The organism is Burkholderia sp. BCC1208 (genome assembly GCF_902833095.1).
Lineage (GTDB): Bacteria > Pseudomonadota > Gammaproteobacteria > Burkholderiales > Burkholderiaceae > Burkholderia.
Map to the genome: position 1 here is coordinate 113,483 of NZ_CADFDY010000008.1, position 114,190 is coordinate 227,672.

General features: G+C 68.1%; 100 protein-coding genes, 1 tRNA gene and 1 pseudogene (2 of these 102 cut by a window edge). 51 read left to right on the top strand and 51 right to left on the bottom strand.

Translation table 11 applies throughout. The annotated features are described in order from the left end of the window. Positions 1 to 1,492, top strand: partial view of a methyl-accepting chemotaxis protein gene (locus tag HWX09_RS19905; RefSeq protein WP_027785497.1) — the 3' portion only. It extends 146 nt beyond the left edge of the window; 1,492 of the gene's 1,638 nt are visible here — the last part of the coding sequence; its start codon lies off the left edge, out of view; it ends in the stop codon at positions 1,490 to 1,492. 213 nt (positions 1,493 to 1,705) lie between these two features. Beyond that, on the top strand, positions 1,706 to 2,521 hold the full coding sequence (locus tag HWX09_RS19910) for a MetQ/NlpA family ABC transporter substrate-binding protein (RefSeq protein WP_006477742.1): 816 nt from the start codon (positions 1,706 to 1,708) through the stop codon (positions 2,519 to 2,521). 79 nt (positions 2,522 to 2,600) lie between these two features. Here the strand turns inward: HWX09_RS19910 and HWX09_RS19915 are convergent, their stop codons facing one another. Next, on the bottom strand, positions 2,601 to 2,909 hold the full coding sequence (locus HWX09_RS19915) for a VF_A0006 family four-cysteine protein (RefSeq protein WP_027785496.1): 309 nt from the start codon (positions 2,907 to 2,909) through the stop codon (positions 2,601 to 2,603). Positions 2,910 to 3,241: 332 nt separating this feature from the next. On the opposite strand from HWX09_RS19915, the gene HWX09_RS19920 reads away from it, so the two are divergent. From HWX09_RS19920 to nagE, 11 genes are all read left to right on the top strand, one after another. Further along, positions 3,242 to 4,207: an ABC transporter substrate-binding protein gene (locus HWX09_RS19920; RefSeq protein WP_027785495.1), complete on the top strand. Its 966-nt coding sequence runs from the start codon at positions 3,242 to 3,244 to the stop codon at positions 4,205 to 4,207. A 139-nt stretch (positions 4,208 to 4,346) separates the two neighbouring features. Next, positions 4,347 to 5,243 (top strand): ABC transporter permease, encoded by an 897-nt coding sequence (locus HWX09_RS19925; RefSeq protein ID WP_027785494.1) that lies wholly within the window; start codon positions 4,347 to 4,349, stop codon positions 5,241 to 5,243. A gap of 1 nt (position 5,244) precedes the next feature. Then, positions 5,245 to 6,039, top strand: a complete 795-nt coding sequence (locus tag HWX09_RS19930) for an ABC transporter ATP-binding protein (RefSeq protein WP_027785493.1) — start codon at positions 5,245 to 5,247, stop codon at positions 6,037 to 6,039. 321 nt (positions 6,040 to 6,360) lie between these two features. Continuing rightward, positions 6,361 to 7,068, top strand: a complete 708-nt coding sequence (imuA, locus tag HWX09_RS19935; RefSeq protein ID WP_027785492.1) for a translesion DNA synthesis-associated protein ImuA — start codon at positions 6,361 to 6,363, stop codon at positions 7,066 to 7,068. Beyond that, positions 7,001 to 8,506 carry a DNA polymerase Y family protein gene (locus tag HWX09_RS19940; RefSeq protein ID WP_027785491.1) on the top strand — a complete coding sequence of 502 codons (1,506 nt, stop codon included), beginning with the start codon at positions 7,001 to 7,003 and terminating at the stop codon, positions 8,504 to 8,506. Before imuA ends, HWX09_RS19940 begins: the two co-directional genes overlap by 68 nt. Before the next feature lie 6 nt (positions 8,507 to 8,512). Further along, positions 8,513 to 11,728 (top strand): error-prone DNA polymerase, encoded by a 3,216-nt coding sequence (locus tag HWX09_RS19945; RefSeq protein ID WP_027785490.1) that lies wholly within the window; start codon positions 8,513 to 8,515, stop codon positions 11,726 to 11,728. Between the two features lie 307 nt (positions 11,729 to 12,035). Further along, positions 12,036 to 12,770 (top strand): GntR family transcriptional regulator, encoded by a 735-nt coding sequence (locus HWX09_RS19950; RefSeq protein ID WP_027785489.1) that lies wholly within the window; start codon positions 12,036 to 12,038, stop codon positions 12,768 to 12,770. A gap of 115 nt (positions 12,771 to 12,885) precedes the next feature. Further along, positions 12,886 to 13,989 (top strand): N-acetylglucosamine-6-phosphate deacetylase, encoded by a 1,104-nt coding sequence (gene nagA, locus HWX09_RS19955; RefSeq protein WP_027785488.1) that lies wholly within the window; start codon positions 12,886 to 12,888, stop codon positions 13,987 to 13,989. After that, positions 13,982 to 14,998 carry an SIS domain-containing protein gene (locus tag HWX09_RS19960; protein WP_027785487.1) on the top strand — a complete coding sequence of 339 codons (1,017 nt, stop codon included), beginning with the start codon at positions 13,982 to 13,984 and terminating at the stop codon, positions 14,996 to 14,998. The genes nagA and HWX09_RS19960 overlap by 8 nt, the downstream gene beginning before the upstream one ends. Positions 14,999 to 15,013: 15 nt before the next feature. After that, positions 15,014 to 17,596: a phosphoenolpyruvate--protein phosphotransferase gene (gene ptsP / locus HWX09_RS19965; protein ID WP_027785486.1), complete on the top strand. Its 2,583-nt coding sequence runs from the start codon at positions 15,014 to 15,016 to the stop codon at positions 17,594 to 17,596. Positions 17,597 to 17,683: 87 nt separating this feature from the next. Then, the gene (nagE, locus tag HWX09_RS19970) at positions 17,684 to 19,447 is read left to right on the top strand and encodes an N-acetylglucosamine-specific PTS transporter subunit IIBC (RefSeq protein WP_027785485.1); all 1,764 of its coding nucleotides are present in this window, start codon (positions 17,684 to 17,686) and stop codon (positions 19,445 to 19,447) included. Between the two features lie 158 nt (positions 19,448 to 19,605). Here nagE and HWX09_RS19975 read toward each other — a convergent pair whose 3' ends face one another. The 6 genes from HWX09_RS19975 to rpoH all read right to left on the bottom strand — a co-directional run bounded on the left by HWX09_RS19975 (position 19,606) and on the right by rpoH (position 27,176). Beyond that, positions 19,606 to 22,092, bottom strand: a complete 2,487-nt coding sequence (locus tag HWX09_RS19975) for a family 20 glycosylhydrolase (RefSeq protein ID WP_027785484.1) — start codon at positions 22,090 to 22,092, stop codon at positions 19,606 to 19,608. 578 nt (positions 22,093 to 22,670) lie between these two features. Continuing rightward, positions 22,671 to 22,793, bottom strand: a complete 123-nt coding sequence (cydX, locus tag HWX09_RS19980) for a cytochrome bd-I oxidase subunit CydX (protein WP_006483737.1) — start codon at positions 22,791 to 22,793, stop codon at positions 22,671 to 22,673. Between the two features lie 61 nt (positions 22,794 to 22,854). Further along, on the bottom strand, positions 22,855 to 23,991 hold the full coding sequence (gene cydB, locus HWX09_RS19985) for a cytochrome d ubiquinol oxidase subunit II (protein WP_027785483.1): 1,137 nt from the start codon (positions 23,989 to 23,991) through the stop codon (positions 22,855 to 22,857). Between the two features lie 31 nt (positions 23,992 to 24,022). Next, positions 24,023 to 25,603, bottom strand: coding sequence for a cytochrome ubiquinol oxidase subunit I (locus HWX09_RS19990; RefSeq protein ID WP_027785482.1), 1,581 nt, complete (start codon positions 25,601 to 25,603; stop codon positions 24,023 to 24,025). Further along, the gene (gene cydP, locus HWX09_RS19995) at positions 25,593 to 25,880 is read right to left on the bottom strand and encodes a cytochrome oxidase putative small subunit CydP (RefSeq protein ID WP_027785481.1); all 288 of its coding nucleotides are present in this window, start codon (positions 25,878 to 25,880) and stop codon (positions 25,593 to 25,595) included. Before cydP ends, HWX09_RS19990 begins: the two co-directional genes overlap by 11 nt. A gap of 360 nt (positions 25,881 to 26,240) precedes the next feature. Then, positions 26,241 to 27,176, bottom strand: a complete 936-nt coding sequence (gene rpoH / locus HWX09_RS20000; RefSeq protein ID WP_027785480.1) for an RNA polymerase sigma factor RpoH — start codon at positions 27,174 to 27,176, stop codon at positions 26,241 to 26,243. Between the two features lie 359 nt (positions 27,177 to 27,535). On the opposite strand from rpoH, the gene pagL reads away from it, so the two are divergent. Continuing rightward, positions 27,536 to 28,105, top strand: coding sequence for a lipid A 3-O-deacylase PagL (gene pagL, locus HWX09_RS20005; RefSeq protein ID WP_027785479.1), 570 nt, complete (start codon positions 27,536 to 27,538; stop codon positions 28,103 to 28,105). Positions 28,106 to 28,150: 45 nt separating this feature from the next. Next, positions 28,151 to 28,534, top strand: coding sequence for a nuclear transport factor 2 family protein (locus HWX09_RS20010; RefSeq protein WP_027785478.1), 384 nt, complete (start codon positions 28,151 to 28,153; stop codon positions 28,532 to 28,534). 142 nt (positions 28,535 to 28,676) lie between these two features. Here HWX09_RS20010 and leuA read toward each other — a convergent pair whose 3' ends face one another. Next, a complete protein-coding gene (leuA, locus tag HWX09_RS20015; RefSeq protein WP_027785477.1) occupies positions 28,677 to 30,323 on the bottom strand; it encodes a 2-isopropylmalate synthase in 1,647 nt (548 codons plus the stop codon). Positions 30,324 to 30,699: 376 nt separating this feature from the next. Next, positions 30,700 to 31,674: a DNA-binding protein YbiB gene (gene ybiB / locus HWX09_RS20020; RefSeq protein ID WP_027785476.1), complete on the bottom strand. Its 975-nt coding sequence runs from the start codon at positions 31,672 to 31,674 to the stop codon at positions 30,700 to 30,702. 180 nt (positions 31,675 to 31,854) lie between these two features. Between ybiB and maiA the strand changes: the two genes are divergently transcribed. Continuing rightward, positions 31,855 to 32,499 carry a maleylacetoacetate isomerase gene (gene maiA, locus HWX09_RS20025; protein ID WP_027785475.1) on the top strand — a complete coding sequence of 215 codons (645 nt, stop codon included), beginning with the start codon at positions 31,855 to 31,857 and terminating at the stop codon, positions 32,497 to 32,499. A gap of 93 nt (positions 32,500 to 32,592) precedes the next feature. On the opposite strand, the gene ftsY is transcribed toward maiA, so the two are convergent. Further along, entirely contained in the window at positions 32,593 to 33,753 is a 1,161-nt protein-coding gene (gene ftsY / locus HWX09_RS20030) for a signal recognition particle-docking protein FtsY (protein WP_027785474.1), read from the bottom strand. 216 nt (positions 33,754 to 33,969) lie between these two features. On the opposite strand from ftsY, the gene rsmD reads away from it, so the two are divergent. The 3 genes from rsmD (at position 33,970) to HWX09_RS20045 (ending at position 35,519) form a co-directional block, all read left to right on the top strand. Next, positions 33,970 to 34,584, top strand: a complete 615-nt coding sequence (gene rsmD, locus HWX09_RS20035) for a 16S rRNA (guanine(966)-N(2))-methyltransferase RsmD (protein WP_027785473.1) — start codon at positions 33,970 to 33,972, stop codon at positions 34,582 to 34,584. A gap of 111 nt (positions 34,585 to 34,695) precedes the next feature. After that, entirely contained in the window at positions 34,696 to 35,193 is a 498-nt protein-coding gene (coaD, locus tag HWX09_RS20040) for a pantetheine-phosphate adenylyltransferase (protein WP_027785472.1), read from the top strand. A gap of 59 nt (positions 35,194 to 35,252) precedes the next feature. Further along, the gene (locus HWX09_RS20045; protein WP_027785471.1) at positions 35,253 to 35,519 is read left to right on the top strand and encodes a YfhL family 4Fe-4S dicluster ferredoxin; all 267 of its coding nucleotides are present in this window, start codon (positions 35,253 to 35,255) and stop codon (positions 35,517 to 35,519) included. Between the two features lie 81 nt (positions 35,520 to 35,600). Here the strand turns inward: HWX09_RS20045 and hisC are convergent, their stop codons facing one another. The 8 genes from hisC to HWX09_RS20085 all read right to left on the bottom strand — a co-directional run bounded on the left by hisC (position 35,601) and on the right by HWX09_RS20085 (position 42,758). Further along, entirely contained in the window at positions 35,601 to 36,668 is a 1,068-nt protein-coding gene (gene hisC / locus HWX09_RS20050; RefSeq protein ID WP_027785470.1) for a histidinol-phosphate transaminase, read from the bottom strand. A gap of 115 nt (positions 36,669 to 36,783) precedes the next feature. After that, a complete protein-coding gene (gene pth / locus HWX09_RS20055; RefSeq protein WP_027785469.1) occupies positions 36,784 to 37,383 on the bottom strand; it encodes an aminoacyl-tRNA hydrolase in 600 nt (199 codons plus the stop codon). Between the two features lie 120 nt (positions 37,384 to 37,503). Then, positions 37,504 to 38,109, bottom strand: a complete 606-nt coding sequence (locus HWX09_RS20060) for a 50S ribosomal protein L25/general stress protein Ctc (RefSeq protein ID WP_027785468.1) — start codon at positions 38,107 to 38,109, stop codon at positions 37,504 to 37,506. 158 nt (positions 38,110 to 38,267) lie between these two features. Further along, entirely contained in the window at positions 38,268 to 39,230 is a 963-nt protein-coding gene (locus tag HWX09_RS20065; protein ID WP_027785467.1) for a ribose-phosphate pyrophosphokinase, read from the bottom strand. Between the two features lie 44 nt (positions 39,231 to 39,274). Continuing rightward, positions 39,275 to 39,351: transfer RNA gene (locus tag HWX09_RS20070), tRNA-Gln, on the bottom strand. Between the two features lie 55 nt (positions 39,352 to 39,406). Continuing rightward, complete coding sequence (ispE, locus tag HWX09_RS20075) at positions 39,407 to 40,288, bottom strand: 4-(cytidine 5'-diphospho)-2-C-methyl-D-erythritol kinase (protein ID WP_027785466.1); 882 nt, start codon at positions 40,286 to 40,288, stop codon at positions 39,407 to 39,409. Positions 40,289 to 40,314: 26 nt separating this feature from the next. Beyond that, complete coding sequence (lolB, locus tag HWX09_RS20080; RefSeq protein ID WP_027785465.1) at positions 40,315 to 40,935, bottom strand: lipoprotein insertase outer membrane protein LolB; 621 nt, start codon at positions 40,933 to 40,935, stop codon at positions 40,315 to 40,317. Further along, positions 40,935 to 42,758: a tetratricopeptide repeat protein gene (locus HWX09_RS20085; protein ID WP_027785464.1), complete on the bottom strand. Its 1,824-nt coding sequence runs from the start codon at positions 42,756 to 42,758 to the stop codon at positions 40,935 to 40,937. Before HWX09_RS20085 ends, lolB begins: the two co-directional genes overlap by 1 nt. A gap of 246 nt (positions 42,759 to 43,004) precedes the next feature. Here HWX09_RS20085 and mutM point away from each other — a divergent pair, with 246 nt between their 5' ends. Together mutM and mutY are read left to right on the top strand one after the other, a co-directional pair. Then, positions 43,005 to 43,832 carry a bifunctional DNA-formamidopyrimidine glycosylase/DNA-(apurinic or apyrimidinic site) lyase gene (mutM, locus tag HWX09_RS20090; RefSeq protein WP_027785463.1) on the top strand — a complete coding sequence of 276 codons (828 nt, stop codon included), beginning with the start codon at positions 43,005 to 43,007 and terminating at the stop codon, positions 43,830 to 43,832. A 24-nt stretch (positions 43,833 to 43,856) separates the two neighbouring features. After that, positions 43,857 to 44,963: an A/G-specific adenine glycosylase gene (mutY, locus tag HWX09_RS20095; protein WP_027785462.1), complete on the top strand. Its 1,107-nt coding sequence runs from the start codon at positions 43,857 to 43,859 to the stop codon at positions 44,961 to 44,963. A 103-nt stretch (positions 44,964 to 45,066) separates the two neighbouring features. Here mutY and HWX09_RS20100 read toward each other — a convergent pair whose 3' ends face one another. The 11 genes from HWX09_RS20100 to kdsD all read right to left on the bottom strand — a co-directional run bounded on the left by HWX09_RS20100 (position 45,067) and on the right by kdsD (position 54,310). Beyond that, a complete protein-coding gene (locus tag HWX09_RS20100) occupies positions 45,067 to 45,702 on the bottom strand; it encodes an LON peptidase substrate-binding domain-containing protein (protein WP_027785461.1) in 636 nt (211 codons plus the stop codon). A gap of 27 nt (positions 45,703 to 45,729) precedes the next feature. Beyond that, positions 45,730 to 46,638: an RNase adapter RapZ gene (gene rapZ / locus HWX09_RS20105; protein WP_027785460.1), complete on the bottom strand. Its 909-nt coding sequence runs from the start codon at positions 46,636 to 46,638 to the stop codon at positions 45,730 to 45,732. Positions 46,639 to 46,712: 74 nt separating this feature from the next. Further along, the gene (gene hprK, locus HWX09_RS20110; protein WP_006483133.1) at positions 46,713 to 47,681 is read right to left on the bottom strand and encodes an HPr(Ser) kinase/phosphatase; all 969 of its coding nucleotides are present in this window, start codon (positions 47,679 to 47,681) and stop codon (positions 46,713 to 46,715) included. 129 nt (positions 47,682 to 47,810) lie between these two features. Continuing rightward, positions 47,811 to 48,323, bottom strand: a complete 513-nt coding sequence (locus HWX09_RS20115; RefSeq protein WP_027785459.1) for a PTS sugar transporter subunit IIA — start codon at positions 48,321 to 48,323, stop codon at positions 47,811 to 47,813. A gap of 195 nt (positions 48,324 to 48,518) precedes the next feature. Next, positions 48,519 to 48,878, bottom strand: a complete 360-nt coding sequence (raiA, locus tag HWX09_RS20120; RefSeq protein ID WP_006477786.1) for a ribosome-associated translation inhibitor RaiA — start codon at positions 48,876 to 48,878, stop codon at positions 48,519 to 48,521. 158 nt (positions 48,879 to 49,036) lie between these two features. Beyond that, on the bottom strand, positions 49,037 to 50,542 hold the full coding sequence (locus HWX09_RS20125; protein ID WP_027785458.1) for an RNA polymerase factor sigma-54: 1,506 nt from the start codon (positions 50,540 to 50,542) through the stop codon (positions 49,037 to 49,039). 171 nt (positions 50,543 to 50,713) lie between these two features. Then, positions 50,714 to 51,490, bottom strand: coding sequence for an LPS export ABC transporter ATP-binding protein (gene lptB, locus HWX09_RS20130; RefSeq protein WP_027785457.1), 777 nt, complete (start codon positions 51,488 to 51,490; stop codon positions 50,714 to 50,716). Then, positions 51,487 to 52,152: a lipopolysaccharide transport periplasmic protein LptA gene (gene lptA, locus HWX09_RS20135; RefSeq protein ID WP_012329239.1), complete on the bottom strand. Its 666-nt coding sequence runs from the start codon at positions 52,150 to 52,152 to the stop codon at positions 51,487 to 51,489. The genes lptB and lptA overlap by 4 nt, the downstream gene beginning before the upstream one ends. 20 nt (positions 52,153 to 52,172) lie before the next feature. Further along, complete coding sequence (gene lptC, locus HWX09_RS20140) at positions 52,173 to 52,787, bottom strand: LPS export ABC transporter periplasmic protein LptC (protein WP_027785456.1); 615 nt, start codon at positions 52,785 to 52,787, stop codon at positions 52,173 to 52,175. Positions 52,788 to 52,790: 3 nt separating this feature from the next. Further along, positions 52,791 to 53,327 (bottom strand): HAD family hydrolase, encoded by a 537-nt coding sequence (locus HWX09_RS20145; protein WP_027785455.1) that lies wholly within the window; start codon positions 53,325 to 53,327, stop codon positions 52,791 to 52,793. Beyond that, positions 53,327 to 54,310: an arabinose 5-phosphate isomerase KdsD gene (gene kdsD, locus HWX09_RS20150; protein WP_027785454.1), complete on the bottom strand. Its 984-nt coding sequence runs from the start codon at positions 54,308 to 54,310 to the stop codon at positions 53,327 to 53,329. The genes HWX09_RS20145 and kdsD overlap by 1 nt, the downstream gene beginning before the upstream one ends. A 125-nt stretch (positions 54,311 to 54,435) precedes the next feature. Here kdsD and HWX09_RS20155 point away from each other — a divergent pair, with 125 nt between their 5' ends. From HWX09_RS20155 to purU, 5 genes are all read left to right on the top strand, one after another. Then, on the top strand, positions 54,436 to 56,442 hold the full coding sequence (locus tag HWX09_RS20155) for a monovalent cation:proton antiporter family protein (protein ID WP_027785453.1): 2,007 nt from the start codon (positions 54,436 to 54,438) through the stop codon (positions 56,440 to 56,442). A gap of 77 nt (positions 56,443 to 56,519) precedes the next feature. Beyond that, positions 56,520 to 57,086: an adenine phosphoribosyltransferase gene (locus HWX09_RS20160; protein ID WP_027785452.1), complete on the top strand. Its 567-nt coding sequence runs from the start codon at positions 56,520 to 56,522 to the stop codon at positions 57,084 to 57,086. Between the two features lie 65 nt (positions 57,087 to 57,151). Further along, the gene (locus HWX09_RS20165; protein ID WP_027785451.1) at positions 57,152 to 57,766 is read left to right on the top strand and encodes a LysE family translocator; all 615 of its coding nucleotides are present in this window, start codon (positions 57,152 to 57,154) and stop codon (positions 57,764 to 57,766) included. Between the two features lie 5 nt (positions 57,767 to 57,771). Further along, positions 57,772 to 58,638 (top strand): NUDIX hydrolase family protein, encoded by an 867-nt coding sequence (locus HWX09_RS20170; protein ID WP_027785450.1) that lies wholly within the window; start codon positions 57,772 to 57,774, stop codon positions 58,636 to 58,638. A 61-nt stretch (positions 58,639 to 58,699) separates the two neighbouring features. Next, positions 58,700 to 59,584, top strand: a complete 885-nt coding sequence (gene purU / locus HWX09_RS20175; protein ID WP_027785449.1) for a formyltetrahydrofolate deformylase — start codon at positions 58,700 to 58,702, stop codon at positions 59,582 to 59,584. Between the two features lie 93 nt (positions 59,585 to 59,677). Here purU and HWX09_RS20180 read toward each other — a convergent pair whose 3' ends face one another. Further along, a complete protein-coding gene (locus HWX09_RS20180; protein WP_027785448.1) occupies positions 59,678 to 60,760 on the bottom strand; it encodes a membrane protein in 1,083 nt (360 codons plus the stop codon). 242 nt (positions 60,761 to 61,002) lie between these two features. Continuing rightward, on the bottom strand, positions 61,003 to 63,888 hold the full coding sequence (uvrA, locus tag HWX09_RS20185) for an excinuclease ABC subunit UvrA (protein ID WP_027785447.1): 2,886 nt from the start codon (positions 63,886 to 63,888) through the stop codon (positions 61,003 to 61,005). A gap of 263 nt (positions 63,889 to 64,151) precedes the next feature. Between uvrA and HWX09_RS20190 the strand changes: the two genes are divergently transcribed. From HWX09_RS20190 to HWX09_RS20230, 9 genes and pseudogenes are all read left to right on the top strand, one after another. Beyond that, positions 64,152 to 65,339, top strand: a complete 1,188-nt coding sequence (locus tag HWX09_RS20190) for an MFS transporter (protein WP_027785446.1) — start codon at positions 64,152 to 64,154, stop codon at positions 65,337 to 65,339. 103 nt (positions 65,340 to 65,442) lie between these two features. Further along, complete coding sequence (locus tag HWX09_RS20195) at positions 65,443 to 65,997, top strand: single-stranded DNA-binding protein (protein ID WP_027785445.1); 555 nt, start codon at positions 65,443 to 65,445, stop codon at positions 65,995 to 65,997. 122 nt (positions 65,998 to 66,119) lie between these two features. After that, positions 66,120 to 66,649 (top strand): annotated as a pseudogene (mug, locus tag HWX09_RS20200) (G/U mismatch-specific DNA glycosylase). Continuing rightward, the gene (locus HWX09_RS20205) at positions 66,636 to 67,259 is read left to right on the top strand and encodes a DNA-3-methyladenine glycosylase (protein WP_027785444.1); all 624 of its coding nucleotides are present in this window, start codon (positions 66,636 to 66,638) and stop codon (positions 67,257 to 67,259) included. Before mug ends, HWX09_RS20205 begins: the two are co-directional and overlap by 14 nt. Positions 67,260 to 67,361: 102 nt before the next feature. Next, positions 67,362 to 68,126: a ParA family protein gene (locus tag HWX09_RS20210; protein WP_027785443.1), complete on the top strand. Its 765-nt coding sequence runs from the start codon at positions 67,362 to 67,364 to the stop codon at positions 68,124 to 68,126. Between the two features lie 503 nt (positions 68,127 to 68,629). After that, positions 68,630 to 69,217, top strand: a complete 588-nt coding sequence (gene phaP, locus HWX09_RS20215) for a TIGR01841 family phasin (RefSeq protein WP_027785442.1) — start codon at positions 68,630 to 68,632, stop codon at positions 69,215 to 69,217. 290 nt (positions 69,218 to 69,507) lie between these two features. Next, the gene (locus HWX09_RS20220; RefSeq protein WP_027785441.1) at positions 69,508 to 70,689 is read left to right on the top strand and encodes an acetyl-CoA C-acetyltransferase; all 1,182 of its coding nucleotides are present in this window, start codon (positions 69,508 to 69,510) and stop codon (positions 70,687 to 70,689) included. Between the two features lie 220 nt (positions 70,690 to 70,909). Further along, positions 70,910 to 71,653 (top strand): acetoacetyl-CoA reductase, encoded by a 744-nt coding sequence (gene phbB, locus HWX09_RS20225; RefSeq protein ID WP_027785440.1) that lies wholly within the window; start codon positions 70,910 to 70,912, stop codon positions 71,651 to 71,653. A gap of 108 nt (positions 71,654 to 71,761) precedes the next feature. Beyond that, positions 71,762 to 71,968: a hypothetical protein gene (locus HWX09_RS20230; protein ID WP_027785439.1), complete on the top strand. Its 207-nt coding sequence runs from the start codon at positions 71,762 to 71,764 to the stop codon at positions 71,966 to 71,968. A 90-nt stretch (positions 71,969 to 72,058) separates the two neighbouring features. On the opposite strand, the gene HWX09_RS20235 is transcribed toward HWX09_RS20230, so the two are convergent. The 10 genes from HWX09_RS20235 to HWX09_RS20280 form a co-directional block, all read right to left on the bottom strand. Continuing rightward, positions 72,059 to 72,388 carry a hypothetical protein gene (locus HWX09_RS20235; RefSeq protein WP_027785438.1) on the bottom strand — a complete coding sequence of 110 codons (330 nt, stop codon included), beginning with the start codon at positions 72,386 to 72,388 and terminating at the stop codon, positions 72,059 to 72,061. After that, positions 72,385 to 72,888 (bottom strand): hotdog family protein, encoded by a 504-nt coding sequence (locus tag HWX09_RS20240; RefSeq protein WP_027785437.1) that lies wholly within the window; start codon positions 72,886 to 72,888, stop codon positions 72,385 to 72,387. Before HWX09_RS20240 ends, HWX09_RS20235 begins: the two co-directional genes overlap by 4 nt. After that, positions 72,885 to 73,703, bottom strand: coding sequence for a beta-ketoacyl synthase chain length factor (locus HWX09_RS20245; protein WP_027785436.1), 819 nt, complete (start codon positions 73,701 to 73,703; stop codon positions 72,885 to 72,887). Before HWX09_RS20245 ends, HWX09_RS20240 begins: the two co-directional genes overlap by 4 nt. A gap of 8 nt (positions 73,704 to 73,711) precedes the next feature. Beyond that, the gene (locus HWX09_RS20250) at positions 73,712 to 74,923 is read right to left on the bottom strand and encodes a beta-ketoacyl-[acyl-carrier-protein] synthase family protein (protein ID WP_027785435.1); all 1,212 of its coding nucleotides are present in this window, start codon (positions 74,921 to 74,923) and stop codon (positions 73,712 to 73,714) included. 73 nt (positions 74,924 to 74,996) lie between these two features. After that, positions 74,997 to 75,872, bottom strand: a complete 876-nt coding sequence (locus tag HWX09_RS20255) for a polysaccharide deacetylase family protein (protein WP_051421407.1) — start codon at positions 75,870 to 75,872, stop codon at positions 74,997 to 74,999. Further along, entirely contained in the window at positions 75,869 to 78,337 is a 2,469-nt protein-coding gene (locus tag HWX09_RS20260) for an MMPL family transporter (RefSeq protein ID WP_027785434.1), read from the bottom strand. The genes HWX09_RS20255 and HWX09_RS20260 overlap by 4 nt, the downstream gene beginning before the upstream one ends. After that, the gene (locus HWX09_RS20265; RefSeq protein WP_027785433.1) at positions 78,337 to 78,972 is read right to left on the bottom strand and encodes an outer membrane lipoprotein carrier protein LolA; all 636 of its coding nucleotides are present in this window, start codon (positions 78,970 to 78,972) and stop codon (positions 78,337 to 78,339) included. Before HWX09_RS20265 ends, HWX09_RS20260 begins: the two co-directional genes overlap by 1 nt. Next, positions 78,969 to 79,946 carry an acyl-CoA synthetase gene (locus tag HWX09_RS20270; RefSeq protein WP_027785432.1) on the bottom strand — a complete coding sequence of 326 codons (978 nt, stop codon included), beginning with the start codon at positions 79,944 to 79,946 and terminating at the stop codon, positions 78,969 to 78,971. The genes HWX09_RS20265 and HWX09_RS20270 overlap by 4 nt, the downstream gene beginning before the upstream one ends. Further along, complete coding sequence (locus tag HWX09_RS20275; RefSeq protein ID WP_027785431.1) at positions 79,943 to 81,685, bottom strand: acyl-CoA synthetase family protein; 1,743 nt, start codon at positions 81,683 to 81,685, stop codon at positions 79,943 to 79,945. The genes HWX09_RS20270 and HWX09_RS20275 overlap by 4 nt, the downstream gene beginning before the upstream one ends. Positions 81,686 to 81,744: 59 nt before the next feature. Further along, complete coding sequence (locus HWX09_RS20280) at positions 81,745 to 82,398, bottom strand: membrane protein (protein ID WP_027785430.1); 654 nt, start codon at positions 82,396 to 82,398, stop codon at positions 81,745 to 81,747. 570 nt (positions 82,399 to 82,968) lie between these two features. On the opposite strand from HWX09_RS20280, the gene HWX09_RS20285 reads away from it, so the two are divergent. The 5 genes from HWX09_RS20285 (at position 82,969) to HWX09_RS20305 (ending at position 87,266) form a co-directional block, all read left to right on the top strand. Beyond that, positions 82,969 to 83,229 carry a phosphopantetheine-binding protein gene (locus HWX09_RS20285; RefSeq protein ID WP_027785429.1) on the top strand — a complete coding sequence of 87 codons (261 nt, stop codon included), beginning with the start codon at positions 82,969 to 82,971 and terminating at the stop codon, positions 83,227 to 83,229. A 112-nt stretch (positions 83,230 to 83,341) separates the two neighbouring features. Continuing rightward, on the top strand, positions 83,342 to 84,058 hold the full coding sequence (gene fabG, locus HWX09_RS20290; protein ID WP_027785428.1) for a 3-oxoacyl-ACP reductase FabG: 717 nt from the start codon (positions 83,342 to 83,344) through the stop codon (positions 84,056 to 84,058). 37 nt (positions 84,059 to 84,095) lie between these two features. After that, on the top strand, positions 84,096 to 85,391 hold the full coding sequence (locus HWX09_RS20295) for an endoribonuclease L-PSP (RefSeq protein WP_027785427.1): 1,296 nt from the start codon (positions 84,096 to 84,098) through the stop codon (positions 85,389 to 85,391). Between the two features lie 125 nt (positions 85,392 to 85,516). Continuing rightward, on the top strand, positions 85,517 to 86,299 hold the full coding sequence (locus HWX09_RS20300; protein WP_027785426.1) for a glycosyltransferase family 2 protein: 783 nt from the start codon (positions 85,517 to 85,519) through the stop codon (positions 86,297 to 86,299). A 205-nt stretch (positions 86,300 to 86,504) separates the two neighbouring features. Beyond that, positions 86,505 to 87,266: a M48 family metalloprotease gene (locus HWX09_RS20305; RefSeq protein ID WP_027785425.1), complete on the top strand. Its 762-nt coding sequence runs from the start codon at positions 86,505 to 86,507 to the stop codon at positions 87,264 to 87,266. A gap of 120 nt (positions 87,267 to 87,386) precedes the next feature. Here HWX09_RS20305 and HWX09_RS20310 read toward each other — a convergent pair whose 3' ends face one another. From HWX09_RS20310 to HWX09_RS20325, 4 genes are read right to left on the bottom strand one after another with little or no spacing between them, the layout of a single operon-like run. Further along, on the bottom strand, positions 87,387 to 89,087 hold the full coding sequence (locus HWX09_RS20310; protein WP_027785424.1) for a lactate permease LctP family transporter: 1,701 nt from the start codon (positions 89,085 to 89,087) through the stop codon (positions 87,387 to 87,389). A 50-nt stretch (positions 89,088 to 89,137) separates the two neighbouring features. Further along, positions 89,138 to 90,583, bottom strand: a complete 1,446-nt coding sequence (locus HWX09_RS20315; protein ID WP_027785423.1) for a LutB/LldF family L-lactate oxidation iron-sulfur protein — start codon at positions 90,581 to 90,583, stop codon at positions 89,138 to 89,140. Next, positions 90,580 to 91,305, bottom strand: a complete 726-nt coding sequence (locus tag HWX09_RS20320; protein ID WP_027785422.1) for a lactate utilization protein C — start codon at positions 91,303 to 91,305, stop codon at positions 90,580 to 90,582. Before HWX09_RS20320 ends, HWX09_RS20315 begins: the two co-directional genes overlap by 4 nt. Further along, the gene (locus HWX09_RS20325) at positions 91,302 to 92,099 is read right to left on the bottom strand and encodes a (Fe-S)-binding protein (protein WP_027785421.1); all 798 of its coding nucleotides are present in this window, start codon (positions 92,097 to 92,099) and stop codon (positions 91,302 to 91,304) included. Before HWX09_RS20325 ends, HWX09_RS20320 begins: the two co-directional genes overlap by 4 nt. A 127-nt stretch (positions 92,100 to 92,226) precedes the next feature. On the opposite strand from HWX09_RS20325, the gene HWX09_RS20330 reads away from it, so the two are divergent. The 3 genes from HWX09_RS20330 (at position 92,227) to HWX09_RS20340 (ending at position 95,854) form a co-directional block, all read left to right on the top strand. Further along, complete coding sequence (locus HWX09_RS20330; protein WP_027785420.1) at positions 92,227 to 92,943, top strand: FadR/GntR family transcriptional regulator; 717 nt, start codon at positions 92,227 to 92,229, stop codon at positions 92,941 to 92,943. A gap of 271 nt (positions 92,944 to 93,214) precedes the next feature. Continuing rightward, positions 93,215 to 94,837 carry a phospholipase D family protein gene (locus HWX09_RS20335; RefSeq protein WP_027785419.1) on the top strand — a complete coding sequence of 541 codons (1,623 nt, stop codon included), beginning with the start codon at positions 93,215 to 93,217 and terminating at the stop codon, positions 94,835 to 94,837. A 243-nt stretch (positions 94,838 to 95,080) separates the two neighbouring features. After that, a complete protein-coding gene (locus HWX09_RS20340; protein WP_027785418.1) occupies positions 95,081 to 95,854 on the top strand; it encodes a class II aldolase/adducin family protein in 774 nt (257 codons plus the stop codon). Positions 95,855 to 95,884: 30 nt separating this feature from the next. Here HWX09_RS20340 and HWX09_RS20345 read toward each other — a convergent pair whose 3' ends face one another. After that, positions 95,885 to 96,850, bottom strand: a complete 966-nt coding sequence (locus HWX09_RS20345; RefSeq protein WP_051421415.1) for a hypothetical protein — start codon at positions 96,848 to 96,850, stop codon at positions 95,885 to 95,887. Positions 96,851 to 97,347: 497 nt separating this feature from the next. Here HWX09_RS20345 and HWX09_RS20350 point away from each other — a divergent pair, with 497 nt between their 5' ends. Then, positions 97,348 to 97,782 (top strand): CHRD domain-containing protein, encoded by a 435-nt coding sequence (locus HWX09_RS20350; RefSeq protein WP_027785416.1) that lies wholly within the window; start codon positions 97,348 to 97,350, stop codon positions 97,780 to 97,782. A gap of 89 nt (positions 97,783 to 97,871) precedes the next feature. Next, positions 97,872 to 98,834: an alpha/beta hydrolase gene (locus HWX09_RS20355; protein WP_027785415.1), complete on the top strand. Its 963-nt coding sequence runs from the start codon at positions 97,872 to 97,874 to the stop codon at positions 98,832 to 98,834. Here HWX09_RS20355 and HWX09_RS20360 read toward each other — a convergent pair. Further along, positions 98,804 to 99,646, bottom strand: coding sequence for an EcsC family protein (locus tag HWX09_RS20360; RefSeq protein WP_027785414.1), 843 nt, complete (start codon positions 99,644 to 99,646; stop codon positions 98,804 to 98,806). The genes HWX09_RS20355 and HWX09_RS20360 overlap by 31 nt on opposite strands. Before the next feature lie 106 nt (positions 99,647 to 99,752). On the opposite strand from HWX09_RS20360, the gene HWX09_RS20365 reads away from it, so the two are divergent. Together HWX09_RS20365 and HWX09_RS20370 are read left to right on the top strand one after the other, a co-directional pair. Beyond that, complete coding sequence (locus HWX09_RS20365) at positions 99,753 to 101,348, top strand: MDR family MFS transporter (protein WP_027785413.1); 1,596 nt, start codon at positions 99,753 to 99,755, stop codon at positions 101,346 to 101,348. Positions 101,349 to 101,406: 58 nt separating this feature from the next. After that, complete coding sequence (locus tag HWX09_RS20370) at positions 101,407 to 101,853, top strand: MarR family winged helix-turn-helix transcriptional regulator (protein ID WP_027785412.1); 447 nt, start codon at positions 101,407 to 101,409, stop codon at positions 101,851 to 101,853. A gap of 125 nt (positions 101,854 to 101,978) precedes the next feature. Here HWX09_RS20370 and HWX09_RS20375 read toward each other — a convergent pair whose 3' ends face one another. Continuing rightward, positions 101,979 to 102,560, bottom strand: a complete 582-nt coding sequence (locus HWX09_RS20375; RefSeq protein ID WP_006487930.1) for a DJ-1/PfpI family protein — start codon at positions 102,558 to 102,560, stop codon at positions 101,979 to 101,981. Positions 102,561 to 102,717: 157 nt separating this feature from the next. Beyond that, positions 102,718 to 103,998 carry an amino acid deaminase gene (locus HWX09_RS20380; RefSeq protein WP_027785411.1) on the bottom strand — a complete coding sequence of 427 codons (1,281 nt, stop codon included), beginning with the start codon at positions 103,996 to 103,998 and terminating at the stop codon, positions 102,718 to 102,720. A gap of 119 nt (positions 103,999 to 104,117) precedes the next feature. Here HWX09_RS20380 and HWX09_RS20385 point away from each other — a divergent pair, with 119 nt between their 5' ends. From HWX09_RS20385 to HWX09_RS20395, 3 genes are all read left to right on the top strand, one after another. Beyond that, positions 104,118 to 105,056 (top strand): MurR/RpiR family transcriptional regulator, encoded by a 939-nt coding sequence (locus HWX09_RS20385; protein ID WP_027785410.1) that lies wholly within the window; start codon positions 104,118 to 104,120, stop codon positions 105,054 to 105,056. Between the two features lie 2 nt (positions 105,057 to 105,058). After that, positions 105,059 to 106,540, top strand: coding sequence for a D-aminoacylase (locus HWX09_RS20390; RefSeq protein ID WP_027785409.1), 1,482 nt, complete (start codon positions 105,059 to 105,061; stop codon positions 106,538 to 106,540). A 125-nt stretch (positions 106,541 to 106,665) separates the two neighbouring features. Continuing rightward, positions 106,666 to 107,052, top strand: a complete 387-nt coding sequence (locus HWX09_RS20395) for a Rid family hydrolase (RefSeq protein WP_006751946.1) — start codon at positions 106,666 to 106,668, stop codon at positions 107,050 to 107,052. Between the two features lie 336 nt (positions 107,053 to 107,388). Here the strand turns inward: HWX09_RS20395 and queF are convergent, their stop codons facing one another. Continuing rightward, complete coding sequence (gene queF, locus HWX09_RS20400; protein ID WP_027785408.1) at positions 107,389 to 108,219, bottom strand: NADPH-dependent 7-cyano-7-deazaguanine reductase QueF; 831 nt, start codon at positions 108,217 to 108,219, stop codon at positions 107,389 to 107,391. A gap of 12 nt (positions 108,220 to 108,231) precedes the next feature. Then, positions 108,232 to 109,755, bottom strand: a complete 1,524-nt coding sequence (gene ilvA / locus HWX09_RS20405) for a threonine ammonia-lyase, biosynthetic (RefSeq protein WP_027785407.1) — start codon at positions 109,753 to 109,755, stop codon at positions 108,232 to 108,234. Positions 109,756 to 110,339: 584 nt separating this feature from the next. On the opposite strand from ilvA, the gene HWX09_RS20410 reads away from it, so the two are divergent. After that, on the top strand, positions 110,340 to 114,190 hold the 5' portion of the coding sequence (locus HWX09_RS20410) for a DUF3683 domain-containing protein (RefSeq protein WP_027785406.1). It continues 175 nt past the right edge of the window; 3,851 of the gene's 4,026 nt are visible here — the first part of the coding sequence; its start codon is at positions 110,340 to 110,342; the stop codon falls past the right edge of the window.

Below are 114,190 nucleotides of genomic sequence, written 5' to 3' on the forward strand. Positions count from 1 at the left end.
CTCGGCGGCGGGCATCGTGAAGGCCTATTACACGCTCGCGCAGAACGGCGCGCTGCCCGAGGCCGACGCGAAGCGCGACGCGCTCGCACGCCTCGCCGCGATGCGCTACGGCGATTCGGGCTATGTGTTCGTGATGGATTCGAAGCCGGTCGTGCTGATGCATCCGACGCTGCCGAAGCTCGTCGACACGCAGGTCGGCGACTATCTCGATCCGGACGGCAAGCCGCTGTTCGTGACGATTCTGAACGCGGCGAAGGCGACCGGCAGCGGGTTCGCCGAATATCGCGGGCGGCTGCCGCACAGCGAGACGGCCGTGCCGAAGATCAGCTACGTCACGCGGTTCGCGCCATGGGACTGGAACATCTCGAGCGGCGTGTTCCTGAAGGACATCGACACCGTCTACTACCGGACGCTGCTCGGCCATCTGGCCGTGGTGTTCGTGATCGGCCTCGTGATCAGCGCGGCGATGCTGGTGATCATCCGCAACGTGCGCGGCAGCCTCGGCGGCGAGCCGGACGAAGCGGCCGCGCTCGCGACGCGCATCGCTCAGGGCGACCTGACGCAGCCGGTGCCGGTGCGCGCGGGCGACCGCACGAGCATGATGGCCGCGATGCACGACATGCAGGCGCGGCTGCAGGCGACGATCGGCGGGATTCGCCAGTCGGCCGAAGCGATCGCGTCGGCGAGCCGCCAGATCTCGGCCGGCAACGACGACCTGTCGCAGCGCACCGAGGAGCAGGCCGCGTCGCTCGAGGAAACGGCCGCGAGCATGGAGCAACTGACCGCGACGGTGAAGCAGAACGCCGACAACGCGCGGCAGGCGAGCGGGCTCGCGAACAATGCATCGGACATCGCGCGCACGGGCAGCGACGTCGTGAACCGCGTGATCGGCACGATGGGCGAGATCGACGACAGCTCGCGCAAGATCGCCGACATCATCGGCGTGATCGAGGGCATCGCGTTCCAGACCAACATCCTCGCGCTGAACGCGGCGGTCGAGGCCGCGCGCGCGGGCGAGCAGGGCCGCGGCTTCGCGGTGGTCGCGGGCGAGGTGCGCTCGCTCGCGCAGCGCAGCGCGACGGCCGCGAAGGAAATCCGCGAGCTGATCGTCGATTCGGTCGAGCGCGTGCGCAACGGGTCGACGCTGGTCGGCCAGGCCGGCACGACGATGGGCGAGATCCTGCAGGCGGTCGCGCGCGTGACCGACATCATGGGCGAGATCGCTGCCGCGTCCGAGGAGCAGGCGAGCGGCATCACGCAGGTCGGGCGCGCGGTCACGCAGATGGACCAGGTGACCCAGCAGAACGCGGCGCTGGTCGAGGAAGCCGCCGCGGCGGCCGCATCGCTGCAGGAACAGGCCGCGCGGCTGCGTGATGCGGTCGGCGCATTCCGGGTCGGCAATACCGGCGGCCCGTCGCCGCGCGGGACCGGCGCGCGGGCGGCCGAACCGGCCTTCGGCGCACAGGCGACCAACGAGACGGTGGCGGCGTGACGCATGTCGGCCGATGGGGTAAAGCACCGAGAAGGAAATGCAACTAAAGGCCGGGTCGTGCATCGGCCGCCAAAGCACTGCGCCGGTGCATACCCATATGAGCGGGATGTATTTCACTTCGCGTCGATCCTGTGACACCATTTGGCCCTTCCTGCGAGTCGGGACATACCCGTATCGCGCCCCATTTCAAGTAAGCAAGAAAGCGAGAAACAGATGAAGCGTCGCAGTCTCCTGAAGGTATTTTCCGTACTGGCTACCGGTGCCGCGCTGACGCTGTCGGCAGGCGCGCACGCCGAAGACAAGGTGATCAAGGTCGGCACGGTCGCCGGCCCGGATTCGGAAGTGTGGCAAGTCGTGCAGAAAGTCGCGAAAGAGAAGGAAGGCCTGAACGTGAAGGTCATCGAGTTCAACGACTACGTGCAGCCGAACGCGGCGCTCGATTCGGGCGACCTCGACGCGAACAGCTTCCAGCACCAGCCCTACCTCGACAGCCAGGTGAAGCAGCGCGGCTACAAGATCGTCAGCGCCGGCTTGACGTACATTTCGCCGATCGGCGTGTATTCGAAGAAGTTCAAGTCGCTGAAGGATCTGCCGCAAGGCGCGAAGCTCGCGGTGCCGAACGATCCGTCGAACGAGAACCGCGCGCTGCTGCTGTTGCAGACGCAAGGCGTGATCAAGCTGAAGGCCGGCGCGGGCACGGGCGGCAACAACGCGACGGTGCTCGACATCGCCGAGAATCCGAAGAAGCTGAAGATCTCCGAGCTCGACGCCGCGCAACTGCCGCGCGTGCTGTCGGACGTCGACGCAGCCGTGATCAACACGAACTACGCGCTCGCCGCGAACCTGCAGCCGACCAAGGACGCGATCGCGCTCGAAGCGCTGACGAGCCCGTACGCGAACCTGATCGCCGTGCGCGCGAAGGACAAGGATCAGCCGTGGGTGAAGAAGCTGGTCAAGGCGTACCAGTCGCCGGAAGTGAAGGAGTTCATCAAGAAGCAGTTCAAGGGATCGATGGTCGCGTCGTTCTGAACGCCGCTCACCGGTCGGACCGCTGAACGAAAGGGCCTGCATCGCGCAGGCCCTTTTTTCGTTGGCGTGGCAGCCGCGCCTACATCTCGCCGCGCCGCGAGCAGATCGACATGATCTGCTGGATCGCGTAGTTGTCGCGCACGCCGGGCAGCGATTGCACGACGCACTCGTGAAAGCGCCGTTCGCGCGGCAGCAGCATCGCGTTGTTGCGGTACAGCGCGTCGCACGAACGCTGGATCAGCTGCGCGGCGGCACCGTTGCGGCTCTCGCGCAGCGCATTGAGCATGCAGTCGTCGTATTGCGCGCTGCTGTCGGTCAGCGCGAATGCCGCACCCGGCAGCGCCAGCGCGACGGCCGCGAATGCGATCGCACGAATCGTTCGTTTCATGTCCTCTCCGATAGAGTGGATCGGGTCGGCGGACAGCATAACGTAAAGCTGTGAACGCGGCTGACGCGTTGCGTCGGGACCGGCGCGGAGCGCCGCCAGCCGGGCTTTCCAGGCATTTCATGGCGGTGCGGCGGTGCCGCGCATCGGCCGCTCGCGCGAAAGCTCGGAGTCAGGCGGTGGTCTGCTGAAATGGTATCCTCATGCGTTCGCCGCTGTACGCCTTCCCGGGGCGCATGGGCCGGCCGCCGCCGTGTTGCACGTGCGGCGACGCCCGCATGACGGCGGCGGGAATCCATCATCCAGAACCGACACAATACGGGGGAGACTCACCCATGAATCGTTTCAAGACTTTCGCGATCCGCTCGATCACGGCCGGCGCGGCCGCACTCGCGCTGGCCGGCGCCGCGCACGCGCAGACGGTCAAGGTACTGTCGATCGTCGATCATCCGGCGCTCGACGCGATCCGCGACGGCGTGCGCGCCGAACTGAAGGCGCAAGGCTACGGCGACGACAAGCTCAAATGGGAATACCAGAGCGCACAGGGCAACACGGGCACGGCCGCGCAGATCGCGCGCAAGTTCGTCGGCGACCGTCCCGACGTGATCGTCGCGATCGCGACGCCGGCCGCGCAGTCGGTCGTCGCGGCGACGAAGAGCGTGCCGGTCGTCTACTCGGGCGTGACCGACCCGGTCGCCGCGCAGCTCGTGAAAGGCTGGGGCCCGTCGGGTACCAACGTGACGGGCGTGTCCGACAAGCTGCCGCTCGATCGCCAGGTCGCGCTGATCAAGCGCGTCGTGCCGAATGCGAAGACGGTCGGCATGGTCTACAACCCGGGCGAGGCGAACTCGGTCGTCGTCGTGAAGGCGCTCAAGGAACTGCTCGCGAAGCAGGGGATGACGCTCAAGGAAGCGGCCGCGCCGCGCACCGTCGACATCGGCCCGGCCGCGAAGAGCCTGATCGGCAAGGTCGACGTGATCTACACGAATACGGACAACAACGTCGTGTCGGCGTACGAAGCGTTGGTGAAGGTCGCGAACGAAGCGAAGATTCCGCTCGTCGCCGGCGATACCGACAGCGTGAAGCGCGGCGGCATCGCGGCGCTCGGCATCAATTACGGCGATCTGGGCCGCCAGACCGGCAAGGTCGTCGCGCGGATCCTGAAGGGCGAGAAGCCGGGCGCAATCGCATCGGAGACGAGCAACAACCTCGAACTGTTCGTGAACACCGGCGCGGCCGCGAAGCAGAGCGTCACGCTGGCGCCGGATCTCGTGAAGGAAGCGAAGACGGTCATCAAGTAAGCCGCGGCCCGACCGCCGCGCTTGCAGGCCCGATCCGGGTCTCGACGATATCGCCGGACGGGCGGCTCCCACCCGGGGCCGTCCGTTCGTTTCGCCCGGCCGTACACGTCCGGCCGGGAAGCAACAGGATTTCCCCATCATGTCTCTGTTCTCGTTTCTGGGCGCGCTGGAGATCGGCCTGATCTTCAGCCTCGTCGCCCTCGGGGTGCTGATCTCGTTTCGCATCCTCAACTTCCCCGACCTCACCGTCGACGGCAGCTTTCCGCTCGGCGGCGCCGTCGCCGCGACGCTGATCTCGGCCGGCTACGACCCGGTTTCCGCGACGCTGCTCGCGATCGTCGCGGGCGCGCTGGCCGGCTTCGTCACAGGCTGGCTGAACGTGCGCCTGAAGATCATGGATCTGCTCGCCAGTATCCTGATGATGATCGCGCTCTACTCGGTGAACCTGCGGATCATGGGCCGGCCGAACGTGCCGCTGATCACCGAGCCGACGCTGTTCACCATGCTGCAGCCCGACTGGATGCCCGATTACGTGCTGCGCCCGGCGCTGCTCGCGATCGTCGTCGTGATCGCGAAGCTCGGCCTCGACTGGTTCTTCTCGTCGCAGCTCGGCCTCGCGATGCGCGCGACCGGCGCGAATCCGCGGATGGCGCGTGCGCAAGGCATCGCGACCGGCCGCGCGACGCTCGCCGGGATGGCGCTGTCGAACGCGCTCGTCGCGCTCGCGGGCGCCCTGTTCGCGCAGACGCAGGGCGGCGCCGACATCTCGATGGGGATCGGCACGATCGTGATCGGGCTGGCCGCGGTGATCATCGGCGAGACGCTGCTGCCCGCGCGCCGGCTGGTGCTGACGACGCTCGCCGTCGTGCTCGGCGCGATCGTCTACCGCTTCTTCATCGCGCTCGCGCTGAACAGCGAATTCATCGGCCTGAAGGCGCAGGACCTGAACCTCGTGACGGCCGCGCTCGTCACGATCGCGCTGGTGCTGCCGGCGACGCGCAAGAAGCTGTTCGCGCGCAAGAACGGAGGGGCATGACATGCTGTCCGCACAAGACCTGAAACTCACGTTCAATCCCGGCACGCCGATCGAGACACGCGCGCTGCGCGGGCTGTCGCTCGAGATTCCCGACGGCCAGTTCGTCGCGGTGATCGGCTCGAACGGCGCCGGCAAGTCGACTTTCCTCAATGCGGTCAGCGGCGATCAGCGCGTCGATTCGGGGCGTATCGCGATCGACGGCACGGATGTGACGCGCAAGGCCGCGTGGGACCGTGCGCACCTCGTCGCGCGCGTGTTCCAGGATCCGATGGCCGGCACCTGCGAGGCGCTGACGATCGAGGAGAACATGGCGCTCGCGATGGCGCGCGGCGTGCGGCGCGGTTTCCGGGCCGCGCTCGATCGCCCGTCGCGCGAGCTGTTCCGCGACAAGCTGCGGCTCCTGAACCTCGGGCTGGAAAACCGGCTGACCGACCGGATCGGGCTGCTGTCGGGCGGGCAGCGGCAGGCCGTGAGCCTGCTGATGGCATCGCTGCGGCCGTCGCGCATCCTGCTGCTCGACGAGCACACGGCCGCGCTCGACCCGAAGACGGCCGCGTTCGTACTGGAGCTGACCGCGCGCATCGTCGCCGACAGCAAGCTGACGACGATGATGGTCACGCACAGCATGCGGCAGGCGCTCGACTACGGCGACCGCACGGTGATGCTGCACCAGGGGCAGGTCGTGCTCGACGTGGCGGGCGACGCGCGCAAGGGACTCGACGTGCCGGACTTGCTGCAGATGTTCGAGAAGGTGCGGCACGAGCAGCTCGACGACGACGCGTTGTTGCTGGGGTGATTTGGGCTGCTTTCGGCTGGGTCTCTCGGGTGTTCCCGGCTGCTTTCGCTGGATTCTGGCTGATCCGGGCTGATCGACCGGACGGCTGCTCGGGCCGCCCCGGCCGGCGCGCAGGTTTCGCGTCGGTCGAGCGGTCCGTTTTCGTATGCGGAATGGGGCCGTTCCGTCATGTCGGCACGACCTTCGATTCCGCGGCGGCGGACGCGTGCGTTCCGGCCCTCCCGGGCCTTCCCGACGATCTGCATGTCCCTTTTTGTTGAGACCTGACAGCGCCCGGCGCGATCCTCTATACTGTATATCCATACAGCATCGAGTCGCATGATGTCCGCGTCATCCCTGTCCCCCGAAACCCTTCATCCGTCGCTGTGGCGCGGCTCGCAGCTTGCGCGCGGCGGTCCGCGCACGATCGACACGGGTTTCGCATCGCTGTCCGCCGAACTGCCGGGCGGCGGCTGGCCGGTCGGCGGCCTCGTCGAACTGCTGGCCGCGCAGCCGGGCTGCGGCGAGATGCGGCTGCTCGCGCCCGCGCTCGCCCACAGCGTCAGCGCACGGCGGCCGCTCGCGCTCGTCGCCCCGCCGCAGTCGCCGCATGCCACCGCGCTCGCCAGTCTCGGCGTGCCGGCCGACGCGCTGCTGTGGTTGCGCGCGGGAAGCCGCACCGATGCGCTGTGGGCCGCCGAGCAGGCGCTCAAGACCGGCTGCTGCGGCGCGCTGCTGCTCTGGCAGGACGCGCGGCCCGATGCGCTGCGGCGCCTGCATCTCGCGGCCGCGCGCACCGGCGATACGCTGTTCGTGATGCTGCGGTCGCTGTCGGCCGCGCGGCAGCCGTCGCCGGCCGTGCTGCGCGTCGCGCTGTATCCGGTGCCGGGCGGCGTGTCGCTCGACATCGTCAAGCGTCGCGGGCCCGCGCGCGGAGAGCCGCTCGTGCTCGATTTGCCGTCACCCATCGTGGAGAGCCGCTATGCGCGTCTTGCTCGGCATCCATCTGCCGCGCCTGCCGCTCGACGTGTGCGCCCCGCCGCCGTCTGACGGCAGCGCGGGCGACGCAGGTGAAGCTGACGACGCAGGCTGCGCGGTGCTCGAACAGGGTGTCGTGCTGATCGCCGATGCGGCCGCGCGCCGGCAGGGCGTGCGCGCGGGCATGAAGCGCGGCGGCGTGCTCACGCTCGCGCCCGACACGCAACTCGTCGAACGCGATCCCGCACGCGAAGCCGATGCGCTGCGCGCGGTCGCGCTCGCGCTGCTGCGCTTTTCGCCGTGCGTCGCGCTCGACAGCGAAGCCACGCTCATCGTCGACGTCGGCCCGAGCCTGCGGCTGTTCGGCGGCCTGCCGTCGCTGTGCCGCCAGGTGCGCGCAACGCTTGCGGCGCTCGGCTATGCCGCGCGCCTGTCCGCCGCACCGACCGGGTGCGGCGCATGGCTGCTGGCACGCGTATCGGCTCGTGCGCGGATCCGGCGCCGCGTCGCGCGCCAGGCCTCGTTCGTCCGCACGCTCGACGGGCTGCCGTGCGTGCTGTTGCCCGATGCGCGTCCGTATGCGGGCTGGTTCGACGGCCTTGGCTGTCGCACGCTCGCCGATCTGCGCCGCCTGCCGCGCGCGGGGCTGCAGCGGCGCTGCGGTCCCGCGCTGCTGGCCGCGCTAGATCGCGCGTACGGCGACGCGGTCGAGCCGCTCGCATGGATGGCGGTGCCGCCCGTGTTCGATGTGCGGCTCGAATTGCCGGAGCGTGTCGAATACGCGGAGGCCGTGCTGTTCGCCGCGCGGCGGCTCGTCGTGCAGCTATGCGGCTGGCTGGCCGCGCGGCAACTATCGCTGGCCGCGATGACGTTCGATCTCGAGCACGAGCGCGGCCGACAGGCCGTGCCGCCGACGCCACTGGAGCTCGCGTTCGCCGCACCCGTGCGCGACGAGGTGCATTTCATGCGGCTGCTCGGCGAGCGGCTCGCACGCGTCGAGTTGCCGGCCGCGGTGATCGCGGTGCGTCTGAAGGCCACGCGCGTCGAATCGGTCGCGCCGCCGGCCGACGATCTCTTTCCCGAGCCGGGCGGTACGCGGGAAACCCGCGAGCGGTTGTTCGAGCTGCTGGTCGCGCGGCTCGGTGCGGAGAATGTATTGCACGCGGCGCCTGTCGCCGATTACCGGCCCGAGGTTGCGAACCGCTGGCTGCCGCTCGATACGCAAGCGGGCAAGTCGGCAGGTGGCCCGCCGGCCGTGCCGCCGCGTCCCGCGTGGCTGCTTGCCGAACCGCTGCCGTTGCTGATGCGCGGCGAGCGGCCGGTATTTCATACGCCGCTGCGGATGATGTCGTCGCCGGAGCGGATCGAGGCAGGGTGGTTCGACGGTCAGCTCGCTGCGCGCGATTACCACGTCGCGCAGGACGAAGCCGGTGCGTGCTATTGGGTGTTCAGGGAGCGAGCGGGAAGCGAGTCCGAACCACACTGGTTCCTGCACGGCCTGTTCGGGTGAACGAAGATGGTTGCGGATTTCAGCGGGCTGCCCGATTACGCGGAGTTGTTCTGCCGCTCGAATTTCTCGTTCCTGCATGGCGCGTCGCATGCGGAGGAACTGATCGAGCGTGCGGCGGAACTCGGCTATCGCGGGATCGCGATCACCGACGAATGCTCGCTCGCGGGTGCGCCGCGCATGCATGTCGCGGCGAAGGCGAAAGAATTGCCGCTCGTCATCGGATCGTACTTCGACGTCACGCCGGATGACGTCGCGCCCGGCCACGATCCGGGCCCCGGTGCGTTCGGGCTCGTGCTGCTCGCGCAGAACCGCGAGGGGTACGGCAATCTTTCCGAGCTGATTTCGTGGCGGCGGATGGCGGCACCTAAGGGGACGTACACGCTGACGCCGCGAATGCTGTCGGCGCCGCCGGCAGAATTCGCACACTTGCGCGGCATGCCCGATTGCTTCGCGATTCTCGTGCCGGCGTATCCCGTTCGCGCGAATGTGCTCGATGCGCAGGTCGCGTGGTTCCGCGCGACGTTCGGCGAGCGGGCGCGGCTCGGGCTCGTGCAATTGCAGCGCGCGCTGGATGGTGTGCAGCGTGACGAGATTCGCGAGGCCGGCGAGCGACGCGGCGTGCGCGTCGTCGCGCTGGGCGACGTGACGATGCACCGGCGCTCGTGCAAGCCGCTGCAGGACGTGATGACGGCGATCCGCGTTGGGATGCCGGTCTCTGAATGCGGCCATGCGCTCGCACCGAACGCGGAACAGCATCTGCGTTCGCGCGGGCGGATCGCGAAGTTGTTTTCGGCGGTGGAGATCGCGGAGACGTGTGCGATGCTCGATGCATGCAATTTCGAACTCGCCGATCTGAAGTATGAATATCCCCTCGAACTCGTGCCGCGCGGACACACGCCGACCAGTTACCTGAAGCAGGAGACGTGGGCAGGTGTAGCCCGACGCTATTGGAATGGTGTACCGGCGAAAGTGGCGAAGCAGATTCGATATGAGCTTGCCCTGATCGAGAAACTGAAATACGAGCCGTTCTTCCTGACCGTCTACGACATCGTCAAATATGCGCGCAGCCAGAACATCTTGTGCCAAGGGCGAGGCTCGGCTGCGAACTCGGTGGTCTGTTATTGCCTCGGCATCACCGAAGTCAATCCCGACCAGAGCACGATGCTGTTCGAGCGCTTCATCAGCGTGGAGCGCGGCGAGCCGCCGGATATCGACGTCGACTTCGAGCATCAGCGTCGGGAAGAAGTGATTCAGCACATCTACAAAAAATACGGACACGATCGCGCCGCGCTCGCGGCTGCCGTCTCGACGTATCGTCCGCGTGGCGTGCTGCGCGAAACCGGCAAGGCGCTCGGTGTCGACCCGATGCTGATCGATCGCGTCGCGAAAGGGCACCGCTGGTTCGACGGCAGCCGCGATCTGCTGAAGCAATTCGCGTCGGTCGATCTCGATCCCGGCACGCCGATCATTCAGGCATGGGCCGAACTCGCCGCGCGTCTGCTCAACTTTCCGCGCCATCTGTCGCAGCACTCCGGCGGCTTCGTGATCAGCCGCGGCAAGCTCACGCGGCTCGTGCCGGTCGAGAACGCGGCGATGGACGGGCGGCGCGTGATCCAGTGGGACAAGGACGACCTCGAAGCGCTCGGGCTGATGAAGGTCGACGTGCTCGCGCTCGGCATGCTGTCGGCGCTGCATCGCGCGTTCGACCTGCGCACCGCGTGGCGCGGCCCAGCGAAGGACGGCAAGCCGTTCACGCTGAAGCACATCCCGCAGGATGACGAAGCGACCTACGACATGATCTGCCGCGCCGATACGGTCGGCGTGTTCCAGATCGAATCGCGCGCGCAGATGTCGATGCTGCCGCGCTTGCGGCCGCGCGACTATTACGATCTGGTGGTTCAGGTATCGATCGTGCGGCCCGGCCCGATCCAGGGCGGCGCGGTGCATCCGTATCTGAAACGGCGCAGGATCATGGCAGGCGAAGAAAAGGGCGAGGTCACGTACCCGAGCGACGCGCTCAAGGAAGTGCTCGAACGCACGCTCGGCGTGCCGATCTTCCAGGAGCAGGTGATGCAGATTGCGATCGTCGCCGCCGGATTCACGCCCGGCGAGGCCGACGACCTGCGCCGGGCGATGGCCGCGTGGAAACGCAAGGGCAACCTCGAGAAGTATTACAACAAGATCGTCGACGGGATGCTCGAGCGGAACTACACGCGCGAATTCGCCGAACAGATCTTCGAGCAGATCAAGGGCTTCGGCGAATACGGCTTCCCCGAGAGCCACGCGGCCAGTTTCGCGAAACTGGCCTATGCGAGCAGCTGGCTCAAATGCCACGAACCGGCGATTTTTCTCGCCGCGCTGCTGAACAGCCAACCGATGGGTTTCTATCCGCCGTCGCAACTTGTGCAGGATGCAAAGCGCCACGGCGTGCAGGTCCTGCCGATCGACGTGACGCAAAGCGGTTGGGAAGCATCGCTCGAAGCGCTGCCCGGCCAGCCACCTCCACACGGTCAGCCGGCTGTGCGGCTCGGTCTGTCGCTCGTAAGTGGCTTCGGCGAAGCCGCCGCGCGCCGGATCGAAGCCGCGCGCGTAGCTGGCCCATTCATGAATGTCGACGAACTTGCCCGCCGCGCGCAACTCGAACGCCGCGACCTCGAAGCGCTCGCCGCCGCGAATGCACTCGCGACGCTCGCCGGTCATCGCCGCGATGCGCTATGGCAGGCCGTCGCCGCCGCGCCGGAGCGCGACCTGCTCGCCGCCGCGCCGATCGACGAACCGGACAAGCCCGCGCTCGGCGCGCCGTCCGAAGCCGACGAGATCCTCGCCGATTACGACACCACCGGCCTTACGCTGAACCGCCATCCGGTCGCGCTGCTGCGGACCGCGCTGCGCGCGCGGCGGCTGTCGTCCGCGGCAGAGCTGCACGACCGCGCCGACGGCCGGCTCGCGCGCGCCTGCGGGCTTGTGACCGCTCGACAGATGCCGGGCACTGCGAAAGGCGTGATGTTCATGACGCTCGAGGACGAAACCGGCTGCGTGAACGTGATCGTCCGGCCCGAACTGCTCGCGCGGCAGCGTCGTGAAACACTCGATTCGCGGCTGCTCGCGGCGTCAGGTGTGTGGCAGGTCGTGAGCGACGTGAGGCACCTCGTCGCGCAGCATTTCGAGGATCTGACGCCGCTGCTTGGTGGCCTGCGTACGTCGAGCCGGGAATTTCACTGACTCCACCGACGCATGCCGCCCGGCGATGCATACCAGTTGGCTCAACTGGTTCTATTTCGGTCTCATATCCACACCCGAAACCCGGCTGAATCGCGCACTGGAACCGTCCCCTTGCATACCACCTCGGGTAAATCCCTATCCCGCACTGCGTTGTAAACAAAGGCTTTGCCGGCACTAAAACGCTTGCCGCACAAGGCTTTCGGCGATTTCCACGACGCTAATACCAGTTCGTTGACTGGTATTATGGTGGTTATATAATGCGTTCACTTTCGACGGTCCGTGATCGTCGTCCGACACGCGGAGGCACATGGAAACCGGCTGGTCCGAACTGGCGCCCGACCCCCTCGACGACACGCCGCTCTATCTGCAGCTCGCCCGCAAGCTGGCGAGCGCGATCCACGCAGGCGCGTGGCGGGCCGGCGAGGCGCTGCCGTCGGAGCGGCTGCTGTCGGTGTCGATCGGCGTGTCGCGGATCACCGCGCGTCGTGCGCTCGCGCTGCTGGTGGAGCAGGGGCTGATCAAGCGGGTGCGCGGCGCGGGCAGCTTCATCACGCCGCGGGTCGCCGATCCGCTGTCGCATCTCGTCGGCTTCACCGCGAAGATGCGGCAGCGCGGCTTCGTGCCCGATTCGGTGTGGCTGTCGCGCACGCTGCGCGCCGCGAGCCGCGACGAGATCACGCATCTCGGCCTCGCACCGGGCGCGACGGTGGCGCGGCTCGAACGGCTGCGCCGCGCGGACGGCATCGTGATGGCCGTCGAGCATTCGACGCTGCCCGCCGCGGTGGTGCCCGATCCGCAGGTGCTCGGCGCGTCGCTGTACGAATACCTCGAGGCGCGCGGCACGACCGTCGTGCGCGCGCTGCAGCACTTTCGCGCGGCGAACGCGACGCACGCGATCGCGAAATGGATGGCGGTGAAGCCGGGCTCGGCCCTGCTGGTGATCACGCGGATCGGCTACGGCGTCGACCAGCGCGCGATCGAAATGAGCGAAACGTATTGCCGCGACGACTATTACGACTTCGTCGCCGAACTGAAACGCTGACGCGCGAGACTGCCCGCCACCACGCGCGATGGAACGCAATCGCGCGCGATGAATCGCAACGAATTGGCAAATCACGACGCGGATGCCCGCGTCACCAGATCATCAAGAGAACGTCATGCTGACTGGCAACATCCTTACCCCCGACGGCTGGATTCACGGCTCGCTCGATAGCGAGAACGGCCGCATCACCACGCTCGACGGCACGCCCGCCGATCCCGCGACGAACGACGCACCGTACATCCTGCCCGGCTTCATCGACCTGCACGTGCACGGCGGCGGCGGCGCCGACGTGATGGAAGGCGGCGACGCGATCGAAACGATCGTCCGCACCCACGCGCAATTCGGCACGACGAGCCTGCTCGCGACGACGATGACCGCGCCGCGCGACGAACTGATGGAGGTCGTCGCGAACCTCGGCACCGTCGCGCGCACCCGCACGCCGGGCGGCGCGCGCGTGCTCGGCGTGCATCTCGAAGGGCCGTACATCAACCCCGGCAAGCTCGGCGCGCAGCCCGACGCGGCCGTGTCGGCCGTGCTCGATGAGGTGCTGAAGTACCTGTCGATCGCGCCGATCCGCGTCGTCACGCTCGCGCCGGAAATCGCGGGCCACATCGAGATCATCGGCGAGATGGCCGCGCGCGGCGTGCGCGTGCAGCTCGGCCACTCGCTCGCGACCTACGACGACGCGGTCGCCGCGCTCAAGCACGGCGCATGCGGCTTCACGCACCTGTTCAACGCGATGTCGCCGCTGCATCACCGCAACCCGGGCCTCGTCGGCGCCGCGCTCGCGCATGCCGAATACGCGGAAATCATTCCCGACCTGCTGCACGTCCACCCCGGCGCGATTCGCGCGGCGCTGCGCGCGATCCCGCGCCTGTACGTCGTGACCGACAGCACGTCCGCCACCGGCATGCCCGACGGCGAATACCGGCTCGGCAGCCAGCACGTGACGAAATGCCTCGGCGGCGTGCGGCTCGCCGACGGCACGCTCGCCGGCAGCACGCTGACGATGGACCAGGCGCTGCGCAACCTCGTGTCGCTCGGCCTGCCGCTCGCCGACGTGTCGAACCGGATGTCGCGCTACGCGGCCGACTACCTCGGCGTCGCCGATCGCGGTCGCCTCGAGCGCGGCGCATGGGCCGACCTCGCGGTATTCGATCGCGACCTGAACCTCACCGCGACCTACGTCGAAGGAGAATCGATTGTCGAATATGCTTAAGGAAGCGCGCGAGTCCGCCCAGGTCGTCGCCGCGCAGATCGCCGACACCACGCGCGTCGAAGCGCTCGCCGGCCAGTTGCTCGACCACCCGCCGGCCGTCGCCTTGACGGTCGCGCGCGGCAGCTCGGATCACGCCGCCAGCTATTTCGCGAGCCTGACGATGAGCCGCCTCGGCGTGCCGGTCGCGTCGCTGCCGATGTCGGTCGCGACGCTGCAGCAGGCGCCGCTGAAGGTGCAGGATCAGCTCGCGATCGCGTTTTCCCAGTCGGGCAAGAGCCCCGATCTCGTCAATACGATGGCCGCACTGCGCGAAGCCGGCGCACGAACCGTCGCCGCCGTGAACGTCCTGCCGTCGCCGCTCGCCGACGCATGCGAGCATCAGTTGCCGCTGCTCGCCGGCCCCGAACTGTCGGTCGCCGCGACGAAGAGCTATATCGCGATGCTGTCGCTGTCGGCGCAGATCGTCGCGTACTGGCAGCGCGACGCCGCGCTGATCACCGCGCTGCGCGGCCTGCCCGACGTGCTCGCGCAGGCCGGCCGGCTCGACTGGTCGCAGGCCGTCGCGGCGCTCGCGGGCGTCGAACGGATGATCGTCATCGGCCGCGGCCTGGGCCTCGCGATCGCGCAGGAAGCCGCGCTGAAGCTGAAGGAAACGTCCGGCATCCAGGCCGAGGCGTTCTCGAGCGCCGAAGTGCGCCACGGCCCGATGGAGCTGATCGACCGCGACTATCCGCTGCTCGTGTTCGCGCCGCCCGGGCCCGAGCAGGCCGGCCTGCTGCAGCTCGCCGCGGACATGCGCGCCCGCGGCGCCGCCGTGCTGCTCGCGGCGCCCGCCGGCACGCCCGGCGTATCGGGCACCGTGCTGCCGCTCGCGCAGTCCGCCCATTCGGCGCTCGACCCGATCGCCGCCATTCTTTCGTTCTACGTGATGGCGGCGGATCTCGCCGTCGCACGCGGCCGCAATCCCGACACGCCGCGCCACCTGAACAAAGTCACCGAAACGCACTGATAGCCGAGAAAGCCGATGAGACGCGCCGAGGAATCCCAGTTGAAGAGCCCCACCCCCGATCAGATCGTTCTGCTCAGCCCGTTGACGGGGCCGATCGTCGCCCTGGCCGACGTGCCCGATCCGGTGTTCTCCGGCGGGATGTTCGGCGACGGCATCGGCATCGACCCGCTCGCGGGCCGGCTCGTCGCGCCGTGCGCGGGCGTCGTGTCGCATTTGGCGCGCACCGGCCACGCGGTGACGATCACGACGCCGCAAGGCGCGGAAGTGCTGCTGCACATCGGCATCGACACCGTCGAGCTGAACGGGCAGGGCTTCATCGCGCACGTCGAAGCCGGCGCGCGCGTCGAGGCGGGCGCGCTGTTGATCGAGTTCGACCAGGACACGGTGGCGCGCCACGCGCATTCGCTCGTGTCGGTGATCGCGATCGCGAATTCCGACGCGTTCGAGGTGGTCGATCGCGCGAGCGGTTTCGCGACCGCCGGCGAGACGCCGTTGCTCGCGCTGCGCGGCAAGGGCGAGGCCGCCGCGCAGGCGGCGCAGGCCGGCGCGGCCGCGCACAACGAAGTGCGCCGCGAGATCGTGCTCGCGCAGCCTGGCGGCCTGCATGCGCGGCCGGCGGCCCGGGCGCGTGAAGCCGTGCGCGGGTTCGACGCGGCCGTCGACGTGCTGTTCGATGGCCGCAAGGCGTCGATCGCGAGCGTCGTCGGCCTGCTCGGCCTCGGTGCCGGCGAAGGCGCGACGGTCGAACTGGTCGGCCGCGGCGCGCACGCGCAACAGGCCGTCGATGCGGTCGAGCGCGAGCTGCTGCGCGAAGCGCACGGCGAAGTCGAGGAACAGCCGGCGCGGCTGAAATCGCCCGCGCCGCGGACGGTCGCACGCAACGTCGGCGCACCCATCGATCCGAACACGCTCGCGGGCGTATGCGCGGCGCCCGGCATCGCGGTCGGCGCGCTGGTGCGTCTCGACGATGCGGACATCGTGCCGCCCGAGCAGGCATCCGGCACGCCCGCTACGGAAAGCCGACGGCTCGATCAGGCGCTGAAGGCCGTCGACGCCGAACTCGACGAAACGGTACGCAGCGCCTCGGCGCGCGGCGCGGTCGGCGAAGCAGGGATTTTCGCGGTGCACCGCGTGCTGCTCGAGGATCCGACGCTGATCGACGCGGCGCGCGACCTGATCAGCCTCGGCAAGGGCGCGGGCTTCGCGTGGCGCGCGACGATCCGCACGCAGATCGACACGCTGTCGAAGCTCGACGACGCGCTGCTCGCCGAACGCGCGGCCGACCTGCGCGACATCGAGAAACGCGTGCTGCGCGCGCTCGGCCACACGAACGGCGCCGCGCGTGTGCTGCCCGACGAGGCCGTGCTCGCGGCCGAGGAATTTACGCCGTCCGACCTGTCGTCGCTCGATCGCGAGCGCGTGACCGCGCTCGTGATGGCGCGCGGCGGTGCGACGTCGCACGCGGCGATCATCGCGCGGCAGCTCGGCATTCCGGCGCTGGTGGCGGTCGGCGATGCGCTGTACGCGATTCCGGACGGCACGCAGGTCGTCGTCGATGCGAGCGCGGGCCGGCTCGAACATGCCCCGACCGCGCTCGACGTCGAGCGCGCGCGGCACGAGCGCCAGCGCCTGGACGGCGTGCGCGAGGCGAACCGGCAACAGGCCGGCGAGGCGGCCGCGACGGTCGACGGCCGCGCGATCGAGGTCGCCGCGAACATCGCGACGCTCGACGACGCGAACACCGCGGTCGACAACGGCGCGGACGCGGTCGGCCTGCTGCGCACCGAGCTGATGTTCATCCATCGCCAGGCCGCGCCGACGGCGGTCGAACACCAGCAGAGCTACCAGTCGATCATCGACGCGCTGCAGGGCCGCACGGCGATCATCCGCACGCTCGACGTCGGCGCGGACAAGGAAGTCGACTACCTGACGCTGCCGCCCGAACCGAACCCGGCGCTCGGCCTGCGCGGCATCCGTCTCGCGCAGGTGCGCCCCGATCTGCTCGACGATCAATTGCAGGGCCTGCTCGCGGTGAAGCCGTTCGGCGCGGTGCGCATCCTGCTGCCGATGGTGACCGACGCGGGCGAGATCGTGCGGTTGAGAAAGCGCATCGACGAATTCGCGCGCGCGCAGGGCCGCACCGAGCCGATCGAGGTCGGCGTGATGATCGAGGTGCCGTCGGCCGCGCTGCTGGCCGACCAGCTCGCGCAGCACGCGGATTTCCTGTCGATCGGCACCAACGACCTGACCCAGTACACGCTCGCGATGGACCGCTGCCAGGCCGACCTGGCCGCGCAGTCCGACGGCCTGCATCCGGCCGTGCTGCGCCTGATCGACATCGCGGTGCGCGGCGCCGCGAAGCACGGCAAGTGGGTCGGCGTATGCGGCGCGCTCGGCGGCGATCCGCTGGCGGTGCCGGTCCTGGTGGGCCTCGGCGTGACCGAACTGTCGGTCGACCCGGTGTCGGTGCCGGGCATCAAGGCGCGTGTGCGCCGTCTCGATTACCAGTTGTGCCGTCAGCGCGCGCAGGATCTGCTCGCGCTCGATTCGGCACAGGCGGTAAGGGCAGCAAGCCGCGAGGTCTGGCCGCTCGACTGAGCGTCGACGGCAGGTTCGCGACCGGTTTCACGACGAAGGCAAGTAGTTCAACGACGATTAATGACGAGACAAGGATTGGAGGACTGAATGAACGGGAATCCGTTTCTGAAAATACAGGGCCTGGGCCGGGCGCTGATGCTGCCGATCGCGGTATTGCCGGTCGCCGGCATCCTGCTGCGGCTCGGCCAGCCGGACGTGTTCAACATCAAGATGATCGCCGACGCCGGCGGCGCGATCTTCGACAACCTGCCGCTGCTGTTCGCGATCGGCGTGGCGGTCGGCTTCGCGAAGGACAACAACGGCGTGGCGGCGCTCGCGGGCGCGATCGGTTACCTGATCGAAACCGCGATCATGAAGGACATCGATCCCAAGCTGAACATGGGCGTGCTGTCCGGGATCATCGCGGGTGTCGTCGCGGGCCTGCTGTACAACCGCTACAAGGACATCAAGCTGCCGGACTACCTCGCGTTCTTCGGCGGCAAGCGGTTCGTGCCGATCATCACGGGGCTGGTCTGCGTGATACTGGGCATCGCGTTCGGGTACGTCTGGCAGCCGATCCAGCATGCGATCGATGCGGCCGGCCAGTGGCTGACGACGGCGGGCGCGATCGGTGCGTTCGTGTTCGGCTTCCTGAACCGTCTGCTGCTCGTCACCGGCCTGCACCACATCATCAACTCGCTCGCGTGGTTCGTGTTCGGCAACTTCACGCCGCCCGCCGGCGGCGAGATCGTGCACGGCGACCTGCACCGCTTCTTCGCGGGCGACCCGACCGCGGGCACCTTCATGGCCGGCTTCTTCCCGATCATGATGTTCGGCCTGCCGGCGGCGTGTCTCGCGATGCTGCATGAAGCGCCGAAGGAGCGCCGCGCGATGGTCGGCGGCCTGCTGTTCTCGATGGCGCTGACGTCGTTCCTGACCGGCGTGACCGAGCCGATCGAGTTCAGCTTCATGTTCCTCGCGCCGGTGCTGTACGTGATCCACGCGGTGCTGACGGGGTTGTCGCTCGCGATCTGCCAGATCCTCGGCGTGAAGCTCGGCTTCACGTTCTCGGCCGGCGCGATCGACTACGTGCTGAACTACGGGCTGTCGACGAAGGGCTGGATCGCGATTCCGCTCGGCATCGCGTACGGCGTCGCGTACTACGGGCTGTTCCGCTTCTTCATCCGCAAGTTCAACATGGCCACGCCGGGCCGTGAGCCGGCATCGACCGATGCAGCCGCGGAGTCGTACGCATCGGGCGGCTTCGTCGCGCCGGGCGCGGCTGCAACGGCTGCCGCACCGCGTGCGCAACGCTACATCGCCGCGCTCGGCGGGGCGGCCAACCTGTCGGTCGTCGACGCGTGCACGACGCGCCTGCGCCTGAGCGTCGTCGATCCGGAGAAGGTATCGGAGCCGGAACTGAAGTCGATCGGCGCACGCGGCGTGCTCAAGCGCGGCGGCAACAGCGTGCAGGTGATCATCGGGCCCGAGGCCGACATCATCGCCGACGAGATGCGTGCCGCGATCGGCGGCGGCGCGACCGGTGCCGCATCGGCCGCAACCGGCGCTGCCGCGCAGCCCGTCACGGGCGCGGCCGCCGGCCCGCTCGATCCGGAGCCGGCCCGCTGGCTCGCGGTGTTCGGCGGGGCGACCAACGTCGCGTCGCTCGAGGTGGTGGCCACCACGCGCCTGCGCGTGGTCGTGCGCGATCCGTCGGCGGTCGATCAGGAGCGTCTCGGCACGCTCGACGTCGCATGGGTGTCGCTCGACACGTTCCACATCGTCTGCGGCAACGCGGCGGCTCGCTATGCCGAACAGCTCGGCGCGCGCCTGCCGCCGTCGGGCGGCGGGGCGGCCGCACAACCGGCGTGATGCGGTGAAGCCGGCCTGATCGATCCGCGCGGCGGATCCGGGCCGGCGGTCAAACGAAAACGGCTTGCGACGCACGCGTCGCAAGCCGTTTTTTTTGGGGGGCGGGCGAGGCGCGATGCGTTTGCCCGCATCGCGCATTACCCGATACCTTCAGCCGTTCACGGATTCGTCAGCGTGAAGGTCGGCTTCCGGTAGCCGACGCCGGCGCGGTCGAGCTTCGGCAATTCGCGCTGCGTGAGCAGCGTCGCGAAGCCGGCCCAGTCGCGCTGCAGCGCGGCGATGTCGACGTGGTGCGTGTCGCCGCGCTTGAAACGCACGCTGGCCGCATACGGCAGCTCCCAGTCGGCCCGGTGCCACGCGCGCTCGGCGAGCGCGAGCAGCCGTGGATAGGCCATGTATTCGAGGAAGGTGTCGTTGCGCATCACTTCGCCCCACGCCTGGCCCTGCATGCCTTCGATGCGCGGCGCGGGGCCCGTGCCCGTCACCTCGAACGGATTGCCGTCACGGTCGCCCATCACTTCGGCGTTCTGCGGCAGGTTCTCCGGCGCGAACGAGAACACCTTGTACTCGTCGGTTGCATGCGAGCCCCAGTAGTAGCCGCGCTCGCGAGGATTGAGCGTGTACGGGAAGTCGAAGTACAGGTAGTCGGGCAGCGCGAGTACCGTCAGATAGCCCTTGCCGCTCAGGTCGCGCGCGCTGTCCGACGCCCCCCAGAAGATCGTGTCCCACAGCGACACCATCACGTGGCGCGTGCTGAAATCCTGCGGCCCGTTCGCATGCTTGATGCCGTCCTGCCACGCGGCCATCGTGCCGATCCCGTTCGCGTTGACCGCCGCGCTCACCTGTTTCGCGAAGCGCGTCGGCAGTTCGTCGATCGACTTGATCTCGCCGCGCTGGAGCAGCGCCGTGCACGCGGGCGAGCGCGCCCACGGCTTGTCCTGCGCGGCCAGATCGATGCGCCCCTTGTTCGGGTCGGTGCCGTTCAGCGGCTGGAAGCCGCCGCCGAGGAAGATGTTCTTCGCTTCGTCGCCGCCGTAGTGCCAGGTCTGCAGCGGCGCCTGCGCGTCCGCGTGCATCGCCGCGATCTCGCGGATCACCTTCGACGCGAAGTTGAGCGCGCCCGGCACGCACGGGTTCAGGTCGCTGCGCCGATCGTAGAACTGCACCGTCGTCAGGTTCGTCGTGTCCTGCGGGTCGAGCAGCCGGTACGCGTTCGCTTCCTGCTCGCGGCCGGCCGCATGCAGCCGCCGGTAGCGCGCCTCCATCGTCACGACGGCCGCCCGTGCATGCGCGGGCATGTCGATCTCGGGGATGATCTGCACGAAGCGCGCGGCCGCGTAGCGAACCAGCGCCACGTAGTCGTCGCGCGTCAGGTAGCCGCCGCCCGAGCGGTTGTCGGGGCCGGAGCCGAGCTGCGGCAGCAGGCAGCGCGTCTCGCTCGGGTCGTGGCAGCGGCGTCCCCCGATCTCGGTCAGCTCGGGCAGGCCGGGAATCTCGATGCGCCAGCCTTCGTCGTCGGACAGATGCAGGTGCAGGCGGTTGAGCTTGTACGCGCTCATCTGGTCGATCAGGCGGCGCAGCGTCGCCGGATGCTTGAAGTTGCGCGCGAGGTCGACGTGCATGCCGCGATGCGTGAAGCGCGGCGCGTCCTCGACGAGCATCGCCGGGATCGGGCCGCCGCCGGCCGGCGCGAGCGAGTAGAGCGTCTGCACGCCGTAGTAGAGGCCCGCGCGATCGTAGCCTTCGATCAGCACGCCGCGCGGCCCGATCGCGAGCCGGTAGCCGCCCGGTGTCGCGATGTCGGCCGGCAGCCGGCGCGGCGCGATGGCGCCGCGAACCGGCACGCGCGCGCCGTCGAGCCCGAGGGTCGCCGCGCGCTCGCGCAGCGCCGCGACCTGTGCGTCCGGCAGGTCGGGCAGCGCGAGTTCGACGCCGCGCAGCTCGAGCGTGCCGGGCAGCGGCTGTTCGCGCTTCACGCTCGGCAGCGCGCGGCCCGGATCGGGCCGTGCGGCCACCGGCGGCGCGTTGCCGGTCGAGTTGTTCTGCGCGTCGGCCGGCAGCGATTCGACGTAGCGCAGTTCGTTGTCGGTGTCGTTGTAGCGCAGCACGGCCGGCGGCGCCCCGTCGACGACGACATACGGGCGCGGAATCACGTCGCTGTAGCGCAGCAGCCAGTATTCGGCGACGAACGGCAGCTCGATGCGCTCGCCGGGCGCGAGCCGCACCGAGCCCGGCTGCGGCGTCAGTTCGTACAGGTCGCCGGTGAGCCGCCGCAGCGCGAAGCCCGGGCGATCGATCCGCAGCAGGCGGCGGATGCTGTGCAGGTAGAGCTTCCAGCCGCCGTCGGCGATCGCCTGGTGGCCGCGGTTCTGCAGGATCAGGCGGCCGGTCGCGCAGGCGGCGCCGTCGGCGCCGAGATCGGCGCACGGCACGCCGGCCGCGGCCGCGTGGTTGTTGTCGACGGCCACGCGCAACGCGAGGCCGTTCGACAGCAGCGTCGCGAGACTGGCCGCCTGGGCGGCGGCCGATTGCGCGGTGCCGGCGCTCGTGGCAGCGGCGGCCGACGCCGGCACCGCCGAGATCGCGGCCGGCGACAGCGCCGCGATCAGCAGACCGGCAATGAGGGAGGGCAAGGTAAGCTTCATTCGAACTCCTGAGAAAAAGGGGGCGTAGCGACGTCGTGACGCGACGTCGCTGCGAGCGGGTCTTTCAGTGGAGCTGCGGGAGATACCAGCACGCGGGGCGATGCGGGTGCCCCGCGCGCATTCGGCACGCGGGAGCGTGCGTTACGGAACGGGAGGCGGGCATGCGTGCCGATCGGACCGGCGCGGCGCCGGGCGCGGATTCATCGGCGGTACGCGGCAATCGCCACGCCGGCGAGGTGGCGGCAGCCGGCGGCATTCGTCCGGTCGCGCACGAGCGCGACGACGGCGCGCGCCGTGGCACACGCACGTCGACACGGCGCGCAGGCGCACGCCACATACGGGATTCGCATGTCTCCCCCCACCCAGAAGGAATCGGCCTGTCAGCGGCCGTGTCCAACGATCTTATGAAACCTTTTATTGGTATTCAAGTGGTATCAATCTGGCGCTAAATTGGCATCGCCGTGCGATGCCTGCCAGCGCGGCCGGGACGAAAAAAAACCTCGCGCGAAGCGAGGTTCTTTCCTTCCGGACGGCGGCGGCCGGCGCGATCGGCCGCGCGCGTATCGCGCGTTGGTGCGTCAGTCGCGGCGTGCACGCACCGGCGCTTCCTGCGGCTTCTGCCGCGCTTCGAGCCACATCGCGTTGACGATGCCGAACGACAGCGCGACGCCGATACCGAGAATCCAGCTGAAATACCACATGATCCGACTCCTTGCGAAACGGTGGGCGAGCGCGCCTGCGCGCCCGGCCCGGTTCAATGCGTCAATACATCGAGTGCTTGTTCTCTTCGAGCGACTGGTGCGTGACCTTGCCGCGCATCACGCGGTACACCCAGCTCGTGTAGATCAGGATGATCGGCAGGAACACGATCACCGCGAACAGCATCACCTGCAGCGTCATGTGGCTCGACGTCGAATCCCATACGGTCAGGCTGCTGCGCGGGTCGAGCGACGACGGCATGATGAACGGAAACATCGAGAAGCCGGCGGTCAGAATCACGCCGACGATCATCAGGCCCGTGCAGAAGAACGCCGTCTTCTCCTGCTTCGAGCCGGCGAGCAGCAGCGCGAGCACGCCGCCCGCGATCCCGACGACGGGCGCCGCGATCATCCACGGATATTCGCCGTAGTTCGCGAGCCACAGGCCCGAACCGGCGGCGACGTCCTTGAGCAGCGGGTTCGCGACGGTATCGGTCGGCGCGGCGTGGGTGATGTGGAAGCCGCCGATATAAGCGGCCACCAGCACGCCGGCCAGCACGAACAGCACGACCGCGAGGAACGACGCGACGCGCAGCGCGATCGACGCACGGCGCGCGATCGCGCCGTCGGTCTTCATCTTGATGAACGCGGCGCCGTGCGCGACGAGCATCGTGAGGCTGACGAGCCCGCACAGCAGCGCGAACGGGTTCAGCAGCGCCCAGAAGCCGCCGTAGTAGGTCACGCGCAGGTCGCTGTCGAACTTGAACGGCACGCCCTGCAGCAGGTTGCCGAACGCGACGCCGAACACCAGCGCCGGCACGAAGCCGCCGACGAACAGGCCCCAGTCCCAGCCCGCGCGCCAGCGCGGGTCGGGCCGCTTGCTGCGGTAGTCGAAGCCCACCGGCCGGAAGAACAGCGCGAACAGCACGAGCAGCATCGCGAAGTAGAAGCCGGAGAACGACGCCGCGTAGACGAGCGGCCACGCGGCGAACATCGCGCCGCCGGCCGTGATCAGCCACACCTGGTTGCCTTCCCACGTCGCGCCGACGGTGTTGACGATGATGCGGCGCTCCTCGTCGGTCTTGCCGAGGAACGGCAGCAGCGCGGTCGCGCCCATGTCGAAGCCGTCGGTGACGGCGAAGCCGATCAGCAGCACGCCGACGAGCAGCCACCAGATCAGCTTGAGAGTTGCATAGTCCATAGCGATTCCTTGTTCCGTTGCGAGGGCGTGCTCAGACGGCGGCCCGCTCGCCGGCAGCGGCGAGTTCGTGGTGATAGCGGCCGGTATGCAGCGACGACGGGCCGAGGCGCGCGTACTTGAACATCAGCTTGATCTCGATGACGAACAGCGCGGTGTAGAACAGGATGAAGCCGGCGAGACTCAGGTACAGGTCGCTCGGCTGCAGGCTCGACGCCGACAGATGCGTCGGCAGCACGCCGGCGATCGTCCACGGCTGGCGGCCGAGCTCGGCGACGATCCAGCCGAATTCGATTGCGACCCACGGCAGCGGGATCGCCCACACGGCATAGCGCAGGAACCAGCGGCGGTTGTCCTGCAGCAGTTGGCGGCGCGCGCAGAACCAGAACGCGGCAACGAACGTCGCGACGAACAGGAAGCCGAGGAACACCATGATCCGGAACGAGAAGAACACGGGCGCGACGGGCGGGATCGTCTTCTTCGCGGCGGCCTTGATCTGCTCGGGCGTGGCGTCGGTCACGTTCGGCGTGAATTGCTTGAGCATCAGCCCGTAGCCGAGATACTGCTTGTGCTGGTCGAACAGCGCGCGGGTCGCGTCGCTCGTGTCGCCCTGCTTGAGCTTTTGCAGCGCGCCGTACGCGATCATCCCGCTCTGGATGTGTTCCTCGCTGTGCTTCGCGAGATCGCGCAGGCCGATCACCGGTTCGTCGATCGAGCGCGTCGCGATCAGGCCGAGCGCGTACGGGATCTTGATCGCGTAGTCGGTGCGCTGTTGCTCCTGGTTCGGGATGCCGATCAGCGTGAACGACGCGGGCGCCGGCTGCGTGTCCCACTCGGATTCGATCGCGGCGAGCTTCATTTTCTGCACTTCGCCGGTCGTATAGCCCGATTCGTCGCCGAGCACGATCACGCACAGCGTGGCGGCGAGGCCGAAGCCGGCCGCGACCGCGAACGAGCGCAGCGCGAAGTCGACGTCGCGCTTCTTCAGCAGGTACCACGACGACACGCCGAGCACGAACATCGCCGCCGACACGTAGCCGGCCGACACGGTGTGCACGAACTTCACCTGCGCGACCGGGTTGAACAGCACGTCGAACAGGCTCGTCATCTCCATGCGCATCGTCTGGTAGTTGAACTCGGCGCCGACCGGGTTGTTCATCCAGCCGTTCGCGACGAGGATCCACAGAGCCGACAGGTTCGAACCCAGCGCGACGAGGAACGTGACGATCAGGTGCTTGACCTTCGACAGGCGGTTCCAGCCGAAGAAGAACAGGCCGACGAACGTCGATTCGAGGAAGAACGCCATCAGGCCCTCGACCGCGAGCGGCACGCCGAAGATGTCGCCGACATAGTGCGAGTAGTACGACCAGTTCGTGCCGAACTGGAATTCGAGCGTGATGCCGGTCGTCACGCCCATCGCGAAGTTGATCCCGAACAGCTTGCCCCAGAACTGGGTCATGTCCTTGTAGACCTGTTTGCCGGTCATCACGTAGACGGCTTCCATGATGACGAGCAGCCAGGACAGGCCGAGCGTCAGCGGCACGAACAGGAAGTGGTAGAGCGCCGTGATGCCGAACTGCAGACGTGACAGATCGACGACTTCACTACTTATCATGGTGGTCTCCCTCGGAGGGTGCAGGCGCCGGCACCGAGAGCAGCTTCTCGGCCACGGCGGCAGGCGGCAACGACATGTGCTCGGCCTGCGGATGATTGAAGAATGCGTATTTGAGCGACATCAGGAGGATCAGCTTGACGATCAGCACCACGGTGATGTCGCGGCCGAGGGTGGGTCCGCGTGCCCACGCGGCGATGCGCGCGCGCCAGCCGATCGTGCCGGCCGGCCGTTGGGGAGGCGGCGGTGCGGGCTCTTTATTGATCGAGATCAAGGCGATTATCCTGAATCGATTTAAGTCGGATTGGGGGCGACTTTACGTCGGATTTATGACGGCCGTGAAGCTGTTTTAATCCTTTTGCGCCTGACATGCCAATTTTAAAAGGACGGCTTTCCGATGCCGAGTGCCGCGCTGCGGCAGACCGTCGCGAAACATGGGGTAAAAATTGAGGCAGATCAAGGTTATGCGGAAGGGCGCCGCAAATGACGTAATACCCGATGAATCAGGTCAATTGATCGGCGAGGAAACGGCGCGTGAAGCGCGCTGAAAAGCGGGTGAAAAGCAGCGGAAAAAACGGACGAAAAAAACCGCTGCGTCGGGCAGCGGTTTTCGATGAAGCGATTCTGACTCGCCGGGGATTTACGCGTATTCGGCGAGGGCGGTGCGCATCTTTTTCATTGCACTCGCTTCGATCTGGCGGATGCGTTCCGCCGACACGCCGAACTCGGCGGCGAGATCGTGCAGCGTCGAGCCGCCCGAGCCGTCGTCGTCGACGTGCAGCCAGCGCGCCTCGATGATGCGGCGGCTGCGCGCATCGAGCGCGTCGAGCGCCTGCGCGATGCCGTCCGTCTGCAGCATGTCGCGCTGGCGCGCGGCGAGCACGGCGGTCGGCTCGTTGTGCGAGTCGGCCAGGTAGGCGATCGGCGCGTACGATTCCTCGCCGTCTTCCACCTGCCCTTCGAGCGCGATGTCGCCGCCCGACAGGCGCGTTTCCATCTCGGTCACTTCTTCGCGCTTGACGTTGAGCTCTTGCGCGAGGCCGTCGATTTCCTCGGGCGTCATCGCCTGCATGCTCTTCTTGTGGCTGCGCAGGTTGAAGAACAGCTTGCGCTGCGCCTTCGTCGTGGCGACCTTCACCATGCGCCAGTTGCGCAGGATGTACTCGTGGATTTCGGCCTTGATCCAGTGAATCGCATACGACACCAGGCGCACGTTTTGCGCCGGGTCGAACCGCTTCACGGCTTTCATCAGGCCGATGTTGCCTTCCTGGATCAGGTCGCCATGCGGCAGGCCGTAGCCGAGATAGTTGCGCGCGATCGACACGACGAGACGCAGGTGCGACAGCACGAGGCGGCGCGCCGAGTCGAGGTCGTTGTTTTCGCGGAATTCGGTTGCGTAGCGGCGTTCCTCCTCGGCGGTCAGCAGCGGAATGCGGTTGACGGCCTGGATGTACGCGTCGATGTTGCCGAGCTGGCCGGGCAACATCGATTGGGCTGCGAGCGCCAGCGAGCCTGCCGATTCGGCCTTGGCCGGCGTCGGGCTCAGGGTGTTCGGGAGGGTCAGGGCGTGGCTCACTAAAAACTCCTTTGGAATCAGGGACAAACCCCCGGTCTGGGATGAGATTCCGTGGGTCATCTTAGCACTCCCGGAATACGAGTGCTAATTCCTTAGAGCGGGCGGGGGCATCGGAGTTCCCGCTTTTCTATCGAATTGGCCGAGTCGATAGTCTATTCTGCGACAAGGGCCGCGTCGGGGAGTTCCGTAAGCCGTTGTTTCTGATGAGAATCGGTAGACGATTTCGATTTTTGTCTTTTTGGAAGCAAGCTATTTCGCTTCGTGATGCCGATCCGAAAAGTCCTTTACCATACCATTCAGTTCGCTCGGGCCCGGCCGTTGCGGCAGGCTCCATTCAACCCACAAAGTTGGAGTGTCAGATGAACAACAAGAAGAATCGCCGGTCCCGCAGCCGGCTCGCGCTGCATGCGATGCTGGCAGCGTCTCTTCTGGGCGGATCGGGTGCGGCTTTCGCGGATCGATGGGGGATCCAGGCGGGCGGCGGGTTTTCGGATCGTCGCGGGATCGACAAGGCCGATATCGGCGTGGTGTGGGATCCGGGCTGGAACTGGTGGGAAATCGGCGGCTGGCACTTCACGTTCGTCGTCGAAGGGCACGCCGGCTACTGGCACACGGGCGGCAACGTCCACGGCAACATCGGCGAGTTCGGCGTGACGCCGATGTTCCGCTTCATCAAGAGCAGCGGGCAGATTCGCCCGTTCATCGAGGCGGGTGGCGGCGTCCGGCTTCTGACGCACCCGACGATCTCGGACAATTTCTCGCTGTCGACCGCGTTCCAGTTCGCGCCGACCGGCGGCGTGGGCGTGCAGTTCGGCCAACGGCAACAATATCAGGTCGGCTACCGTTTCGAACATGTGTCTAACGCGGGTATCAAAGAGCCGAATCCTGGTATAAATTTCCACCAGTTCTACCTGCAGTACAACTTCTGATCCGTACGCCCGTGCAAGGCGGGCGCGTTGCCGAGGAGTCAGGCGATGGCGAAGGTGGTCGATGCGATCCGCGCGCTCGAGCGCGATCGATTCCGGGCGATGGTGGACGGCGACGGCGAGGCGCTCGACGCGCTGTTGTCGGACAAGGTGTTTTTCGTCCACACCAACGGCAAGCGCGAAACCAAGCAGCAGTTCATCGACGCCATCGTCGCCGGCCGCCGCCGCTATCGCCAGATCGAAATCCAGTCGCAGGACGTGCTGCCCGTCGGCGACGAGACCTGCGTCGTCACCGGGCGCGCGTTGATCGAGATGGAAACGAACAACGGCGGCCTCGTCTTCCCGATTGCCTATACGTCCGTCCACACGCACGACCGGGGCCGCTGGTGCCTGTTCGCGTGGCAGGCGACGCGGTGCGCGACCGACACGTAAGCGCGGGTGGCGCTCCTTTTCATGTGTCGACCGAAGCGGCCTTCTGAGCCGCTTTTTGCTGCCTCGTGCGGCGCGGATCGCGCGGCGCACGGGCGGTCACGCACCGCTCGCTGACGTTTCAACCTGCATCGAAGCCCGGCGCTCAGGCCGCCGCGCGGTGGTCCGCGCAGTGCCATGCCGAGCGGTTGATCGCGCTGACGACCGCATCGAGCGCTGCGCTCGCCGCATCGGCATGCATGCCGACACCGTGCCGCAGCGGCGCCTCGCCGACCCGGCAGCCGACCGATACCGCGATCCGGCCATCCGCGGCGCGCGTGTGTTCGCACGACGCGACGTCGATCGCGGCGCCGGCGGCCGCCGCAAATGCCGCGGCGAAATGCCGCACGGCATCGTCGGGCATCGCTTCGGCGGCGGGCGCTGTCGCGATCTCGCGGTTTTGCCAGCGCGCGCCGCTGCCGTGGCGTGCGGCCGGGCCGTCGGTTTCGAAGAATTCACGCGCGAACAGCGCGCAGATCGCGTCGCCCGTCACTTCCTCGCCCGATGCATCGGCGAGCGTCTGCACCGCATGGCTGAACTCGATCTGGACGCGGCGCGTCGGCGTGAAGCCCATCCCGCGTTCGAGCAGGAACGTCGCGCCGCCCTTGCCGGACTGGCTGTTCACGCGGATCACCGCGTCATAGCTGCGGCCGAGATCGGCCGGGTCGATCGGCAGGTACGGGACCTCCCACGCCGCGTCGGGGCGCTGCTGCGCGAACCCCTTGCGGATCGCGTCCTGGTGCGAGCCCGAGAACGCGGTGAACACGAGGTCGCCCGCGTACGGATGGCGCGGATGCACGGGAATCTGGTTGCAGCGTTCGACGACGCGGCGCACCGCGTCGATGTCGGAGAAGTCGAGGCCCGGATCGATGCCCTGCGTGTAGAGGTTCAGCGCGAGCGTGACGAGATCGACGTTGCCGGTGCGCTCGCCGTTGCCGAACAGGCAGCCTTCGATGCGGTCGGCGCCCGCGAGCAGCGCGAGTTCGGCCGCCGCGACCGCGGTGCCGCGATCGTTGTGCGGATGCACGGACAGCACGATGCTGTCGCGATACGCGAGGTTGCGGTCCATCCATTCGATCTGGTCGGCGAACACGTTCGGGCTCGCGGCTTCGACGGTGGCCGGCAGGTTGACGATCATCTTGTGGTCGCGGGTCGGACGCCACGTCTGCGCGACCGCGTCGCAGATCTCGCGCGCGAACGTCAGCTCGGTCATGCTGAAGGTTTCCGGCGAGTACTGGAAGGTCCACTGCGTATCGGGGCGCGCGGCCGCGTGTGCCTTGATGACGCGCGTGCCGTCGATCGCGAGCGCCTTCACGTCGTCCTTCGACATCCCGAACACGATGCGGCGGAACGACGGGCAGACCGCGTTGTACAGGTGCACGATCGCGCGCGGCACGCCTTCGAGCGCATCGAACGTGCGCGCGATCAGGTCTTCGCGCGACTGCACGAGCACTTCGATCGTCACGTCGTCGGGAATCCGCTGGTCGTCGATCAGCTTGCGGACGAAATCGAAGTCGGTTTGCGACGCCGACGGAAAACCGACTTCGATCTCCTTGAACCCGATTGCGACCAGCATCTCGAAGAACTCGAGCTTCTGCTCGATGCTCATCGGCTCGATCAGCGACTGGTTGCCGTCGCGCAGGTCGGTGCTCATCCATACGGGCGCGCGCTCGATGGTGCGGGCCGGCCAGCGGCGGCCATTGAGGCGGACGGGCTCGAACGGGCGGTACTTGTCTTGCGGATTGCGCATCATCTTCTGGACCTCGGGTCTCAAGTCGCGAGCGAAGACGGGCGGCAGGGGCGTCGGTTGGCGCTGCCTCGCACCCGGCGCGCGATGGCGCCGCGGATGCGGATGATCTTCGCGAATCGGCCGACGGATGGACGGACGAATGCTGACGACTTCGGGTTGTAAAAATTGCGAGAGGGGTACTGCGAGGAACTGCTGGGAGGACCGTGCGGACAGCACACGGCGCTACGACAGCCTTAGGCTAGTCGTAGCGATAGCGGCCGCGCTAGGCGGCCGGAGGTAATTCGGAGGGGGTTCGGAAAGGAACGCATGACGGCCACTCTATGCCAGGATGCCGACGCGTGTCAATTATCGGGATAAAGGGGCGGGCACCGCGGCACCTTCAGCGCGCGACGCGGGCGATCCGTACGATCGTCGCGACCTGTCGCGCCACCGTGTCGGGCACCGGCATCTCGCCTCGCAGCACGGCGTCCGTCCACGCGGCCGTGGTCGCGGCATCGCGCGACTCCGGCAGCGCGACGGGCGGCGCGTCGGTCGACGAACGCTCGGCGTCGATCAGCGTGTCGCACACGCCGTCGTGCAGCCAGTCGACCTGCACCTGGCGTCGCGTGTCGGCCACCGCTTCGCCTTCGGTGCCGCGCGCGAGCAGCGCGCCGCCCCGCGCGGCGTCCGGATGGTCGCGGAACAACTGCGCGAGGCTGTCGCGGTACGGCGGGTGCGTGTAGTTGACGAGCCGCAGCCCGGCCGGCGCGAACGGCTGCAGGATCTTCACGAGCGTATGCGTCGAATTGCGCACGCCGAGCACGCTGCGCATCGACAGCAGGTGCGCGATACGCGGTGCCAGCACGTCGATCGGTGCGAACGCGACGCGGCGTTCGGCGAGCGTGTCCTCGATCGCGTCGTGCGACGTCGACGGCGCCAGCGACAGCGCCGAGAAAATCTCGGCGCTCGTCACGCGGCCCGGATCGCGCTCCACCCCATGCACCAGCACCGGCACGCCTTCGCGCGCGAGCAGCAGCGCGAGCAGCGGCACGAGGTTCGGCTGCTTGCGCGCGCCGTTGTAGCTCGGGATCGACACCGGGCGGAACGCGGCGTCCTGCACGTGCACGGGCTCGAACGACGCCTGCGCGGCGGCGAGCATCGCGGCCAGTTCGTCGGCGGATTCGCCCTTCAGCCGGTAGGCGATCAGGATCGCGCCGAGTTCGACGTCCGACACGCGCGCATCGAGCATCGCGCGATAGAGCTCGAACGTGTCCTCGGCGGACAGGGCGCGCGCGCCGTGCGGGCCGCGGCCGATTTCCTTGATGAAGCGGGCGCAAGGGAACGGAGCGGCGGCGGGATCGTGGGAAGCGGTCATCGGGGCGTGGGGCGGGCGGCCGGCATCGGGCCGCGCGGCGAGCGGTGAGGAATGCCCGAGTATCGCACGGGCGCGGCCGTGCATCGTGCCGCGCTACACTCTGGTTCCCGGCGACGCGCGCACCGGCTGCGCCGCGCCCGTGCCGCCCCGCCGGCCGAATACGACTACGAGAGACATCCCATGAAGCTCTACAGCTATTTCCGCAGTTCCGCGTCGTACCGCGTGCGGATTGCCCTGAACCTGAAGCAGTTGCCGTTCGACTACGCACCCGTGCACATGCTGCGCGACGGCGGCGAGCAACTGAAGGACGCATACCGCGCGCTGAATCCGGATGCGGTCGTGCCGACGCTGATCGACGGCGACGCGACGCTGCAGCAGTCGCTCGCGATCATCGAATATCTCGACGAAACCCATCCCGAGCCCGCGCTGCTGCCGAAGCAGCCGGTCGACCGGGCGTACGTGCGCGCGATTGCGCTGCAGATCGCATGCGAGATCCACCCGCTCAACAATCTGCGCGTGCTGAAGTACCTGAAGCACACGCTGCAGGTGCCCGAGGAGGCGAAGAACGCGTGGTACCGGCACTGGATCGAGGCGGGCTTCGAATCGCTCGAGACGCGTCTCGCGAACGATCCGCGCACCGGCAAGCTGTGCTTCGGCGACACGCCGACGCTCGCCGACGTGTGCCTCGTGCCGCAGGTGTTCAACGCGAACCGCTTCTCGATCGACACGACGCGTTTCCCGACGATCCAGCGCATCGTCGACCATGCAGCGACGATCGATGCGTTCAAGGCCGCCGAGCCGGGCGTGCAACCCGACGCGGAATGAGCGCGGCGCGCGGCGCGGCGGGCAGCGATCATGATCGGGCGCGCATGAAAAAGGGCGCTCGAAGGCGCCCCGTGCGACGTCAGCCGGCGGCGTTCAGCCGAGCAGCGCGTCCGCGAATTCCACCGCGCTGAACGGCTGCAGGTCCTCGACCTTCTCGCCGACGCCGATGAAGTAGACGGGCACCGGGCGTTGCCGCGCGATCGCGGCGAGAATCCCGCCCTTCGCGGTGCCGTCGAGCTTCGTGACGATCAGGCCGGTGAGGCCGAGCGCGTCGTCGAATGCCTTCACCTGCGTGAGCGCGTTCTGGCCGGTGTTCGCGTCGATCACCAGCAGCACTTCGTGCGGCGCGCCGTCGTGCGCCTTCGCGATCACGCGCTTCACCTTCTTCAGCTCTTCCATCAGATGGAGCTGCGTCGGCAGGCGGCCGGCCGTGTCGGCCATCATCACGTCGATCTTGCGCGCGCGCGCGGCGCTGACCGCGTCGAAGATCACCGCGGCCGGATCGCCGCTTTCCTGCTGCACGACCGTCACGTTGTTGCGCTCGCCCCAGATCGCCAGCTGTTCGCGCGCGGCCGCGCGGAACGTGTCGCCGGCGGCCAGCAGCACCGACTGGTCGAAGCTCTGCAGATGCTTCGCGAGCTTGCCGATGCTGGTCGTCTTGCCCGCGCCGTTCACGCCGGCGATCATCATCACGAGCGGCTGCGCGCGGCCGAGCATCAGCGATTTCTCGAGCGGCGTCAGCAGCTCGACGAGCAGGTCGTGCAACGCATCCTTCACCTGCTGCGGATCGGTCAGCCGGCCCGCGCGCACCTTCTCGCGCAGCGCGTCGAGCAGGTATTCGGTCGCGTCGACGCCCGCGTCGGACATCAGCAGCGCGGTTTCGAGCTCCTCGTACAGGTCCTCGTCGATCTTCGTGTTGACGAATACGCCGGTGATGTTCGAGCCCGTCTTCGCGAGCCCCGTTTTCAGGCGCGCGAGCCACGACTTCTTCGCGGAGGCGTCCTGCAGCGGCGGCGGGACGATCTCGACCGTCTCGACGACTTCGTCGCGGCCGTCGTTGGTCGGCGTGACCGTCATCACGACGGCCGGCGCGGCCGGTTGCGCGGGCGCCTGCGGCACGTCGGCCGCGGGCGGCGTCTCGAGCGCGGGCGCGTCGGCGTCGGACGCTTCGTCCGCTTGCTGCGCGTCGGCCGATTGCGATTCCGCCGGATCGGGCTCCTGCGTTTTCTTGAATCGTTTGAAGAAACTGAACATGGTCTGACGTCGGGAAGAGGGGTGGGCCGCCGCCGAGGGCGGGCGCCGGGCGGGCCGTTCTGCGTTCGCGCGGGCGCGGCGCACGGCGGCCGAAACCGTGCATTTTATCAGTGCGGCGTGGCGCACGCGTCAGTGCGCGTCGCCGCTGTGGTAACGTGCGCCTGTTTGGCGGCGCCCCCTTGCGCGCGCCCGGTCCCTCCGTTGTCGATATCCCGTATGTCCCGTTCTTCTTCCGGCCGCCCGGCGGCCCCCTCTGGCCGCGGCAAGCCGCACACGATCCGCATCATCGGCGGCGACTGGAAACGCACGCCGCTTGCAGTGCTCGATCTCGACGGCCTGCGCCCGACCCCCGATCGCGTACGCGAGACGCTGTTCAACTGGCTCGGCCAGGATCTCGAAGGATGGCGCTGCCTCGATCTGTTCGCGGGCACCGGCGCGCTCGGCTTCGAGGCCGCGTCGCGCGGCGCGGCGAGCGTCGTGATGGTCGAGCGCCATCCGCGCGCCGCGCAGCAGTTGCGTGCGATCAAGGACAAGCTCGGCGCCCGTTCGGTCGAGATCGCCGAAGCCGATGCGCTGCGGCTCGCGGCCGGGCTCACGCCGGGCGCGTTCGACGTCGTGTTCCTCGATCCGCCGTTCGACGACCTGGCCGCGCTCGAGCGCGCGATCTCGCTGTCGGCGCCGCTCGTCGCGGCAGGCGGCGCGCTGTACGTCGAAACGGGGGCGGAACTCGATCCGGCCGCGCACGACGCGCTCGCGGGCTGGCAGGTGGTGAAGCACGGCAAGGCCGGTGCGGTTCACTATCATTTGCTGCGGCGCGAAAATGATGAATAATGCGCGTTCCATACGAGGCGGCGCGCCGCAAAGGCGACGCATGCCCATCTCGGCAGCGGCGTGCGCATCGCGCGGCTGCCATCCCGTTTGCGTGATGACAGGAGGAGCGACATGGTAGTCGCCGTGTATCCCGGTACGTTCGATCCGCTGACGCGCGGGCACGAAGACCTCGTGCGGCGTGCGTCGAGCATTTTTGATACGCTGGTGGTGGGTGTTGCCGACAGTCGCGCGAAAAAGCCGTTTTTCTCGCTCGAAGAACGTCTGACGATTGCGAACGAAGTGCTCGGCCATTACCCGAACGTGAAGGTGATGAGTTTCACCGGCCTCCTGAAGGATTTCGTGCGCGTCAACAATGCGCGCGTGATCGTGCGCGGGTTGCGCGCCGTGTCCGATTTCGAATACGAGTTCCAGATGGCGGGGATGAACCGCTATCTGCTGCCCGACGTCGAGACGATGTTCATGACGCCGTCCGACCAGTACCAGTTCATCTCGGGAACGATCGTGCGCGAAATCGCGCAGTTGGGCGGCGATGTCAGCAAATTCGTGTTTCCGTCCGTCGAGAAGTGGCTGACCGAGAAAGTCGCCGCGATCGGAGGCCCTGCCGCGTGATGCGGCGCCGGCCGGTTTCGTTGCGAAGCCGGCCGCCGGCCTGAAGAAGTGAGATCAGTATGTCTTTGATGATTACCGACGAGTGCATCAATTGCGACGTGTGCGAGCCCGAGTGCCCGAACGGCGCGATTTCGATGGGCCCGGACATCTACGTGATCGACCCGAACAAGTGCACCGAATGCGTCGGCCATTTCGACGAACCGCAGTGCCAGCAGGTGTGTCCGGTCGAATGCATTCCGCGCGATCCGCAGCATGACGAATCGCACGCGCAATTGATGGAGAAGTATCACGCGTTGATCGCCGCGAAGGGCGACGACGCGTCGTGATCCTGAGTTGACGCACGCACGCTGACTGGCGAACGCGCGTCCTGCTTCAGATCGGCGCCGCCCGGCGCCGATTCTTTCGTGTCAGGCCAGCAGCTCGCGCAACGCCGCGACAAGCGCGTCGCATTCGGCATCGGTGCCGACGGTGATGCGCAGGTGCTGGTCGATCCGCGGCAGCCGGAAGTGCCGCACGAAAATTTCCCGTTCCTTCAGCTTCGCCGCGATCGTGCCCGCATCGTGCGCGGGGTGGCGCGCGAACACGAAATTCGCGGCCGACGGCACGATCTCGAAGCCGAGTGCGTCGAGCGCATGCGTGAGCCGGGCCCGGCTGTCGATCACGCGCCGGCAGGTGGCGTTGAAATGATCGGTGTCCTCGTATGCGGCCTGCGCGGCCACCTGCGCGAGCCGGTCGAGCGGATACGAGTTGAAGCTGTCCTTCACGCGGTTCAGCGCATCGATCAGTGCCGTATCGCCGAACGCGAAGCCGACGCGCATGCCCGCGAGCGAGCGCGCCTTCGACGTCGTATGCACGACGAGCAGGTTCGGATGACGGTCGATCAGCGTGATGGCCGACTGCGCGCCGAAATCGACGTACGCTTCGTCGATCACGACGACCGACGACGGATTCGCGGCCGCGATCCGCTCGACGTCCGCGAGCGGCAACGCGCGCCCGGTCGGCGCATTCGGGTTCGGAAACAGTACGCCGCCGGCGTCGTCGAGATAGTCGTCGACGCGGATCGAGAAATCGTCCGCGAGCGGCACGACCGTGGTCTCGACGCCGTACAGGCGCGCGTAGGTCGGATAGAAGCTGTACGTGATGTCGGGAAAGCGTAGCGGCCGGTCGTGCTTGAGCAGCGCCTGGAACGCGTGCGCGAGCACCTCGTCGGAGCCGTTGCCGACGAACACCTGCTCGGGCTTGATGCGGTGATGGGCCGCGACCGTCTCGCGCAGTGCGCGCGCGACCGGGTCCGGATAGCGGCGCAGCGTGTCGCCGGTGTCGCCGAGTTCGCGTGCGATCGCCGCGACGACGCGCGGCGACGGCGGATAGGGATTCTCGTTGGTGTTCAGCTTGACGGGGTGCGCGAGTGCAGGCTGTTCGCCCGGCACGTAAGGCACGAGTTGCTGAACGACGTCGCTCCAGTAACGGCTCACCGCTTGGCTCCTGTCGGGCAAAACGTCGAGATTACCGCATGTGTGCGTCGCGGTGGGGCGGGCGAGGCCGCTCGGTTGCGCCGAACGGCCGATGCACCAGGCCGGTGCGTCGGACTCAGTTGCGATGCAGCTGCATCGTCGCGCGATCGAGTTCGCCCTTGACGATCATCGGCATCACGGCGAGCGCGCGTTCGATCGATGCGTCGATCACGTCCTGTTCCTCGCGGCGCGGCGGCTTCAGCACGAAGTTCGCGACGTCGGGCTTCGCGCCAGCGCGCGCGCTTTCCGGAATCAGGTCGCGCGGATGGCCGATGCCGATCCGCAGCCGCCAGTACTGCTGCGACGACAGGTGCGCGGAGATGTCCTTCAGGCCGTTGTGGCCGCCGCTGCCGCCGCCGAGCTTCAGCTTCACGGTGCCGGGCGGCAGGTCGAGCTCGTCGTGCGCGACGAGGATCTGGTCGGGCAGGATCTTGAAGAATTGCGCGAGCGCGACGACCGACTGGCCGGAGCGGTTCATATAGGTTTGCGGCTCGAGCAGGTGGACTTCCTCGCCGTGCAGGCGTGCTTTCGCATAGAAGCCGTGGAAACGGCGTTCGTCGCGCAGCGTCGTGCCGGCTTCGCGGGCGAGCTGGTCGATCAGCCAGAAACCGGCGTTGTGGCGCGTCGCGGTGTATTCCGCCCCGGGATTGCCGAGGCCGACGATCAGTTTGATCATGACGTTTCGAAGGCGGCGGCTGCCGCCTGGGCGCAGAAAAAGAAAAACCCGCCGGGCAAGCCGCGGCGGGTTGCGTCGACCGTTTCGTGAAACGGATCGATGGAGCGTGCAGGCAGCCGCTCAGGCAGCCGGCGTTTCGCCTTCTGCTGCGTCCGACACGGCACCCGCCGGGACCGTCGCCGAGGCGACAACCGGGTTTTCCGCGTCGATGTGCGCGACCAGCGCGACGCCCTTCGGCAGCGCGATGTCCTTCGCGTGCAGCGACTGACCGGCTTCGATCTTCGACAGGTCGACTTCGAGGAACTCCGGCAGCGCGGCCGGCAGGCACTCGATTTCGATTTCCGTCGCGACGTGCGAAACGATCGCGCTCGACAGCTTCACGGCAGGGCTGACTTCAGCGTTCAGGAAGTGCAGCGGCACCTTCGTGTGCAGCTTCTTCTTCGCGTCGACGCGCTGGAAGTCCACGTGCAGCACCAGTTGCTTGAACGGGTGGTATTGCACGTCGCGCAGCAGAACCTGCTGCGACTGGCCGGCCACTTCGAGGTCGAGGATCGACGAGTGGAAGGCTTCCTTCTTCAGGGCGTGCCACAGGGCGTTGTGATCGAGTTCGATCTTTTGCGGGGCTGCTTCGCCACCGTAGACGATACCCGTGGTCTTACCCGAATTGCGCAGGCGGCGGCTCGCACCCGTACCTTGCTGTTGGCGCTCGAAAGCGACGACTTTCATGTGATTCTCCAATGGCTGCCCGCGACCAGGCAGTGAAACGGGGCCATCAAGCGGCCCCAGATGAAACGGCCGGGGTTTCGTCTATCCCGTCCGATTGTGCAAAAAGCGAAGCGTTGCCGCTTCGCTTTCCGCGCATACTTTGTTCCGTCGATTCGCGATCAGGATTCCGCGAACAGCGACATCACCGAATCGCCGCGGCGAATCCGCGAGAACGTCTCGGCCAGCAGGCTCGCGCTCGTCAGCGAGCGGATCTTCGAGCATCCCAGCGATTCGGCCGACAGCGGGATCGTATCGGTGACGACCAGCTCGTCGAGTTCCGATGCGGCGATGCGATCCCCGGCGCCGCCCGACAGCACCGGGTGCGTCGCGTAGGCGAACACCTGCTTCGCACCGCGGTCCTTCAGCACTTGCGCGGCCTTGCAGAGCGTGCCGGCCGTATCGACCATGTCGTCCATGATCACGCAGGTGCGGCCTTCGACTTCACCGATGATGTTCATCACTTCGGCGATGTTCGCCTTCGGACGACGCTTGTCGATGATCGCGAGATCGCAGTTGAGCTGCTTCGCGAGTGCCCGGGCACGCACCACGCCGCCGACGTCCGGCGACACGACGAGCAGATCCGAGTAGTTCTGCTTGCGCAGGTCGCCCAGCAGGATCGGCGTCGCGTAGATGTTGTCGACCGGGATGTCGAAGAAGCCTTGAATCTGGTCGGCGTGCAGATCCATCGTGATGATCCGCTCGACGCCGGCGATTTCCAGCATGTTCGCGATGACCTTCGCCGAGATCGCGACGCGCGCCGAACGCGGGCGGCGATCCTGACGTGCATAGCCGAAGTAGGGGATGGCAGCAGTGATCCGGCCGGCGGATGCGCGCTTGAGCGCATCGACCATGATCATCAGTTCCATCAGGTTGTCGTTCGTCGGTGCGCACGTGGATTGCAGGACGAAGACGTCCTTGCCGCGCACGTTTTCCTGGATCTCGACCTGGATCTCGCCGTCGGAGAAACGGCTGACCATCGCTTTGCCGAGGGGAATACCAAGGATATTGACGACTTCCTGGGCGAGCGCGGGATTCGCGTTGCCAGTAAAGACCATCAGGCCATCATGGCTGTGGCTGCTCATCGTGCACCTGCTTCAGGCTTGGGCGGGAAATGCGGGAAAATTTTTGGCAGGGGAGGAAGGACTCGAACCCTCGCATGCCGGAATCAAAATCCGGTGCCTTGACCAACTTGGCGACTCCCCTACACTTAACTGATAACTTCACCGAACTCGTGTAGGCCGTTCGGCAAAGTAAAACTTCATGACGCGAAAGCGAAGAGCGGATGCTCGTTCAGGCTTTCGGCAACTGCGCCATTCCAACTGGCGGGCAGTTTGGCTTTCGCCGCTTCTGCCTCGTGCTTGCTGTGAAACGCTGCAAACACGCTAGCTCCGGAGCCGGTCATCCTCGCGGGGGTCACATCATACAACCATTTGACCACCTGCGCAACTTCCGCGTACTTCTTTGTTACAACTTCCTGCATATCGTTCCGGCCGAAGCTGTCTGGCCATCCCGCATCGCTGGTTTGCCGTGCAAGAAAGTCAGCAATTGTGACGGGCTTCGTATTTCTTGTCAACAACTCATCTGAAAATATTTCAGCGGTCGGGACATGAACGCGTGGCGTCACAACCAGGAACCAGCGAGTCGGCAATTCTACCTCAGCTAATTCTTCTCCGATACCCTCTGCGAATGCATTTTTTCCAAAAATAAAAAACGGGACGTCGGCGCCGAGTTTGACCGCGAGCGACTGGAGTTCGGCGCGCGGCAAATCGAGTTGCCACAGGCGGTTCAGCGCGAGCAGCGTCGTCGCCGCGTCGGAGCTGCCGCCGCCGAGGCCGGCGCCCATCGGCAGGATCTTGTCGATCTCGATGTCGACGCCGTGCGCGGTGTCCGTATGCGTTTTCAGCAGGTTGGCCGCGCGCACGACGAGATCGCTTTCCTCGGGCACGCCGGGTACCTCGGTGGCGCGGGCGACGCGGCCGTCGTCGCGTAACGTGAAGTGCAGCGTGTCGCCCCAGTTCAGCAGCTGGAATACGCTCTGCAGATCGTGATAGCCGTTCGGACGGCGGCCGGTGATGTGCAGGAACAGGTTGAGTTTCGCGGGCGCCAGGCAGTTGCGCAGCGAGCGGGTCGAATCGGTCATGCGGGTATCGGGCTAGGCGCGCGTGCTCACTGATCGAGCACGAGCTTGATGTCGAGCGGCGGCGTCGCGCGCACGAGGTTGACGCGTTTGACGCCCGTGGCCGGGGCATCCGCGTAGGCAAGGTAGTCGATCGTCCAGCCGTCCTGACGGAGCTGCTTGAGGCGCGTGCCGTCGGCCGGGTCGCGCACGGTTTCCGCCGGCGTCGCGGGTGCGGCGGTCGGCAGCAGCCAGTAGCGCAGGCCCGCGAGCGGCAGCTCGAAGCCGAGCGCTTTCTGCATCAGGTCGCCGACGTCCGGCGCATATTGGGTCGGACGGTTCGGCAATTCGAGCGACGCCGCGCGCGGCGTCGATTTCACGACCGCAAGCGTCTGGCCGAGCGGGCTGCGCAGTTCGAGCGACACGTCGTCGCCGTGTTCCTGCCAGTCGAAGTTGCCGTACACGTTCTGCGGGTTGCCGAGACGATCGTCGTACCGCACCGCGAAGCGGCCATGGTACGCATGCATCGCCGCCGTCTGCAGTGCGGCGCCCGCCGGCGTGCCGGCCGACGGCGGCGTACTCGCGCAGCCGGCGAGCGCGAGCGCCGCGCCGGCCGCGGCCAGCGTGCGCCGCGCGCGGGAGGACAGGGAAAACATCGGGAACATCCGCATCAGAGGCCGTTGATCTGCAGGCGCTTCAGCGTCTGCACGAGCGTTTCGTTGTCGGGCTCGAGCTTCTGCGCGGCACGCAACGCGTTGCGCGCGTCGTCCTGCGCGCCGCTCTTCCACAGCACTTCGCCGAGATGCGCGCCGATTTCGGCGTTCGGCTGCAGTTCGTATGCGCGCTGCAGCACCTTCGTCGCGCCGGCCGTGTCGCCCATCCGGTACTTCACCCAGCCGAGGCTGTCCATGATGTACGCGTCGTTCGGCGCGAGCGCCATCGCCTTGTCGATCAGCTTGCTGGCCTCGGGCAGGCGCTGGTTGCGGTCGGCGAGCGAATAGCCGAGCGCGTTGTAGGCCTGCGGATTGTCGGGCTGCGTGCGGATCAGCTCGCGCAACTGCTTTTCCATCGTCGCATAGTGGCCCGTCTTTTCGGCCGCCATCGCGTAGTCGTAGCGCAGGTCGGGATCGTCCGGGAAGTCCTGGACGGCCTGCCCGAGCCGCGCCTCCGCTTCCGGATAGCGCTTCGCCGTGAACAGGATCGACGCATCGGTGCGCGCCACCACGGCCGCGTCGCGCGGATCCGTGATCGGCAGGTTGTCGAGCACCTTGCGCGCCTCGTCGGTCTTGCCCTGTTTCTGCAACAGTTGCGCGCGCGTGATCTGCGCGGGCAGGTAGTGCTGGCTCGTCTGGTCGACCTTGTCGAGCCATTGCGACGCCTGCGCGTCGTTGTTCTGGTCGATCGCGATCTGCGCGAGGTAGATGTAGCCCTGGCCGACGTCGAGGTTCGGCTGCTTGTCGCCGAGCTGTACGTACTGCTTCAGGTAGCCGGTCGCCTCGTCGAGTTTCTTCTGCTGGATCTTGATCAGCGCGAGCGCCATCAGCGGCGTCGGATCCTTCGAGTCGAGCTTGCGCATCGTCTCGAACTGCTTCTGCGCGTCGTCGAGGCGGTCGTCGGCGAGATAGAGCTGCGACAGCGCGAGCCGTGCGTCGCGCGACTTCGGATTCTGCTGAACATACTTCTCGAACGACGCGATGCCCGCGGCGCGTTCCGCCGGCCCCATCTGCGACAGCATCAGCGCCGCCGGCAGGTAATCGGGGCGAATCTGCAACGCCTGCTTCAGCGATTGCGCGGCGCCGTCCTTGTCGTCGACCGCGAGCTGCTGCCGCGCGATCGCGAGCTGCGCCTCGGGGCGATTCATGTCGTTCTTCAGCATGTCCTTCAGCACCGCGAGGCCGCCCACGCGGTCGGAGCCGCGCACGAGGAGCGCCTGCAGCGCGAGGATCGCCGGGCCGCGCGTGTCGCCGGTCGCGCGGGCCAGCTCGCGCGCGAGCATCGGCTGCGCGTCGGCCGGCTTGCCGGCGAGCACCAGCAGCGCGGCGTCGACCTGCGACGCCCGGTTCGAGTCGGGTGCGTACTGGCGCCACAGGTTCGCGGCGGACAGCGCGTCGGCCGGGCTCTGCGCGCCGAGCGCGATTTCGGTCGCGCGCTGCGCCATGCGCGGATCGCGCGTGTCGCGGGCAAGCGCAAGGTAGGTCTGGTAGGCCGGCGCCGGCTGGTTGCGCTGGAGCGCGACCTCGGCGGCGAGCACCTGGTAGACGATCTGGCTCGTCAGCGGCACGCCGGGGAGATTCTTCTGCTCGTCCGGCATCACGTGCTCGAACGCACCCTGCGGCTCCGCGTCGTCCGGTGCCGGATCCTGCGCGTGGGCCGGAAAGGCGGTGAGGGTCCAGGCGGCAAACAGCGCGGCACCGAGTGCACGGCGGACCGGGAAGGCGCGCGCGCCGCGCACGGCGGCGGGGCGCTTCTGAAGCAGCTTCGAGGGCAGGGTCATGGAAATCCGTTCGATGTTTCAACCGATTGTAACGCGCTCGCTACAATACACGCACGATCGTGATAGGTTCCGTTTACCTGTGGAATCCCCATGCGAATGCCCGAAATCGCCCGCCTCGCGTGCTGCCAGGCGGGCGATTTCGGGCATTCCCGTGTTTAATTCGGGGTCGGCGCGAGAACGGCCGTTCTCGTGGCGCCGCATGCGTATTCGCGATGTAAACAGACCGTAGCCTCAGACCCGCAAAACATGCCAGAGTTGCCAGAAGTCGAAGTCACGCGCCGGGGCATCGAGCCCTTTGTCGCGGGCCGCCGCGTCGAGCGTGTCGACGTCCGTACCGCGATGCTGCGCTGGCCCGTGCCGGCAGGGCTCGCCGAACAGTTGCGCGCGCGCGAGGTGCTCGCCGTCGAGCGCCGCGGCAAGTACCTGCTGTTCGAGGTCGATGCAGGCTGGTTCATCGTCCATCTCGGGATGACCGGCACGCTGCGCGTGCTGCCCGCGGCCGGCGTGCCGATCGCCGCGAAGCACGACCACATCGACTGGATCTTCGATGAATTCGTGCTGCGGTTCCGCGATCCGCGCCGCTTCGGCGCCGTGCTGTGGCATCCGCGCGAAGCAGGCGACGTGCATGCGCATCCGCTTCTCGCGAGCCTCGGCGTCGAGCCGTTCTCGCCGGCGTTCACCGGCGCGCTGCTGCATGCGCGTACGCGCGGCCGCACGGTGTCGGTCAAGCAGGCGCTGCTCGCGGGCGACATGGTCGTCGGCGTCGGCAACATCTACGCGTCGGAGAGCCTGTTTCGCGCCGGCATCCGGCCGACGACGGCCGCCGGCAAGGTTTCGCTGCCGCGCTACGAGCGGCTGGCCGATGAGGTACGCGCGACGCTCGCCGATGCGATCGAGCGCGGCGGCAGCACGTTGCGCGATTTCGTCGGCAGCAACGGCGAAAGCGGCTACTTCCAGCTCGACTGCTTCGTCTACGATCGCGCCGGCCAGCCGTGCCGCGTATGCGGCACATCGATCCGCCAGATCGTGCAGGGCCAGCGGTCGACCTATTTCTGCCCGACGTGCCAGCGTTGAAACCCTTTTCCTCGATCCCATCACTTGAAGCCGCCCCGCATCGCCCCCGCTCCGTTCCCCGTCACGCCGCTGCACCGCACGTTCGCCACGCGTCTCGTCGCGTGGCAGCGCGAGCATGGCCGCCATGACCTGCCATGGCAGAACACCCGCGATCCATACCGGATCTGGCTGTCGGAAATCATGCTGCAGCAGACGCAGGTATCGACCGTCATTCCGTACTACACGCGTTTTCTCGACCGCTACCCCGATGTCGCCGCGCTCGCGGCTGCGCCCGGCGACGACGTGATGGCGCTGTGGGCGGGGCTCGGCTACTACTCGCGCGCGCGCAACCTGCACCGCTGCGCGCAGGTCGTCGTCGCCGAGCACGGCGGCGCGTTTCCGGCGACGCCCGACGCGCTGGCCGAACTGCCGGGCATCGGTCGTTCGACGGCCGCCGCGATCGCGTCGTTTGCGTACGGTGCGCGCGCGACGATCCTCGACGGCAACGTGAAGCGCGTGCTCGCGCGGGTGTTCGGCGTCGAGGGCTTTCCGGGCGAGAAGCGTGTCGAGAACGACATGTGGGCGCTCGCCGAATCGTTGCTGCCCGACGCCGCGAACCCGGCCGACGTGAGCGCGTACACGCAGGGGCTGATGGATCTGGGCGCGACGCTGTGCGTGCGCGGCAGACCCGACTGCGCGCGCTGCCCGTTCGCGGGCGACTGCGTCGCGCAATCGACCGGCCGTCAGCGCGAATTGCCGGCCGCGCGGCCGAAGAAGGCCGTGCCGACGCGCAAGACCTGGATGCTCGTGCTGCGCGACGGCGACGCCGTGCTGCTCGAGCGACGGCCGCCGACCGGCATCTGGGGCGGACTGTGGAGCCTGCCGCAAGCGGACGGCGAAGCCGCGCTCGCGGATCTCGCGCGCGGCTTCGGCGGCGGCGGCACGGTGCCGCTCGCGCCGTTCATGCATACGTTCACGCATTTCCGGCTCGAGATCGAGCCGCGGCTGAGCGATCTGGCGGACGGCGGCGGCCTGCCGTCGCCGGCGCGGGACGCGGATACCGCATGGGTGCCGCTGAGCCGGCTCGACGCGTACGGCGTGCCGGCGCCCGTGCGCAAGCTGCTCGATGCGCTGAGCGGGCCGCTGCTGTAACGAACGGGGAAGGGCGCGGCGCGGGCCGCGTTCGGGAAGGCGCCTGACCGCCGCGGCATTGCCCTCGCGCAGGCGGCCCGCCGGGCACGCGCGACCGGCGGCGTTACAGCCAGCCGTGCCGGTCGAGCACGTGGTGCACGGCGTCGATGCGCGCGCCGACGTCCGGAAACTCCATCAGCTTCTGCCGCGCGCGCAGGTCGAGCGGCAGCAGTTCCGAGAGGCGATTCGATACCCAGCTCGGATCGTCGAGGCGGAACGGTTCGACGAACGGCATTTTCTCCGGATCGGACTTCTTCAGCGCGTCGATGATGCGCTCGAGCACCTCGGCGCACGAGCCGAACTGCGCGAGCGCCTGTTCGCCTTCGAGCGGGATGTCGTCGGGCAGCGGTTCGGCGATGCCGACCAGCAGCCCGTTGCTTTCGACGCGATACGACAGCAGCTCGAAACGCTGCGTGCCGACCGCCTGCAGATACAGCATCCCGAATTCGCCGGTATCGCATTCGGTGATGCGCGCCATGCAGCCGATGGTTTCGGGCACCGACACCGCGCCGTCCTGCGCGACTTCGGGCCCGCTCTTGAGCAGGCACACGCCGAACGGCACGTCGTCGCGCAGGCACGCGCGGGACATGTCGAGATAGCGCGCCTCGAACACCTTGAGCGGGAGCAACCCTCCCGGAAACAGCACCGTGTGCAGCGGAAACAGCGGCAGGTCGATCAGGGTGGTCGATAGGGAGGACATGGCGCGCGGGCGTGGGGGCGGGTGTCGCTAGGGTCGGTCGACCTCGGAGACGAGCCGCGACGACGCGTCGACATCCACTGGCGCGTCACGATGCCGCACGATCACGTTCGCGTCGCGGGCGAGGCGCGCGGCGAGCGTTTCCGCGATGAATACCGAGCGATGCTGCCCGCCCGTACAGCCGATGGCGACGGTCAGGTAGCTGCGGTTGTCATCGCGGAAGTGCGGCAGCCATTTCATCAGGAACGCATGGATGTCGTCGATCATCTGATGGACGATCGGCAGTGCGTCGAGAAAGGCGATGACCGGCTGGTCGAGCCCGGTGAGCGGGCGCAACTGATGGTCGTAGTACGGATTCGGCAGCGCGCGCACGTCGAACATCAGGTCGGCGTCGAGCGGCACGCCGCGCTTGAAGCCGAACGATTCGAACATCACCATCAGGTCGTTGTTCTTCTGCTCGATGAAGCGCTTGACCCAGGTGCGCAGCGCGTTCGCGCGCAGCGTGCTGGTATCGATCTGGTGGCCGAATTCGGCGAGCGGCGCGACGAGTTCGCGCTCGCGCTCGATCGCTTCCTCGAGCGACGACAGCAGGCCGACGTCCGCATCGTGCGACCGCGAGCCGGACAACGGGTGGCGGCGGCGCGTTTCGGAGAAGCGCTGGATCAGCGCCTGGGTGCTCGCGTTGAGGAACAGCACGCGCACGTCGTGCTCGCGGGACAGATCGCGGATCAGGCCGGGCATTTCGTCGAGCGAGGCGCTCGAGCGTGCGTCGATCGCGACCGCGAGCCGGCGCTGGCCGTCCTGGGCGAGGTAGCGGGCGAGTTCGGGGAGCACGTGCGGCGGCAGGTTGTCGACGCAGTAATAGCCTGCGTCTTCGAGCGCATTCAGCGCGACGGACTTGCCTGAGCCGGAGATGCCGGTAATGAGGACGATGCGCATGGGAACAGAGAATCCTGACGTTTCATCATAGCACCGGCTCGACGCGTCGGCGTTGCGCGGCCGGCGCGTGCGGGTTACACCAGCTTGCCGGGGAACTGACTGTCGGGATCTTGCATCGCGAGTCGTTGCCGATCCATGAAATCGCGCAACGTGTCGATTCCGCGCAACTGCAGGATCGTGTTCCGGACGGCCGCCTCGACGAGCACCGCGAGGTTGCGGCCGGCCGCCACCTGGATCGTGACCTTGCTGATCGGCAAACCGAGCACGTCGACGGTCTGGCTTTCGAGCGGCAGGCGCTGGAATTCGCCGTCGGGACGCCGCACGAGCTGGACGATCAGCTTCAGCTTCATTTTCCGGCGCACCGCGGTTTCACCGAAGATCGTCTTGATGTCGAGCAGGCCGAGGCCGCGCACTTCGAGCAGGTTCTGCAGCAGCGGCGGGCAGCGCCCTTCGACGAAATCGGGGCCAAGACGGACGAAATCGACCGCGTCGTCGGCGACGAGGCCGTGTCCGCGGCTGATCAGCTCGAGGCCGAGTTCGCTCTTGCCGAGGCCCGAATCGCCGGTCAGCAGCACGCCCATCCCGAGGATGTCGAGGAACACGCCGTGCAGCGTCGCGCGCGGCGCGAGGATGCGCGACATGTAGAGCCGCAGGCTGTCGATCACCGCGGCGGCCGACATCGGCGTCGTGAACAGCGGCGTGGACGAGCGCGTGCAGCGCAGCACCAGTTCGGGCGGTGCCGCGGCGCCGCCGGCGACGACGAGGAACGGCGGCTCGAGCGCGATCAGCTCGGCCATGTGGCGCGAGCGGTCTTCGTCGGTCTGGCGCTGGTAGTAGTCGATTTCGGCTTCGCCGAGCACCTGGATCCGGTTCGGGTGGATCAGGTTCAGGTGGCCGACGAGGTCGGCGCTCGACGTTGCGTTGCCGACCGTGTCGGCCGAAAAGCCGCGTTCCCAGCCTTCATGCCCCGTCAGCCAGCTCAGTTTCAGCGTGGCTGCGTTGTCGTCGAAGATGCTCTGGGCGTTGATGCTGGACGTATCCATCACTCTCGTCACTCCAATGGGCCGGTGCGGGCGCGCGGCGACGGACGTCGCCATGCCGGGCCGGCGCCGAGCGGCCCTGGACGGCGGCGTGTGCCGCCTAGTACGGGGAAATATTCCGCCCGGAACAACTCAAGGTTGCCACTGAGTGAGCAGGCGATGCAACTCGGCGATATCCGTTTCGTTGTGCAGACGCTCGCGGGCGTCGCGATCGGACAGCAGTTGCGCGATTTCCGACAGGATCTCGAGGTGCTGCTGGGTGGCTTGCTCCGGGACGAGCAGGAAGATCAGGAGGCCGACCGGCTGGCCGTCGGGCGCTTCGAACGGGATCGCCTCGGAGAGGCGGACGAACGCGGCGAGCGGGTGCTTGAGGCCCTTGATGCGGCCGTGCGGAATCGCGACACCTTCGCCGAGCCCGGTCGAACCGAGGCGCTCGCGCGCGAACAGGTTGTCCGTGACGGTGCTGCGGCCGATGCCATTCTGATTCTCGAACATCAGCCCGGCTTGTTCGAAGACGCGTTTCTTGCTGGTGACCGAGAGGTCGATGACGACGTTCTCTATGGGCAGGATTTTGGCTAGGCGATTCATGTTGGCAGGCGATTGGGCGGCCTGGGGTCTCCTTGCGGCGGCGGACTGATTTTCCATGTTCGGCGATATCACGGCATGTGGCATGGCAACCTGCAACGCAGCTACCGCAATCCAACACCCCCCGGCGATAACCGGAACATTATAGAGCACAGCCGCGTGCGTGGCGCGGCACGGACGGACCGGCCGCACCTTCGCGCGGAGTGGCAAAAAAAACGCCCGGCGAACCGGGCGGCGTGCGTGTCGCAGTGACGGTTATTGCGGCGGCAGTTCGATCTGGTCGATCGACGGCTGCAGCTTGATCGGGTCGTGCGCGTGCGTTTGCAGGCGCTCCATGTGCTTGACGACCTGGCGATCCAGCTTGTCGATCAGCAGATCGATCGCGGCGTACAGGTTGCCGTTCGCGCTTTCGACGAAGATGTCCTTGCCCTTCAGGTGCAGGTTGATTTCCGCGCGCTGCTGCTTGTCCTTTTCCTTGTGGTTGTCGACCGAGAGGATCACAGTGCCATCGATCACCTGATCGCTATGCCGTAGCACCCGGTCCAGCTTGGTGATCACGTATTCGCGAATTGCAGGCGTGACTTCGAGATGATGTCCACTGATCTTCAGGTTCATAGTGCTTCTCCAAGCGAGTGACCACCCGGCCGCATCGAGGCGGCGCTCCGGCCGACTTGCCCGTGCCGCACGAGGCGGCGTATCGCGGACAGGTCGCCCGGCCTGTTCCCCGTGTGCGCGGTGGCCGGAACACGCCTGCCGCCGGGCAGGCAGCAGGCTTAAAGAGACTTGCGCAGATTCACTGCCGGGATCTTGAGGGCTTCGCGATATTTGGCAACCGTGCGGCGCGCGACCACGAAACCCTGTTCTGCCAGCAGCTCGGCAATGCGGCTGTCCGAAAGTGGCGATTTTGGGTCTTCAGCTCCTATCAGTTGCTTGATGAGGGCTCGGATGGCGGTCGACGAAGCGGCGCCACCGGTGTCGGTCGAAACGTGAGATCCGAAGAAGTACTTAAATTCCAGCGTCCCGAACGGGGTCAGCATGTACTTCCCGGTTGTCACACGGCTGACAGTCGACTCGTGTAGGCCCAGCGTATCAGCTATTTCCCGCAAAACCAAGGGGCGCATGGCAATTTCACCGTGCGCAAAGAAATTCTTCTGACGCTCGACAATAGCCTGCGCGACACGCAGGATCGTCTCGAAACGCTGCTGGATATTCTTGATCAACCAGCGTGCTTCCTGAAGCTGCTGCTTCAGCGATCCGGCCGCCGGATCGCCGCGGCTGTTGCGCAGGATGTTCGCGTACAGGTTGTTGATCCGCAGGCGCGGCATGACCTCCGGGTTGAGCTCCGCGAGCCATCCCTGGCCGGCCTTCTTCACGATGATGTCGGGCACGACGTAGTCGGCCTCGGCCTTGCCGTATGCGGCGCCGGGAAACGGCTCGAGCGAGCGGATCAGCGCGTGCGCGTCGCGCAGCGCGTCGTCGCTCGCCTTCAGGTGCTTGCGCAACCGTGTGAAGTCGCGCGCGGCGAGCAGTTCGAGATGCTGCGACACGATCTCGAGCGCGAGCGTGCGCGTCGGGGACGGATCGAGCCGCAGCAACTGCAGCTTCAGGCATTCGGAAGCCGAGCGCGCGCCGACGCCGGCCGGGTCGAAGCTGTGCAGCAACGCGAGCGCCGCGTTCAGTTCGTCGCAGTCGATGTCCAGTTCGGGCGGCAGGTCGGCGAGTACTTCGTCGAGCGTGGCGGTCAGGTAGCCGTCGTCGTCGAGCGATTCGATCAGGAACATCACGAGCGCGCGATCGCGCGGGCCGGCCTGCGTGACGCGCAACTGCGCGGACAGGTGCTCGCGCAGCGACGTCGCGGCTTCCTGCACCTGCAGCGGCGGCAGGTCGTCGTCGTCGGACGCGCCGCTCGAGCGGCCGTAGTCGTCCAGGTTCCACTGCGGGCCGTCGTTGCCGTCGCCCGACCCGTAACCGTCGTATTCGTCGGCGCCGGCCGGCTCGTCGCGCTCCGCGCGATCGCTGGACGTGCCGCTGCCGTTCGTCGCGGCGGGCTCGGTGTTTTGTGCGGGCGGCGTCTGCGCGATCAGCGATCCGTCCGACGCGACGCGCAACGGGCTCGCGATCCATTCGTCGTCGCTCTCGAGCAGCGGGTTCTGCGCGACGGCCATCGCGACTTCCTGCTGCAACTCGAGCGTCGACAACTGCAGGAGCCGGATCGACTGCTGCAGCTGCGGCGTCAGCGCCAGATGTTGCGACAGGCGGAGTTGAAGGCTGGCTTTCATGGCAAGGAGGGAGTCATACCGGCAGTTTGCCACGACCCAGGCGCATTGAGCCATCCGCGATTACGCGCGGCGCGCCGCCTGGCCGCGGGCATGGCCGCGGGCGTGGATGCAAGCGGGGCGCGGCCCCGCGCGGCGATGCCGGGCGGGGTGCAGCCAGCCACGAGGAGGGAGTTACATGCGGAAGTGTTCGCCGAGGTACACGCGGCGCACGCTTTCGTTTTCGATGATTTCGCTCGGCGCGCCGGCGGCCAGCACCGAACCGTCGCTGATGATGTACGCGTGGTCGCAGATACCGAGCGTTTCGCGGACGTTGTGGTCCGTGATCAGCACGCCGATGTTGCGTTGCTTCAGGAACTTGACGATCTTCTGGATCTCGAGCACCGCGATCGGGTCGACGCCGGCGAACGGTTCGTCGAGCAGGATGAAGCTCGGGTTGGTCGCGAGCGCGCGCGCGATTTCGACGCGGCGCCGTTCGCCGCCCGACAGCGACAGCGCGGGGTTCTCGCGCAGGTGACCGATCTGCAGTTCGTCGAGCAGCGCTTCGGTGCGCAACGAGATCGCGTCCTTCGACAGCCGCTTGCCGTCTTCGCCGTACTGCAGCTCGAGCACCGCGCGGATGTTCTCCTCGACGGTCAGCTTGCGGAACACGGACGCTTCCTGCGGCAGGTACGACAGGCCGAGCGACGCGCGCTTGTGGATCGGCAGCAGGCTGATCGAGCTGCCGTTCAGCGAGATTTCGCCCGCGTCCGTCGGCACCAGACCGACGATCATGTAGAACGACGTGGTCTTGCCGGCGCCGTTCGGGCCGAGCAGGCCGACGACTTCGCCGCTCTTCACGTCGAGCGACACGTCCTTGACGACCGTGCGCGAGCCGTAGCGCTTCTTCAGGTTGCGGACGACGAGCGAGCTCGTGGTGCCGGCCGGCTGGCGGTTCGGGAGCGCGTTCATTGGCCGGGCGCTCCCTGGATCGTGGTGGACGGCGACAGCTTGGCCGGCGCCCCGTTCAGCGGCGCGGGGCCGCCGTTCTTCGGCGACAGCATCGCGCGCACGCGGCCGTTCGGGTTGCCCGGCGCGGCGACGTCCTTGCCGCCCTTCGCGGTGTAGAAGTCGCGCTGGCCGTCGTACGTGATCACGCTGCCGTGCACGGTATCGGCGATCGTCGACGTGCCCTGCAGGCGGCGCACGGTCGCGGCGGTGGTCAGCGTGGTCAGGTCCTGCTTGCCGTCGTAGTCGATCCGCTCGGCGTCGCCGTCGATGTATTCGTCGAGGCCTTCGCGCTTCTGGCGGAACGTCGCGTGCTTCTTGCCGCTGCCGAACGACGTCGCGTACTGGTAGCCTTCCGGGTCCTGGCGCACTTCGACACGATCGCCCTTGATGATGATCGTGCCCTTCGTGATCACGACGTTGCCGGTCGCGACCGTGACCTGCTTCAGATCGTCATAGGTCAGGTTGTCTGCCTCGACGTTGATCGGCTTGTTCTGGTCGGCCTTCTCGGCATGGGCGAGCGGCGCCAGCCCGACCAGCGGGAGCGCCACGAGCGTCGCGGCGAGCGCGGCGCGGACGGCGCGCGCAGCGCCGCCGGAAATCTGTCGAGGGAACGGTTCGTTCATGCAGTCACGTGAGGGATGCGTCACTTGGGTTGACCTTTCGAGCCGCCGGACGTGTCCGCCGCGGCGATCGTGCCGCGCACGTTGCCGTAAAGCTCGATGACCCGGGTGACGTTGTTGTACTTCATGCCGTCGGTCGCGTTGACGAGCGACAGGCCGCGCTGAAGTTTAACCGGCTTTTCGGTCTGGATCACATCGTCATTGACGAAGATCCGGAAATGCTGGGAATCGGCCTGCATCTGCGGGTCGCCGCCGCCGGCCGCGCGCAGGATCCGCGCATCGTCGTACAAATCGACGATCGACACGTCGCCGTTGACGGTGCCGCGCTTCGCGGTGGTCGTCACGACGGGCTTGCCGGGCTGGAACGCGCGCATGGCCGGATCGGTCAGGTCGCTGCTTTCGGTGTCTTCGTAATGGACCAGCTTCGCGGCCGTCAGCCGGTACTGGGTCGTGCCGGACTGGTCGAGCTCGGTGACCGAGAAGTTGTCCGCGAAATAGTCGGGCGTATGGCGCTTCGGCTGCACGGCGCCCTCGCCGGGCGGCGGCAGCGTGGCTTGCAGCAGCCACCAGGTGACGCCCGCGAGCGCGGCGACCGCGGCGAGCGGCAGCATCTGGGTCCAGCGGAAATGCGTGCTCATCGGTCAGGCTCCGCAGACGGCGGCGAGCAGCGCGTCGTAGCGGCGCTGCGCGCGCAGGATCGCATCGCAGACCTCGCGCACGGCGCCGTGGCCGCCGCGGGCCTCGGCGACCCAGTGCGCGCGGGCGATCACCTCGGGGTGCGCGTTCGCGGGGGCCGTGGCGAAGCCGCAGCGCAGCATGACCGGCAGGTCGGGCCAGTCGTCGCCCATGTAGCCGCATGCGTCGGCCGTCAGGCCGAGCGACGCGATCAGGTCGGCGAACACGGCGAGTTTGTTCTCGACGCCCTGGAACAGGTGCGCGATCTTCATTTCCTTCGCGCGTGCCGCGACGATGTCCGAGCGGCGGCCCGTGATGATCGCGGTCGCGATGCCGGCTTCGCCGAGCAGCTTCACGCCGTGACCGTCGAGCGAATTGAACGATTTCATCGCGTCGCCGGCCGCGGTAAACAGCAGGCCGCCGTCGGTCAGTACGCCGTCGACGTCGAAAATCATCAGCTTCACGCGGCTCGCGCGTTCGGCCGCAGTCAGTGCTGCGCTCATCAGATCACCTTCTTCGAAAACAGGTCGTGCATGTTCAGCGCGCCGATCAGCGCGCCGTCGGCATCGACGACCAGCATCTGGTTGATCCGGTGGCGCTCCATCAGTTCCACGGCCTCGACCGCCAGGTGATCCGGCGCGATCGTGCGCGGGTCGCGCGTCATGACTTCGGTGATCGGCAGCGTGCGGAAGTCGCCGTCGCGCGCGAGCACGCGGCGCAGGTCGCCGTCCGTGAAGATGCCGACGACCTTGCCGCCGGCGTCGACCACGGCCGTCATGCCGAGGCGCTTCACGGTGATCTGGAACAGCGCGTCCGACAGCGTCGCGTTCAGCCCGACGGACGGGACGTCGTCGCCCGAGCGCATCACGTCGCGCACGTAGGTGAGCAGGCGCCGGCCGAGCGCGCCGCCCGGATGCGAGCGCGCGAAATCTTCCGAGCCGAAGCCGCGCGCGTCGAGCACGGCGACGGCGAGCGCGTCGCCGAGCGCGAGCGCGGCGGTCGTGCTCGCGGTGGGCGCGAGGTTCAGCGGGCACGCTTCCTTCGACACCGCGGCGTTCAGGTTCACGTCGGCGAGCGTGCCGAGGCTCGACCCCGCGCGGCCCGTGATCGCGATCAGCTTCGCGCCGATCCGCTTCACGAGCGGCAGGATCGCGACGAGCTCTTCCGATTCGCCGGAATAGGAGATGCCGATGAAGACGTCGTCGGAGGTGACCATCCCGAGGTCGCCGTGGCTGGCCTCGGCAGGGTGGACGAAGAAGGCCGGCGTACCGGTGCTGGCCAGCGTGGCTGCGATCTTGCGGGCGATATGCCCCGATTTGCCGATGCCGGAGACCACGACGCGGCCGCGGCAGTCGAGCAGCAACGCAACGGCCTGGACGAAGCCGCCGTCGAGCTGGTCACGCAGCGCGCGCACGGCGTCCGCCTCGATGTCGAGCACGTCGCGGGCGAGCGCGAGCGCCCGATCATCATTGATTTTCGCTATCATGCGCGGAGTATAGCAAAGGCGTTTGTTCGCCGCGCCGCGCCTTCGGACCCGTCCGATGTCGCTTGCCCACCGCCACCACCCGCGCCCGCATTGCCGTGGCCCCGACGAACGAGGACGCTTCGCCTGTGATTTCCCCGCTCGAAATGACCCTGCTGCTGCTGCTGGCCTCGGTGGTGGGCGTCGTCGTATTCCGCTCGTTGAACCTGCCGCCGATGCTCGGCTACCTGACCGTCGGCATCCTGGTCGGCCCGCACGCATTCGGCGTCGCGGCGGATCTCGAACGGGCCGAGCACCTGGCGGAGTTCGGCGTGGTGTTCCTGATGTTTTCGATCGGCCTCGAATTCTCGCTTGCGAAACTGAGGGCGATGCAGCGGCTCGTGTTCGGGCTCGGCCTGCTGCAGGTCGTCGCGACCCTCGTGCTCGCGCTCGTGCTCGGCGCGCTGTTCGAGCGCTGGGTGCACATCACGTGGCAGGGCAGCATCGCGCTCGGCGGCGCGCTCGCGATGTCGTCGACGGCGATCGTGTCGAAGATGCTCGCCGAGCGGCTCGAGATCGAGACCGAGCACGGCCGCAACATCTTCGGCGTGCTGCTGTTCCAGGATCTCGCGGTCGTGCCGCTGCTGATCGTGATCGCCGCGTTCGGCGCCGAATCGTCGAAGGACCTCGCGATCACGCTCGGCTTCGCGGCGGTCAAGATCGTGATCGCGCTCACGCTGCTGCTGGTCATCGGCCAGCGTTTCATGACGCGCTGGCTCAACGTCGTCGCGCGGCGCCGCTCGCAGGAGCTGTTCGTGCTGAACCTGCTGCTCGTCACGCTCGGCGCCGCGTTCATCACCGACCGCTTCGGCCTGTCGCTCGCGCTCGGCGCGTTCATCGCGGGGATGCTCATCTCCGAGACGCCGTTCCGCCATCAGGTGGAAGAGGACATCAAGCCGTTTCGCGACGTGCTGCTCGGCCTGTTCTTCGTGACGACGGGGATGCTGCTCGATCCACGCGTGATCTGGGAGCATCCGTTGATCGTGCTCGGTTTTTTCGTCGGGCAGATCCTGTTCAAGGCGACCATGATCGCGGGGCTCGCGCGGCTGTTCGGGGCGACGCCGGGCGTCGCGATGCGCACGGGCATCGGCCTCGCGCAGGCCGGCGAATTCGGCTTCGTGCTGCTGAACCTGATCCTCGACCGGCATCTCGTCGATTCGACGCTGCTGCAGGCGATCCTCGCGTCGATGCTGCTGTCGATGCTCGCCGCGCCGTTCCTGATCCAGAACGCCGACCGGATCGTGATGCGGCTGTCGTCGACGGAATGGATGCAGCAGTCGCTGCAGATGACGCGGATCGCGACGCAGAGCCTGAAGCAGCGCGGCCACGTGATCATCTGCGGCTATGGCCGCGCGGGCCAGAACCTGGCGCGCATGCTCGAGCAGGAAGGCATTTCGTACGTCGCGCTCGACCTCGATCCCGATCGCGTGAGCGCGGCCGCGACGGCCGGCGAATCGGTCGTGTTCGGCGACGCGGCGCGCCGCGAATCGCTGCTCGCGGCCGGTATCCACCGTGCGGCGGCCGTCGCGATCACCTACGCGAACACGCCGTCCGCGCTGCGCGTGCTCCATCACGTGCACGAGCTCGAGCCGACGCTGCCGGCGATCGTGCGCACCGTCGACGATGCCGATCTGGAGAAGCTGCTCGCGGCCGGCGCGACCGAGGTGATTCCGGAGATCGTCGAGGGCAGCCTGATGCTCGCGTCGCACACGCTGGTGCTGGTCGGCGTGCCGATGCGCAAGGTCGTGCGGCGCGTCGAGGAGATGCGCGACGAGCGCTACAGCCTGCTGCGCGGCTATTTCCGCGGCGCGGACGACGCGGACGACGACGATCACGAGCAGGTGCGGCTACAATCGGTGCCGGTCGATGCACGCGCGGACGCGGTCGGGCGCTCGCTGGAAGAACTCGGGCTGTACGCGCTCGGGCTGGAAGTCACGGCGATCCGCCGGCACGGCATTCGCGGCGTCGAACCCGATCCGCAGACCAAGCTGCGCGCGAGCGACATCGTGGTGCTGCGCGGGCTGCCCGAGGCGCTCGCGCTCGCGGAGGAGCGGTTGTCGCGCCATCGGCGCGATCCGCCGGCCGCGGCTGCGTGAGCCGCGATTCACAACCTGACCCGTATTGTTCAGAAACGGTGCCCGATCTTCGCGCACCGTTTTTTTCGGAGAGTTTCATGCCGCATTCGTCGTCGGGCGCACCGCTCGATCCGGTCGCCTTCATCCACAGCCAGATCCGCACGGTGCCCGACTGGCCGCAGCCGGGCGTGCAGTTCCGCGACATCACAACGCTGCTGCAGAGCCCGAAGGCGCTGCGCATCCTCGTCGACCTGTTCGTCGAACGCTATGTCGATGCGAAGCTCGATTACGTCGCGGGGCTCGACGCGCGCGGCTTCATCATCGCGCCGATCGTCGCGTACGAGCTGAGCGTCGGCTTCGTGCCGATCCGCAAGGTCGGCAAGCTGCCGTACAAGACCCGTTCGGAATCGTACGACCTCGAATACGGCAGCGCGACGGTCGAGATCCACGAAGATGCGTGCCGCCCCGGCGACCGCGTGATCGTCATGGACGACCTGATCGCGACCGGCGGCACGATGATGGCGGGGCGCAACCTGCTGCAGCGGCTCGGCGCGGTGGTCGTCGAAGGCGCGGCGATCATCGACCTGCCCGATCTCGGCGGCTCGGCGCTGCTGCGCAACGCCGGCCTGCCCGTCTATACCGTCACCGAATTCTCCGGCCACTGAACGCCGGTGCGCTCGGGGCTTGCCGCTCCGGCTTGCCCCGGTTCACGTTACGCAGCGAGGTCACGATGCCCAACTTCATGCTGTTTCTCGCCACGTCGATCGCGATCACGTTCGCGCCGGGTCCCGACAACCTGCAGGTGCTCGCACGCGGCATCTCGCAGGGCCGCGCGGCCGGCTTCGTCGCCGCGCTCGGCTTCACGGCGGGGATCCTGTTCCACACGACGCTCGCGGCGCTCGGCGTCGCGGCCGTGCTGCGTTCGTCGCCGGTCGCGTTCCAGATCCTGAAGCTCGCGGGCGCCGCGTACCTCGTGTGGATCGGCATCAAGGCGCTGCGCAGCCAGGGCCTCGCGAACGCGCATGCGCGCCCGCCGCAGCCGCTCGGCGCGATTTTCCGGCAGAGCATGATCGGCAACCTGATGAACCCGAAGGTCACGCTGTTCTTCGTCGTGTTCCTGCCGCAGTTCGTCGATCCGCACGGCGCGCAGGGCGTGACGCTGCAGATGTTCGAGCTCGGCGCGCTGTTCATGCTGCAGACGGCCGCGGTCTTCTCGCTGTTCGGCGTCGGCGCGGGCATGATCGGCGCGTGGCTGAAGCGTCGCCCGAAGGCCGGCGTGTGGCTCGACCGGATCGCCGGCGCGACGTTCATCGCGATCGGCATCCGCGTCGCGCTGAAGGACTGAGCGCCATGACGTTTCCGTGCATCGCGGCCGCGCGCCGCTTCGATCCGGCCGCGCACCTGCGTTTCGAGATCGCCGGCCAGGCGGTCGGCTGGGTGCGCCGCCAGGACGTCGCGAAGCTCGCGCGCTGGCCCGACGTGTTCGAGTTGACCGGCGAGCGGGTCGTGCTGTCGGCGCGCTACGATTCGGTCGACGCGCGCAGCATGGCGCTCGCCGGCGCGATCGGCGCGCTCGCCGCCGAAGGCGCGATTCCCGGCTGGCGCGACGAGATCTACGCGATCCGCAACCGCTTCGACGATCCGCCGCTCGCCTACATCGAGCGCGCCGCGTCGCGCTTCTTCGGCACGCAGACCTATGCGGTGCACGTGAACGGCATCGTAGAATATGCGGTTACGCCGGGCGAGCCGGCCGCCGCGGCCGCGCCGAAGATGTGGCTCGGCCGCCGCAGCGCGACCAAGGCCACCGACCCCGGCATGCTCGACAACGTCGTCGCGGGCGGGATCGGCTGGGGGCTGGGCGTTCACGAGACGCTCGCGAAGGAATGCTGGGAAGAAGCCGGCATTCCGGCCGAGCTGGCGGCGCGCGCGATCGCGGGCCGCACGGTGCAGGTGCTGAACGCGCTGCCGGAAGGCACGCAGTCGGAACTGATCTTCGTGTACGACCTGCCGCTGCCGCACGACTTCGCGCCGCGCAACCAGGACGGCGAAGTGGCCGAACACCTGCTGGCCGGCGTGCCCGAGGTGATCGGCTGGTTGCGCGAAGGCCGCGCGACGATGGATGCGAGCCTCGCGACGCTCGATACGCTGCTGCGCCACCGCTGGATTCCGGCGGCCGACGCGGCCGGCATCGACGCGCTGTTCGTGCCGGCCGCGTGACGCGCGCCGCGCGGCGCGAACGGGCAATTTGACGAATACGGAAACAATGGGAGTCGCGGTCATGCCGACCGATCACAGCTTTATCTTGAAACTGTCGTGCCCCGACCGGCACGGCATCGTCCATGCGGTCTCGGGCTTCCTGTTCGAGCGCAGCAACAACATCCTCGATTCCGCGCAGTTCGGCGACAGCCGCACCAGCGAGTTCTTCATGCGCGTGCACTTCGAGCAGGACGGCGGCGGCGTGGATGCTGCGTCGGCGCTCGACACACTTCGCAAGGAATTCGCGCCGCTCGCCGAACGGTTCTCGATGCGCTGGGAGCTGCACGACGCGGCCGTGAAGCCGCGCGTCGTGATCATGGTGTCGAAGATCGGCCACTGTCTGAACGACCTGCTGTTCCGCTATCGCACCGGCCAGTTGCCGATCGAGATTCCGGCGATCGTGTCGAACCACAAGGAGTTCTACCAGCTCGCGGCGAGCTACAACATTCCGTTCCATCACTTCCCGCTGATCGGCGGGTCGTCCGATGCCGCGAAGGCCGCGCAGGAAGCGCGCGTGCTGGAAGTGATCGACGAGCATCAGGCCGATCTCGTCGTGCTCGCGCGCTACATGCAGATCCTGTCGCCGAACATGTGCGAGCAGCTCGCCGGGCGCGCGATCAACATCCACCATTCGTTCCTGCCGAGCTTCAAGGGCGCGAAGCCGTACTACCAGGCGTTCGACCGCGGCGTGAAGCTGATCGGCGCGACCGCGCACTACGTGACGACCGATCTCGACGAAGGCCCCATCATCGAGCAGGAAGTCGAGCGCGTCGACCACAGCATGACGCCCGACCAACTGACCGCGATCGGTCGCGACGTCGAGTGCGTGACGCTCGCGCGCGCGGTGAAGTGGCACGTCGAGCACCGGGTCGTGCTGAACGGGACGAAGACGGTCGTGTTCCGCTGATCCGCCGACGCCGAAAGGCGGGCTCCACGAGCAAAAACGCCGCGCCCTTCACGGGGCGCGGCGTTTTTTTACGCCGTCGGCGAGCGGGCGGCCTCAGATCAACCGCAGCAGGTACAGCTCGCGTTTCAGGTACGCATAGAAGATCGGCGCGGCGATCACGCCCGGCAGCCCGAACGCGGCTTCCATGATCAGCATCGCGAGCAGCAGCTCCCACGCGCGCGATTCGATCTGGCCGCCGATGATCTTCGCGTTCAGGAAGTATTCGAGCTTGTGGATGACGACGAGGAACGCGAGCGACGCGATCGCGGTGCCCATGCTGACCGACAGCGACACCGCGACGATCAGCGTGTTCGAGATCAGGTTGCCGATCACGGGCAGCAGGCCGACGATGAACGTGACGAGCACGAGCGTTTTCGACAGCGGCAGCCGCTGGTGGAAGATCGGCAGCGCGACGAGCAGGTAGATGCCGGTGAAGGTCGCGTTGATCGCCGAGATCTTGATCTGCGCGAACACGATGCGGCGGAACGCATCGGAGAAGCGCGACACGCGCGTGACGAGCGCGGTCGACAGCGGCCGGCGCACCTTGCCCTGCTCGACGCCGATCGCGATCATCGCGCCGATGATCATCCCGAACAGCACGTGGCCGAAGCCGCGCGCGACGCTCTTGCCGCTTTGCTGGAGCTGGTCCATGTGCGAGTGCATCAGCACGGCCGCCTTCGTCTTCATCTGTTCGACATCGACGGGCAGCAGATTCGCGATCCAGGCCGGCGTGCGTGCGCGCGTCTGCTCGACGATCTGCATCAGCTGGTCGAGCAGGCTCTGCAGGTTCGGCACCGTGTGCTCGAAATGCTCGATGATGCCGATCGTCAGGCCGGTGAGCCCGCCGACGATCGCGATCGACAGCAGCACGACGGCGACCCAGCGCGCGCGCATGCTCGTGGTATGGCGCTCGATCACGGGCGCGATCGTGTGGATCAATTGATAGACGAGCAGGCCGGCCAGCATCCCGCCGAGCAGCCGGAGCTCGAGGACGAGCCACATCATGACGAGCGCGAAGAGATAGCTGCCGACCTCGAGCGCCGACAGCTTCGGCAGGCTCAAGTCGCTCGTCAGCCGCACGCTGCGCAGATGCGGCTCGCGGTTCTGCGTGTCGCGCGACTCCTGTTGCTTCTCCATCGTGGATTCCTGTCGTCCGTGTGTCGTGCCGGGCGCCGCGCGGCAGAGCGCCGCCCGCCCGGCGCCGCACCGGATTGGTGCGGATGGCGAACCTTACGACCGTAAAGTATAGCTGCCATTATGGTCCGCAATCGGGCCGTTTGGCGCGTGGTGTAAACGCAGAAGGGAAAACGAGGGGGCGCGGCCTTCCTTCGGCGCGCGCGCGGCCGGGCGGCCGCGCGCGGGGAAGGGCGGAACGGGTGTCAGCCGGCCGCGACTTTGCGGGCCGCACGCTTGAGCAGCGGCGCGAGGTACTTGCCGGTGAAGCTCGCCTTCGTCTTCGCGACCTGCTCGGGCGTGCCCTGCGCGATGATCTGGCCGCCGCCGGCGCCGCCTTCGGGGCCGAGGTCGATCACCCAATCGGCCGTCTTGATCACGTCGAGGTTGTGCTCGATGATCACGACCGTGTTGCCCTGGTCGCGCAGCCGGTGGATCACTTCCAGCAGCAGTGCGATGTCGTGGAAGTGCAGGCCGGTGGTCGGCTCGTCGAGGATGTACAGCGTGCGGCCGGTGTCGCGCTTCGACAGCTCCAGCGACAGCTTCACGCGCTGCGCCTCGCCGCCCGACAGCGTCGTGGCCGACTGGCCCAGGCGGATGTAGCCGAGGCCGACGTCGAGTAGCGTCTTCAGCTTGCGCGCGATGACCGGCACCGCGCTGAAGAACTCGTACGCGTGCTCGACCGTCATGTCGAGCACTTCGCTGACGTTCTTGCCCTTGTACTGCACTTCGAGCGTTTCGCGGTTGTAGCGCTTGCCGTGGCACACGTCGCACGGCACGTAGACGTCCGGCAGGAAGTGCATCTCGACCTTCAGCACGCCGTCGCCCTGGCACGATTCGCAGCGGCCGCCCTTCACGTTGAACGAGAAGCGGCCCGGATCGTAGCCGCGCTCCTTCGAGGTCGGCACGCCCGAGAACAGCTCGCGGATCGGCGTGAACAGGCCCGTGTACGTGGCCGGGTTCGAGCGCGGAGTGCGGCCGATCGGCGACTGATCGACGTTGATCACCTTGTCGAAGTGCTCGAGGCCCTCGATCGCCTCGTGCGGCGCCGGCTCGGCCGACGAGCCGTACAGGTGGCGCGCGACCGCGTGATACAGCGTGTCGTTGATCAGCGTCGACTTGCCGGAGCCCGACACGCCGGTGATGCAGGTCAGCAGCCCGACCGGCAGTTCGAGATCGACGTGCTTCAGGTTGTTGCCGTGCGCGTCGACGATGCGCAGCATCCGCTCCGGATCGGGCGCGAGCCGCTCGTCCGGGTACTCGATGACGCGCTTGCCGAGCAGGTACTGGCCGGTCAGCGATTGCGGGTTCGACTGCACCTGTTTCGGCGTGCCTTCGGCGACGACCACGCCGCCGTGCTCGCCCGCGCCGGGGCCCATGTCGACGACGTAGTCGGCCGTGCGGATCATGTCCTCGTCGTGCTCGACGACGATCACCGAGTTGCCGAGGTCGCGCAGATGCTTGAGCGTCCCGATCAGGCGGTCGTTGTCGCGCTGGTGCAGGCCGATCGACGGCTCGTCGAGCACGTACATCACGCCCGTCAGCCCCGAGCCGATCTGCGACGCGAGCCGGATCCGCTGCGCCTCGCCGCCCGACAGCGTTTCGGCGCTGCGCTCGAGCGACAGGTAGTCGAGGCCGACGTTGTTCAGGAACGTCAGGCGCGCGACGATTTCCTTGATCACCTTGTCGGCGATCTCGCGCTTCGCGCCTTCGAGCGTCAGCCCGTCGAAATAGCCGAGCGCGTCGCGCAGCGGCCAGCCGCTGATTTCATAGATGCCGCGCGCGTCGTCGCCGGTGCCGATCCGCACGTGGCGCGCCTCGCGGCGCAGGCGCGTGCCGTCGCACGACGGACACGGCTGGTTGTTCTGGTATTTCGACAGCTCTTCGCGCACCGCGACCGAATCGGTCTCGCGGTAGCGGCGTTCGAGATTCGGGATGATCCCCTCGAACACGTGCTCGCGGATCGTCGTGCGGCCGCGCTCGTTGATGTACGAGAACGGGATCGTCTGCTTGCCCGAACCGAACAGCAGCACCTTCCGGATCTTTTCGGGCAGATCCTCGAATGCGGCGTCGATGTCGAATTCGTAGAATGCCGCGAGGCTCTGCAGCATCTGGAAGTAGAACTGGTTGCGGCGGTCCCAGCCCTTCACCGCGCCGGCGGCAAGCGACAGCGACGGGTGCGCGACGACCCGCTTCGGGTCGAAGAACGTGATCTGGCCGAGGCCGTCGCATTCCGGGCACGCGCCCATCGGGTTGTTGAAGGAGAACAGGCGCGGCTCGAGCTCCTGCAGCGAGTACGAGCAGATCGGGCACGCGAACTTCGAGCTGAACAGGTGCTCGCGGTCGGTATCCATCTCGAGCGCGATCGCGCGGCCGTCGGCGAGGCGCAGCGCCGTCTCGAACGATTCGGCGAGCCGCTGCTTCATGTCCGGGCGCACCTTCAGGCGATCGACGACGACGTCGATGGTGTGCTTGTCGTTCTTCTTCAGCTTCGGCAGCGACTCGACCTCGTAGATCTTCGCGACGCCTTCGTTCGCGGTGCCGCCACCCGAGCGCACGCGAAAGCGCACGAAGCCCTGCGCCTGCATCTCCTCGAACAGCTCGGCGTGCTCGCCCTTGCGGTTCGCGACGACGGGCGCGAGGATCATCAGCTTGGTTTCCTCGGGCAGCGCGAGCGCCGCGTCGACCATCTGCGACACGCTCTGCGCCTCGAGCGGGATGTCGTGGTCGGGGCAGTACGGCGTGCCGACACGTGCGTACAAAAGTCGCAGGTAGTCGTGGATTTCCGTGACCGTGCCGACGGTCGAACGCGGGTTGTGGGACGTTGCCTTCTGCTCGATCGAGATCGCCGGCGACAGCCCTTCGATCAGGTCGACGTCGGGTTTCTCCATCAGCTGCAGGAACTGGCGGGCATACGCGGACAGGCTTTCCACGTAGCGGCGCTGGCCCTCGGCATAAAGGGTGTCGAACGCGAGCGACGACTTGCCCGACCCGGACAACCCGGTAATCACGACCAGCTTGTGGCGCGGCAGGTCGAGATTGACGTTTTTCAGGTTGTGGGTGCGTGCCCCACGGATACGGATCTGTTCCATGAACCTGGCGAAAATGGAGGGAACCAAACCTGCTACTATAACGGCTTTTCGAGACCGTCGTTTACGGCCCCCAGCCTTTACGGCAAGTGGCAGCAAGGCGACACCTGCGCCGGGGAAAGCGGTCGCGCCGCACGTTCCGGGCGGTTCGCAGGCCGCCTGCATCCGGCCCCGACGTGTCGTCCGAAAGGCCGCCAGGCCGCCGGTCCTGATCTTCCGCCGCCCGCTGCCGGGCGGACATTCCGATCATTCGAAATTCATTCCCGATGTCCAATCCGTCTGCCACGTCTTCCCGCATGACTGCGCCCGAACTGCGCGCGACCACGTCGCTCGCGGCGATCTTCGCGCTGCGCATGCTCGGCCTGTTCATGATCATGCCGGTGTTCTCGGTCTACGCGAAAACCATCCCGGGCGGCGACAACGTGCTGCTCGTCGGTGTCGCGCTCGGGGCCTACGGCGTCACGCAGTCGCTGTTCTATATCTTCTACGGCTGGGCGTCCGACAAGTTCGGCCGCAAGCCGGTGATCGCCACGGGCCTCGTGATCTTCGCGCTCGGCAGCTTCGTCGCCGCGTTCGCGCACGACATCACGTGGATCATCGTCGGCCGCGTGATCCAGGGGATGGGCGCGGTGTCGTCCGCGGTGCTCGCGTTCATCGCCGACCTGACCTCCGAGCAGAACCGCACGAAGGCGATGGCGATGGTCGGCGGCTCGATCGGCGTGTCGTTCGCGGTCGCGATCGTCGGCGCGCCGATCGTGTTCCACTGGGTCGGGATGAGCGGGCTGTTCGCGATCGTCGGCGTGCTGTCGATCCTCGCGATCGGCGTCGTCCTGTGGATCGTGCCCGATGCGGCAAAGCCCGTGCACGTGCCCGCGCCGTTCGCCGAGGTGCTGCACAACGTCGAGCTGCTGCGCCTGAACTTCGGCGTGCTGGTGCTGCATGCGACGCAGACGGCGCTGTTCCTCGTCGTGCCGCGCCTGCTGGTGGACGGCGGGCTGCCGGTCGCCGCGCACTGGAAGGTCTATCTGCCGGTGATGGGGCTCGCGTTCGTGATGATGGTGCCGGCGATCATCGTCGCGGAAAAACGGGGCAAGATGAAGCCGGTACTGCTCGGCGGCATTCTGGCTATCCTGATTGGCCAATTGTTGCTCGGCAGCGCACCGCATACCATTCTGATTGTGGCGGCGATCCTGTTCGTGTACTTCCTCGGGTTCAACATCCTGGAAGCGTCGCAGCCGTCGCTCGTGTCGAAGCTCGCGCCGGGTTCGCGCAAGGGCGCGGCCACGGGCGTCTACAACACCACGCAGTCGATCGGGCTCGCACTCGGTGGCATCGTGGGCGGCTGGCTGCTGAAGCACGGCGGCGCGAACACGGTGTTTTACACGTGTTCTGGGCTCGTTGCCGCGTGGCTTATAATCGCGGCCAGCATGAAAGCGCCGCCGCGCAAGGCCTGAATCTGATTGTCGGGCAGGCACGGGCGGCGTTCGCCGGCTCGCCCGGCGGGCCGCTCCGACGGCTTTCGCGGGCGGCCCCGCATCGAATTTACTGGAGAAACACATGGCATCCGTCAACAAGGTCATCCTCGTCGGCAATCTCGGCGCCGATCCTGAAGTCCGTTACCTGCCGAGCGGCGACGCGGTTGCGAACATCCGTCTCGCGACGACCGATCGCTATAAAGACAAGGCGAGCGGCGATTTCAAGGAAATGACCGAGTGGCATCGCGTCGCGTTCTTCGGCCGTCTGGCGGAAATCGTCAGCGAATACCTGAAGAAGGGGTCGTCGGTCTATATCGAAGGCCGCATCCGTACGCGCAAGTGGCAGGGCCAGGACGGCCAGGACCGTTACTCGACCGAAATCGTCGCCGAACAGATGCAGATGCTCGGCGGCCGCGGTGGTTCGGGCGGCGGCGGTGGCGGCGGTGACGAAGGCGGTTATGGCGGCGGCTACGGTGGTGGCGGCGGCGGTCGCGGCGAGCAGGCGGAGCGCGGCGGTGGCGGCGGCGGTCGTGCCGGCGGCGCGGCGCGTGGCGGTGCGGGTGGCGGCGGCCAGAGCCGTCCGAGCGCACCGGCTGGCGGCGGCTTCGACGAGATGGACGACGATATTCCGTTCTGATCGCGAGTCGCACCCGCGTATCACGATGGGCCCGAATGTCCGAGTCAAGCCAGTCGCTTGGCACGGGTCTTCGGGCCTTGCTTCGTTTACGTCGCGCCTTCCCGTCGCGCTCCGGATGAAACTTGGCTGACGCACTCCTCGACCTCATCGCTCCCGATCTCGATGTCCTGTTCTGCGGGATCAATCCCGGCCTGGTCGCGGCCGCGACCGGCCATCACTTCGCGGGAAGAAACAACCGCTTCTGGCGCGTGATCCATCTCGCGGGCTTCACGCCGACGGAAATTTCGCCGCAGGACGATCGCGCGATTCTTCAGTACGGCTGCGGGCTGACGGCCGTGGTGCCGCGGCCGACCGCGCGTGCCGATCAGCTTTCGCGCGCGGAATTCATGGCCGCGGCCGCCGTGTTCGAGCAGAAGGTCGCGCAGCATGCGCCGCGCTTCGTCGCGTTTCTCGGCAAGGCGGCGTATTCGGCGCTGTCCGGGCAACGCGAAGTCGCGTGGGGGTTGCAGCCATCACGCATCCGGCATGCGCGAGTGTGGGTGCTGCCCAATCCCAGCGGGAGAAACCTCGCATTCGGCTCGGCGATCTGGTCGATGCGTATCGTGAGCTTCATCTCGCGGCGATGACGGAGAGGCACGATGCGACGCAGTAAGACGGCGGCTGCGTGGCCCGGCGCCATCGTGCCGCGCGCATTCTTCAACCGCATGGCCACCGAGGTGGCGCCGCAACTGCTGAACAAGATCCTCGCGGCCGCGGACGGCCGGGCCGGCCGCATCGTCGAAGTGGAAGCGTATGCGGGCGCGCTCGATCCGGCCGCGCACACCTATCGCGGCAAGACGCCGCGCAACGCGACGATGTTCGGGCCGCCCGGGCACTTCTACGTCTATTTCACGTACGGCATGCACTGGTGCTGCAACTGCGTGTGCGGTCCGGACGGCGCCGGAACGGGCGTGCTGATCCGTGCGCTGGAGCCGCTGCACGGGCTCGATCTGATGCGTGCGGCGCGGCCGCCGCGGACGCGCGATCGCGACCTGTGCCGCGGGCCGGCACGGTTGACGCAGGCGATGGGGATCAGCGGCGCGCAGGATGGCGTCGACCTGGTCGGTGCGCATGAAGGGTTCGCGATCGTCGACGACGGGATGGCGCCGCCCGACGATCTGGCGGGCGGGCCGCGCATCGGCATTCGCGTCGGCCAGGATCTCCCGTGGCGGTGGAGCGTGCCCGGCAACCGCTACGTATCGGGCGCGGTGCCGCGCATGTGACGTGTGCCGCGCACAAGTCGCGTCCGATTCGATCTGCGTCACGCGGCCGCCATGATTGAGCGGCTAAGCTGGCCGTTTCGACGTTTCGATCGAGGGGACACCATGCGGCGGGTCGTATTCAACCAGAAGGGCGGCGTGGGCAAGTCGACGATCGTCTGCAACCTGGCGGCGATCAGCGCGAGCGAAGGATTGCGCACGCTCGTCATCGATCTCGACGCGCAGGCGAACTCGACGCGCTACCTGCTCGGCGACGCCGCGGCGGATGCGCGACCGGGCGTGGCCGGCTTCTTCGAAACCGCGCTGACCTTCAACTTCCGTCCGGTCGACGTCGCGTCGTTCATCCACGCGACCCCGTTCGACGGGCTCGACGTGATGCCCGCACATCCGGATCTCGACACGCTGCACGGCAAGCTCGAATCGCGCTACAAGATCTACAAGCTGCGCGACGCACTGAACGAGCTCGACATGTACGACGCCGTATACATTGACACGCCGCCCGCGCTGAACTTCTATACGCGCTCGGCGCTGATCGCGGTCGAGCGCTGCCTGATCCCGTTCGACTGCGACGATTTCTCGCGCCGCGCGCTGTACACGCTGCTAGAGAACGTGAAGGAAATCCAGCAGGACCACAACGCCGCGCTCGAGGTGGAAGGAATCGTCATCAACCAGTTCCAGCCGCGCGCGAGCCTGCCGCAACGGCTGGTCGACGAGCTCGTCGACGAAGGGCTGCCGGTCCTCGCGTCGCGGTTGTCCGCGTCGGTGAAGATCCGCGAATCGCATCAGCAGTCGATGCCGGTGATCCATCTCGAGCCGACGCACAAGCTCGCGCAGGAGTTCCGCGCGCTGCACCGTGAACTGGCCGGCTGATCCCGCGCCCGACCGCATCGACCGGGGCCGCTTCGAGCGGCCTTTTTTTATCGCAATCCGCAATTCGTCCGATTATTGAATTCGTTATTAATAATACCGAAAACGATTTCATAATAAATCTCGAAAAAAACGATTACATGGGTCGCCGCCAGATTTTTAATGAGGGCCGGTTTTCTAATAAGCGGAATAATGAATTGGTAAATATTGCGCGAAGTCACGATGCGCTATGCTGTAAAAAGGTAAAAAGGCGTTGCGGGTCGGAGTCGGTGGGTATCTCCGGTCGCGAAATCGGCATGCCGCGGGCTTCGACGGGGGCCGTAAAGGGTAATAAGGGTTTACACCTATCATTAATGCCACTTAATTGACAATTAATCGCTCTAGAATGGCTTCCTTCAACTGCCCGTGCTCAAACAGGTAACGGGTCGTCAATAAGGAAGCAGCTGTCGATCAAGCTTCCATTTTTCTTCAAGTCGTCTCTCGCATTGCTAACAGGAGCGTGCCCGATGTCCGTATTTGCCCCCGAAAAACTCGCCGCCGATTATCAATCCGGTATCGCCGCCTGGTTCGCGATCGCCCGTCCGGCGATCCACGGTTTCGAGGCCGTCGTCGAACTCAACCTGCAGGCGGCCCGGACGGCGCTCGAGGAATACGAGGACAAGCTGAAGAACGCGTTCAACAGCAACAACCCGGCCGCGGGCCTCGCGCAGCAGGTTGCCGCGCCGCAGGAAGCGGCCGGCAAGGCCGTGTCGTACGGCCGCCATCTGTTCGACATCGCGGTGTCGACGCAGTCCGAATGGGCGAAGGTCGCGCAGGCGCAGTACGAGCAGAACGACAAGCGCCTGAAGGACGTGCTTGGCGAACTGTCGAAGCATGCGCCGGCCGGCTCGGCACCGGTGGTGGCCGCGCTGAATTCGGCGCTGTCCGCGGCGACCGCCGCGGCCGACTCCGTGCGTGCGGCGACGGGGCAGGCGATTGAAGCGGCGCAGAGCGGCTTCGACGCGGTCAGCGAAACGGCCACGCGCGGCGCCAAGCAGACGGCGTCTGCCGCCCGCAAGGACGCAGCAGCTGCGCGCGGCGAATCGGCTACGTAACCGCGTGAGTGCGTGTCGCGCGCAGGCGCGACACGATTGATCGGCGCCGGATGGCGCCGGACGCCGCGTGTGCCACACGGGGTCCGACGAACGTCCGATGCGCCGCAAGACGACCGTGCACGGTTGCCCGTGCCGCGGTGTGCCGTGCCGACGGTGCGAACAGGCGCTGCCCACCATGCGACGGCATGCGACCGCGCCCGCGCCGGATGGCCCGCCGCACGCCATCGCCACGTGCTGCGGCCTCGTGCCGGCGTCGGAACGACGAACTGATTTCAATGCAGGGATTGAACATGACGGATGTAGTGATCGTATCGGCCGCACGGACCGCGGTCGGCAAATTCGGCGGCTCGCTGGCGAAGATCGCGGCGCCCGAACTGGGCGCGACGGTGATTCGCGCGGTACTGGAGCGTGCGGGCGTGAAGCCCGAGCAGGTCAGCGAAGTGATCATGGGCCAGGTGCTGACGGCCGGCTCGGGGCAGAACCCGGCGCGGCAGTCGCTGATCAAGGCGGGGCTGCCGAGCGCGGTGCCGGGGATGACGATCAACAAGGTGTGCGGCTCGGGCCTGAAGGCCGTGATGCTGGCGGCGAACGCGATCGTCGCGGGCGACGCGGACATCGTGATCGCGGGCGGCCAGGAGAACATGAGCGCATCGCCGCACGTGCTGCCGGGCTCGCGCGACGGGTTCCGGATGGGCGACGCGAAGCTGGTCGACACGATGATCGTCGACGGGCTGTGGGACGTGTACAACCAGTACCACATGGGCATCACGGCGGAGAACGTCGCGAAGGAATACGGGATTACGCGCGGAGAGCAGGACGCGTTCGCGGCGCTGTCGCAGAACAAGGCGGAAGCCGCGCAGAAGGCCGGGCGCTTCGCCGACGAGATCGTGCCGGTGTCGATCCCGCAACGCAAGGGCGAGCCGCTGCAGTTCGCGACCGACGAGTTCGTGCGTCACGGCGTGACGGCGGAGTCGCTGGCGGGGCTGAAGCCGGCGTTCTCGAAGGACGGCTCGGTGACGGCGGCGAACGCGTCGGGGCTGAACGACGGCGCGGCGGCGGTGCTGGTGATGTCGGCGCAGAAGGCGGCGGCGCTGGGCCTGACGCCGCTCGCGCGAATCAAGGCATACGCGAACGCGGGCGTGGACCCGAGCGTGATGGGCATGGGCCCGGTGCCGGCGTCGCGCCGTGCACTGGAGCGCGCGGGCTGGACGCCGGGCGACCTGGACCTGATGGAAATCAACGAAGCGTTCGCGGCGCAGGCGCTGGCGGTGCACAAGCAGATGGGCTGGGACACGTCGAAGGTGAACGTGAACGGCGGGGCGATCGCGATCGGCCACCCGATCGGCGCATCGGGCTGCCGGATCCTGGTGACGCTGCTGCACGAGATGGTCAAGCGCGATGCGAAGCGCGGGCTGGCGTCGCTGTGCATCGGCGGCGGGATGGGTGTCGCGCTCGCGGTCGAGCGCGACTGAGCCGGGGCTGACGGCACGGTTCGCTTGCGGCGCGGATCGGCGCCGCGGGTGAGCCAGGCGATTTTCGCGCAAGACAGGCGGTCAACAATACGCGCGAGGTGACGGTGCGCGCCGCGCCCGCGATGCGGGGGTCGCACGCACATCGAAGCGGCGGGGCGGCCGCATTGCGATGCCGTCGCCCGGCCTTTCATCGATTACTTTTTTGTCGGTAGTGAATAGGATGACTAAGAGAATTGCAGTTGTGACGGGTGGCATGGGTGGCCTTGGTGAAGCGGTCAGCATCCGGTTGAACGATGCGGGTCACCGGGTAGTCGTCACGTATTCGCCCAACAACGCCAACGCGGACCGCTGGCTGACCGAGATGCATGCGGCCGGCCGCGCGTTCGATGCGTACCCCGTGGACGTGGCCGATCACGACTCGTGCCAGCAATGCATCGAGAAGATCGTGCGGGACGTCGGCCCGGTCGACATTCTCGTGAACAACGCGGGCATCACGCGCGACATGACGCTGCGCAAGCTCGACAAGGTCAACTGGGACGCGGTGATCCGCACGAACCTCGACTCCGTGTTCAACATGACGAAGCCGGTTTGCGACGGCATGGTCGAGCGCGGCTGGGGCCGCATCGTCAACATTTCGTCGGTGAACGGCTCGAAGGGATCGGTCGGCCAGACCAACTACGCGGCGGCGAAAGCCGGCATGCACGGCTTCACGAAGTCGCTCGCGCTCGAGGTCGCGCGCAAGGGCGTGACGGTGAACACGGTGTCGCCGGGCTATCTCGCGACGAAGATGGTCACCGCGATCCCGCAGGACATCCTCGACACGAAGATCCTCCCGCAGATTCCGGCGGGCCGGCTCGGCAAGCCCGAGGAAGTCGCGGCGCTGGTGGCCTACCTGTGCTCGGAGGAGGCCGGCTTCGTGACGGGTTCCAACATCGCGATCAACGGCGGTCAGCACATGCACTGACGCGCGGCGGCCCGCACGGCGTTCGGACCCGTGCAGGCCGCGTTCCCCACTATCCCGTGCCGGAGCGGCGGCAGGCGCGCCGCTTCGGCCTCGCATTCCGGAGAACGCATGGGCGACACCTGGATGGGACTCGTGATCGGCGGCGCGGCGCTGGCCGTCGCGCTGGCGATGACGATCTCGCTCTACTGGCTCGAGCGGCGCCGCGCGCGGCTGCTGCGGAACTTCGATCATCGCGATTGCTGGCTGGTCGCGTACGGCAAGTGCTTCGCGCGCAGGCCGGCGAGGTCGCCGCGCCGCATGCGCGGCGCACGCTGACGGCGGCGCCGGCGCGTCGCAATCGGCGATCGATCGATGCGTGGTCACGTCCCGCGCGCATGCCTTCGGCAATGCGCGCGGGACGCGTGATCAGTCGTTCTTTTCGCTTTTTCCAGCCGACTCGTCCGAGTCGTTCTTGTGGAAGATCCGCTTCGTCGTGCGCTTGGTGGCTTCCCAGCCTTCGCGCGACGCATGGGCGACGCCGTGCCCGACCGCCTTCGCGGCGCTCGCGGTCGCGTGGCCGAAGCTGCGCGCCGCGTCGCCGGTCTTGTGCGCGGCTTCCTTCGAGTCGCGCTTGATGTCCTGCTTCACTTCAGACATGTCCGCGTGTGCGAGCGGGCTGAGCAGCGCCAGAACGAGCGCGGCGCCAATGAACTGACGAACTTTCACGACCGGTTTCCTTGAGGTAAGCCTCGTCATCGAGGATTCGTGTTGCCGGCAGGCGCCGGTTGAAACGCGCCGGCGGCCGATGCGTCGAGCATCACCGCCGCGCGGCCGGACAGCAGCACGCGCTCGCCGCAGCGCAGCGCGAAGCCGTACAGGACCGAGCGGCCGTCGCCGCTCACACGGTGCGCGTCGACGGTGAGCGGCTGCTCGAAGGTGTCGAGCCGATCGACGAACGCGTCGACGTTGCGCACGCTCGCGAGATAGCCGGCGCGCGGGCGCGCTTCGTGCGCGCCGAGCAGCGCGCCGTGCACGGCCATCGCCTGCGCGGCGTATTCGATGCCGCAGACCGATGCGAGCCGGCCGTGCGCACGCAGCGGGTTGTGCGGATCGCGGTGGCTCGTCGCGGTGCAGCGGATTCGTTCGGTATCCCACGCATCGACCGAATCGAGCACGCACATCGTGCCGGCGTGCGGAATGTGCGCGGCAATCCACGCATGGTCGAGCGGCGGCGTCAATGCGGCCGTTGCGGTCATTGCGCGCGCTCCGCGACGGGTTCGGGCATCGCGACGTCGACCTGCACGCGCGTATCGGCCAGGTAATCGAGCACGACGCGCGTGGACCGCCGCGCGGCGAGCGCCTCGAGCAGCGGCAGCACGCGGGCGGCCGGATTGCCGGCGCGCAGTGCGTCGAGTCCGGCATCGGCGAGCGTTGTCGCGGCTGCGTCGGTGAGCTGCACGTCGATGCGGGCGAGCGTGCGCTCGCCGGCTTGAGGTGCGAGCACGAGCGCGACGCCGAACGCGTCGCCGATCGGGCGCACCGTGCGCAGCGGTTCCGGATAGTCGGTGTCGTACGCGATCAGCAGGCTCGGCACGCGATCGACGACGACCTGGCACAGGCTTTCGAGCAGGCCGGCGGCAAAGCTGCCGTCATGCGCACACAGCACGTTCGACGTCGCCGTCGCGCGGGTCGCGATGCTCCAGTAGCCGGCCGGGGCGTTGTGCACCGAGTTGTGGAAGCGGGTCGGCGACAGCTGTCGATCATCGCCGGCCAGCGTTTCGCAGATCGCGTGGCAGTTCTGGCCGTCGCCGCCGGATGCGCTGAACACGGTCGCGAGCGTCGCGGCGTCGAAGCCGCTCGCGGCCACCGCTTCGTGGCCGACCGCGAGCGCGGCGCGCACGACGGGGCCCGTGCGACGCCGTTCGGCGGACGGCAGGCCGGCCGGCGGCGGCAGCTCGGTGCGGGCGGGCGCATAGGACGCGCGGCCCGCGAGCACGTCGGCCGCGTGCGGCCAGTCGTTCAATCCCGGCCCGACGAGGCCGATGCTTTCGATGAAGGCGGTCAGTGTCATGGCGAGCCTCAACGGCGGGCGTGATCGGCGCGGCCGAGGATCAGGCTGCAATTCGTGCCGCCGAAGCCGAACGAGTTGGAAAGGACGGCGCGTACGCGCGTGTCGCGGCTCGCGAGCACGTAATCGGCCGCGAGCGCCGGGTCGGGCTGCGTCGTGTTGACGCCGGCCGGCACGAACTGCTCGCGCAGCGCGAGCGCGGCGACGATCGCCTCCAGCGCGCCGGCCGCGCCGAGCGTGTGGCCGGTCGCGCCCTTCGTCGAGCTGCATGGTGTGCGGGCGAACAGCGCGCCGACCGCGCGGCTTTCCGCTGCATCGTTGCTCGGCGTCGCCGTGCCGTGCAGGTTCACGTAGTCGATATCGTGCGCGCCGAGGCCGGCGGACGCGAGCGCCTGCTCGATCGCGGCGCGCGCGCCGAGCCCTTCCGGATGCGGCGACGACATGTGGTGCGCGTCGCTCGATTCGCCGATGCCGAGCAGCAGGATCGCGTCGTCGTCGAGCGTGGCGGGCGGCGCGGGGACGCGTTCGACGAGCGCGAATGCGGCGGCCTCGCCGATCGAGATGCCGTCGCGCGCGACGTCGAACGGCCGGCACGGCCGGCGCGACAGCAGTTCGAGCGAATTGAAGCCGTACAGCGTGGTCAGGCACAGCGAATCGACGCCGCCGACGACGGCCGCGTCGATCAGTCCGGCCTCGATCATGCGTCGCGCGGAGCCGAACACCTTCGCGCCCGACGAGCACGCGGACGAGATCGCCATCGCCGGCCCGCGCAGTGCGAAATACGCGCGCACGAACGCGGCCGGCGAATACGGATTGTGCGTGTGCGCATAGCGGAAGTCGGCCGGCAGCGCGCCGCTCGCCGGGTCGCGGCGCTGGTATGCGCGTTCGGTTTCGAGGATGCCGGCCGTGCTCGTGCCGACGAACACGCCGACGCGTGCGGCGCCGTAGCGCGCGACGGCCGCCGCGACGCGGGCGTCGAAGCCGTCCTGCGTCAGGCCGAGTTGCGCGAGGCGGTTGTTGCGGCATTCGAAGTCGGCGAGATCGGCACGCACGGGTTGCGTATCGACGGCGTCCACCGCGCCGATCCACGTGTCGAGGTCCGCACGCTCGAAGTCGCACGGCACGAGCCCGCTGCGGGCGTGGCGCAGCGCATCGAGGGTCGCGTCGAGGCCGCGGCCGATGCAGCTGGTGGCGGTGAAGTGCGAGAGCAGGAGAGGTTTCACGAGGGTCGCATCCGGGGGCCGGAACGGGCGCCGCAGCAGGGCTGGCGGGCGCGCCGTTCGAGGTCAGATTTTATCAAACGGGGGGTGCCGGAACGCCCGGCTGGCCGGACGGTTCGGGCGCGAGCGCCGCGCGCAGGGTGGTCCAGTGCAACTGCGCGTCGGCGGCCGCGCGCAGCACCGCGTGCAGCACGTCGAGCACGACCGGTTCGCCGCGCGCATCGCGCGCCGCATGACCGTCGTGGACCAGCAGGATGTCGCGCGCATCGAGGCCGTGCAGCAGGCGGCGCGTGACGGTCGCGGCGTCGTGCGCACGCGTGTCGAAGCCGCGCCGCGTCCAGCTCGCGAGTTGCAGGCCGAGTTCGCACAGCACCGGTTCGAGAAACGGATTGCGCAGGCCGGCCGGCGCGCGGAAGAACAGCGGACGCGTGCCGGCGAGATCGGTCAGCGTCTGCTGTGCGGCCGCGATTTCGCGTCGCAGCGCGGCCGGCCCCGACAGCGAGAACGTATGGCGGTGCCGCTGGCTGTGGTTCTCCACCGCATGGCCGCGCGCGACGATCGCCTCGATCCACTGCGGATGACGGCGCGCGAGATCGCCGATGCAGAAGAACGTCGCGCGCGCGTCGTGACGGTCGAGCAGGTCGAGCACGCGCGGCGTGACGTCCGGGTCCGGGCCATCGTCGATCGTCAGCGCGATGCGGCGGCCCGCGCCGGGCGGCAGGCGCGTCCAGTTCGGGCCGAGCAGCGTGCTGCGCGGCCACAGGCCGGCCGCGGTCAGCGTGAGGTGCGACGCGACCACGCTGCCGACGGCCCACGGCCACGCGGCCGGTTGCGCGATCACGGCGGCGGCCGCGCCCGCGTGCAGCGCGGCGGTGCCCGCGATCAGCGGCGTGGGTTTCCAGCGCCGCGCGTCGCCGGCGTCACGCGGTGGAATCGACGACGGCGCACTCATGCGCGGCCTCCTCGTTCACGATTGCCGGCCGCCGTCGCGGCGCGCGGCGCGAGAATCGCCGCGAACGCGAGCGCGAGCATCGCGCCGGGGCCGACGGTCAGCCCGAAGGTTTCGAGCAGCGGCACGCGCGACAGCGCGAGCAGCCCGAAGCCGGCGACCGTCGCGAGGTTCGCGATCAGCAGCGACACCAGCGTGTACGGCGTGACGGGCTGCGCGTCGTCGCGCCGGCAGAAGAACAGCGCGTAGTTCGAGCCGACCGCGACGATCAGCAGCATCCCGACGAGGTGCAGGATCGTCAGCTGCACGCCGGCGAGCGCGAAGCCGGCCGTCACGACCAGCACGGCCGCGACGAGCGGGGCGAGGGCGCGCACGGCGCGGCGCGGCGAGCGCAGCGCGATCAGCAGCAGCACGGCGATCGCGGCGAATCCTGCGAGCGACAGCCGGATGTCCTCGTGCACGTAGCTCACGTACAGCCGATCGGCTTCGGTCTTCATGTCGACGAACAGCGCATCGGGCACGCCCGCGCGCGCGACGGCGGCGCGAATCGGCGCGGCATCGAGGCTCGGCGCCGGCTGCGCGGTGCGTGCGGCGTCCGGCGCACGCAGCGGCAGCATCGCGCTCCAGCGGCCGTCGCGTTCGGTCAGCAGCGCATCGACGGCGAGCGCCATCGACGTGCCGCGCAGGTCCGCGCGCGTCAGCAGCGGCGCGCGACGCGCGGTGTCGACGTCGGCGAGGAACGGCGCGAACAGGTCGGGCTTCACCGCGATCGGCTGGTGCGCGACGGCATCGCGCATCCGTGCGGCAAGCGCGTTCGCATCCGGCAGGCTCGCCTGGCGCGCGCGCTGCGCGGCGTCGCTCGGCAGATAGCGCGCGGGGTTTTCGAAACCGCCGAGCACGCCGCGATCGACGAGGGGCTGCAATTGCGCGGCGATTTTTTCCGCGCCTTCGAGTGCGGCCTGCTCGGTCGGCGCGGCAATCACGACGAGGTAGCGCACGTCGGGCGCGCCGACATCCGCGCGCAGCCGTGCGTCGAGCGCCTGCGCGGGCGCCGGCACGGGGCTGAGCGCGGCGAGCTCGCGGCTCCACAGGCTGTCGCGATGCAGCGCGAGGGTCGCGCATGCGGCGACCACGAGCACCAAGAGCGGCCAGCGCAGCCGCGGCGCGGCGTCGGCCGCGCGCGCCAGCACGGCGCCGACGCGCGATACGTCGCGGATCGCGACATGCTCGCCGCGCAGGTGCGGCAGCACGAAGCGCGTGACGAGCGCGGCGGCCGTCAGCCCGACGATCGAATAGCACCCGAGTTGCACGAGGCCCGGGAATCCGGAGAACAGCATCGACGCGAAGCCGCACACCGACGTCAGCACGCCGAGCCGGATCGTCGGCCAGTACGCGGCGACCCACGCGCGCGTCGCGTCGGCCGGGCGCGCGGCGCCGCGCGTGCCGTCCTGCGCCGATTGCACGAACAGGTAGATCGAATAGTCGACGGCTTCGCCGATCAGCGTCGTACCGAACCCGAGCGTCAGCCCGTGGACCGTGCCGAACGCGACGCTGACCGCCGCGATTCCCGCCGCGACGCCCGTCAGCACCGGCAGCAGGCCGAGCGCGAGCGTGCGCGGCGAACGGTACAGCGTGAGCAGCAGCGCGACGATCAGCACGACGCTTGCCGTCGACAATCGTTCGACGTCGTGCCGGATCGTGTCGCGCGTGTCGACCGAGAACACGCCGGGGCCTGTCATTGCGAGCGTGGTTGCCGCTGCATTCGGGATGGCCCGTTTCGCGGCGGCGAACGCGCGCCGCACCGTGTCGATCGCGCGTGCCTGCGCATCGGTATCGGAGCCGGCGGCGGCCGTCTGTACGACCAGCACCGCGCGCGTGCCGTCGCGCGACGCCCACACGCCGTCGCGGCTCGCCGGTTCGGCCGCGCTGTCGAGGCCGTCGACGAGCGCGGCGACTTCGCCGGTCGGGTCGCGCGGCAGCATCGCCTTCGCGACGAGGCCGGCCGACGAACTCAGCAGATCGAGGCTGTCGCCGAGCGCCCGGTGCAGGCCGTCGGCGCTGAAGCGTTGCGGCGTGACGGCCGGGCTCAGTAGATAGCGGTGATCGAAGATGAATTGCCGGTCGCGCGCGTCGTTCGCGGCTTCGCCGTTGTGCACGGCCGCGAACCGCGGATCGGCGCGCAGCGTGCCGGCGACGCGCCGCGACAGCGCGGCGCGCGTGCTCGCATCGCCGCCGTCGATCGCGACGAGGATCAGGCGCGACACGATGCCGTCGCGCAACTGATCGACGAGCACGCGTTGCCCGGCGCTCGGCGCATTCGGCAGGAACGCGGACAGGTCGGCCGTGAAGTGCGCACGCCCGATCGCGACGCCGCACGCGACGAGCGCGAGCAGCCACACGAGCACCGCGCGCTGCCGCCACGCGGGCTGGCGGTGCGCGACGGGGGAGGGGCGCGTGCGATCGTCCATCAGTTCGCGCTCGCCGCCACGGGTTGCAGGCGCATCACCGAACGATCGCCGTCGGCCTGCCGGATCGCGACACTGCGCAACACGTCGCGCGTGCCGTCGAGCGTGATCGTGCTGACGACTTTCAGCATCCGCGAGTCGAGCGGCGTGAGCGTCAGCGTCCAGTCGTCGCCGCGTCCGGACAGGGCGACCTTGTACACCCGTTCGAGCGCGAAGCGGTTGCCGGCGAGCGTCGCGCGGATACTGTCAATGAACGCGCCGAGCTCCGGATAGCGCGCGAGCGCGAGCGTGTACTTGCGGTCGTTGCGCTCGACGGTGAGCATGTCGCCGTCGACGACGAGGTGTTCGGGCTTCGGGCTCAGCGTGTGCTTTTCCAGATGGTCGGGCGCGACGAACACCAGCTCGCCCGACGATTCGACCGGCTGCGTGGCGATCGACAGGTACTTCGTCTCGGTGAAGGTCGCACGGCCCGATTTGTGCTGCGCGAGCGTCGACATCAGCCGGTCGAGGCTCCACGCCGAACCAGCGTCGGCCGCGTGCGCGGGCACGGCCAGCGCGACTGCGGCGGCGCCGGCGGCGAGCACGCGGGCGAGGCGGGGCAGCGAGAACGGGAACGGGCGGCGGCGAACGGCGATCATGCGTCGGAATCCCTCGTGGCGGGCAGGTCGGCGGCGGCGTGCACCGCGTCGCGGCGCGCGGCCTCGGCATCGCCGCCTTGCCAGAAATCGAAATAGTTGAACCAGTTGTACGGCGCCATGCGGCAGTACTTGTCGAGCAGCGCGACGTAGCGCGCGAGCGCTGCATCGACCGCCGCCGCACGCGCGTCGCGCCGCACGTCGGAGAAATCGGCGAGCGTCTCGAAGTGCACATCGTAGCGGTTGCCGTCGCGATAGAGGCCCGTCATGAAGATCACCGGGCGCTTCAGCATCGCGGCCATGTAAAGCGGGCCGAGCGGGAACGCGGCCGGCGCGCCGAGCAGCGGCAAGCGTCGTAGCGACGCGGCCGCGTCATCGAGCAGCGTGCGGTCGGCGAGCATGCCGACCATGCAGTTCGCATCGAGGCGCTCGCGCACCTTCAGCATCGAGTCGACCTGCCCGAGCGGAATCACTTCCGGCTGCGCGGCCGGGTTCACCGCGGCGAGCGTCGCGTTGATCTTGTGCGCGTTCTTCTCGTACATCGTGACGACCACGCGCAGATCCGGATGCGTGCGGCCGATCGCGCGCACGACCTCGAAGCTGCCGAGATGCGCGCCCATCAGGAACGCGCCGCGCCCGCCCGCGAGCGCGTCGTCGACGAGCGTCTCGCCGTGCAGCCGGATGTCGAACAGGTCGAAGCGCTCGTTCATCAGGTAGACGCGATCGTGGATCGTCGCCGCGAACGTGAACACGTGCCGATACACGTCGCGCCAGCGTGCGGGGCGGCCGAGCACGCGCCGCAGGTAGTCGCGCGACGCCGCGCACGCGACCGGCGAGAACAGCACGAAATACGTCGCGATCAGGTGCAGCACGATGCGCGCGCGTTGCCGGCCGAAGCGCAGCGAGATCCACGTCATCGCGCGCAGCAGGCCCGCGTTGCTGCGCTCCTGGCGCTCGGCCCATGCGGTGCGCTTCATGGCTGCGCGCCGTCCTGCGCGGCCGGCGGCGCGGACAGCACGCCGGTCGCGACCTCGCGCGACCCGGCGCGCACCGTGAAGCGGATCGCGCCGCTGGCCGCGGCGTCGTACGCGAGCGCGAGCGGCTCGCCGGGCGCGACCGGGCTCAGGAATTTCGCGGACCCGAGCCGCCACGCATGCAGCGGGCGGTTCAGCGCCGCGCCGATCGTGTGGATCGCATGATCGAGCAGCACGACGCCCGGCACGACCGGATGGCCGGGGAAATGGCCGGGCAGCGCGGGATGGTCGGCGGCGATCGTGAACGCGAGCACGGGCGGGCCGGCCGGGTCGTGCTCGGCCGGCGGCGCGGCCGTCGCGCGCGCATGTTGCGCAACGAGCGCGGCCAGCACGTCGCGCGGCAGCTTGCCCGTTTCATTGCGCGGCAGTGCATCGACGAACACGAGCGGGCGCGGCATGAACGCGGGATCGATCCGCTCACGCAGCGCGCGTTGCAGATCGGCCGCCGCGAGCGTCGGCGCGACGACCAGCGCGACGAGGCGCGTGACCGGCTCCAGGGCGGTGTCGCCCTGTGCCGGCCCGGCTTCGTCGGGCATGAAGAACACGCCGTCGACCACTTGGGGAATCGCGTTGAGCTGATGGTTCAGGTACGCGAGCGACGTGCGCTTGCCGGCGATGTTGACGAGATCGGCCTTGCGGCCGTGCAGCAGGAACCGGCCGTCGTCGAGCAGTTCGAGCGCATCGCCCATCGGCACGGGCGCCTCGACGTGCCCGCCCGATACCCACACGGTCGGCCCGCCGTCGTCGCCGTCCGGTTCGTCGCGTGCGTCGAGCCGGATGCCCGGGAACAGTTCCCACGCCGCGCCTCGTGACGTGCGACGGGTCGCGATCTGGCCGGTCTCGGTGCTGCCGTAGATCTCGACGAGCGGCGCGCCGAGCGCGGCCTCGGCTTCGCACGCGAGCTTTTCCGACAGCGGCGCGGTGGCCGACAGCACCAGCGCCGCACGCGGCAGCGCATGGCCGGCCGACAGCAGCGCACGCAGGTGGATCGGCGACGTGACGAGCACGCGCGGCTGCGGGATCGCGTCGAGTTCGTCGCGAATGTCGCCCGGGTAGAACGGCTGGCGATTGCTGAACGCGAGGCCGCCGATCAGCGCGAGCAGCACCGTCGATTCGAAGCCGTACATGTGCTGCGCGGGCACCGTGCCGATCAGCGTGGCCGCGCGGCCATCGAGCAGCCCGAGGCGATCGGCCGCCGCATGCACGCAGCCGACCAGGAAGCCCCAGGTCTTGCGGTGCGGCACCGGCGCGCCGGTCGAGCCGGACGTGAACACGTAGGCCATGATCCGCGCCGCGTCGATCCGCGGGACGGCGAACGGCGCATCGCTCGCGAGTTCGCCGGGCGCGGCATCGGGATACGCGAAGCGCGGCAGGTCGATCGTGCAATCGGGCGCATCGTGCAGGCAGAACGCGTCGGGCGCGAACGACGCGAGCTGGCGGACCATTTCCGGCGTGTGCGTCGACGGCAGCAGGCTGATCTTGCCGGCGACGAGCGCCGCGCACAGGCTGACCGCGAAGCGATAGCGGTCGCGGCACACGTTGAACACGTGGCCGCCGGTGGGCAGCGCCGCGGCCACGCGCGCGACGTCGGCGATGAACGCGCGCACGGTGACGGGCGAGCCGTCGCGCCAGGCGATCGTCTGGTCGGGCGAGGCATGGAATACCAGCGGGTGAGTCGGCATAAATCGGTCAAGACGGGTACGAAGGCCGGCGCGGCCGTGGGGCCGCGCCGGTCATGAATTCATCGCGAGGCCTGCGATGCGTGGGTGGACGCGCGATACGCGCGCACCGCGTCGATCATTCGCGGCCGCGGCTCGTGCGGCAGCGCGACACGCCGGCACGCATGCTCGGCGGCGAACATCACGGCGACGAGCGGCAGCGACAGGTAGTTCGCGAAGGTCGACCACGTGACGATCGGCGCGGTCGCGAACAGCAGCGTCGACACGGCGGCGATCGCGATGAAGAACAGCGTCCATGCGAGCGTGATCCGCCGCGTGTAGCGCGCGACGGCCGGCGTGACCGTGCCGTGGATCATCGCCGCGAAGCGCGTGCACAGCGGTACCTTGCCGGCCGCGAGCGTGCGGCCGAACAGCAGCGCCATCGCGACGTTGAAGCTCGCGTGTTCAAGATACAGCCCCCATTCGAAGTGCCGAGCGAGCGGCGCGCGCGCGGCCCACAGCGCGGCGGCGGCCAGCAGCCATGCCGGCACGAGCCACGCGCGCCGCGGCGAGCGCAGCGCGACGCCCAGTGCGAGCAGCAGCGGCGGCACGAGCGCCATCGCGAGGCCGAAGCCGTGCGCGCCGGGTGTCGCGCTCGCGTAATGCGCGCCGGCCTGGTACGCGGCCACGGCGCCGACCGCTGCGGCGCCGCGCACGACGGGCAGCAGCCGGCTCATCGGCGGCCTCCGGGCGCGCGGCGCGCACTCCGGCCGGCGGCCGGGCTGCAGCGGCCGACGGGCGGGCGAATCGGAACGGAGCGCAAGGGCGGACACGGCATCACGGGAGACATCGGGCGGATCGTGGACGGGCGCGGGGGCGGGCCGTCAAACATCATATGAATGGTGGCCGGGACGCGGGTCCGGGCCGGTGGTCGGGCACGCTCATTTTAGGGCCGCGGCAGCGCGGGTTCGGGGCGGCCGCGACCGGGTTTTGTAACCGATTGTATGGCACCGGGCGACCGGTTTCGCGGGGTCGGTCCATTTCCATCCGAAGCGGCTCAAGCGTCTCGTGCATTCGGGTTCGAAACGGGCCGTCGCGGCGGCTCGCCAGTCTTGTAACCATTCGCGGTATACGGCCCGATACCCTTCGTCTAGAATCCGCGTAACTTTTACAAACGATCCCCAAACGACGCAGGCGGGGAAGCCGGCAGACGCCGGAGGGACGGAGATTGGCACGCGCCGGGCGTGCCCGACGGTTTGCCGTTTCCGGGCGCCTCCCGCTGCCATGGCCGCCTGCTCGCACGCATGATGAACGCACTGGAACAAGAGCTCGCCACGCTGATCATCGGCGAATTGAATCTCGAAGACGTCCCGCTCGACACAGTGACGGCCGTTACGCCGCTGTATGGCGAAGGTTTCGGGCTCGATTCCATCGACATCCTGGAAATCGCGCTGCTGATTTCGAAGAAGTACGGCTTCGAACTGCGCTCGGACAATCCTGACAACCAGACGATCTTTGCGACGCTCGGTGCGCTGGCTGCTTACGTCGCCGCGCATCGCACGAAGTGACGGCGTAGCGCACGGGCGTAGCGCAACGGTGAAGACGGCATGCGGCGGCGCTCGAAGGACGATGCGCGGCCGCGTCTAGCGAGGTGAACAACGCGATGAACGGAGCCATTCGATGCGGGCGCTCGTGACGGGCGGCAGCGGCGCGCTCGGGCAGGCGATCTGCACGGCGCTCGCGCAGGCCGGCCATGAAGTGTGGGTGCATGCGAACCGCCATCTCGCGCAGGCGCAGGCCGTCGCGCAGCAGATCGTCGCGGCCGGCGGCGCCGCGCACGCGATCGCGTTCGACGTGACCGACGCCGATGCGACGCTCGCCGCGCTGCAGCCGTTCATCGACGACGCGCCGGTGCAGATCCTCGTCAACAACGCGGGCATTCACGACGACGCGCCGATGGCCGGCATGTCGCGCGAGCAATGGCGCAGCGTGATCGACGTGACGCTCAACGGTTTTTTCAACGTCACGCAGCCGCTGCTGTTGCCGATGATCCGCACGCGGCGCGGGCGGATCGTCAACATCGCGTCGGTGGCCGGCGTGACCGGCAATCGCGGGCAGGCCAATTACGCAGCCGCGAAGGCGGGGCTGATCGGCGCGACGAAGTCGCTGTCGCTGGAGCTCGCGTCGCGCGGCATCACCGTGAACGCGGTGGCGCCCGGCATCATTGCGTCGCCGATGGCCGAGCACGCGTTTCCGGCCGAACGCATCAAGCAGCTCGTGCCCGCGCAGCGTGCGGGCCGGCCCGACGAAGTCGCGGCGATGGTCGCGTATCTGGTGTCCGACGCCGCGGCCTATGTGACGGGGCAGGTGTTGTCCGTCAACGGCGGGCTCGCATGACGAAGCGCGTCGCGCTGGCCTGACGTAACGCAACGCGGTGCAGGGCCGCGATGTCGGGCGGCGGCCAACGCCATCTAGTGAGGAAATCGAAGTGTCCGTGCATCCAGTCCACGCCGAACGGCGCCCGTGTCCCCCGTTGTCTGCCGCCGCGCCGTTCGCGCACGCCGGCGGCCGCGCGCTGCGGCTCGTCCGGATGAGCCATGCGCGGCTCGTCGCGCTGCTGCACGATGCGGATAGCCGTGGCGACGGACTCGATCGCGTGTTTCCCGGCGTACTGGGCGCGGTGTGCATCGGCGCAGCGGGAACGCCGGACGAGTCGCGCGCGGAGACGATGGTGCGGATGCTGACCGATGCCGCGCCCGGCCTGCCGGTCGCGCCGGTGCAGATGATGCTGCTCGGCGCCGAGGTCGCAGCGGGCGATGCCGTCTGCGAACTGTGGCAATGCGATGCGCACGACCTGTGCAGCGAGCAGCGAGGTGCGCTGCGCTATCGCTACAGCGAAGCGGCGGGGCTCGTGTTCGGCAGCCTCGTCGTGCACGAGACGGACGCCGCATACGACGCACCGCGCGACGGCGGCACGCCGCTCGAACGCGCGACGTTCGACGCGTACCGCGCGCTGTTCGACCTGCTCGATACGCTCGGCATGCCGCATCCGCTGCGGATCTGGAATACCGTGCCGGCGATCAATGCGGTGCAGGGCGGGATCGAGCGCTATCGTCAGTTCAATATCGGCCGTCAGCAGGCGTTCGACGCGTGCCGCCGTGCATCGACGGGCGGCGTGCCGGCCGCATGCGCGCTCGGCTCGGTCGTGCCGCTCACGGGTGACGCGTCGCCGGCCGCACCGCTCGCGATTTACTTCCTCGCGAGCCGAACGCCGGCCGATTCCATCGAGAATCCGCGCCAGGTCAGCGCGTATCACTATCCGGCGCAGTACGGCCCGCGTGCGCCGACGTTCGCGCGCGCCGCCGCATGGGCCGACGGCGAGGCGGCGCCGGTGCTGTTCGTATCGGGCACCGCGAGCATCGTCGGCCACCGCACCGTGCATTGCGGCGACGTCGTCGCGCAGACGCGCGAGACGGTCGCGAACCTCGCGGCGGTGCTCGAGCAGGCCGCGCGGCAGGGGCACGGCCCGTTCTCGCTCGCCGACCTCAGCTATCGCGTCTACGTGCGCGACGCCGGCGATACCGCGACGCTGGCCGCGATCGGGCAAGTGTTGCGCGAGGCGGCCGGTCCCCACGTGCGGCCGCTGTTCGTTCACGCGGACGTGTGTCGCGACGACCTGCTGGTCGAGATCGAGGCCAGCGCCGGTCATGCCGTGGAGTGGCTGTCATGAAGCGCGACGGCCTCACGATCCGGCAACCGGCCCCGCATGCGGCCGGTGTCGACGACGCGTGCCGGCGGTCGTCGGCACGTCATACACTTTTGTCAGGATCCCCGTCTTCGCCATCGGTTGTTCCCATGTCCGAGCTGCACGCCTCGTCCACCCATCTCGTCCTGATTCCGAGCTACAACCCGGGCGCCAAGGTCGACACGACCGTGCACAATGCCCGCGAGCAGTGGAATCCGGTGTGGGTCGTCGTCGACGGCAGCACCGACGGCAGCGCCGAACGGCTGCAGGCGATGGCCGAGCGCGATCCCGGCTTGCGCGTGATCGTGCTGCCGGAGAATCGCGGCAAGGGCGCCGCGGTGCTCGCGGGGCTCGACGCGGCCGCCGCGAGCGGCTTCACGCACGTGCTGACGATGGATTCCGACGGCCAGCATCCGGCCGACCTGATTCCCGCTTTCATGGCGGCATCGCAGGCTGCACCCGACGCGATGGTGCTCGGCGTGCCGAAGTTCGACGGGAGCGCGCCGCAGTTGCGCGTGCAGGGGCGCCGGCTGTCGAACGCGTGGGCCGACCTCGAGACGCTGTGGGCCGGGATCGGCGATTCGCTGTACGGCTTTCGGGTCTATCCGGTCGCGCCGCTGGCGGCGATCATGCGGCGCCAGCCGTGGATGCGCGGCTTCGACTTCGATCCCGAAGCGGCCGTGCGGCTGTGCTGGGCCGGCGTGCGCCCGATCCGCATCGACGCACCGGTGCGCTATTTCGGCCGCCATGAAGGCGGCGTGTCGCACTTTCACTACGGTCGCGACAACGCGCTGCTCGCGTGGATGCACTTGCGGCTTTTCACCGGCTTCGCGATGCGGCTGCCGATGCTGGTCGCACGCCGCCTGACGCGGCGCCGCGACCAGACGGCCTGAGCGCAGGCCCGTCCATTCTCCTTCCCCGATCGCCGTACCGGCGTGCGGCGATTGCCATGATTTTTGTCGTCAATACGGTGCCAGATCGCCGGGTCATTTCAATCCGCTGAGTAATCAACGTGTCATCGGATGTAAACATCTGGTAATTTTCTGCCGGATTATGCAAAATCGCCGCTCCCAAATACAACTATCGAGGGATTCCGGGATGCAACTCAAGAAAGCGGTGGCGGCGTGTGGCGTGGCGTTTCTGTTGAGCGCGTGCGGCGGGGTACAGGGCCTTGACGCGAACAGCCTGACGTCGGCGGGGACCAATCTGTACAAGGCAGCGACGCTGTCGGACAGCGACATCGCCGCGCTGTCGAACGAATCGTGCAAGTCGAGCGACGCCGAGTCGAAGATCGCGCCGGCCAACAGCGCCTACGCGAAGCGCCTGACGAAGGTGATGAAGGGCTTCGGCGACATGACGCTGAACGGCCAGAAGATCAACTACAAGGTCTACGTGACCAAGGACGTCAACGCGTGGGCGATGGGCAACGGTTGCGTGCGCGTGTACAGCGGCCTGATGGACATGATGAACGACGACGAGCTGCGCGGCGTGATCGGCCATGAAATGGGCCATGTCGCGCTCGGTCACTCGAAGAAGGCGATGCAGACGGCCTACGCCGTGAGCGCGGCGCGCAGCGCGGCCGGCGCGGCATCGCCGGGTGTGGCGGCGCTGTCGAGCTCGCAGCTCGGCGACATCACCGAGAAGTTCATCAACGCGCAGTTCTCGCAGTCGCAGGAAAGCGCGGCCGACGACTACTCGTTCGACCTGATGAAGCAGAAGGGCATGAGCCAGAAGGGCCTCGTCACCGGCTTCCAGAAGCTCGCGCAGATGGACGGCGGCCAGAGCTCGATGATGAGCTCGCACCCGTCGTCGGCGAGCCGTGCGCAGCATATCCAGGATCGCATCGCGAAAGGCAGCTGATTCAGCAGCTGATTGCGTAACCGATCGCCGGTCGTCGACGCCGGCGATCGGCACGCGAAATGAAAAACCCACGCTCGTTCGGGCGTGGGTTTTTTGTTTTTCGGGCGTGCACGTTGCCGCTTACGGCACCATCCCCGGCAGCACGTACGCCTGTACGAGCGTGATGAGCCCGACGATCACCGCGAACAGCAGGCTGTGCCGCACCGTGAAGCGGAACAGCTCGGATTCCTTGCCGACGAGGCCCGTCGCCGCGCACGCGACCGCGATCGATTGCGGCGAGATCATCTTCGCGGTCACGCCGCCGGTCGTGTTCGCGGCGACCGCGAGCGTTTCGGGCACGCCCAGTTGATGGGCGGTCGCCTGCTGCAGCGAGCAGAAGAGCGCGTTCGACGACGTGTCCGAGCCGGTCAGGAACACGCCGAGCCAGCCGAGAAACGGCGAGAAGAACGGGAACGCGCCGCCGGTCGCGGCCAGCATCAGCGCGAGCGTCGACGACATCCCCGAGTAGTTCGCGACGAACGCGAACGCGAGCACGAGGCCGATCGACAGGATCGGGCGCGTCAGTTCCTTCAGCGTCTCGCCGAACGTGACGAACGCGTCGCGCGGCTTCATCCGCAACAGCGCCATCGAGATCAGCGCGGTCACGAGGATCGCGCTGCCGACCGCCGACACGAGATCGATCTTCAGCACCGCGTCGAGCGCCTTCGGCGTCGCGGCGATCGGCGCGGTCTTCACGACGAGCTGGTCGAGCCCGGCCACGTGGAACTTCAGCACGGTCGACGCGAGCGCGCCGTGCGCGGCGAACAGCGCCTTGAACGGCGCGATGCTCCACACGGTGACGACGGCCGTCAGGATCAGGAACGGCGACCACGCGCGCACGGTTTGCGCGAGCGTGTACGGCGACGCCTGGCGGCTCGCGCCCGACCCGTTGCCGCCCGCGCCGAACCCCGCGAGCGCCGCGCCGCCGCCGGACGCGACGATCGCGCCCGCCGTCTGCCTCGCGCTGCTCGGCTGCCAGACCTTCAGGAACGCGGCGAGCGACACGAGGCTGACGAGCGACGACGTGATGTCCGGCAGCTCGGGTCCGATGTGGTTCGACGTGAAATACTGCGTGACCGCGAAGCTGCCGCCCGCGACGAGCGCGGCCGGCCAGGTCTGCCGCACGCCGCGCAGCCCGTCCATCATGAATACCAGCCAGAACGGCACCGCGAGCGACAGCAGCGGCAACTGGCGGCCGGCCATCGCGCCGATGTGGAACGGGTCGATGCCCGTCACCTGTCCGGCGACGATGATCGGGATGCCCATCGCGCCGAACGCGACCGGCGCGGTGTTCGCGATCAGGCACAGGCCGGCCGCATGCAGCGGCTTGAAGCCTAGGCCGACGAGCAGCGCGGCCGTGATCGCGACGGGCGCGCCGAAGCCGGCGGCGCCTTCGAGGAACGCGCCGAACGAGAAGCCGATCAGCAGCATCTGCAGCCGCTGGTCGTCGGTGATCGACAGCACCGACGCGCGGATGACGTCGAACTGGCCGGTCTTCACGACGATCTTGTACAGGAACACGGCCGCGACGATGATCCACGCGATCGGCCAGATGCCGTACGCGAAGCCGAAACCGGCCGCCGCGAGCGCCTGCGGCACGGGCATTCCGTACGCGAGGATCGCGACGCCGAGCGCCAGCAGCAGCGTGATCGCGGCCGCGACGTGGCCCTTCATCCGCAGCGCGGCCAGCGCGACGAAAAAGAAGATGATCGGAATCGCGGCGACGAGTGCCGACAGCCCGAGGCTGCCGAGCGGGGTGTAGATCTGATGCCAAACCTGCATGGGTGTCTCCTCCATGGATTTATAGGGGTACGGGTTTGAAACGGGATGCGCTATTCGGGCTGGCCGCGTGCGCGCAGCAGGTCGGACAGGCTGCGCGGCGCCGGTTCGAGCGGCGTGCGGTGCTGCGTCCAGCCCATCTGCTTCGCGGGCGTCAGCGCGCGCAGACGCGTCGCGGTCCAGCGGAACGCGCGGTACGCGCGCGGATGCGCGAACGCGCCCGACCAGAAGCGCCACACGAGTTCTTCCGCGCGGTGATAGTTCGCGCCCTGGCCGCGCAACGGATGCGCGACGGGCTCGTCGGGCTTGCGGTTCGCCTCGGTGCGCAGCCGCACGAGCAATTGCGGGATCGGGATGCGCACCGGGCACACCTCGCCGCATGCGCCGCACAGCGTCGACGCGGTCGGCAGGTCGGCCGTCGCGTCGAGGCCGAGCAGGTGCGGCGAGATGATCTTGCCGATCGGGCCCGGGTAGGTCGTGCCGTACGCGTGGCCGCCGATGCGCGTATAGACGGGGCAATGGTTCATGCACGCGCCGCAGCGGATGCACTGCAGCGTCGCGCGCAGTTGTTCGTCCGCGTACGCCTGCGTGCGGCCGTTGTCGAGCAGCACCAGGTGCAACTCGCGCGGGCCGTCGCGTTCGCCGTCGCGGCGCGGGCCCGAGATCAGGTTGAAGTAGGTCGTGATCGCCTGGCCGGTGGCCGAGCGCGTGAGCAGGCTCGACAGCGGCACGATGTGCTCGAGCTTCTCGACGACCTTCTCGATCCCCATGATCGCGACGTGCGTGTCGGGCACCGTCGTCGACAGGCGGCCGTTGCCTTCGTTCTCGACGAGCCACAGCGTGCCCGTGTCGGCCGCCGCGAAGTTCACGCCGGACAGGCCGATGTCCGCGTCGGCGAACGCGCGGCGCAGCGCGCGCCGGCCGGTCTGGATCAGTTCGTCGACGTCTTCCGTGTAGCGCGTGCCGGGCAGGTGTGCCTCGAACAGTTCGGCGATGTCGCCGCGGGTCTTGTGGATCGCCGGCATCACGATATGCGACGGCTTCTCGCCCGCGAGCTGCACGATGAATTCGCCCATGTCCGATTCGATGCAGTCGATGCCGTGCTCCGCGAGGTAATGGTTCAGCTCGATTTCCTCGCTCGCCATCGACTTGCCCTTGATCACGCGGCGCGCCTTCCTCGTCTGCGCGATGCCGAGCACGATCGCGTTCGCGTCGGCGGCCGTCTCGGCCCAGTACACGTGCACGCCGGCCGCGGTGAGCTTCGTCTCCAGCCGTTCGAGCAGCGCCGGCAATTGCGCGAGCGCATGCTGGCGGACGGCTTCGCCGAGATCGCGCAACTGCTGCAGCTCGGTGTCGTCGGGGAACTGCGTCGCGCGCTTGCCCTGCAGGAAGTCCATCGCGCCGCGAAAGCTCCGGCGCAGCGCCGGATCGTCGAGCGCGGCGCGCGCGCGGGTCTTGAAGTCGCCGGGGGCGACGAATTGCAGCGTGTGGTCGCTCATCGCGGCAGGTCCTCGGAAGCGGGGGTAGCCGGCGGCCCGGCCGAATCGGTGACGATCACGACCCACAGGCGGCGCGGGCCGTGCGCGCCATAGGCGAGCGTCTGCTGGATGTCGGAGGTCTTCGACGGACCGGATACCAGCACGAGGTTGGTCGGCATGCCGGCTTGCCAGCGCTCCGCGTGCACGGCGGCGTGCAGGTCGGCATGCAGCGTGTTCGCGTGCACGAGCGCGACATGCAGCGGCGGCACCAGCGACACCGTGCGCGGCGTGCCGGCATCGGGCGCGAGCACGACGGTGCCGGTCGCCGCGATGCCCGAGCGTGCGACGGTGAAGCCCGCGTCGATCGTGTCGAACAGATCGGCCTTCCATGCGTCGATCGGCCGGTCGAACGGCACGGGCCCGACCGTATCGGGCAGCGCGCGGACGAGTGCCGCGGATTCGGCGCGGGCCGGGTCGAGCAGCAGGCGGCGCACGCCGGCGTCGGCGAGGCGTGCGGCAAGCTGCGCGGGCCATGCGTCGGCGCTCGCGCACCAGACTTCGGCGTGCGACGCGGCGAGCGCGGTCTGCATCGCCTGCACGCGCGCCTCGGGAGCGTGCCCGGCCGATGCGCGACGAGTGTCGTAATGCGAGTCGATGCGTGCGTCGAGCGCGGGAGCCGTGGTTGCGGCGACGCCCGGCGCGGCGGCGCGCAGCCGCGCGAGGATCGCGTCGCGCGCGCTCATTGCCCGTCTCCGCGCAACGATGCGGCGCCGGCCGTGCGGCGCCACAGGAAGCTCGCGAGATGCTCGACCGGCAGCGCCGCGCCGGCCTTGGCGGCGGCGTGACCGATGTTCAGCAGGCAGCCGCAGTCCGCGGACACGAGCCGGTCGCAGCCGGTCGCGCAAGCCGACGCGACCTTGTCGCCCACCATTGCGCCGGAGATGTCCGGATGCTTCAGCGAGAACGTGCCGCCGAAGCCGCAGCATTCGGATTCGCGTTCGTGTTCGATGCGCGTCACGCCCGGCAGTGCGTCGACGAGCGCGACGCCGTGCACGCGCGTGCCCATCTCGCGCCGCGCCGCGCACGACGTGTGCAGCACGACGCGTTCGTCGGGCCCGGCGCCGGCCATGACCGCGTCGAGCCGCACGTCGAGCACATGGACGAGGAATTCGGCGAGTTCGTAGGTCCGTTCCGCGATCGCGCGCGCTTTCGGGCCGTGAACGGGATCGTCGGCGAACAGCGCCGGCCAGTGGTGCCGGATCATGCCCGCGCACGAGCCGGACGGCACGATCACGGGCCACGCTTGCGCGAACAGGTCGAGCTGCGCGGCCGCGACACGGCGCGCTTCATCGGGATTGCCGCTGCTGTAGGCCGGTTGCCCGCAGCAGCTCTGGCCGCGCGGATAATGGACGGTCAGGCCTTCGCGTTCCAGCAGGCGGACCGCGTCGAGCCCCGCTTCGGGGACGAACAGGTCGACCAGGCAGGTCGCGAACAGATACACGTGCGCGGGGGCGGTGGGGTACGGCCTTGAGTTCATGTCTCGCTCCAGAGGCGACGGTCCGGCGTGCGGAGCGTCGATTTCGCTGCATAATTCCCGCGTCCGCGCCACAGCTCAAATTGGTTGGGCCAATCGGCGCGGCACGCATTCCACGGGAGACACGACGATGGCAGCGATGACGGCACGGGGTCGGACCGAAGGCGTGATGCGCAAGATCGAGACGGCGCTGCTCGACGGCACGTGGCCGGCCGGTGCGCGGCTGCCGGCCGAGCGCGTGCTCGCGCAGCAGTACGGCGTCGCGCGCAATACGGTGCGCGAGGCGACCCAGCGGCTCGTCGCGCGCGGGCTGCTGCAGAGCCGGCGCGGCGCGGGCGTCTACGTGACCGACCAGTTGCGCGCCGGCATCGCGTCGCCGTGGGGCCAGCTGGTCGCCGATCATCCGGCGCTGCGCGACGACATCCTCGAATTCCGCCGCGTGCTGGAAGGCGCGACCGCCTATTTCGCCGCGCTGCGGGCCGATGCGAACGACCGGCGCCGGATCCGCGCGCTGCTGCGCGAGCTCGACACCGCGCACGCGAACGACGACGCGGCCGTCGAAGCCGCGACCGACGCGAAGCTGCACGAGGCGATCGCGCTCGCGTCGCACAACACGATGTTCCTGCATCTGCATACGAGCGTGATCGGGATGCTGCGCGAGCACATCTCGATCAACGTGGCCGGGATGACGACGGAGGACGAGCAGGCATCCGAGTTGCTGTTGTTGCAGCACCGGGTCGTGTGCGAGGCGATTTGCGCGCACCGGCCCGAAGAGGCGCGCACCGCGATGCAGACGCATATCGACTACGTGCGCAGCCATTTCGAGCGCAGCGGCGACGTGGCATGAGATTGGTCGGACCAGTGGCCGCACCAGCCCGCGCGGCGTCGGGTATGCGTCACGAGCGGCTGTGGACGGCGTGGGGGGCGGCTGCGCGGCGCGGGCAGGGCGGCCGGCTTACGCGATCCGGCCTACGCGGTTCGGCCTATGCGGCCCGGCCTACGCGGCCCGACCTAATTGACCGGTTCGTCGGGCGCCCACTAGAATCGACCGGAACCGCTTGTCAGCCGCGCGCCGCGGCGATGACGTGCCCATTGATCCGACTGTCGAGGAAGCTTCCGTGCTCACGTCCTTGATCCGGCGCGCACCGGCCGCGCTGTCGTGGCGCGCCGCATGCCGCCAGGCCCGCGCGCTGATCGTCTGCGCGCTGCTGCCGCTCGCTGCGTGCGCGACGCATCCGCCCGCCACTTCGCTCGATCGTCCCGTCTCCCACGCGTTGCCGGCCGATACCGCGACGCCGCTGCGCGATGCGCTGGCCGCGCCGGCAGCCGCGCATCCGGCGCAGTCGGGCTTCCGGCTGCTGGCCGACGGCGCCACCGCGTTGCAGATGCGCATCGCGCTCGCGCGTGCGGCGACGAAGACGCTCGACATGCAGTACTACATCGCGACCGAGGATACGACCGGCAAGCTGCTGCTCGGCGCGGCGCTGTACGCGGCCGATCGCGGCGTGCGCGTGCGGATGCTGGTCGACGACCTGAACTTCGACGATATCGACCGCGTGATGGCCGCGCTGAATACGCACCCGAACATCGAGATCCGCGTGTTCAACCCGTTCGGCGCATCGCAGCGCGGCGTGATGGAGCGCACGGCCAACTTCTTCACGCGGATCGACAGCTTCACGCGCCGGATGCACAACAAGGCGATGATCGCCGACAACCAGCTCGCGATCGTCGGTGGCCGCAATCTCGGCGACGAATATTTCAGTGCGAGCCCGACGCTGCAGTTCCGCGATCTCGACGTGCTGGCGGCCGGCCCCGTGACGAACGACATCTCGAAGAGCTTCGACGACTACTGGGCGAGCGCGAGCAGCTATCCGTTGCGCGTCCTCAATCATCAGAAGTTCGATCCGAAGGATCTCGACGCGATGCGCGACGAGCTGCGCGACCACTGGCGCAAGAATGCCGACCCGTACAACGCGAAGCCGCTGAACGCGACGCCGCTGGCACGGCAGATCGCGCGCGACGAACTCGAACTCGTGTGGGCGCCGGCCGAATTCAAGGTCGACGCGCCGACCAAGGTCGCGCAGCCGACCGGCACGTACGTGAGCCCTCCGATGCAGCGCCTGGCCGAGCTGACGCGCGGCGCGCAGAAGGAATTCCTCGCGTTTTCGCCGTACTTCGTGCCGCACGACGCCGGCGTGAAGATCCTCGGCGACACGGCCGCGCGCGGCGTGCGCGTCGCGATCGTGACGAATTCGCTCGCGGCGACCGACGCGGTCGCGGTGCAGGCCGGCTATGCGCCGTATCGCGTGCCGTTGCTGCAGCGCGGCGTCGAGCTGTACGAATTCAAGTCGCAGCCGGACCAGGAGTCCGCGCGGCTGTTCGGCTCGCGTTCGCGCGCGAGCCTGCATGCGAAGGCGTACGTGATCGACCGGCAAATCGTCGTGATCGGCTCGCTGAACCTCGACCCGCGTTCCGCGCACCTGAACACCGAACTCGCGCTCGTGATCCACAGCCCGGTGCTCGCGCAGCAGGCCGCGGCGATCTTCGCGCGCGTGACGCAGCCGGACGAAAGCTACCGCGTCACGCTCGCGACGCGAACCGACGGCAGCCCGCCCGCACTCGAATGGACGGGCACCGAAGGCGGTCAGACCACCACCTATCACGTCGACCCGCATGCCGGGCTGATGCGCAACGTGATGACCGGCATCTTCAGGCTGCTGCCGGTCGACGACCAGTTGTAAGGGCCGGAGCGGCTCCGGCAAAACCCGCGATTCCGGTGCGCGGGGAAAGATGCTATGGTTGTGTGCGCAACGATATGCATATCGTGAAGGGCGCTGCGGGCTCCGTCGAAAAATGCGGGGCGGAACGGCGCCGAACGACGCGCCGCCGCACGTGCATGCACGCACCGCGCGCGGTGCCGTCAGACGATGGACGATGCGCACCGCCATGCGCCGCGGCCGCGCGCGCGCCAACCGGAGTTCCCCATGCAACGTGTACCGAACCAGCCGTTCACGCGTCCCGCGCGCTTCTCCGAAGCCGAATGGCCGGCGCGTGTGCAGCTCGCGGCCGCCTACCGCATCTTCGATTACCTCGGCTGGACCGAGCTGATCTACAACCATATCTCGCTGCGCGTGCCGGGCGAGGACGGACATTTCCTGATCAACCCGTTCGGGCTCCATTACCGCGAGGTGTGCGCGTCGAACCTCGTGAAGATCGACATCGACGGCAACGTGATCGGCCATGCCGACTGGCCGATCAATCCGGCCGGCTTCACGTTCCACAGCGCGATCCATGCGGCGCTGCCCGATGCGCACTGCGTGATGCACGTGCACACGACGCCCACGATGGCCGTGTGCTGTTCGCGCGACGGGCTGTCGTTCTCGAATTTCTATTCGGCGCAGCTGTACGGGAAGATCGCGTATCACGACTTCGAAGGCATCACCGTGCATCTCGAGGAGGGCCGGCGCATCGTCGAGAGCGCGGGCGGGCGGCCCGTGCTGCTGCTGCGCAACCACGGGCCCGTGACGATCGGCGCAACGCTCGCGCAGACGTTCTCGCTGATGTGGCTGCTCAATCGCGCGTGCGAGGTGCAGATCGCGACGCATGCGATCGGCGATGCGCTGCCGATCGCGCCGTCCGTGCTCGAAGGGTGCGTGCGCGATTCACTGAATTTCGATCCGAAGCATGGCGCGGGACAGGACGCGTTCGATGCGCTGCAGCGCATCGTCGACCGGATCGATCCGGGCTATCGCGCGTGACGCGGGCGGCGCGCCCGATGCGTGCGCCGACTAGAACCGATAGCCGAGGCCGGCCTGGATCACGTCGGTGTCTCGATCGTAGCGCGTGACCACGCGGTTCCACGTGATCCGGGTGAGCCAGCGCCCGGAGATCCGGTAACTGGCCGAGATCGACACGATGCCGGAGAACCGGCCGTCGCCCGGGCCCGGCTGGCCGTCGCGTTTGCGCTGGTTGACGGTGAAATACGCGCCGGCGCCGGCCGACAGCGTGGCCTTGTCGTTCAGGAACGCACGCGTGAGCCACAGCTCGGAGGCGATCCCGTTGCGGCGGACCGCCTGCTTCGCGCCTTCGTACATCCATGTCGCGGTCCAGTCGATCGAACGCGTGAGGCCGCGCCGGTATTCGACGCTGCCGCCGAGCGTCGACGGCGACGAGCGGCTGTTGAGAATCGTCTCGCCGAGCATCGCGGTGATTTCGTTGTCCGTGACCTTGCGCGTGCGCGGCAGCGCGGTGTCGCGCGGGCCCGGCGTGGCGGGCGCATCGAGCTGGTAGCCGACGCCGAACATCACCGACGTCGTGTCGGGCCCACTGAACACCTGCGCGCGGTTGACCTGAAGCTGCGCGATCCAGCGGTGCGACGTGTAGTACGCGGCGCGCACGCTCGTCAGTACGCCCCAGCCATGTGTATTCGAGTAACCGCGGCCTTCGGCGGCCGGCACCGTGTCGAAGTAGCGATACGGGCCCGCGCCCGCCGACAGCACCAGGCGGCGGTTCGCGAGCGGCACGCGGCCCCAGAACTGCACCGCCTGGCCATCGCGGTGGTGATTCGGAATGTGCCCTTCGTTGTACCACGTGAAGCCGAGCGCGGTGTGCGTGCTCAAGCCTTCCTGGTAATCGAACGCCCACGAATACGTGCGTTGGCTGCCGCCCCACAGCGGGCCGGCGAACAGCGAGAATTCCTGCGCGTCGACGGGCGCGCCGTAGAGGCCGGCGACGGAGCAGAGCGCCGCCAGCAGCGGGCGGACGCGGACGGGGCGGGTCGGGCAGGGTATCGGGAGACGGGCCGGCACGGTTCACTTTCCAGTCACGACAACACGCGATCATTTTCGTGCTCGGGAAAACACGTGTCGACCCGGGTTCGCGCAATAACGTATTACACGTATCGTGACAACATGCGGGTACGCGCGCCGATCGCGACTCGAGCGAGACGAAAAATGATTCGTCCTGCTTGGTATTTCGGAAAGGGGCATTCGTGCGCGGCATGCCTCTAGCCGCCGGAGACACGCAAAAAAAACGCGGCCGGGCGGCCGCGTGAATACTCGCAGACTCCTTCGGACGAAGGAAACAAGCAACTGTGAAACGAAGTGTAGCGAAAGCCCGTGCGCGGATTCAGGGGCCGTGCTGCAAAGGTCTCTTCCAGGTTTCGGCAGGCTGCCGGATTGGCCGGCAATCGACTACCATCCTGTGTGGCGCCGCCGCTCGGGCGGTGTCCCCCGTCGTACAAGGAGAATCCATGCTCAAGCTGCGTTTGCTCCAGGTCGCGTTGTTCGCGGGCGTGCTCGCCGCCGGCAGCGCCGTTGCGGAAACGGTGCGCCTGTCCGCCAGTCTGCAGCCGTCGAGCGAAGTACCGCCGACGGCGACCAAGGGTTCGGGCGCCGTCGCCGCCACCTACGACACGGCCACGCACATGCTGCAGTGGACGGTCACTTACGAACACCTCACGGGGCCGGCCACCGCCGCGCATTTCCACGGGCCCGCGCCGGTCGGCCAGAACGCCGGCGTACAGGTGCCGGTGCCGAAGGACGAGCTGGCGAGTCCGATCAAGGGCTCGAAGGAACTCACCGACGCACAGGTCACGGACCTGATGGGCGGCAAGTGGTACTTCAATATTCATACGAAGGAACACCCGTCCGGCGAGATCCGCGGCCAGGTGATGCCGGCGAACTGAGCGTCGGTGTTTGATATAGAGGCACTTGTCGAGCGACGCGGGAACGTTCGCACGTACCATCGTCACACTGTGATGACGGAGTGCGTCCGATGAGTTGGCAAAGCAAGTTCGCCTGCTGGCTGCTGCGCTGGCAGTTTCGCCCCGAAACCACGCGCGAGGTGCTCGACCCCGCGCGTGCCCGGCGCTTTACCGACCTGAGGATGATCGTGCCGCGCCGCGCGCCGTCGGGCTACCGGCTGCGCCAGTGCTACGGCGCCGGCGACGCGCCGCTGCGCGGCGAATGGCTCGAACGCACCGACGCGGGCGCGGCACGCGGGCCCGGCCGCACGCTGCTGTATTTCCACGGCGGCGGTTACTACTTCTGTTCGACGAAAACCCACCGGCCGCTGGTGTTCGGCCTGACGAAGCGCGCGGGTGTGCGCTCGTTCTCGCTCGACTACCGGCTCGCGCCCGAAAACCGCTTTCCGGCCGCGCTCGACGATGCGCTCGCCGCGTACCGGCAACTGCTGGCGCTCGGCACGCCGCCCGAATCGATCGTGTTCGGCGGCGATTCGGCGGGCGGCGGCCTCGCGCTCGCGACGCTCGTCGCGCTGCGCGATCGCGGCGAGCCGCTGCCGGCCGGCGCGATCCTGTTCTCGCCGTGGACCGACCTGGCCGGCACCGGCGGCACGATGCGCGGCAACGACGGCCTCGACCCGATGTTCGCGGCCGCGGCGCTGCCGAAGGCCGCGACGCTGTATCTCGGCGACGAGCCGGCGACGAATCCGTACGCGTCGCCGCTCTACGCGGATTTCGCGGGTCTGCCGCCGCTGTACATCCAGGTCGGCAGCACCGAGGTGCTGCTCGACGATTCGCGCCGCGTCGCCGAGAAGGCGAAGGCGGCCGGCGTGGCGGTGGAGATCGAGGTGTGGCCCGACATGCCGCACGTGTGGCAGCTGTACGCGCCGATGGTGCCGGAAGCGCGCGATGCGCTCGACCGCGCGGCCGCGTTCCTGCGCCGCGTCGCGGTCGAGCGTGCGGTTCAGCGCGTCGGCGAGGCGTCGATCGCCTGATAGGCTGCCTTGACGGCCACCGACCCGTACTTGCGTTCGAGCCGGCGCACGGTGAAGTGGCCGTGCGCCATCTGCTGGAAGTGGTCGATGAACAGCGTGTTGACGGTCGCGCCGAGCACGGCGCCGATCGCCGGGATCGACTTCGCGGCCATCTGCTCGGTCACCTGCACCGAGAAGCGTGAGGCCACCGTCTGCACGAGCTTGAACACGGCCGCCGAGCTGTGCGCGGCGATGCCTTTCGCCGTGATGTCCGACGACGCCTTCGAGATCGCCTGCGCGAGCGCGCCGCGCAGCACGAAATAGCCGAGATCGGCGTCCTCCTCCTGCTTGTCCGGGTTGCCGCCCATGCCGAGCACGGCCAGACATTGCAACTGCGTATCGACCGACGTCAGGTTCTCGCCCTCGCTGCGCGCGATGTCGCACACCGAACGGAAGATCAGCGTGGTCGTCACCGGCAGCTCGACCGGCAGCGCGAGAAAGCCGAACGCGCCGCCCGCCGCGCCGGTCGTCGCGACCGCGAGCTTGTGCAGCAGGTTGCTGGGCTTCTCGGGCTCGGCATCCGGCGACTGCGGCTTGCCAAGCGTGCGCAGCGCGATGTTCAGGCACTTGCGCAGCGCGAGCTGCGTCGCATCGTTGATCTTGCCGGTCGCGAAGTCCGGCAGCCGCGCGATCATTTTCTCGACCGGCGCGCCGAGCACGCCCGTCAGCTTCATCGTCAGCGACGGGCTTTCCAGCACCTGCTTCGCGCGCCGCAGCGCGTCCCGGTCCTCCGGCGACAGCGTCGTGGCGGGGGTGATTGAAATCGGTTCCATCTTTCTCCTTGGCGTGAACGGGCCTTGACCCATCGCCAGCCTAGATTACTCCCGCATGCTAGAATTTTGAGATTCTTTGACTCGGCAAAAGTTGCATCGACAAAAAATGCCCGTCCATACTGCCGCCCACCATTCGAGCGGGCAAGTCCTGCCGTTCCGCGAATCGCTGCTCGCGATGATCGGGATCTCGTTCGTCACCATGCTGGTCGCGCTGGATCAGACGGTCGTCGGCACCGCGCTGCCGACCATCGTCGCCGAACTTCGCGGCTTCGACCTGTACGCGTGGGTCGCGACCTCGTACCTGCTCAGTTCCGTGATCACCGTGCCGATCTTCGGCCGGCTCGGCGACTATTACGGCCGCAAGCCGTTCGTGATCGTGTCGATCGTCGTGTTCACCGGCGCGTCGGTGCTGTGCGGGATGGCCGACGACATGCTGTATCTCGTCCTCGCGCGCGGGCTGCAGGGCATCGGCGGCGGGATGCTGGTCGGCACCGCGTTCGCATGCATTCCCGACCTGTTCCCCGATTCCGTCGTGCGGCTGCGCTGGCAGGTGCTGATGAGCTCCGCGTTCGGCATCGCGAACGCGGTCGGCCCGTCGCTCGGCGGCGTGCTGACCCAGTCGTTCGGCTGGCGCTCCGTGTTCTACGTGAATCTGCCGGTCGGCCTGCTGTCGCTGTTCTTCGTGTGGCGCTACCTGCCGCACCTGCGCCACGTCGAGCACGATCGCAAGATGCGGCTCGACTGGCCCGGCGCGCTGCTGATCGCACTGTCGCTCGGCGCGCTGCAACTGTTCGTCGAATGGCTGCCGAAGTACGGCGTCGCGAGCTGGGCGTCGCTGCTGCTCGTCGTCGCGGTCGCGGCCGGCGTCGGCCTGTGGCACTGGGAGAAGCGCTGCGCGCAGCCGATCTTGCCGTTCGACATGTTCGGCAACCGCGCGTTGTCGGCGCTCTTCGTGCTCGCGATCCTCGCCGGTTTCTCGATGTTCTCGCTGCTGTTCTACGCGCCGCTGCTGTTCCAGGGCGGCTTCGGGATGTCGCCGAAGGAGGCCGGGCTCGTGATCACGCCGCTCGTCGTGTTCATCACGATCGGCAGCATCATGAACGGCCGCGTCGTCACGCGTATCCGCCATCCGAACGCGATGCTGCACGTCGGCTTCGCGCTGTTCGCGATCGCGTGCGCGGGCATCGTCGTGTCGACCCACACGACGCCGACCTGGATGCTGATGGCGTTGATGGTCGCGGGCGGCATCGGGCTCGGCTTCGTGCTGCCGAACCTCACCGTGTTCGCGCAGCAGACGGCCGGCCGCGAGCACCTCGGCATCGCGACGGCGCTGCTGCAGTCGCTGCGGATGGTCGGCGGCATGCTCGGCACGGCGCTCACGGGCACGCTCGTCAACCAGATGTATTCGAGCGGCGTGCGCAGCGCGCTGTCGGCCGATCAGGCGATGCAGTGGCACGCGCGGCTCGCCGATCCGCAGATCCTGATCGATCGCGCGGCGCAGGGCGGTCTCGTCGCGGAGTTGACGCGTGCCGGGCATAATGGCGCGCTGCTGCTGGAAGCGGCCCGCGAATCGCTGGTCGGCGCGATTCACCTGGGCGTCGCGATGGCGGCCGTCGTCGCCGTGGTGTCGGTGTGGCAGTGCCGTCGCGTGCCGCCGATCGCGCTGCGGCGCAAGATCGAACCGCACGTCGCGGCCGATTGACCGAGCAGGCGAGCGAGCGATTCGACGACTCAACGATTCACCGGAACGAAATCAGCGCATGGAAGAACAGGACCGCGTCGCGATCTTGCAGCAATTCGGACGCACGTATCGCGCGTTCATGACCGCGTTCGAAGCGCACGTCGGGCAGCCGATGCCGCGCTGGCGCATCATGGTCGCGCTGCACACGATGGGCGGACATTCGTCGCAGAAGAAGCTCGTCGAAGTGCTGCGCATCGATCCGGGCGCGCTCACGCGTCAGTTGAAGTCGCTCGACGCGCTCGGCTGGATCGAGCGCGAATCGGACGCGCGCGACAACCGCGTGACCAACGTCACGCTGACGGACGCAGGCCGCGCGGCGTTCGACGCGTGCCTGCCGCGCCGCAAGGCGTTTCTCGAACAGACGATGGCGCAGCTGCCGGACGACGTGCTGAATGCGCTGTCGGGTGCGCTCGCGATGCTGGAAACGCGGATCGCGGACGTCGGGTCGACACCGGCGCCGCACTGACAGGCGGGAAGGGGCGGAAAGCGGCCCGACGGGTTCCCCCCTCGGCCGAACGCGACCGGCGCGGCATACGGGGCGCTCGAACCCGCCGCCGGCCGGCGTGTTGCCTCATTTCATTTCAACTTCGTTTACAGCTCGATGCGCGTGCCGAGCAGCGCGAGGAACTGCGCAAGCCAGGCCGGATGCGCGGGCCACGCGGGCGCGGTGACGAACGGCGCGTCGGTCACGGCCGCGTCGACCGGGATGTCCGCGTATTCGCCGCCCGCGAGCTTCACCTCCGGCGCGCAGGCCGGGTACGCCGAAATGCGCTTGCCGCGGATCACGTCGGCGGCCGCGAGCAGTTGCGCCGCGTGGCAGATCGCCGCGATCGGCTTGCCGGCTTCGGCGAACTCGCGCACGAGCGAGATCACCTTCGGATCCAGTCGTAGATACTCGGGGGCGCGGCCGCCCGCGATCGCGAGCGCGTCGTAGCGCGCCGCATCGACGTCGTCGAACGCCGCATTCAGCGTGAACTGGTGGCCGGGTTTCTCGGTGTAGGTCTGGTCGCCCTCGAAATCGTGGATCGCGGTCTTGATCTTGTCGCCCGCGCGCTTGCCCGGGCAGACTGCGTCGACGTGGTGGCCGACGGCCTGCAGCGCCTGGAACGGCACCATCGTTTCGTAGTCTTCGGCGAAATCGCCGGTCAGGAACAGGATCTTCTTCGCGGCCATGGCTTTCTCCCGTGAAACAGCGTTGAAGGCCCGGTCGCGCCGTGCATGACGGCGACGACGGGCCCCGAGGACGAAAGCGCAGTGTACTCCGGCAGATTGAAGCGCGCGTGACGGCCGCCCCGCGCGAGCGGCAGGGCGGCGCGGCGCGCGGCATGCGTCAGAAGAAGGTTTCGACGACTTCCGTCACGCGGAATTGCGGATCGAGCACGAGCACCTGGCGCCACTTGTCGAACGTCAGGCACGGGTGCGAGATGTCGAACGCGACCATGTCGCCGACCTTCACGTCCGCGCCCGGCGGAATCTGCAGGTACGCGTGCTGATCCATCATCCCGGTGACGGCCCAGCCTTCGGTGGCGGCGACGTCGCGCGGCGCGGCGTCGCGGCCCGGACGGAAATGGCGCGCCGGCTCGGGCAGGCCCGCGTCGAACGCCGCATCGCGCTTGCCGAGCGCGACGATCGCGCGATTCTGCTCCGGCACCGACTGTACGTACGCCCACAGTTGCAGCGCCGGCAGCAGCCCTTCGCCCATCGAGCGGGCGATCGGGTTGCGCGCGAACACGTCGGTCTGCGCCTTCTTGTAGATGCCGACATCGTGCGTCAGGTAGCAGCCCGGGCGCAGCACGACTTCCGCGAAGCCCGCGTCGGACGCCTTCTTGAATTCTTCCGCGACCACGTCGTACCACGCCGAACCGGCGCCGGACAGGATCGCGGGCGTGCGCGCGAAGCGGCCGGCTTCGGCCAGTTCGCGCGTGAGCGCGACCGCCTGCTGCAGGAACGTGCGGATCTCGCCTTCCTCTTTCAGCACGCCTTCATAGAGTTCGATGCCGGCCAGCTTCAGCGTGTCCGGATAGCGCGCGATCGCGGCCAGCACGGCCTCGCGTTGCGCGGCATCGCGCACGCCCGCACGGCCGCCCGGCACGCCGAGCTCGATCAGCACGTTCAGCGATTTCTTCGCGTCGCCGAAGAAGCGGCCGAGCTGATCGACGCTGTCCGCGGAATCGACGAGACAGAAGAATTCGAAATCGGGATCGGACAGCAGCCCGGCGATGATCGTCATGTTCTGGCGGCCGACCAGCTGGTTCGCGAGCAGCACGCGCCGCACGCCGCCGTGATACGCGGCCTGCGTCTGGTGCGCGGTCGCGAGCGTGATGCCCCACGCGCCGGCGTCGAGCTGGCGGCGGAACAGTTGCGGCGCCATCGTCGTCTTGCCATGCGGCGCGAACTTGACGCCGTATTTCTGCACGAACGCCTGCATCCAGTTCAGGTTGTGCTCGACGCGATCCGCGTAAAGCACGGCGGCCGGCAGGCTGACGTCTTCCGCGAGCAGGTTCCATTCGAGCCGGCCCGCATCGCCGAGCGGCACGCTCGCGCTCGGCAGATTGCCCAGACCCTTGCCGAACGGATCGATCGTCGCTTCCTGATAGTTTGTAACTTTCATGTCATCCCGCTCCATCATCACTATGCATTGCACTGAAGTTGACATGCAAATGGTACAGAAAGTAGCATCTGCGCGGTGATGTTATTTAATAACATCCAGCTTCGCACCCTTTGCCGCCGATGAATACGCCCGCTTCCCCGTCCGCTTCGCCCGCCGTCGAGCCCCATCCGGCTCAGGCCGCCCCGCCGGTCCTCGACATCGTCGCGCGGATCGCCGAATGCGCGCCCGAGCTGCGCGAAGCCGAGCGCAAGGTCGCCGCGTTCATCCTCGCCGATCTGGCGCGCGCCGCGCATGCGAGCATCGGCGCGCTCGCGCGCGACGCGGAGGTCAGCGTCGCGACGGTCACGCGTTTCGCGAAGGCCGTCGGCTGCCGCGACGTGCGCGAGCTGAAGGTGCTCGTCGCGCAGGCGGCGGCCGTCGGCCAGCGCTTTCTGGTGCCGTCCGACGACGCGCCGGCCGACGACACGAGCCCCGCGTCGATGGTCTACGACGAGATTCGCGTGGCGCTCGCGCACAACCACCAGTTGCTGCGCAACACGTCGTTCGACGCGGCGGCCGACTTGCTCGCCGGCGCGAAAATGATTTACGTGTACGGACAGGGCGGCGGCTCGACCGCGCTTGCCGACGAGCTGCGCTTCCGGCTCGTGCGGTTCGGCCGGCCGGTCGCGAGCTACCAGGACGGCCTGCTGCAGCGGATGGTGGCCGCGACGCTGTCGAGCGACGCGGTCGTCGTCGCGTTGTCGGTGAGCGGGCGCGTGCCCGAGCTGCTCGAGAGCTGCCGGCTCGCGAAGCGCTACGGCGCGAAGCTGATCGCGATCACCGCGCCGGCGTCGCCGCTCGCGAAGCTCGCCGACCATCTGATTCCCGTCGTCGCATTCGAAACCGATTTCATTTACAAGCCTTCGACATCGCGCTACGCGATGATGATGGCGATCGACGTGCTCGTCACCGGAGTCGCATTGCGGCTCGGCGATGCGGGCCGAGAATCGCTGCGCCGCATCAAGCACGCACTCGATGCGCATCGCGGCGGCGGAGACCGTCAACCGGTAGGAGACTGACCATGCATTCGCATCCCGAAGCGGCCGATACGCTGATCGTCGGCGCGCAACTGTACGACGGCACCGGCGCACCGCCCGTTACGCGCGACGTCGCGATCCGCAACGGCCAGATCGCGGCGATCGGCAACCTGTCGAACTGGCTCGCCGAGAACGTCGTCGACGCGAACGGCCGTGCGCTGGCGCCGGGTTTCGTCGACGTGCACACGCACGACGACACGCACGTGATCCGGGCGCCGGAGATGATCCCGAAGATCTCGCAGGGCGTGACGACCGTGATCGTCGGCAACTGCGGGATCAGCGCGTCGCCGGTGACGCTCGCGGGCGATCCGCCCGACCCGATGAACCTGCTCGGCGGGCGCGATGCGTTCCAGTACCCGAGCTTCGCCGCTTACGTCGCGGCCGTGAACGATGCGCGCCCGGCCGTGAACGTCGCGGCGCTCGTCGGCCATACGGCGCTGCGCAACAACCAGATGGACCGCCTCGACCGCGCGGCGACCGATGGCGAGATCGCCGGCATGCGCGCGCAGCTCGAGGAGGCGCTCGCGAACGGCGCGCTCGGCCTGTCATCAGGCCTCGCATACGGCTCCGCGTTCGCGGCGCCGACCGAGGAAGTGATGGCGCTCGCCGAGCCGCTCGCCAAAGCCGGCGCGCTGTACACGACGCACATGCGCACCGAATTCGACGCGATCCTCGATGCGATGGACGAGGCCTACCGCGTCGGCCGCCACGCGCAGGTGCCGGTCGTGATCTCGCACCTGAAGTGCGCGGGTCCGTCGAACTGGGGGCGCAGCACCGAGGTGCTCGCGTCGCTCGAAGGTGCGCGCCGTTACCAGCCGGTCGGCTGCGACTGCTATCCGTACAGCCGCAGTTCGTCGACGCTCGACCTGAAGCAGGTGACGGGCGACATCGACATCACGATTACGTGGTCGGAGCCGCACCCGGAAGTCGCGGGCAAGCTGCTGAAGGCGATCGCGGCCGACTGGGGCGTGACCGAGCAGGAGGCCGCGCAGCGGATCCGTCCGGCGGGCGCCGTGTACCACAACATGTCCGAGGACGACGTGCGTCGCATCCTTTCGCATCCGGCGACGATGGTCGGCTCCGACGGGCTGCCGAACGATCCGCTGCCGCATCCGCGGTTGTGGGGCGCGTTTCCGCGCGTGCTCGGCCACTACGTGCGCGACACGAACCTGCTGCCGCTCGAGGAGGCGATCCGCAAGATGACGTCGCTGTCCGCGCGCCGCTTCGGGATCGCGCGCCGCGGCGAGGTGCACGTCGGCTACCACGCCGATCTCGTGCTGTTCGATCCGGCGCGCGTGATCGACGCCGCGACGTTCGACAAGCCGCAGCAACCCGCGCACGGGATCGACGCGGTGTGGGTCAACGGCGTGCTGACTTATGAAAACGGCCAGCCGACCGGCGAGCGCGCCGGCGGTTTCGTCGCGCGCGGCGAGCGCGTGCCGGCCGGTGCCGATGCGGCGTTCTGAACGCCCGTATTCCGATCTTCCATGCGTGCCGCAGCAGCCGGCGCGCGCATCCGCAACCGAGCGTTGCATGGGACCGGAGTCAGCGCTGAAGCGCCGACGCTGGTCGACAAACGAGGAGTGAAACGATGAAGCGATATGGCGTAGGCGAAGCGAAGGGGACCGGCGGCCAGGTGATGCCGTTTGCACGCGCGGTCGAGGCAGATGGCTGGCTGTACGTGTCGGGCCAGACGCCGATGGTGAACGGCGAGGTCGTCGAAGGCGGGATCGTCACGCAGTCGAAGCAGACGATCGAGAACGTGATCGCGATCCTGAAGGAAGCCGGCTACGGCCTCGAGCACGTCGTGCGCTGCGGCGTGTGGCTCGACGACGCGCGCGATTTCGCGTCGTTCAACAAGGTGTTCGTCTCGTACTTCGGCGAGCATCCGCCGGCACGTGCGTGCGTGCAGTCGAGCATGGTGATCGACTGCAAGGTCGAGGTCGATTGTATTGCTTACAAGGCGCCGGCGAAGTAGCGCGGCGAGGGCGGATTGTTGTGTGACGGGGCCGGCGCATTGGTGTGCGCCGGCCCCGTTGCGTCGGCACTGAATTTTTACGCTTTGAATAAAATCCTGTCGACGAGAGCGCGACACGATACGTCCGAAGGGTTGCGCCATTCGCTATTCCGGCGATGGGTGCTTCGAAAGGTGCGTGGCCGCAAGCGCGAATCCGTTACGCTCGCGATCCTGCATCGTGCTGCCGTAGAAAGGAAATGGGGCGCCGCGCAATTGGCCGCACTGCCGTGAAAGGCCGTCCGTCCGTGCGCATCGATCTGCCGGCGGGCTTCGACATGCCCGCCAGCATTGCTCGATTTACTGCCGCGCCGTCCGCGCGTTATCCGGCATCGGCTGGTTGTAGTTCGTGCGGAACGGATTGATGTCGAGCCCGCCGCGGCGCGTATAGCGCGCATACACAGCGAGCTTCACCGGTTTGCACGCATGCAGGATGTCGAGGAAGATCCGCTCGACGCACTGCTCGTGAAAGCCCGTGTGATTGCGAAACGAGATGATGTAGCGCAGCAGCCCCGCATGGTCGATCTGCGGGCCGACGTAATGGATCTGCACGCTGCCCCAGTCGGGCTGGCCCGTGACCGGGCAGTTCGAGCGCAGCAGGTCGGACACGAGCGTTTCCTCGACCGGCGCTTCGTCCGCGGCATCCGCGGCCGACAGCAGCGACGGGTCCGGCTCGTACACGTCGGTGTCGAGGTCGAGCCGGTCGAGCGACAGCCCGTCGAGCTCGTCCATCTCCAGCTTGCGGAAATCGTGCGCCGACACCAGCTGCACCGATACGCTTGCGCCGCACGCGGCCGACACGTCGCGCTTCAGCACGTCGCGCACCGCGTCGAGCGAGTCGAACTTCGACTGCGCGAACGAGCCGAGATACAGCTTGAACGACTTCGATTCGACGATGTTCGGCGATTCGGCCGGCACGTAGAACGTCGCGATCGCGACCTGCGGCTTGCCGCGCGCGTTGAGCCACGACAATTCGTACGCGTTCCAGATGTCGGTGCCGAAGAACGGCAGCGCCGACGTGATGCCGAGCTGCTCGCGCGCGCCGGCGCGCGGGATCGGGAACAGCAGCGACGCGTCGTACTGCGCCGCGTAGACGGTGGCCTTGCCGAGCGGGGAATGTTCGGGATTCATCGTGTGACGCCTTTACGACAGGAAGAGGCGGTACGCCGGGTTGGCGCTCTCTTCGACATAGGGATAGCCGAGCGCCGCGAGGAAGCGTTCGAACTCGGCGCGATCGGCCTGCGGCACCTGCAGCCCGACGAGGATCGAGCTGTAGTCCGCGCCCTGGTTACGGTAATGGAACAGGCTGATGTTCCAGTCCGGCGCCATCGACGACAGGAACTTCATCAGCGCGCCCGGCCGCTCCGGAAACTCGAAGCGGAACAGGCGCTCGTCGAGCGCGAGCGGCGAGCGGCCGCCGACCATGTAGCGGATGTGTTCCTTCGACAACTCGTCGTGCGTCAGGTCGACGCTCTTGAAGCCGTGCGATTCGAAGTTCGCGGCGATCTCCGCCGATTCGCCGCGACGGCGGATCTGCACGCCGACGAAGATGTGCGCGGATTGCGCATCGGCGATCCGGTAGTTGAACTCGGTGACGTTGCGATCGCCGACCAGCGAGCAGAAGCGCTTGAAGCTGCCGCGTTCCTCGGGGATAGTGACCGCGAACACGGCTTCGCGTGCCTCGCCCACTTCCGCGCGCTCGGCGACGAAGCGCATCCGGTCGAAGTTCATGTTCGCGCCGGACGTGACCGCGACGAGCGTTTGATTCTCGATGCCTTCGCGTTCCGCGTACAGCTTCGCGCCCGCGACCGCGAGCGCGCCGGACGGCTCGAGCACGCTGCGCGTGTCCTGGAACACGTCCTTGATCGCCGCGCACAGCGCGTCGGTGTTGACCGTTACGACACCGTCGAGGAATTCGCGGCACAGCCGGAAGGTTTCCTCGCCGACGAGCTTCACCGCGGTGCCGTCCGCGAACAGGCCGACTTCGCTCAGCTCGATGCGCTCGCCCGCGTCAAGCGACTGCGCCATCGCGCACGAATCCTCGGCCTGCACGCCGATGACCTTGATCTCCGGGCGCACCGCCTTCACGTACGCGGCGACGCCGGAGGCAAGCCCGCCGCCGCCGATCGGCACGAAGATCGCATGGATCGGGCCCTGGTGCTGACGCAGGATCTCCATCGCGATCGTGCCCTGGCCGGCGATCACGTACGGATCGTCGAACGGATGGACGAACGTGAGGTCGCGCTCCTCCTGCACCTTGACCGCGTGTGCGTACGCGTCGCTGTACGACTCGCCCGCCTGGATCACCTCCACGCTCGGGCCGCCGTGCGCGCGCACCGCGTCGACCTTCACCTGCGGCGTCGTGACGGGCACGACGATCACGGCCCTGACACCCATCCGGGCCGCCGAGAACGCGACGCCCTGCGCGTGGTTGCCGGCCGAGGCGGTAATCACCCCGCGCGCGAGCGCGTCCGCCGGAATGTGCGCCATCTTGTTGTATGCGCCGCGCAGCTTGAACGAGAACACCGGCTGGTTGTCCTCGCGCTTCAGGTAAACGGCGTTGCGCAGCCGGGCCGACAGGTTATGGGCCGGTTCGAGTTCCGTCTCGATCGCGACGTCGTAGACGCGCGCGGTGAGGATCTTCTTCAGGTAATCGTGGGATGCCATGGGTGCTCGCGTGCAGTGCGGATGCGGACGGTAAAGGGTCAATGATAGCGCCAAGGGTCCGCCCGCACGCAAGCGGCATGCCGGGCGGGCGGTCGTCCCCGGTCGTGTGCGCGTGCGGGCAGGGCATTCGCGCCGTCGGAGGCGTTTTTTACCGGTTTAACCGCGCGGTTACCGACCGGACGGACGGCGAATGATCGCGCGAAACCGCGCGGAGCCCCGCCCGGCGCGGCTCGCGGCGATAGCCCCACGACCTGTCCGGCGTGTCACGGGCGGCCCGATCATGGGTTAGAATTCCGTTTTGAATCAAGGATTCGGAAGATGCAGAGGCACCCTCGGATCGCACCGTTGAAGCCGACGCCGCGCGCAGCCAGCCCCGCGGCCGAACGGCATGCGCGCCGCGCGCGATCGTGCTGATGATTCCGAGTGCCGCCAGGCCCTGTCGCCGGCCACGAGGGGCGAGTCGCCCGCTCCGGCCCCATGAAGGACAGCCGCGCGCCTGGTAACAGAACAGATTTCCCCAAGATTGCGCCCACGCGCTTGCCGACGCCCGTGCACGGGGTATCGGCCCTCCGAGTCGTCCGAACATGAACGCACCACAAGTTTTCGATCCGCATGGCGCGGCCGCCGCCGTCGCCGCCGACCCCGCGCCCCGCTTGCGCGAGATTCCCTACAACTACACGTCCTTCTCGGATCGCGAGATCGTGATCCGCCTGCTCGGCGAGGAGGCGTGGGCGGTGCTCGACGAACTGCGCGCCGAGCGCCGCACGGGCCGTTCGGCACGGATGCTGTATGAAGTGCTCGGCGACATCTGGGTCGTGCGTCGCAACCCGTACCTGCAGGACGACCTGCTCGACAACCCGAAGCGCCGCGCGCTGCTGATCGAGGCGCTGAACCACCGCCTGACCGAGATCGGCAAGCGCCGCAGTGCGGATCTCACCGAGCACCGCGACGACGCGGGCCGCGAGCGCGCATCGCGCGTCGAGATGCTCGAGACGGCCGCGCAGCGCGCGGTCGACGAGTTCGCGGACGAATTCGACAAGATGGCCGAGCTGCGCCGGCGCGCGACCAAGGCGCTCGGCCGTTGCACGCAGAAGGACAACATCCGCTTCGACGGGCTGTCGCGCGTGTCGCACGTGACCGACGCGACCGACTGGCGCGTCGAATACCCGTTCGTCGTGCTGACGCCCGATACCGAAGCCGAGATCGCGGCGCTGATCAAGGCGTGCTTCGAGCTCGGCCTGACCGTGATCCCGCGCGGCGGCGGCACCGGCTACACGGGCGGCGCGGTGCCGCTCACGCCGTTCTCCGCGGTGGTCAACACCGAAAAGCTCGAACAGCTCGGCGCGGTCGAGCTGACCGAGCTGCCGGGCGTCGCGCACAAGGTGCCGACGATCTTCTCCGGTGCGGGCGTCGTCACGCGTCGCGTGACCGAAGCGGCGGAAGCGGCCGGCTACGTGTTCGCGGTCGATCCGACCTCGCTCGACGCATCGTGCATCGGCGGCAACGTCGCGATGAACGCGGGCGGCAAGAAGGCCGTGCTGTGGGGCACCGCGCTCGACAACCTGGCGTGGTGGCGGATGGTCGACCCGGACGGCAACTGGCTGGAAGTCACGCGCCACGAGCACAATCAGGGCAAGATCCACGACATCGCGGTCGCGCGCTTCGAGCTGAAGTGGTTCGATGGCGCGTATGCGCCGGGCGAGAAACTGCTGCGCACCGAGATGCTCGAGATCGAAGGCCGCCGGTTCCGCAAGGAAGGGCTCGGCAAGGACGTGACCGACAAGTTCCTCGCCGGCCTGCCGGGCGTGCAGAAGGAAGGCTGCGACGGGCTCATCACGTCCGCGCGCTGGGTGCTGCACAAGATGCCCGCGCACACGCGCACCGTGTGCCTCGAATTCTTCGGCCAGGCGCGCGAGGCGATCCCGAGCATCGTCGAGATCAAGGACTACCTGTTCGAGACGTCGAAGCAGGGCGGCGCGATCCTCGCGGGCCTCGAGCACCTCGACGAGCGCTACCTGCGCGCGGTCGGCTATGCGACCAAGAGCAAGCGCAATTCATTCCCGAAGATGGTGCTGATCGGCGACATCGTCGGCGACGATGCCGACGCGGTGGCGCACGCGACGTCCGAAGTGATCCGCATGGCGAACGGCAAGAGCGGCGAGGGCTTCGTCGCGGTCAGCGCGGAGGCGCGCAAGCGCTTCTGGCTCGACCGCAGCCGCACGGCCGCGATCGCGAAGCACACGAACGCGTTCAAGATCAACGAGGACGTCGTCATCCCGCTGAACCGGATGGGCGAGTACACCGACGGCATCGAGCGGATCAACATCGAGCTGTCGCTGAAGAACAAGCTGCAACTCGTCGACGCGCTCGAGGCGTTCTTCCGCGGCGGCAACCTGCCGCTCGGCAAGACCGACGACGCGAACGAGATCCCGAGCGCGGAGCTGCTCGAGGATCGCGTGCAGCAGGCGCTGGAGCTGCTCAAGCGCGTGCGGGCACGCTGGGAATTCGTGCGCGACCGGCTCGACCAGCCGCTGCGCGAGGCGCAGCATTACCTGGTGCAGCTCGGCTACGAGGCGCTCGCCGAGAAGTTCGCGGATCGCGCGGACGAGCAGCCGGGCGCGACCGTGTTCCACATCACGCAGGACCGCACGGTCCGCATTTCGTGGAAGCAGGAGATCCGCGCGGAACTGCGCGCGATCTTCAACGGCGGCGCGTTCAAGCAGATCCTCGACGAAGCGCAGGCGATCCACAAGCGCGTGCTGCGCGGCCGCGTGTTCGTCGCGCTGCACATGCACGCGGGCGACGGCAACGTCCACACGAACATCCCGGTCAACTCCGACAACTACGAGATGCTGCAGGACGCGCACGCGTCGGTCGCACGCATCATGAAGCTGGCGCGCTCGCTCGACGGCGTGATTTCCGGCGAGCACGGGATCGGCATCACGAAGCTCGAATTCCTGACCGACGACGAGATCGCCGAATTCCGCGCGTACAAGCAGCGCGTCGACCCGAACGGCCGCTTCAACAAGGGCAAGCTGCTCGACGGCGCCGATCTGCGCAACGCGTACACGCCCAGCTTCGGGCTGATGGGCTACGAGTCGCTGATCATGCAGCAGTCCGACATCGGCGCGATCGCCGATTCGGTGAAGGACTGCCTGCGCTGCGGCAAGTGCAAGCCGGTGTGCGCGACCCACGTGCCGCGCGCGAACCTGCTGTACAGCCCGCGCAACAAGATCCTCGCGACGTCGCTGCTGGTCGAGGCGTTCCTGTATGAAGAGCAGACGCGCCGCGGCGTGTCGATCAAGCACTGGGACGAGTTCAACGACGTGGCCGACCACTGCACGGTGTGCCACAAGTGCGCGACGCCGTGCCCGGTGAAGATCGACTTCGGCGACGTCACGATGAACATGCGCAACCTGCTGCGCAAGATGGGCAAGAAGAAATTCAACGCCGGCAATGCGGCGGGCATGTTCTTCCTGAACGCGACCAATCCGCAGACGATCAACCTCGCGCGCGGCGTGATGATGGGCGTCGGCTACAAGGTGCAGCGCTTCGCGAACGACATGCTGAAGAAGGTCGTGACGAAGCAGACGCAGCACCCGCCGGCGACGACCGGCAAGCCGCCCGCGCTCGAGCAGGTGATCCACTTCGTCAACAAGAAGATGCCGGGCAACCTGCCGAAGAAGACGGCGCGCGCGCTGCTGGACATCGAGGACAACAAGATCGTGCCGATCATCCGCAACCCAAAGTCGACGACCGTCGATTCGGAAGCGGTGTTCTACTTCCCGGGCTGCGGCTCCGAGCGGCTGTTCTCGCAGGTGGGATTGGCGACGCAGGCGATGCTGTGGGAAGCGGGCGTGCAGACGGTGCTGCCGCCGGGCTACCTGTGCTGCGGCTATCCGCAGCGCGGCTCGGGCCAGTACGACAAGGCCGAGAAGATCGTCACGGACAACCGCGTGCTGTTCCACCGGGTGGCGAACACGCTGAACTACCTAGACATCAAGACGGTGGTCGTGTCGTGCGGCACGTGCTACGACCAGCTCGCGGGTTATGAATTCGACAAGATCTTCCCGGGCTGCCGGATCATCGACATCCACGAGTTCCTGCTCGAGAAGGGGATGAAGCTCGACGGCGTGTCGGGCACGCGCTACATGTATCACGACCCGTGCCACACGCCGATCAAGACGATGGATCCGGTCAAGCTCGTCAACGAGCTGATGGGCGCGGAGAAGGACGGCTACCGGATCGAGAAGAACGATCGCTGCTGCGGCGAATCGGGCACGCTGGCGGTCACGCGGCCGGACGTCTCGACGCAGGTTCGCTTCCGCAAGGAAGAGGAGATCCGCAAGGGCGCTGCGAAGCTGCGCGCGATTCCGGTGGTGGCCGGCGACGCGCCGGTGCCGGCCGCCGCGAGCGCGGGCGGCCCGGACGTGAA

Bases quoted from the DNA above. Each gene is read 5' to 3' on its own strand.
- purU (WP_027785449.1), top strand. From the start codon at position 58,700: ATGCCGACCGATCACAGCTTTATCTTGAAACTGTCGTGCCCCGACCGG.
- HWX09_RS20275 (WP_027785431.1), bottom strand. From the start codon at position 81,685: ATGCCGACTCACCCGCTGGTATTCCATGCCTCGCCCGACCAGACGATC.
- HWX09_RS20045 (WP_027785471.1), top strand. From the start codon at position 35,253: ATGTCTTTGATGATTACCGACGAGTGCATCAATTGCGACGTGTGCGAG.
- HWX09_RS20065 (WP_027785467.1), bottom strand. From the start codon at position 39,230: ATGAGCAGCCACAGCCATGATGGCCTGATGGTCTTTACTGGCAACGCG.
- HWX09_RS20060 (WP_027785468.1), bottom strand. From the start codon at position 38,109: ATGAAAGTCGTCGCTTTCGAGCGCCAACAGCAAGGTACGGGTGCGAGC.
- uvrA (WP_027785447.1), bottom strand. From the start codon at position 63,888: ATGGAACAGATCCGTATCCGTGGGGCACGCACCCACAACCTGAAAAAC.
- pth (WP_027785469.1), bottom strand. From the start codon at position 37,383: ATGATCAAACTGATCGTCGGCCTCGGCAATCCCGGGGCGGAATACACC.
- fabG (WP_027785428.1), top strand. From the start codon at position 83,342: ATGCGGGCGCTCGTGACGGGCGGCAGCGGCGCGCTCGGGCAGGCGATC.
- ybiB (WP_027785476.1), bottom strand. From the start codon at position 31,674: ATGACCGCTTCCCACGATCCCGCCGCCGCTCCGTTCCCTTGCGCCCGC.
- phaP (WP_027785442.1), top strand. From the start codon at position 68,630: ATGTCCGTATTTGCCCCCGAAAAACTCGCCGCCGATTATCAATCCGGT.
- HWX09_RS20085 (WP_027785464.1), bottom strand. From the start codon at position 42,758: ATGACCCTGCCCTCGAAGCTGCTTCAGAAGCGCCCCGCCGCCGTGCGC.
- HWX09_RS20355 (WP_027785415.1), top strand. From the start codon at position 97,872: ATGAGTTGGCAAAGCAAGTTCGCCTGCTGGCTGCTGCGCTGGCAGTTT.
- HWX09_RS20395 (WP_006751946.1), top strand. From the start codon at position 106,666: ATGAAGCGATATGGCGTAGGCGAAGCGAAGGGGACCGGCGGCCAGGTG.
- ispE (WP_027785466.1), bottom strand. From the start codon at position 40,288: ATGACCGATTCGACCCGCTCGCTGCGCAACTGCCTGGCGCCCGCGAAA.
- ftsY (WP_027785474.1), bottom strand. From the start codon at position 33,753: ATGTTCAGTTTCTTCAAACGATTCAAGAAAACGCAGGAGCCCGATCCG.
- cydX (WP_006483737.1), bottom strand. From the start codon at position 22,793: ATGTGGTATTTCAGCTGGATTCTCGGTATCGGCGTCGCGCTGTCGTTC.
- raiA (WP_006477786.1), bottom strand. From the start codon at position 48,878: ATGAACCTGAAGATCAGTGGACATCATCTCGAAGTCACGCCTGCAATT.
- HWX09_RS20240 (WP_027785437.1), bottom strand. From the start codon at position 72,888: ATGACCGCAACGGCCGCATTGACGCCGCCGCTCGACCATGCGTGGATT.
- HWX09_RS20145 (WP_027785455.1), bottom strand. From the start codon at position 53,327: ATGAGCGCAGCACTGACTGCGGCCGAACGCGCGAGCCGCGTGAAGCTG.
- lptC (WP_027785456.1), bottom strand. From the start codon at position 52,787: ATGAGCACGCATTTCCGCTGGACCCAGATGCTGCCGCTCGCCGCGGTC.
- HWX09_RS20125 (WP_027785458.1), bottom strand. From the start codon at position 50,542: ATGAAAGCCAGCCTTCAACTCCGCCTGTCGCAACATCTGGCGCTGACG.
- HWX09_RS20190 (WP_027785446.1), top strand. From the start codon at position 64,152: ATGTCCAATCCGTCTGCCACGTCTTCCCGCATGACTGCGCCCGAACTG.
- HWX09_RS20180 (WP_027785448.1), bottom strand. From the start codon at position 60,760: ATGGAGAAGCAACAGGAGTCGCGCGACACGCAGAACCGCGAGCCGCAT.
- HWX09_RS19925 (WP_027785494.1), top strand. From the start codon at position 4,347: ATGTCTCTGTTCTCGTTTCTGGGCGCGCTGGAGATCGGCCTGATCTTC.
- pagL (WP_027785479.1), top strand. From the start codon at position 27,536: ATGAACAACAAGAAGAATCGCCGGTCCCGCAGCCGGCTCGCGCTGCAT.
- HWX09_RS20165 (WP_027785451.1), top strand. From the start codon at position 57,152: ATGCCCAACTTCATGCTGTTTCTCGCCACGTCGATCGCGATCACGTTC.
- imuA (WP_027785492.1), top strand. From the start codon at position 6,361: ATGTCCGCGTCATCCCTGTCCCCCGAAACCCTTCATCCGTCGCTGTGG.
- HWX09_RS20205 (WP_027785444.1), top strand. From the start codon at position 66,636: ATGCGACGCAGTAAGACGGCGGCTGCGTGGCCCGGCGCCATCGTGCCG.
- HWX09_RS20360 (WP_027785414.1), bottom strand. From the start codon at position 99,646: ATGGAACCGATTTCAATCACCCCCGCCACGACGCTGTCGCCGGAGGAC.
- HWX09_RS19915 (WP_027785496.1), bottom strand. From the start codon at position 2,909: ATGAAACGAACGATTCGTGCGATCGCATTCGCGGCCGTCGCGCTGGCG.
- HWX09_RS20210 (WP_027785443.1), top strand. From the start codon at position 67,362: ATGCGGCGGGTCGTATTCAACCAGAAGGGCGGCGTGGGCAAGTCGACG.
- lptA (WP_012329239.1), bottom strand. From the start codon at position 52,152: ATGAACGAACCGTTCCCTCGACAGATTTCCGGCGGCGCTGCGCGCGCC.
- HWX09_RS20160 (WP_027785452.1), top strand. From the start codon at position 56,520: ATGCCGCATTCGTCGTCGGGCGCACCGCTCGATCCGGTCGCCTTCATC.
- HWX09_RS20235 (WP_027785438.1), bottom strand. From the start codon at position 72,388: ATGACGAGGCTTACCTCAAGGAAACCGGTCGTGAAAGTTCGTCAGTTC.
- HWX09_RS20385 (WP_027785410.1), top strand. From the start codon at position 104,118: ATGAATACGCCCGCTTCCCCGTCCGCTTCGCCCGCCGTCGAGCCCCAT.
- HWX09_RS20260 (WP_027785434.1), bottom strand. From the start codon at position 78,337: ATGGACGATCGCACGCGCCCCTCCCCCGTCGCGCACCGCCAGCCCGCG.
- HWX09_RS20245 (WP_027785436.1), bottom strand. From the start codon at position 73,703: ATGACACTGACCGCCTTCATCGAAAGCATCGGCCTCGTCGGGCCGGGA.
- nagA (WP_027785488.1), top strand. From the start codon at position 12,886: ATGCTGACTGGCAACATCCTTACCCCCGACGGCTGGATTCACGGCTCG.
- HWX09_RS19945 (WP_027785490.1), top strand. From the start codon at position 8,513: ATGGTTGCGGATTTCAGCGGGCTGCCCGATTACGCGGAGTTGTTCTGC.
- HWX09_RS20220 (WP_027785441.1), top strand. From the start codon at position 69,508: ATGACGGATGTAGTGATCGTATCGGCCGCACGGACCGCGGTCGGCAAA.
- HWX09_RS20350 (WP_027785416.1), top strand. From the start codon at position 97,348: ATGCTCAAGCTGCGTTTGCTCCAGGTCGCGTTGTTCGCGGGCGTGCTC.
- HWX09_RS20195 (WP_027785445.1), top strand. From the start codon at position 65,443: ATGGCATCCGTCAACAAGGTCATCCTCGTCGGCAATCTCGGCGCCGAT.
- queF (WP_027785408.1), bottom strand. From the start codon at position 108,219: ATGAATCCCGAACATTCCCCGCTCGGCAAGGCCACCGTCTACGCGGCG.
- HWX09_RS20300 (WP_027785426.1), top strand. From the start codon at position 85,517: ATGTCCGAGCTGCACGCCTCGTCCACCCATCTCGTCCTGATTCCGAGC.
- HWX09_RS20390 (WP_027785409.1), top strand. From the start codon at position 105,059: ATGCATTCGCATCCCGAAGCGGCCGATACGCTGATCGTCGGCGCGCAA.
- rapZ (WP_027785460.1), bottom strand. From the start codon at position 46,638: ATGCGCATCGTCCTCATTACCGGCATCTCCGGCTCAGGCAAGTCCGTC.
- phbB (WP_027785440.1), top strand. From the start codon at position 70,910: ATGACTAAGAGAATTGCAGTTGTGACGGGTGGCATGGGTGGCCTTGGT.
- HWX09_RS20370 (WP_027785412.1), top strand. From the start codon at position 101,407: ATGGAAGAACAGGACCGCGTCGCGATCTTGCAGCAATTCGGACGCACG.
- ilvA (WP_027785407.1), bottom strand. From the start codon at position 109,755: ATGGCATCCCACGATTACCTGAAGAAGATCCTCACCGCGCGCGTCTAC.
- HWX09_RS20230 (WP_027785439.1), top strand. From the start codon at position 71,762: ATGGGCGACACCTGGATGGGACTCGTGATCGGCGGCGCGGCGCTGGCC.
- ptsP (WP_027785486.1), top strand. From the start codon at position 15,014: ATGAGACGCGCCGAGGAATCCCAGTTGAAGAGCCCCACCCCCGATCAG.
- hprK (WP_006483133.1), bottom strand. From the start codon at position 47,681: ATGGATACGTCCAGCATCAACGCCCAGAGCATCTTCGACGACAACGCA.
- HWX09_RS19950 (WP_027785489.1), top strand. From the start codon at position 12,036: ATGGAAACCGGCTGGTCCGAACTGGCGCCCGACCCCCTCGACGACACG.
- lptB (WP_027785457.1), bottom strand. From the start codon at position 51,490: ATGAACGCGCTCCCGAACCGCCAGCCGGCCGGCACCACGAGCTCGCTC.
- HWX09_RS20380 (WP_027785411.1), bottom strand. From the start codon at position 103,998: ATGAAAGTTACAAACTATCAGGAAGCGACGATCGATCCGTTCGGCAAG.
- leuA (WP_027785477.1), bottom strand. From the start codon at position 30,323: ATGATGCGCAATCCGCAAGACAAGTACCGCCCGTTCGAGCCCGTCCGC.
- HWX09_RS20330 (WP_027785420.1), top strand. From the start codon at position 92,227: ATGGCAGCGATGACGGCACGGGGTCGGACCGAAGGCGTGATGCGCAAG.
- HWX09_RS20100 (WP_027785461.1), bottom strand. From the start codon at position 45,702: ATGTCCTCCCTATCGACCACCCTGATCGACCTGCCGCTGTTTCCGCTG.
- HWX09_RS20265 (WP_027785433.1), bottom strand. From the start codon at position 78,972: ATGATCGCCGTTCGCCGCCGCCCGTTCCCGTTCTCGCTGCCCCGCCTC.
- coaD (WP_027785472.1), top strand. From the start codon at position 34,696: ATGGTAGTCGCCGTGTATCCCGGTACGTTCGATCCGCTGACGCGCGGG.
- HWX09_RS19940 (WP_027785491.1), top strand. From the start codon at position 7,001: ATGCGCGTCTTGCTCGGCATCCATCTGCCGCGCCTGCCGCTCGACGTG.
- HWX09_RS20325 (WP_027785421.1), bottom strand. From the start codon at position 92,099: ATGAACTCAAGGCCGTACCCCACCGCCCCCGCGCACGTGTATCTGTTC.
- HWX09_RS20375 (WP_006487930.1), bottom strand. From the start codon at position 102,560: ATGGCCGCGAAGAAGATCCTGTTCCTGACCGGCGATTTCGCCGAAGAC.
- HWX09_RS20280 (WP_027785430.1), bottom strand. From the start codon at position 82,398: ATGAGCCGGCTGCTGCCCGTCGTGCGCGGCGCCGCAGCGGTCGGCGCC.
- HWX09_RS19910 (WP_006477742.1), top strand. From the start codon at position 1,706: ATGAAGCGTCGCAGTCTCCTGAAGGTATTTTCCGTACTGGCTACCGGT.
- mutM (WP_027785463.1), top strand. From the start codon at position 43,005: ATGCCAGAGTTGCCAGAAGTCGAAGTCACGCGCCGGGGCATCGAGCCC.
- HWX09_RS20340 (WP_027785418.1), top strand. From the start codon at position 95,081: ATGCAACGTGTACCGAACCAGCCGTTCACGCGTCCCGCGCGCTTCTCC.
- HWX09_RS20255 (WP_051421407.1), bottom strand. From the start codon at position 75,872: ATGAGTGCGCCGTCGTCGATTCCACCGCGTGACGCCGGCGACGCGCGG.
- HWX09_RS20320 (WP_027785422.1), bottom strand. From the start codon at position 91,305: ATGAGCGCGCGCGACGCGATCCTCGCGCGGCTGCGCGCCGCCGCGCCG.
- HWX09_RS20010 (WP_027785478.1), top strand. From the start codon at position 28,151: ATGGCGAAGGTGGTCGATGCGATCCGCGCGCTCGAGCGCGATCGATTC.
- HWX09_RS20310 (WP_027785424.1), bottom strand. From the start codon at position 89,087: ATGCAGGTTTGGCATCAGATCTACACCCCGCTCGGCAGCCTCGGGCTG.
- HWX09_RS19930 (WP_027785493.1), top strand. From the start codon at position 5,245: ATGCTGTCCGCACAAGACCTGAAACTCACGTTCAATCCCGGCACGCCG.
- HWX09_RS20170 (WP_027785450.1), top strand. From the start codon at position 57,772: ATGACGTTTCCGTGCATCGCGGCCGCGCGCCGCTTCGATCCGGCCGCG.
- nagE (WP_027785485.1), top strand. From the start codon at position 17,684: ATGAACGGGAATCCGTTTCTGAAAATACAGGGCCTGGGCCGGGCGCTG.
- HWX09_RS20365 (WP_027785413.1), top strand. From the start codon at position 99,753: ATGCCCGTCCATACTGCCGCCCACCATTCGAGCGGGCAAGTCCTGCCG.
- HWX09_RS20270 (WP_027785432.1), bottom strand. From the start codon at position 79,946: ATGAAGCGCACCGCATGGGCCGAGCGCCAGGAGCGCAGCAACGCGGGC.
- HWX09_RS19960 (WP_027785487.1), top strand. From the start codon at position 13,982: ATGCTTAAGGAAGCGCGCGAGTCCGCCCAGGTCGTCGCCGCGCAGATC.
- HWX09_RS19990 (WP_027785482.1), bottom strand. From the start codon at position 25,603: ATGATAAGTAGTGAAGTCGTCGATCTGTCACGTCTGCAGTTCGGCATC.
- lolB (WP_027785465.1), bottom strand. From the start codon at position 40,935: ATGCGGATGTTCCCGATGTTTTCCCTGTCCTCCCGCGCGCGGCGCACG.
- HWX09_RS20305 (WP_027785425.1), top strand. From the start codon at position 86,505: ATGCAACTCAAGAAAGCGGTGGCGGCGTGTGGCGTGGCGTTTCTGTTG.
- HWX09_RS20115 (WP_027785459.1), bottom strand. From the start codon at position 48,323: ATGGAAAATCAGTCCGCCGCCGCAAGGAGACCCCAGGCCGCCCAATCG.
- kdsD (WP_027785454.1), bottom strand. From the start codon at position 54,310: ATGATAGCGAAAATCAATGATGATCGGGCGCTCGCGCTCGCCCGCGAC.
- HWX09_RS20285 (WP_027785429.1), top strand. From the start codon at position 82,969: ATGAACGCACTGGAACAAGAGCTCGCCACGCTGATCATCGGCGAATTG.
- HWX09_RS20315 (WP_027785423.1), bottom strand. From the start codon at position 90,583: ATGAGCGACCACACGCTGCAATTCGTCGCCCCCGGCGACTTCAAGACC.
- HWX09_RS19920 (WP_027785495.1), top strand. From the start codon at position 3,242: ATGAATCGTTTCAAGACTTTCGCGATCCGCTCGATCACGGCCGGCGCG.
- maiA (WP_027785475.1), top strand. From the start codon at position 31,855: ATGAAGCTCTACAGCTATTTCCGCAGTTCCGCGTCGTACCGCGTGCGG.
- rsmD (WP_027785473.1), top strand. From the start codon at position 33,970: ATGTCCCGTTCTTCTTCCGGCCGCCCGGCGGCCCCCTCTGGCCGCGGC.
- HWX09_RS19975 (WP_027785484.1), bottom strand. From the start codon at position 22,092: ATGAAGCTTACCTTGCCCTCCCTCATTGCCGGTCTGCTGATCGCGGCG.
- cydB (WP_027785483.1), bottom strand. From the start codon at position 23,991: ATGGACTATGCAACTCTCAAGCTGATCTGGTGGCTGCTCGTCGGCGTG.